At 64.3% G+C, this 114,888-nt stretch carries 111 protein-coding genes (2 of these 111 only partly in view); 19 read left to right on the plus strand and 92 right to left on the minus strand.

Annotated features, from left to right (window positions below):
* From recJ to FLM21_RS12120, 14 genes are all read right to left on the minus strand, one after another.
* On the minus strand, positions 1-496 hold the 5' end (the start) of the coding sequence (gene recJ / locus FLM21_RS12055) for a single-stranded-DNA-specific exonuclease RecJ (RefSeq protein WP_148715798.1). It extends 1,190 nt beyond the left edge of the window; 496 of the gene's 1,686 nt are visible here — the first part of the coding sequence; its start codon is at positions 494-496; its stop codon lies beyond the left edge, outside the window.
* A complete protein-coding gene (locus FLM21_RS12060) occupies positions 493-1,497 on the minus strand; it encodes a hypothetical protein (RefSeq protein WP_148715799.1) in 1,005 nt (334 codons plus the stop codon). Before FLM21_RS12060 ends, recJ begins: the two co-directional genes overlap by 4 nt.
* A 39-nt stretch (positions 1,498-1,536) precedes the next feature.
* Positions 1,537-2,244 carry a PEP-CTERM sorting domain-containing protein gene (locus FLM21_RS21120; protein ID WP_222846694.1) on the minus strand — a complete coding sequence of 236 codons (708 nt, stop codon included), beginning with the start codon at positions 2,242-2,244 and terminating at the stop codon, positions 1,537-1,539.
* Positions 2,245-2,387: 143 nt separating this feature from the next.
* Positions 2,388-2,978 (minus strand): SMC-Scp complex subunit ScpB, encoded by a 591-nt coding sequence (gene scpB / locus FLM21_RS12070; RefSeq protein WP_373281753.1) that lies wholly within the window; start codon positions 2,976-2,978, stop codon positions 2,388-2,390.
* A complete protein-coding gene (locus tag FLM21_RS12075; protein WP_148715800.1) occupies positions 2,975-3,820 on the minus strand; it encodes a segregation and condensation protein A in 846 nt (281 codons plus the stop codon). The genes scpB and FLM21_RS12075 overlap by 4 nt, the downstream gene beginning before the upstream one ends.
* Positions 3,817-4,176 (minus strand): hypothetical protein, encoded by a 360-nt coding sequence (locus FLM21_RS12080; RefSeq protein ID WP_148715801.1) that lies wholly within the window; start codon positions 4,174-4,176, stop codon positions 3,817-3,819. Before FLM21_RS12080 ends, FLM21_RS12075 begins: the two co-directional genes overlap by 4 nt.
* Before the next feature lie 12 nt (positions 4,177-4,188).
* The gene (locus FLM21_RS12085) at positions 4,189-4,692 is read right to left on the minus strand and encodes a GNAT family N-acetyltransferase (protein WP_148715802.1); all 504 of its coding nucleotides are present in this window, start codon (positions 4,690-4,692) and stop codon (positions 4,189-4,191) included.
* A gap of 40 nt (positions 4,693-4,732) precedes the next feature.
* Positions 4,733-5,371: a site-2 protease family protein gene (locus FLM21_RS12090; RefSeq protein WP_148715803.1), complete on the minus strand. Its 639-nt coding sequence runs from the start codon at positions 5,369-5,371 to the stop codon at positions 4,733-4,735.
* A 67-nt stretch (positions 5,372-5,438) separates the two neighbouring features.
* The gene (locus FLM21_RS12095; RefSeq protein WP_148715804.1) at positions 5,439-6,062 is read right to left on the minus strand and encodes an L-threonylcarbamoyladenylate synthase; all 624 of its coding nucleotides are present in this window, start codon (positions 6,060-6,062) and stop codon (positions 5,439-5,441) included.
* Between the two features lie 46 nt (positions 6,063-6,108).
* Positions 6,109-6,633, minus strand: a complete 525-nt coding sequence (locus FLM21_RS12100) for a dihydrofolate reductase family protein (RefSeq protein ID WP_148715805.1) — start codon at positions 6,631-6,633, stop codon at positions 6,109-6,111.
* A gap of 28 nt (positions 6,634-6,661) precedes the next feature.
* Positions 6,662-7,498 (minus strand): 3',5'-nucleoside bisphosphate phosphatase, encoded by an 837-nt coding sequence (locus FLM21_RS12105; RefSeq protein ID WP_148715806.1) that lies wholly within the window; start codon positions 7,496-7,498, stop codon positions 6,662-6,664.
* Positions 7,495-7,764 (minus strand): SemiSWEET transporter, encoded by a 270-nt coding sequence (locus tag FLM21_RS12110; RefSeq protein WP_148715807.1) that lies wholly within the window; start codon positions 7,762-7,764, stop codon positions 7,495-7,497. The genes FLM21_RS12105 and FLM21_RS12110 overlap by 4 nt, the downstream gene beginning before the upstream one ends.
* Complete coding sequence (gene cysM, locus FLM21_RS12115) at positions 7,761-8,639, minus strand: cysteine synthase CysM (RefSeq protein WP_148715808.1); 879 nt, start codon at positions 8,637-8,639, stop codon at positions 7,761-7,763. The genes FLM21_RS12110 and cysM overlap by 4 nt, the downstream gene beginning before the upstream one ends.
* A gap of 60 nt (positions 8,640-8,699) precedes the next feature.
* Positions 8,700-9,359 (minus strand): HAD-IA family hydrolase, encoded by a 660-nt coding sequence (locus tag FLM21_RS12120; RefSeq protein WP_148715809.1) that lies wholly within the window; start codon positions 9,357-9,359, stop codon positions 8,700-8,702.
* 120 nt (positions 9,360-9,479) lie between these two features.
* Between FLM21_RS12120 and FLM21_RS12125 the strand changes: the two genes are divergently transcribed.
* Positions 9,480-10,379 carry a helix-turn-helix domain-containing protein gene (locus FLM21_RS12125; protein WP_148715810.1) on the plus strand — a complete coding sequence of 300 codons (900 nt, stop codon included), beginning with the start codon at positions 9,480-9,482 and terminating at the stop codon, positions 10,377-10,379.
* A gap of 33 nt (positions 10,380-10,412) precedes the next feature.
* Here FLM21_RS12125 and FLM21_RS12130 read toward each other — a convergent pair whose 3' ends face one another.
* The 11 genes from FLM21_RS12130 to fumC all read right to left on the minus strand — a co-directional run bounded on the left by FLM21_RS12130 (position 10,413) and on the right by fumC (position 21,289).
* A complete protein-coding gene (locus tag FLM21_RS12130; protein ID WP_222846695.1) occupies positions 10,413-11,729 on the minus strand; it encodes an esterase-like activity of phytase family protein in 1,317 nt (438 codons plus the stop codon).
* Between the two features lie 135 nt (positions 11,730-11,864).
* The gene (locus FLM21_RS12135; RefSeq protein WP_148715811.1) at positions 11,865-12,425 is read right to left on the minus strand and encodes a hypothetical protein; all 561 of its coding nucleotides are present in this window, start codon (positions 12,423-12,425) and stop codon (positions 11,865-11,867) included.
* A gap of 122 nt (positions 12,426-12,547) precedes the next feature.
* Positions 12,548-13,549, minus strand: coding sequence for an ADP-glyceromanno-heptose 6-epimerase (gene rfaD, locus FLM21_RS12140; protein WP_148715812.1), 1,002 nt, complete (start codon positions 13,547-13,549; stop codon positions 12,548-12,550).
* A gap of 233 nt (positions 13,550-13,782) precedes the next feature.
* Positions 13,783-13,932, minus strand: coding sequence for a hypothetical protein (locus FLM21_RS20840; RefSeq protein WP_187359881.1), 150 nt, complete (start codon positions 13,930-13,932; stop codon positions 13,783-13,785).
* A complete protein-coding gene (locus FLM21_RS12145) occupies positions 13,922-15,691 on the minus strand; it encodes a glycoside hydrolase family 9 protein (protein ID WP_148715813.1) in 1,770 nt (589 codons plus the stop codon). Before FLM21_RS12145 ends, FLM21_RS20840 begins: the two co-directional genes overlap by 11 nt.
* A 147-nt stretch (positions 15,692-15,838) precedes the next feature.
* Positions 15,839-16,717 (minus strand): ROK family protein, encoded by an 879-nt coding sequence (locus FLM21_RS12150; protein WP_148715814.1) that lies wholly within the window; start codon positions 16,715-16,717, stop codon positions 15,839-15,841.
* Complete coding sequence (ung, locus tag FLM21_RS12155; protein WP_148715815.1) at positions 16,717-17,394, minus strand: uracil-DNA glycosylase; 678 nt, start codon at positions 17,392-17,394, stop codon at positions 16,717-16,719. Before ung ends, FLM21_RS12150 begins: the two co-directional genes overlap by 1 nt.
* Positions 17,391-17,876 carry a PilZ domain-containing protein gene (locus FLM21_RS12160; protein WP_187359882.1) on the minus strand — a complete coding sequence of 162 codons (486 nt, stop codon included), beginning with the start codon at positions 17,874-17,876 and terminating at the stop codon, positions 17,391-17,393. The genes ung and FLM21_RS12160 overlap by 4 nt, the downstream gene beginning before the upstream one ends.
* Before the next feature lie 28 nt (positions 17,877-17,904).
* Complete coding sequence (locus FLM21_RS12165; protein WP_148715817.1) at positions 17,905-18,690, minus strand: TrmH family RNA methyltransferase; 786 nt, start codon at positions 18,688-18,690, stop codon at positions 17,905-17,907.
* Between the two features lie 40 nt (positions 18,691-18,730).
* Positions 18,731-19,765: a lytic murein transglycosylase B gene (mltB, locus tag FLM21_RS12170; protein WP_148715818.1), complete on the minus strand. Its 1,035-nt coding sequence runs from the start codon at positions 19,763-19,765 to the stop codon at positions 18,731-18,733.
* A gap of 126 nt (positions 19,766-19,891) precedes the next feature.
* Positions 19,892-21,289 carry a class II fumarate hydratase gene (gene fumC / locus FLM21_RS12175; protein ID WP_148715819.1) on the minus strand — a complete coding sequence of 466 codons (1,398 nt, stop codon included), beginning with the start codon at positions 21,287-21,289 and terminating at the stop codon, positions 19,892-19,894.
* A gap of 210 nt (positions 21,290-21,499) precedes the next feature.
* On the opposite strand from fumC, the gene FLM21_RS12180 reads away from it, so the two are divergent.
* Positions 21,500-24,436, plus strand: a complete 2,937-nt coding sequence (locus FLM21_RS12180; protein ID WP_281284945.1) for a DNA translocase FtsK — start codon at positions 21,500-21,502, stop codon at positions 24,434-24,436.
* A gap of 39 nt (positions 24,437-24,475) precedes the next feature.
* On the opposite strand, the gene FLM21_RS12185 is transcribed toward FLM21_RS12180, so the two are convergent.
* Positions 24,476-25,639 (minus strand): aminotransferase-like domain-containing protein, encoded by a 1,164-nt coding sequence (locus tag FLM21_RS12185; RefSeq protein WP_148715821.1) that lies wholly within the window; start codon positions 25,637-25,639, stop codon positions 24,476-24,478.
* A 220-nt stretch (positions 25,640-25,859) separates the two neighbouring features.
* Between FLM21_RS12185 and FLM21_RS12190 the strand changes: the two genes are divergently transcribed.
* Positions 25,860-26,315, plus strand: coding sequence for a MarR family winged helix-turn-helix transcriptional regulator (locus FLM21_RS12190; RefSeq protein WP_246120715.1), 456 nt, complete (start codon positions 25,860-25,862; stop codon positions 26,313-26,315).
* Positions 26,316-26,439: 124 nt separating this feature from the next.
* Positions 26,440-27,390 (plus strand): dihydroorotate oxidase, encoded by a 951-nt coding sequence (locus tag FLM21_RS12195; RefSeq protein ID WP_148715822.1) that lies wholly within the window; start codon positions 26,440-26,442, stop codon positions 27,388-27,390.
* 48 nt (positions 27,391-27,438) lie between these two features.
* Here FLM21_RS12195 and FLM21_RS12200 read toward each other — a convergent pair whose 3' ends face one another.
* On the minus strand, positions 27,439-28,065 hold the full coding sequence (locus tag FLM21_RS12200; protein ID WP_148715823.1) for a DNA-3-methyladenine glycosylase family protein: 627 nt from the start codon (positions 28,063-28,065) through the stop codon (positions 27,439-27,441).
* Positions 28,062-29,081, minus strand: a complete 1,020-nt coding sequence (locus tag FLM21_RS12205; protein WP_148715824.1) for a metal-dependent hydrolase — start codon at positions 29,079-29,081, stop codon at positions 28,062-28,064. The genes FLM21_RS12200 and FLM21_RS12205 overlap by 4 nt, the downstream gene beginning before the upstream one ends.
* 277 nt (positions 29,082-29,358) lie before the next feature.
* Between FLM21_RS12205 and FLM21_RS12210 the strand changes: the two genes are divergently transcribed.
* Positions 29,359-30,045 carry a hypothetical protein gene (locus FLM21_RS12210; protein WP_148715825.1) on the plus strand — a complete coding sequence of 229 codons (687 nt, stop codon included), beginning with the start codon at positions 29,359-29,361 and terminating at the stop codon, positions 30,043-30,045.
* Positions 30,046-30,089: 44 nt separating this feature from the next.
* Here FLM21_RS12210 and FLM21_RS12215 read toward each other — a convergent pair whose 3' ends face one another.
* On the minus strand, positions 30,090-31,103 hold the full coding sequence (locus FLM21_RS12215) for a transporter (protein WP_246120716.1): 1,014 nt from the start codon (positions 31,101-31,103) through the stop codon (positions 30,090-30,092).
* 164 nt (positions 31,104-31,267) lie between these two features.
* Here FLM21_RS12215 and dinB point away from each other — a divergent pair, with 164 nt between their 5' ends.
* Positions 31,268-32,332 carry a DNA polymerase IV gene (gene dinB, locus FLM21_RS12220; RefSeq protein WP_148715827.1) on the plus strand — a complete coding sequence of 355 codons (1,065 nt, stop codon included), beginning with the start codon at positions 31,268-31,270 and terminating at the stop codon, positions 32,330-32,332.
* Positions 32,333-32,536: 204 nt separating this feature from the next.
* Positions 32,537-34,852: a carbohydrate-binding protein gene (locus tag FLM21_RS20845; RefSeq protein WP_187359883.1), complete on the plus strand. Its 2,316-nt coding sequence runs from the start codon at positions 32,537-32,539 to the stop codon at positions 34,850-34,852.
* Positions 34,853-34,892: 40 nt separating this feature from the next.
* Here the strand turns inward: FLM21_RS20845 and nudB are convergent, their stop codons facing one another.
* Positions 34,893-35,336, minus strand: coding sequence for a dihydroneopterin triphosphate diphosphatase (nudB, locus tag FLM21_RS12230; protein WP_148715828.1), 444 nt, complete (start codon positions 35,334-35,336; stop codon positions 34,893-34,895).
* Positions 35,337-35,382: 46 nt separating this feature from the next.
* On the opposite strand from nudB, the gene FLM21_RS12235 reads away from it, so the two are divergent.
* Together FLM21_RS12235 and FLM21_RS12240 are read left to right on the plus strand one after the other, a co-directional pair.
* Complete coding sequence (locus FLM21_RS12235; RefSeq protein ID WP_148715829.1) at positions 35,383-36,603, plus strand: aminotransferase class V-fold PLP-dependent enzyme; 1,221 nt, start codon at positions 35,383-35,385, stop codon at positions 36,601-36,603.
* Positions 36,600-36,998, plus strand: coding sequence for a SufE family protein (locus FLM21_RS12240; protein WP_148715830.1), 399 nt, complete (start codon positions 36,600-36,602; stop codon positions 36,996-36,998). Before FLM21_RS12235 ends, FLM21_RS12240 begins: the two co-directional genes overlap by 4 nt.
* Here the strand turns inward: FLM21_RS12240 and FLM21_RS12245 are convergent.
* Entirely contained in the window at positions 36,995-37,750 is a 756-nt protein-coding gene (locus FLM21_RS12245) for an alpha/beta fold hydrolase (protein ID WP_148715831.1), read from the minus strand. The two genes, FLM21_RS12240 and FLM21_RS12245, sit on opposite strands and share 4 nt — an antisense overlap.
* A gap of 119 nt (positions 37,751-37,869) precedes the next feature.
* Between FLM21_RS12245 and FLM21_RS12250 the strand changes: the two genes are divergently transcribed.
* Both FLM21_RS12250 and FLM21_RS12255 read left to right on the plus strand, forming a co-directional pair.
* A complete protein-coding gene (locus FLM21_RS12250) occupies positions 37,870-38,613 on the plus strand; it encodes a basic amino acid ABC transporter substrate-binding protein (RefSeq protein WP_148715832.1) in 744 nt (247 codons plus the stop codon).
* A 233-nt stretch (positions 38,614-38,846) separates the two neighbouring features.
* Positions 38,847-39,887: a GGDEF domain-containing protein gene (locus FLM21_RS12255; protein ID WP_148715833.1), complete on the plus strand. Its 1,041-nt coding sequence runs from the start codon at positions 38,847-38,849 to the stop codon at positions 39,885-39,887.
* Between the two features lie 89 nt (positions 39,888-39,976).
* Here the strand turns inward: FLM21_RS12255 and FLM21_RS12260 are convergent, their stop codons facing one another.
* The 19 genes from FLM21_RS12260 to gluQRS all read right to left on the minus strand — a co-directional run bounded on the left by FLM21_RS12260 (position 39,977) and on the right by gluQRS (position 62,670).
* Entirely contained in the window at positions 39,977-41,371 is a 1,395-nt protein-coding gene (locus FLM21_RS12260) for an efflux transporter outer membrane subunit (protein ID WP_148715834.1), read from the minus strand.
* An 11-nt stretch (positions 41,372-41,382) separates the two neighbouring features.
* On the minus strand, positions 41,383-44,532 hold the full coding sequence (locus tag FLM21_RS12265) for an efflux RND transporter permease subunit (RefSeq protein ID WP_148715835.1): 3,150 nt from the start codon (positions 44,530-44,532) through the stop codon (positions 41,383-41,385).
* A 15-nt stretch (positions 44,533-44,547) separates the two neighbouring features.
* Positions 44,548-45,735, minus strand: coding sequence for an efflux RND transporter periplasmic adaptor subunit (locus FLM21_RS12270; RefSeq protein WP_246120717.1), 1,188 nt, complete (start codon positions 45,733-45,735; stop codon positions 44,548-44,550).
* Positions 45,736-45,788: 53 nt separating this feature from the next.
* The gene (locus FLM21_RS12275; RefSeq protein WP_148715836.1) at positions 45,789-46,400 is read right to left on the minus strand and encodes a TetR/AcrR family transcriptional regulator; all 612 of its coding nucleotides are present in this window, start codon (positions 46,398-46,400) and stop codon (positions 45,789-45,791) included.
* A gap of 233 nt (positions 46,401-46,633) precedes the next feature.
* On the minus strand, positions 46,634-46,960 hold the full coding sequence (gene sugE, locus FLM21_RS12280; RefSeq protein ID WP_148715837.1) for a quaternary ammonium compound efflux SMR transporter SugE: 327 nt from the start codon (positions 46,958-46,960) through the stop codon (positions 46,634-46,636).
* A gap of 141 nt (positions 46,961-47,101) precedes the next feature.
* Complete coding sequence (locus FLM21_RS12285) at positions 47,102-48,478, minus strand: tryptophan--tRNA ligase (RefSeq protein WP_148715838.1); 1,377 nt, start codon at positions 48,476-48,478, stop codon at positions 47,102-47,104.
* A gap of 24 nt (positions 48,479-48,502) precedes the next feature.
* Positions 48,503-49,687, minus strand: a complete 1,185-nt coding sequence (locus tag FLM21_RS12290) for an O-succinylhomoserine sulfhydrylase (RefSeq protein WP_148715839.1) — start codon at positions 49,685-49,687, stop codon at positions 48,503-48,505.
* An 88-nt stretch (positions 49,688-49,775) separates the two neighbouring features.
* Positions 49,776-51,320, minus strand: a complete 1,545-nt coding sequence (gene purF / locus FLM21_RS12295; RefSeq protein ID WP_148715840.1) for an amidophosphoribosyltransferase — start codon at positions 51,318-51,320, stop codon at positions 49,776-49,778.
* Between the two features lie 32 nt (positions 51,321-51,352).
* Positions 51,353-51,844, minus strand: coding sequence for a CvpA family protein (locus FLM21_RS12300; RefSeq protein ID WP_148715841.1), 492 nt, complete (start codon positions 51,842-51,844; stop codon positions 51,353-51,355).
* On the minus strand, positions 51,841-52,542 hold the full coding sequence (locus tag FLM21_RS12305) for an SPOR domain-containing protein (protein ID WP_148715842.1): 702 nt from the start codon (positions 52,540-52,542) through the stop codon (positions 51,841-51,843). Before FLM21_RS12305 ends, FLM21_RS12300 begins: the two co-directional genes overlap by 4 nt.
* A gap of 130 nt (positions 52,543-52,672) precedes the next feature.
* Positions 52,673-53,941: a bifunctional tetrahydrofolate synthase/dihydrofolate synthase gene (folC, locus tag FLM21_RS12310; protein ID WP_148715843.1), complete on the minus strand. Its 1,269-nt coding sequence runs from the start codon at positions 53,939-53,941 to the stop codon at positions 52,673-52,675.
* Between the two features lie 13 nt (positions 53,942-53,954).
* Positions 53,955-54,827, minus strand: a complete 873-nt coding sequence (gene accD, locus FLM21_RS12315) for an acetyl-CoA carboxylase, carboxyltransferase subunit beta (protein ID WP_148715844.1) — start codon at positions 54,825-54,827, stop codon at positions 53,955-53,957.
* 11 nt (positions 54,828-54,838) lie between these two features.
* Positions 54,839-55,642: a tryptophan synthase subunit alpha gene (trpA, locus tag FLM21_RS12320; protein ID WP_148715845.1), complete on the minus strand. Its 804-nt coding sequence runs from the start codon at positions 55,640-55,642 to the stop codon at positions 54,839-54,841.
* Positions 55,643-55,689: 47 nt separating this feature from the next.
* Positions 55,690-56,901 (minus strand): tryptophan synthase subunit beta, encoded by a 1,212-nt coding sequence (gene trpB / locus FLM21_RS12325; RefSeq protein ID WP_148715846.1) that lies wholly within the window; start codon positions 56,899-56,901, stop codon positions 55,690-55,692.
* Positions 56,902-56,916: 15 nt separating this feature from the next.
* Positions 56,917-57,534: a phosphoribosylanthranilate isomerase gene (locus tag FLM21_RS12330; RefSeq protein ID WP_148715847.1), complete on the minus strand. Its 618-nt coding sequence runs from the start codon at positions 57,532-57,534 to the stop codon at positions 56,917-56,919.
* A 13-nt stretch (positions 57,535-57,547) separates the two neighbouring features.
* Positions 57,548-58,330, minus strand: a complete 783-nt coding sequence (gene truA, locus FLM21_RS12335; RefSeq protein WP_148715848.1) for a tRNA pseudouridine(38-40) synthase TruA — start codon at positions 58,328-58,330, stop codon at positions 57,548-57,550.
* 10 nt (positions 58,331-58,340) lie between these two features.
* Complete coding sequence (locus FLM21_RS12340) at positions 58,341-58,982, minus strand: hypothetical protein (protein WP_148715849.1); 642 nt, start codon at positions 58,980-58,982, stop codon at positions 58,341-58,343.
* Positions 58,979-61,543, minus strand: coding sequence for a motility hub landmark protein FimV (locus FLM21_RS12345; protein WP_148715850.1), 2,565 nt, complete (start codon positions 61,541-61,543; stop codon positions 58,979-58,981). The genes FLM21_RS12340 and FLM21_RS12345 overlap by 4 nt, the downstream gene beginning before the upstream one ends.
* 179 nt (positions 61,544-61,722) lie before the next feature.
* On the minus strand, positions 61,723-62,670 hold the full coding sequence (gluQRS, locus tag FLM21_RS12350) for a tRNA glutamyl-Q(34) synthetase GluQRS (RefSeq protein ID WP_246120894.1): 948 nt from the start codon (positions 62,668-62,670) through the stop codon (positions 61,723-61,725).
* 114 nt (positions 62,671-62,784) lie between these two features.
* On the opposite strand from gluQRS, the gene fdxA reads away from it, so the two are divergent.
* The 6 genes from fdxA (at position 62,785) to FLM21_RS12380 (ending at position 66,464) form a co-directional block, all read left to right on the plus strand.
* Complete coding sequence (fdxA, locus tag FLM21_RS12355) at positions 62,785-63,108, plus strand: ferredoxin FdxA (protein WP_148715851.1); 324 nt, start codon at positions 62,785-62,787, stop codon at positions 63,106-63,108.
* A 100-nt stretch (positions 63,109-63,208) separates the two neighbouring features.
* Positions 63,209-63,580 (plus strand): 30S ribosomal protein S6, encoded by a 372-nt coding sequence (gene rpsF / locus FLM21_RS12360; protein ID WP_148715852.1) that lies wholly within the window; start codon positions 63,209-63,211, stop codon positions 63,578-63,580.
* Entirely contained in the window at positions 63,581-63,886 is a 306-nt protein-coding gene (gene priB, locus FLM21_RS12365) for a primosomal replication protein N (RefSeq protein WP_148715853.1), read from the plus strand.
* 9 nt (positions 63,887-63,895) lie between these two features.
* Complete coding sequence (rpsR, locus tag FLM21_RS12370) at positions 63,896-64,123, plus strand: 30S ribosomal protein S18 (protein WP_148715854.1); 228 nt, start codon at positions 63,896-63,898, stop codon at positions 64,121-64,123.
* Positions 64,124-64,141: 18 nt separating this feature from the next.
* Positions 64,142-64,591 carry a 50S ribosomal protein L9 gene (gene rplI, locus FLM21_RS12375; protein ID WP_148715855.1) on the plus strand — a complete coding sequence of 150 codons (450 nt, stop codon included), beginning with the start codon at positions 64,142-64,144 and terminating at the stop codon, positions 64,589-64,591.
* A gap of 121 nt (positions 64,592-64,712) precedes the next feature.
* A complete protein-coding gene (locus FLM21_RS12380) occupies positions 64,713-66,464 on the plus strand; it encodes a GGDEF domain-containing protein (protein ID WP_148715856.1) in 1,752 nt (583 codons plus the stop codon).
* A 29-nt stretch (positions 66,465-66,493) separates the two neighbouring features.
* Here the strand turns inward: FLM21_RS12380 and rfaE1 are convergent, their stop codons facing one another.
* The 14 genes from rfaE1 to pgsA form a co-directional block, all read right to left on the minus strand.
* Positions 66,494-67,447: a D-glycero-beta-D-manno-heptose-7-phosphate kinase gene (gene rfaE1, locus FLM21_RS12385; protein WP_148715857.1), complete on the minus strand. Its 954-nt coding sequence runs from the start codon at positions 67,445-67,447 to the stop codon at positions 66,494-66,496.
* On the minus strand, positions 67,425-68,741 hold the full coding sequence (locus FLM21_RS12390) for a UDP-glucose dehydrogenase family protein (protein ID WP_148715858.1): 1,317 nt from the start codon (positions 68,739-68,741) through the stop codon (positions 67,425-67,427). The genes rfaE1 and FLM21_RS12390 overlap by 23 nt, the downstream gene beginning before the upstream one ends.
* A gap of 2 nt (positions 68,742-68,743) precedes the next feature.
* Positions 68,744-69,442, minus strand: coding sequence for an orotidine-5'-phosphate decarboxylase (pyrF, locus tag FLM21_RS12395; RefSeq protein ID WP_148715859.1), 699 nt, complete (start codon positions 69,440-69,442; stop codon positions 68,744-68,746).
* A 15-nt stretch (positions 69,443-69,457) separates the two neighbouring features.
* Complete coding sequence (gene lapB, locus FLM21_RS12400) at positions 69,458-70,633, minus strand: lipopolysaccharide assembly protein LapB (protein ID WP_148715860.1); 1,176 nt, start codon at positions 70,631-70,633, stop codon at positions 69,458-69,460.
* A gap of 21 nt (positions 70,634-70,654) precedes the next feature.
* Entirely contained in the window at positions 70,655-70,960 is a 306-nt protein-coding gene (locus tag FLM21_RS12405; RefSeq protein WP_148715861.1) for a LapA family protein, read from the minus strand.
* Positions 70,961-71,113: 153 nt separating this feature from the next.
* Positions 71,114-71,398 (minus strand): integration host factor subunit beta, encoded by a 285-nt coding sequence (locus FLM21_RS12410; protein WP_148715862.1) that lies wholly within the window; start codon positions 71,396-71,398, stop codon positions 71,114-71,116.
* Between the two features lie 12 nt (positions 71,399-71,410).
* Entirely contained in the window at positions 71,411-73,084 is a 1,674-nt protein-coding gene (gene rpsA / locus FLM21_RS12415; protein WP_148717548.1) for a 30S ribosomal protein S1, read from the minus strand.
* Positions 73,085-73,330: 246 nt separating this feature from the next.
* Positions 73,331-73,990: a (d)CMP kinase gene (cmk, locus tag FLM21_RS12420; RefSeq protein ID WP_148715863.1), complete on the minus strand. Its 660-nt coding sequence runs from the start codon at positions 73,988-73,990 to the stop codon at positions 73,331-73,333.
* A 96-nt stretch (positions 73,991-74,086) separates the two neighbouring features.
* A complete protein-coding gene (locus FLM21_RS12425; protein WP_148715864.1) occupies positions 74,087-75,076 on the minus strand; it encodes an aldo/keto reductase in 990 nt (329 codons plus the stop codon).
* On the minus strand, positions 75,076-75,954 hold the full coding sequence (locus tag FLM21_RS12430) for a prephenate dehydrogenase (RefSeq protein WP_148715865.1): 879 nt from the start codon (positions 75,952-75,954) through the stop codon (positions 75,076-75,078). Before FLM21_RS12430 ends, FLM21_RS12425 begins: the two co-directional genes overlap by 1 nt.
* A 76-nt stretch (positions 75,955-76,030) precedes the next feature.
* Positions 76,031-76,693: an META and DUF4377 domain-containing protein gene (locus FLM21_RS12435; protein WP_148715866.1), complete on the minus strand. Its 663-nt coding sequence runs from the start codon at positions 76,691-76,693 to the stop codon at positions 76,031-76,033.
* Between the two features lie 26 nt (positions 76,694-76,719).
* Entirely contained in the window at positions 76,720-77,736 is a 1,017-nt protein-coding gene (gene aroF, locus FLM21_RS12440) for a 3-deoxy-7-phosphoheptulonate synthase (RefSeq protein ID WP_148715867.1), read from the minus strand.
* A 140-nt stretch (positions 77,737-77,876) separates the two neighbouring features.
* Entirely contained in the window at positions 77,877-79,031 is a 1,155-nt protein-coding gene (locus FLM21_RS12445) for an MFS transporter (protein WP_148715868.1), read from the minus strand.
* 3 nt (positions 79,032-79,034) lie between these two features.
* Positions 79,035-79,604, minus strand: coding sequence for a CDP-diacylglycerol--glycerol-3-phosphate 3-phosphatidyltransferase (gene pgsA, locus FLM21_RS12450; protein ID WP_148715869.1), 570 nt, complete (start codon positions 79,602-79,604; stop codon positions 79,035-79,037).
* A gap of 141 nt (positions 79,605-79,745) precedes the next feature.
* Between pgsA and FLM21_RS12455 the strand changes: the two genes are divergently transcribed.
* Positions 79,746-80,249 (plus strand): DUF4442 domain-containing protein, encoded by a 504-nt coding sequence (locus tag FLM21_RS12455; protein ID WP_246120720.1) that lies wholly within the window; start codon positions 79,746-79,748, stop codon positions 80,247-80,249.
* A gap of 83 nt (positions 80,250-80,332) precedes the next feature.
* Positions 80,333-80,776: a GNAT family N-acetyltransferase gene (locus tag FLM21_RS12460; protein ID WP_148715870.1), complete on the plus strand. Its 444-nt coding sequence runs from the start codon at positions 80,333-80,335 to the stop codon at positions 80,774-80,776.
* On the opposite strand, the gene uvrC is transcribed toward FLM21_RS12460, so the two are convergent.
* From uvrC to FLM21_RS12600, 28 genes are all read right to left on the minus strand, one after another.
* Positions 80,773-82,602, minus strand: coding sequence for an excinuclease ABC subunit UvrC (gene uvrC, locus FLM21_RS12465; RefSeq protein WP_148715871.1), 1,830 nt, complete (start codon positions 82,600-82,602; stop codon positions 80,773-80,775). The two genes, FLM21_RS12460 and uvrC, sit on opposite strands and share 4 nt — an antisense overlap.
* Positions 82,603-82,633: 31 nt before the next feature.
* Positions 82,634-83,761 carry an MFS transporter gene (locus FLM21_RS12470; RefSeq protein ID WP_148715872.1) on the minus strand — a complete coding sequence of 376 codons (1,128 nt, stop codon included), beginning with the start codon at positions 83,759-83,761 and terminating at the stop codon, positions 82,634-82,636.
* Positions 83,762-83,766: 5 nt separating this feature from the next.
* The gene (locus FLM21_RS12475) at positions 83,767-84,111 is read right to left on the minus strand and encodes an EscU/YscU/HrcU family type III secretion system export apparatus switch protein (protein WP_148715873.1); all 345 of its coding nucleotides are present in this window, start codon (positions 84,109-84,111) and stop codon (positions 83,767-83,769) included.
* On the minus strand, positions 84,101-85,180 hold the full coding sequence (gene fliK, locus FLM21_RS12480) for a flagellar hook-length control protein FliK (RefSeq protein ID WP_148715874.1): 1,080 nt from the start codon (positions 85,178-85,180) through the stop codon (positions 84,101-84,103). Before fliK ends, FLM21_RS12475 begins: the two co-directional genes overlap by 11 nt.
* A 3-nt stretch (positions 85,181-85,183) precedes the next feature.
* On the minus strand, positions 85,184-85,564 hold the full coding sequence (locus FLM21_RS12485) for a DUF2802 domain-containing protein (protein WP_148715875.1): 381 nt from the start codon (positions 85,562-85,564) through the stop codon (positions 85,184-85,186).
* Between the two features lie 61 nt (positions 85,565-85,625).
* Positions 85,626-85,946 (minus strand): flagellar protein FliT, encoded by a 321-nt coding sequence (locus tag FLM21_RS12490; protein ID WP_187359885.1) that lies wholly within the window; start codon positions 85,944-85,946, stop codon positions 85,626-85,628.
* Complete coding sequence (fliS, locus tag FLM21_RS12495; protein WP_148715877.1) at positions 85,933-86,412, minus strand: flagellar export chaperone FliS; 480 nt, start codon at positions 86,410-86,412, stop codon at positions 85,933-85,935. Before fliS ends, FLM21_RS12490 begins: the two co-directional genes overlap by 14 nt.
* Before the next feature lie 11 nt (positions 86,413-86,423).
* Positions 86,424-88,481, minus strand: a complete 2,058-nt coding sequence (gene fliD, locus FLM21_RS12500) for a flagellar filament capping protein FliD (protein ID WP_148715878.1) — start codon at positions 88,479-88,481, stop codon at positions 86,424-86,426.
* Between the two features lie 64 nt (positions 88,482-88,545).
* Entirely contained in the window at positions 88,546-88,932 is a 387-nt protein-coding gene (locus tag FLM21_RS12505) for a flagellar protein FlaG (protein ID WP_148715879.1), read from the minus strand.
* Positions 88,933-89,017: 85 nt separating this feature from the next.
* The gene (locus tag FLM21_RS21525; RefSeq protein ID WP_148715880.1) at positions 89,018-90,628 is read right to left on the minus strand and encodes a flagellin N-terminal helical domain-containing protein; all 1,611 of its coding nucleotides are present in this window, start codon (positions 90,626-90,628) and stop codon (positions 89,018-89,020) included.
* Between the two features lie 195 nt (positions 90,629-90,823).
* On the minus strand, positions 90,824-95,200 hold the full coding sequence (locus FLM21_RS12515; RefSeq protein ID WP_148715881.1) for a glycosyltransferase: 4,377 nt from the start codon (positions 95,198-95,200) through the stop codon (positions 90,824-90,826).
* Between the two features lie 13 nt (positions 95,201-95,213).
* On the minus strand, positions 95,214-96,299 hold the full coding sequence (locus tag FLM21_RS12520) for a CDP-glycerol glycerophosphotransferase family protein (protein WP_148715882.1): 1,086 nt from the start codon (positions 96,297-96,299) through the stop codon (positions 95,214-95,216).
* A complete protein-coding gene (locus FLM21_RS21530) occupies positions 96,299-97,243 on the minus strand; it encodes a WxcM-like domain-containing protein (RefSeq protein ID WP_148715883.1) in 945 nt (314 codons plus the stop codon). The genes FLM21_RS12520 and FLM21_RS21530 overlap by 1 nt, the downstream gene beginning before the upstream one ends.
* Positions 97,240-98,337: a DegT/DnrJ/EryC1/StrS family aminotransferase gene (locus FLM21_RS12530; protein WP_148715884.1), complete on the minus strand. Its 1,098-nt coding sequence runs from the start codon at positions 98,335-98,337 to the stop codon at positions 97,240-97,242. Before FLM21_RS12530 ends, FLM21_RS21530 begins: the two co-directional genes overlap by 4 nt.
* On the minus strand, positions 98,324-99,058 hold the full coding sequence (locus tag FLM21_RS12535; RefSeq protein ID WP_148715885.1) for a phosphocholine cytidylyltransferase family protein: 735 nt from the start codon (positions 99,056-99,058) through the stop codon (positions 98,324-98,326). The genes FLM21_RS12530 and FLM21_RS12535 overlap by 14 nt, the downstream gene beginning before the upstream one ends.
* Positions 99,055-99,855, minus strand: coding sequence for a 3'(2'),5'-bisphosphate nucleotidase CysQ (gene cysQ / locus FLM21_RS12540; protein ID WP_187359886.1), 801 nt, complete (start codon positions 99,853-99,855; stop codon positions 99,055-99,057). Before cysQ ends, FLM21_RS12535 begins: the two co-directional genes overlap by 4 nt.
* Complete coding sequence (locus FLM21_RS12545; RefSeq protein WP_148715887.1) at positions 99,848-100,444, minus strand: gamma-glutamyl-gamma-aminobutyrate hydrolase family protein; 597 nt, start codon at positions 100,442-100,444, stop codon at positions 99,848-99,850. The genes cysQ and FLM21_RS12545 overlap by 8 nt, the downstream gene beginning before the upstream one ends.
* On the minus strand, positions 100,441-102,753 hold the full coding sequence (locus FLM21_RS12550; protein WP_148715888.1) for a PEP/pyruvate-binding domain-containing protein: 2,313 nt from the start codon (positions 102,751-102,753) through the stop codon (positions 100,441-100,443). Before FLM21_RS12550 ends, FLM21_RS12545 begins: the two co-directional genes overlap by 4 nt.
* A 4-nt stretch (positions 102,754-102,757) precedes the next feature.
* Entirely contained in the window at positions 102,758-103,510 is a 753-nt protein-coding gene (locus FLM21_RS12555) for a class I SAM-dependent methyltransferase (RefSeq protein WP_148715889.1), read from the minus strand.
* A gap of 15 nt (positions 103,511-103,525) precedes the next feature.
* On the minus strand, positions 103,526-104,080 hold the full coding sequence (locus FLM21_RS12560) for an adenylyl-sulfate kinase (protein ID WP_222846696.1): 555 nt from the start codon (positions 104,078-104,080) through the stop codon (positions 103,526-103,528).
* The gene (locus FLM21_RS12565; RefSeq protein ID WP_148715890.1) at positions 104,077-104,811 is read right to left on the minus strand and encodes an S-methyl-5'-thioinosine phosphorylase; all 735 of its coding nucleotides are present in this window, start codon (positions 104,809-104,811) and stop codon (positions 104,077-104,079) included. The genes FLM21_RS12560 and FLM21_RS12565 overlap by 4 nt, the downstream gene beginning before the upstream one ends.
* Positions 104,812-104,922: 111 nt before the next feature.
* The gene (gene galU, locus FLM21_RS12570; RefSeq protein WP_148715891.1) at positions 104,923-105,990 is read right to left on the minus strand and encodes a UTP--glucose-1-phosphate uridylyltransferase GalU; all 1,068 of its coding nucleotides are present in this window, start codon (positions 105,988-105,990) and stop codon (positions 104,923-104,925) included.
* A gap of 293 nt (positions 105,991-106,283) precedes the next feature.
* Entirely contained in the window at positions 106,284-108,674 is a 2,391-nt protein-coding gene (gene ligA, locus FLM21_RS12575) for an NAD-dependent DNA ligase LigA (protein ID WP_148715892.1), read from the minus strand.
* Positions 108,675-108,698: 24 nt separating this feature from the next.
* A complete protein-coding gene (locus FLM21_RS12580; protein WP_148715893.1) occupies positions 108,699-108,995 on the minus strand; it encodes a YciI family protein in 297 nt (98 codons plus the stop codon).
* A gap of 62 nt (positions 108,996-109,057) precedes the next feature.
* Entirely contained in the window at positions 109,058-110,188 is a 1,131-nt protein-coding gene (locus FLM21_RS12585; RefSeq protein ID WP_148715894.1) for a cell division protein ZipA C-terminal FtsZ-binding domain-containing protein, read from the minus strand.
* Positions 110,189-110,298: 110 nt separating this feature from the next.
* A complete protein-coding gene (locus FLM21_RS12590; protein WP_148715895.1) occupies positions 110,299-110,757 on the minus strand; it encodes a hypothetical protein in 459 nt (152 codons plus the stop codon).
* Positions 110,754-114,230: a chromosome segregation protein SMC gene (gene smc / locus FLM21_RS12595; RefSeq protein ID WP_148715896.1), complete on the minus strand. Its 3,477-nt coding sequence runs from the start codon at positions 114,228-114,230 to the stop codon at positions 110,754-110,756. The genes FLM21_RS12590 and smc overlap by 4 nt, the downstream gene beginning before the upstream one ends.
* Positions 114,231-114,372: 142 nt before the next feature.
* Positions 114,373-114,888, minus strand: the 3' portion of a protein-coding gene (locus tag FLM21_RS12600; protein WP_187359887.1) for a carbohydrate-binding protein. The gene runs 1,167 nt beyond the window's last position; 516 of the gene's 1,683 nt are visible here — the last part of the coding sequence; its start codon lies off the right edge, out of view; the stop codon is at positions 114,373-114,375.

Below are 114,888 nucleotides of genomic sequence, written 5' to 3' on the forward strand. Positions count from 1 at the left end.
TTTCGCCCGGCAAGTGGTGATCGGTGACCAGCACGTCGATGCCGCGTGCGCGCGCGGCGGCCACGCCAGCGGTGCTGGCGATGCCGTTGTCGACGGTGACGATGAGGTGCGGTTTTTTCTGCGCTGCCAGAGCGACGATTTCCGGCGTCAGCCCATAGCCGTACTCGAAGCGATTGGGTACGACGAAGTCGACGATGGCGCCCATCAGGCCCAACCCCTTCACGGCGGTGGCGCAAGCGGTGGCGCCGTCGGCATCGTAGTCGGCCACGATCAGGATGCGTTCGTGGCGGGCAATGGCATCAGCCAGCCGCTCGGCTGCATCGGTGATGCCCTTGAGCTGCTGGAACGGTTGCAGGCGTGCCAGTTCGTAATCGAGCTCGTCCCGGCTGGCAATGCCGCGCGCGGCATAGAGCCGCGCTTCGAGCGACGACAGGCCGGCGGCACTCAGTTGCGCGGCGAGCGCATCGGGTACCGCGCGGGTACGGATCTGCGTCATGCGCCTGCGCTCCACGGCAGGCATGGCCGGCGCCAGAAACGCCAGCGGTCCGCCTGCCGCGCTTCAATCGCCAGCCCGAGTTCGGGAAAACTCAGCGCCAAGCGGGTGAGTGCACCGGCTTGCAAGTTGACGAGTAAGGGCGCGAACCAATCGCGCTCCAGCTGCAGCCAAGCCTCGCGCCAGGCATACGCATCGCCGTAACGCACCGCGGCCGCTAGCGCATCAAGTAGCACCATGCCGTTGGCGCTGAGCGCGCTGCCGCTGTCCGGTACTGGCTCCGCACGCCCTTTGCCTGCCGCAACCAGCGCCTGCACCAGCGCATCGTTGCTGTAAACGGTGTCGGCCGGCGCCTCGGGCTGCACTGGCAATGGCGTTGCGCCACCGCCCCATAGCCACAGGCTGTTGATCTGCGGCTTGCCGGTATCGAACCGGGCATCGTTCACCGGGTGGGTATAGAGCAACATCTGGATTTCATTGAGCAGCCGATGCCAGCGCAGCGCATCGGGCCCTTGCGGCAGCCAGCGATCGATATTGCGGCCGACCACCTCGCTCAGCGGCGTAGTGGCAAGTTGGGGGTCGGCCGGCATCTGCAGGTACCAGCGCGTCGGCGTCGGTGCCCACAGGGTCAGGCCATCCTCGGCGATCAGTGTGTTGATCGTTTTGGCGAGGGCGTCTGCTTCGTCCGAGCCGATATCGAGCAGGCTTGCGTCGGTCAGCAACAGTTCGTCGCGATTGGCGCGCAGGTGTACCGGGTCGGCGCGCAGCCAATAGCCCACCGGAGCGCCTGGCAGATCAGTCGTGAGGGTGAGCGGCGCCACCGGCAGCGTGTCAAGGCCAAAACGCTGCGCCAGCCAACGCTCCTTGCTGACCGGCTCGTGCCGGCTACGCCGCCCCCGGCCGAGCAGTTGACTCAGTGCAGGCAGGGCCAGATCGCGGGTTAGCTCGACAGTGGCGGCCTGATCCGGCCAGGCCGCATGGGGAATGACAAGGTGAAGATGCATGGCGCGAGTTTACCACGCACCCTCCCCTGAACCCGGCGCTCAGCGGTGCCTGCGCCGCCGCAGCAGTAGCGCCGCCAGTCCGCCTGCCATCAAGGCATACGTCGCAGGCTCCGGCACCGGCGAGACGGGGGCGAGGAAGGACAGCGTGATCTTGGGTACGCCGAGGCTCAGCGGATCATTGTCCGGACCATTGTCCGGGCCGAAGATGATGGAGCTGGCGTAAACAGAGACATCGGCAGCGGATAGCGCGGCAAAGGTGCCGACATGCTGGCCGGGATCCTGCCATTCATACTGATAGCCCGGCAATTGGCCCCAACCCCAGCAGATATAGCCTTCCGGATCGCATGTACCGTTAGTGATCGAGAGGGCAGCACTGGTAACTTGCCCAGGCAGGCGCAGGTTATAGCCCCCTTGCCACTTGAAGTCCGGGTCCCATTGCGAATAGCGGGCGTACACCGTCATCGGGCTGGATGAGAAGCTGGCGAGCTTCGCGCCGTCCGCAAGGCGAGCATTCAGGCGATAGTCGAAAAGCACCGCCTCACCCGCACCCACGCGATCCGGGATACCGGACAGCTCCAGCTCGAAGCGCTCATAGTGGCGATCATCGATCACCACGTGCTTGCTGCTGCCGCTGACCTGCACCGTGCTGTCCTGCAGATCCAGCCAACGGCTGTAATCGGTAAACCCGGCATGGCTGGCACCTGCATGCAGCAGACCCAACACTCCCAAGAAGTAGGAAGCTTTCATGACAACATCCTTTGCATACACGGAAAGCCACCATCTTCCTCGCCCTTTGTTTTGCTTTTGTAAACGGGAAGACAGCCGCTCGCGAAGGATGGATCAATGGTAGGGCTTCCCGACGTGGGGTCGGTTTTGCCGGCACAGGATGCTCAGCTGGCACCGTCGGGCAACACCAGATTGCCTAGTTCGGCGAGCGGTGGCAGGTCGGAAAGCGTTGCCAGGCCGAGATCGTCGAGGAAGGCGCGGGTAGTGGCCAGCAGCTCAGGGCGGCCCGGGACTTCCTTGTGGCCGACCACTTCGATCCAGTCTCTATCCTTCAACGCCTGAATGATGGTGCTCGCCACCGTCACGCCGCGGATTTCCTCGATCTCACCGCGCGTCACCGGTTGGCGATAGGCAATGATGGCCAGTGTTTCCATCACCGCACGCGAGTAGCGCGGTGGCTTTTCCGGGTTCAGTCGATCGAGGTAGGGCTGCATTTCCAGCCGGGCGCGAAAACGCCAGCCTGATGCCAGCTTCACCAGCTCCACACCGCGCCCATCCCAGTCACGCTGGATATCGGCAAGCAGCGCATTGAGCACCGCTGCGGCGGGCGGTGCCGGAAACAACTGCTTGAGCGTGGTGAGTGACATCGGCTCGGGCGCGACCAGCAGCGCGGTCTCCAGCACGCGCTTGGCGTGCTGGCGCTCGGCGTCGCTCAGTTTCTCCTCGGCGATGGCGTGTTCGGTCGGCAGGCTCACGCCCCTTCCTCCACCAGCGAGCCCACCCGTGCAACTTCGTTGCCCGCCAGACGCACATAGATCGGCACGAACCCTTCGTCCTGGCTGACGACGATGTGCTTTTCCTTCACCAGCTCCAGCACCGCGATAAAGGTGACCACCAGCATCGGCACGCCGCGCCCGGCATCGAACAACTGGTGGAATTCCAGGTAGCGACCACCGGCGAGCAGGCGCAGGATATGGCTCATCTGCTCGCGCACTGACAGCGCCTCCAGCTGCACCGTATGGTGCTGGCGGCGCTTGGCACGGGCGAGGATGGCATGCCAGGCCGCGCGCAGGTCGGCAGGGTTCACTTGTGGCAACACCACCACCGCCTCGCGTTCGAACAACACGGCCACCAGCTGGAAATCGCGCCCTGCCTGCGGCAGGCGATCGAGCTGGTACGCGGCCAGCTTGATCTGCTCGTATTCCAGCAGCCGGCGGACCAGCTCGGCGCGCGGATCGTGCTCTTCGCCATCACCGGTGCTTGCCGGCTTGGGCAGCAGCAGCCGCGACTTGATCTCGATCAGCATCGCCGCCATCAGCAGGTATTCGGCCGCGAGCTCCAGCCGCGAAACCTGCATCGCGTCCACATACTGCATGTACTGGGCAGTAACCGCCGCCATCGGGATATCGAGGATGTCGATGTTCTGCTTGCGGATCAGGTAGAGCAGCAGATCGAGCGGACCCTCGAACGATTCGAGCAGTACCCGTAGCGCATCGGGGGGAATATAGAGGTCGGCGGGCAACTCGTTGACCGGCTCGCCAAACACATGGGCCAGCACCGGGCTGGCCAGCGTCGCCGCCTCGACCGTGGCGTTCATCGTGCCTCGTCGTCCTGGCCCGGCAGGCGTATCGGTTCGGCTTTTTCGAGCCGCGGCACGCCATCGACCCGGGCCAGCAACATCAGCACGCCGAGCAACATCATCAACAGCGGCAGCAACACGCTCCAGCTCATTGCATAGAACTGGTGCACAAACACCGCCACGCCGCCGGAAATCAGCATCATGCCGGTGACCAGCGAGCGACCGCGCGTGCCCTCAAGCAGCAGCACCGCCACGCCAGCAACGATGAGGCCAAGCACAATGATCCAGCTCACCGCCGGCGCGATGTTGAGGCTGCTCACCAGCCAGCCGGCACCGATCACGATCAGGGCGACGGGAACGAGGGCATTGCGCAAGGAAATCTCCAGTCAGACTGCGGCGAATTCGGGAGCATACAGCACCACGCCGTTGCCGCCCGCCAATGCGCCGGGCACCAGTTCCAGCGCCATGAAATATTCGTCGGGCACATCATAGGCACAGGTCAGCCCGTATTCGCTGGCCGGCACGAAACCGAAACGACCGTAGTAGGCCGGATCGCCCAGCACCACCACTGCAGCGGTGCCGGCAGCCTGCAGCTCACGCAGCGCCTCACGGACCAGGGCGCTGCCCAAGCCCCGCCCTTGTACCTGAGGTGCGACGGCAATCGGTGCGAGCCCTTGCACTGCGCCCTCAGCGCCTGGCGCCTGCACCGGGGAGAACAGCACATGGCCGCAGACCTCCCCAGCCGCATCGCAAGCGACCAGCGACAACGCGGTATGACCGGCGTCGACCAGCGCCTCGACCAGATCCGCCTCTTCGACCCGGCCAAAGGCAGCACTGGTCACGGCATGGATCTGGGGGGCATCGATGGGGGTGGCAGGACGGATCAGCATCGGTGGCACATCCCTTTCAGGCTGCGGGCCAAGGTGTGCATCACACGTCGAGGCCGAACAGGCGATAGACCAGCAACATCAACGGTTGCATGATGCCGCCCAGTACCCCGGTTGCCAAGAGCACGATCAGGATGATCATGCCATAGGGTTCGACGCGGGCGATGCTGGCCGCCACCCGGGGCGGCAGGCTCAACACCAGGATGCGGCCGCCATCGAGCGGCGGTAAGGGCAGCAGGTTGAGGATCATCAACAGCACATTGATGATGATCCCTGCCTCGGCCATCAACTTCAGCGGCAACGAGAAATAGCTGCCCTGGGTGGCGAGCGCCAAATGCAACAACAGCAGCCAGCCCAGTGCCATCACGAGATTGGCAAGCGGGCCTGCCGCAGCCACCCAGCGGCCATGCTCACGTGGCTTGCGCAGCGCGCCGAAATGCACCGGCACCGGCTTGGCCCAGCCGAACAGGAAACCGCCCGGCAACAGCAAGCACAGCAACGGGACCAACACGGTGCCCAAAGGATCGACGTGCTTGAGCGGATTGAGTGTCATCCGCCCCATCAGGAAAGCGGTCGGATCACCGAAATGCTTGGCGGCAAAGGCGTGCGCGGCCTCGTGCAGCGTAATGGCGAACAGCACGGGCAAGGCCCAGATGCAGATCTGCTGGATCAGGGATTCCATGGGAACTCAACGAAAGTGACGGGCCTGACTGCGACCAGAACGGGGGGCAACAAGTGCCCGCTGCGGCTCACAACCCGAACACCGCCGCGCTGCCCTTGCCCTGGCGCAGGATTTCCGGCGCGTCGCTGGAGAGGTCGACCACCGTGGTCGGCTCCATGCCGCAATAGCCGCCCTCGATCACCAGTTCGACGTCGTGCTCCAGGCGTTCGCGGATTTCCCAGGCGTCGGTGAGCGGATAATCCTCGCCCGGCAGCAACAGCGTGCTCGACAGCATCGGCGAGCCCATCTCCTCCAGCAGCGCCAGCGCCACCGGGTGATCCGGCACGCGCAGACCGATGGTTTGCTTCTTGGGGTGCCATACCCGGCGCGGCACTTCCTTGGTCGCGAGCAGGATGAAGGTATAGCTGCCCGGTGTCGCGGCCTTCAGCCGACGGAACTGCTGATTGTCGACCCGCGCATAGGTGCCGAGCTCGGAGAGGTCGCGGCAAGCCAGCGTGAAGTGGTGCTTGTCGTCGAGCTGACGGATGCGACGGATACGCTCCAGCGCATCCTTGTTGTCGAGGCAGCAGCCGAGCGCGTAACAGGAGTCGGTCGGATAGACCACGAGCCCGCCCTTACGGATGATCTCGACGGCCTGTTTGATCAGCCGTGGCTGCGGGTTTTCCGGGTGGATGGAGAAGAATTGGGACATGACGACAGTTTAACGCGATTTGCCGCCCGCTTCCCGCCAGCGGCGGCTAGCCGCAGGTGTATCGCAACTGCACCAGGCCGTCGGGATAGCGCTTGCAATCGGTCAGCACCAGGCGCTGCGGATCTATGCCGGAGAACAGTGCGATGCCCGAACCCAGCAGCACCGGCACCACGGTGAGGATCAGCGCGTCGACGAGGCCCGCGGCCATCCAGTCCTGCACGACATTGGCGCCGCCAACCAACCATACATGGCGGGCGCCTTCCGCCTGCAGCCGCGCCAGCAGTGCCGCTGGCTCATCGGCGATGGCGGTCACGCCGGCTGGCACGGCATCGAGTTCGCGGTGGGTATAGACGTAGACCGGCTTGCCGGCATAAGGCCAGTCGCCGAAGCCCTGCGCCAGGGTATAGGTGGTGCGGCCCATCACCAGCGCATCGACGTCGGCGTAGAAATCCGCGTAGCCGTAGTCCTCACCTTCCGGCGAGATCTGCGGCAGCCAGTCCAGCCCGCCGTCCACACCAGCGATATGGCCATCCAGCGAAGTGGCGATATACAGCGTGACCTTGGGTCGCATGCGCGCTCCTGTGTGTTGAACGGTCAAACTAGGACAGCCAGCGCGCCCACACCGGCTGGCAGCCGATCGGCAGGTCGCCGTTGAGGCCCGGTTCGCGGGCGCCCTCGCCAGTGGCGTGGTAATCGGTACCGACCGAGGCCAGCAGTTCGAATTCCTGTGCCAGCCGGCTAAAACGGCCAACATCGGCAGCGCCATGGCAGCCGGACACCACTTCGATCCCCTCACCGCCCAGTCGCTTGAATTCGGTCAGCAGCACGCGCAGCGTCTCGTTGCCCATTTCATAGCGCCCCGGGTGCGCCAGCACCGCCACGCCACCGGCGTCGCGTATCCAGTCGATGGCCTCATGCAGCCGTGCCCATTCGTGATCGACAAAGCCCGGTTTGCCGCGCACCAGAAAGCGCTTGAACACGCTCTTGGTGTCCTTGGCGGCACCGATCTCGACCAGGTAGCGGGCAAAGTGGGTACGGCTGATCATTTCCGGGTTGTCGGCGTATTTGCGCGCGCCGGCGATCACGTTCTCCAGCCCGACCCGCGCCAGCGAATCGCTCATCGCCTGAGCCCGCGCATCGCGCCCTGCGCGCACGCCGGCGAGCCCCGCCTTCAACGCAGGATGCGCCGGATCGAAGCCGAGCCCGACGATGTGCAGCGTATGCTTGCCCCAACTCACCGAAATCTCGACGCCGGAAACGAAGCGCATGCCGTGCAGCGCCGCCTCGTCGGCGGCTTCGGCCAGCCCGCGCGTGTCGTCATGATCGGTCAGCGCGAACAGTTGGCAGCCACGTTCCGCCGCCTTGCGCGTCACCTCGCGCGGCGGCAGCAGGCCATCCGAGGCATTCGAGTGGCAATGCAGATCGACCGGCGTCATGCCGCCTGCCTGATGCCAAAACGCAGCTTCATCACCAGTACCGAGCCGGCCAGCAGCAGCGTGATGAGGTTGGGCACGATCACCGGCCACGAGCCGATGGCGATGCCGAAGGCCAGCCATAGCACGATGCCGGAAACGAACAGGCTGTACATGCCGAGCGAGATGTCGGCGACGGAACGTGTCTTCCACACCTGGATCACCTGCGGCAGGAAGGACACCGTGGTACAAAAGCCGGCGATATAGCCGACAAGGTCGGCAGCATTCATGCAGGGAACACTCCGGTAGACAGGTAGCGATCGCCCCGATCGCACACGATGGAGACAATCACCGCATTCTCCACCTCGTTCGATAGCTTGAGCGCAGCGGCCAGCGCACCGCCCGACGAGATGCCGGCGAAGATACCCTCCTCGCGCGCCAGCCGCCGAGTCATCTCCTCGGCCTCGGGCTGACCCACTTCCATCACGCGGTCGATCTCGGAGAAATCGCAGATCGCCGGCACGTATTCGACCGGCCACTTGCGAATGCCCGGAATCGCCGCGCCATCCATGGGCTGCACACCGACGATCTCGATCGCCGGGTTCATTTCCTTCAGATAGCGGCCGGTGCCCATGATGGTGCCGGTGGTGCCCATGCTGGAGACGAAGTGGGTGATCTTGCCCGCGGTATCGCGCCAGATTTCCGGACCGGTCCCTTCATAGTGCGCCAGTGGATTGTCCGGATTGGCGAACTGGTCGAGCACCAACCCCTTGCCCTCGGCCACCATCGCGGTGGCCAGGTCGCGTGCCACTTCCATGCCCTCGACCAGGATCACGTCGGCGCCGAAGGCCTTCATCGTCTGCACCCGTTCCAGACTGGAGTTGCGCGGCATGATCAACACCATGCGATAGCCCATCATCGCCGCAGCCATTGCCAGCGCGATGCCTGTGTTGCCGCTGGTAGCCTCGATCAGTGTGTCGCCCGGCTTGATGGTGCCCCGTGCCTCGGCGTGCCGAATCATCGACAGGGCGGGCCTATCCTTGACCGAGCCGGCGGGGTTGTTGCCCTCGAGCTTCACCAGCACCACATTGGACGTATCGCCCGGCAGGCGCTTGAGGCGGACGAGGGGGGTGTTGCCGACGAAGTCTTCGAGGTAGTGATACATGCGTTTGGCTTCTGAAAGGATGGCCGATTATACCCGCTTCGTCTGAGTCGGCCGGTTCCATTACGCCGCGATTGCAGGGGTATCGTCCGGCAGCAGCAACATGCCGGTCGCTTCATCCCAGCGCACCGCGCTGTAGTCTGCGATGCGGGCAATCACGCCTTCCTGCGCCGGCACATGGTTGCCGACCAACACCACGCGGCAACCGGCGGCCAGCGCGGAGGCGAGCCCGGCCGCAGCGTCCTCGAACACGATGCAATCTCGCACCGCCACGCCCAAGCGCTGGGCTGCCAGCAGATACGGATCGGGCGCCGGCTTGCCGTGCTCGACCAGTTCGGCGGTGACCAGCACCTGCGGCAACGGCAGGCCACAGTGATCAAAACGCATTCGCGCCACGGCATCGCAGGCGGAGGTCGCCACCGCCCAGCGACTGGCCGGCAGCGCCTGCAGCAATGGCAGCGAGCCGGGCAAGGCCACCTGGCCATCGACCACCTCGGCCTCAAGCGCCTCCAGCCAAGCCACCTCGGCGGCGGTATCCAGATGCGGTGCGATCAGGCGCACCGTATCCTCAGTACGGGTGCCGTGGCAGACGCGAATCACCTCCAGCAGATCGAGCCCATGGCGTTCGCACCAGATGGCCCAGATCGATTCGACGGCCACATGGGAATCGATCAGCGTGCCATCCATGTCGAACAACAAGGCAGCGGCGGAATGGGCAGGCATGGCAAGCAGTCCTTCTTCTTGGGTTGATGCCGTGACGTTACGCCGATCAAGCAGGCCAACCATGCAGACTTGGCGCGAATTTCTCTACAATCGGCTCATTGCAGATAGAGGATTTGAGCCATGCTGACGCGTGAACTCGTAGGCCAGACCTTCGGCCAGGCGTGGCACTACCTGTATCTCGAAGCCGAACAGGTGCCTTTTCTCTGGCATCACCATCCCGAGTTCGAGCTCACCTTTACCCGCCACGCCCGCGGCATGCGTTATGTCGGCGACGACGTGGCGCCGTTCGGCGAGCTGGACCTGGTGCTGGTGGGCCCCAGCCAGCCGCACACCTGGCAAGCGGTGCGGCGCGACGATGGCGGCCTGCAGCAGGTGCAGGTGGTGTACTTCCGCGAGGAATGGCTGCGCACGCTCGGCGAGGGCGGGCTACCCGAGCTTGTATCACTGGCAACCTGGCTGGCCAATGCACGCGGCGGCATCGTCTTCAGCGCTGCATGCGCCGCAGTGGCCCAGCCGTTGTTCGATCGATTGCACGCGGCACGCGGTGTGGCACGGCTATCGCTGTTGCTGCAGTTATTCGAGTTGCTGATGAACGATGATGTGGCGCGGCGGATCGATGGCCGCAGCGGCAACATCAGCGAGGATGGCCGGGTGAAGGCTGCGCTCGAATATCTGCAGCAGCATTATCGCGAGGCAACCACGCTGGCCGATGTCGCTGCAGCCGCGCATACCAGCCCGGCAACGCTGAAACGGCTGCTGCATGGCGCGCTCGATACCAGTGTCACCGACATCGTGCAGCAGCTGCGGCTCGGTCATGCGTGCAATCTGCTGATCACCAGCGAATTGCCGGTGGAGATCGTGGCGGCACAGAGCGGCTATGCCAGCCCCAGCCTGTTTTATCGCCAGTTCGCCCGGCAACGCGGTGTGTCGCCCGCCGCATTTCGCCGCCGCCACCATCTGCGGCACGGCGAAGGCGCGCCGCCGTCACTGGAGTTCAATCCGTGCGGCGGCAACGCGTGACCAGGCAGCGAGAACAAGGCCGGCGGGTAAAGCCTACTTGGCGTAGTACTGCTTGAGCGGCTGCTTGAGATGGATCAGCCACAGCTCGCTCGCCTCCTGGCTGGGCTTGATCTGATAGCCGCTACCGCCCACCAGCTTGCCGTCGACGATCTGGGCGTCGTCCACGTCACCGCTTTCCAGGCTGGCCTTGAGGCCGAAGTCGTTGTCGTTGGTCACCGCGATCCCGCCATCGAACAGCGCCAGCCCTTCCGCCTTTTCGTGTGGCCAGCCCAGCTCGCGCAGGTCCAGCACCCGGGTCTTGCCGGCCAGCTTCACCTTGGCGAGTTCATCGGCACTGGCAAATTCCAGCTCCTTGCCGTCCGCGGTCTTCTTGCCAGCCAGATCCTCGGCCGCCGCAAGATCGATGATGTAAACGATGTTGCGCATCACCTTGTCCGCCCCCTTGCCCTGCTCGATGGTCAGCAGATGGGTGTCGTCGATGGCGACCAGATCGCCGATCTTGGCATCGCCCGGCTTCTTGTAACTGGTATCGATCGGGTAGCCCAGCATCCGCGTTGCGCCGGTCTGGGGATCGAACTCGACGATGCGGGTGAAGCCCGCCTTGTTCTTGCTCTTGCCATCAATATCGAGCGTGGACTGCACCGCCGCATAGACCTTGCCGGAGGGAGCAACCGCCACACCTTCGAACCCCCGGTTGGGCTGGCGGAACTTCAGCACCTCGGGCAGGCCTGCGCCGGGCGCCAGCTGGCGCAGGATGGCCCCGCTCTTGCTGTCGACGTGAAGCAGGAACGGCCCATACTCGTCGGCCAGCCACAGGTTGCCATCCTTGTCCTGCGCCACGCCTTCGGGATCAACGCCGCGTTCGCTGTAACCCAGCGTGGGCTGCAGTGCATCGGTCAATGCGACTTCGCCCGTCGAGCCCGTATTGCCCGGCTTCAGCGGCAGGCCGGACATCGGCTTGCCATCGCGCGATAGCGGCAGGCGGCCGGTGACAGTCGCGGCTTCGGCCAACTGCACCCGGATCTGCACCAGCTGCGGCACATAGCCAGGTGCAGCGAATACCTTGGTCGGCACCTTGTCATCGCCCTGTTTCAGGCTCGGCGAATCGCCGTTCGGGCCGCGGTCGGTCAGTGACCAGAATGTCAGGGAGCCGTCCTTTTCCACCTGCTTGAGCGTGATGCCGGAACCGGGAGCGAGCGGAAAGCCCTGAGGGAACTGACTCGCGTTGCGACCGGCGTACGGCACATTGTCCTTGGCATTGATCTGCAAGGCATAGCGCTCGACCGCGCTGACGGCAGCGTGATCGGTATCGACCAGTTCGAATGGGGTGGCATGTGCAGCAACGGTCATCAACATAAAGGGCAGCAAACGGGTCAGCACAGCAGGCTCCAGGCAGGAAGAGCCGGATACGATATGACGGAAAGCCTTCAATTCAATGACAACAAAAAACGCCGGCAGTGCCGGCGTTTTTTTGATCAGAACCGATTACTGCGCAACCGGCAGCTCGATCCACATGGCCAGCGCACGCTTGTAGCGTACCTGAACCTGATCGCCAACGGCCACGTTCTCAAGACGGGAACGATCACGTACTTCCACTTCCTGCACGCGACCTTGCGGGCCCTTCAGCTTGACGAGGCCCTTGGCCTTGTCGACAGCCACCACATCGGCACTGACAAGCTCGGTCCGCTCCCAGGTGGCGCCTGGCTTGTCGCCGGCTTCGGTACGGCCGGCGCCTTCTTCACTGCTGACCTGCGGCAGGCCAGCGCCCCCCTTCACCAGATCGAAGGCGAGTGCGCGCTCGACCTGCACGGCCGCCACATCACCCGGCTTCAGCTGTTCGAAGTTACGCACCACCGACGAAACGGCGAGATCGGTCAGTTCGCCATCCGGCAAGCGCAGCGTGACGATGCGGTTGGCGGCATCGATGGCAACGATTTCGACCCGAACCTTGTCGGTCTTCTCGAACAGGAACAGGTTTTCATCAGCCATCGCCCACGGCGTGAGCATCAGTGCAGACAATGCAACAGCAAGAAAAGTGCGCTTCATAGTTTCCCTTGGGTCAGTTTTTGCAACTGTTATACGTTAGCGCACTCATGTTAATGCGCAAGTAAACCACCAGCCACAACAGAAAAGCGCATTGTCATATTTTTGCCGCACCTTGATTGGTTCTACCGCTGCAGCAGTTGCTGCACATAGCGCTGCACACCCTCTTCCACCGTGAGGAAAGCTTCGTCGTAGCCCGCTTCGCGCAGCAACGTGAGGTCCGCCTCGGTGAAGCTCTGGTACTTGCCCTTCAGCGCATCCGGGAAATCGATGTACTCCAGCAGACCTTGCGCAATCATCTCCTCGCGGGACAACGGCGCTAGCCCATCTGCAGCACGGCAGCTGTTGACCACGGTGGTGGCGACGTCGTTGAACGGTTGGGCGCGGCCGGTGCCCACGTTGTAGATGCCACAGACTTCCGGATTGTCGAGGAACCACAGATTGACCTTGACCACATCCTCCACCGAAACGAAGTCGCGGGTGTGGCTGCCAGGGCCGTAGCCACCGTATTCGCCGAATAGCTTCACCTTGCCGGTGGCACGGTACTGGTTGAAATTATGGAAGGCCACCGAAGCCATGCGCTCCTTGTGCCATTCGCGCGAGCCATAGACGTTGAAGTAGCGAAAGCCCGCCACTTGCGCCGTGATGCGCTCTTCCTCGATGCGCCGGCGCAGCACCTGATCGAACAGCAGCTTGGAATAGCCGTAGACATTCAGCGGCGCTTCGCAATCCGGATCCTCGTAGAAACCATTCGTGCCGGCACCATAGGTCGCGGCGCTCGATGCGTAGAGGAACTGCACCTCCTCGGCCTGGCACCATTCGAACAGGTTGAGCGTGTACTGGTAGTTGTTGTCCATCATGTAGCGGCCGTCGTGCTCCATGGTGTCGGAGCAGGCGCCCTGGTGCAGGATGGCGCTGACTTCGCCGTCGAAGCTGCCGGCGGCCAGCTCTTCGATGAAGTCTTGCTTGTCGAGGTAGTGCGCGATCTGGCAATCGACCAGATTGCGGAACTTGTCGCCGCGCTTGAGATTGTCGACCGCGATGATGTCGGTTTCGCCACGCGCGTTGAGCGCCTTGACGAGATTGGAACCGATAAAGCCGGCTGCGCCGGTGACTATGATGGTCATGGAAGTGTCCTTAAAGCCCGCAGCGGTGCGTCTCGATCCAGGCCGCCAGCAGCGCGTAATTTGCTGCCGAATGCTGCCATGCCACGGCATCGAGTGCGCCAAAGTCGGCAGTATCCCCGATTTGGCGCCAGAGCTCGATAGCCTCGGCGCAAGCCTGCGCCATCTCCAATGCGCCAATGGCACGATAGGCCGCAACAAACCAGCACCAATCAGGCCCCACTGCGAAGCCCGGATCAAACTAGATACGCAAAGCCACCGTTGTCGATCAGGCCTTGGGCGGTCACGATCACCATCACCGTTCGATCGGCCTCGGCAGCGGTCGAGGGATCGAAACCCCAAGCTTCGATCCGCTCGCACGCCCAAACGATGGGATCAGCCGGCATGCCCCAAGCGCGTGCATAGCGCTAGCAGCAGCCAGGCGCCATGTGGCATCCATTGCTCGGTCCAGCGCCAGCTGTTGGCCATGGTGACCTCTTCGGTACGGTGGTAATCGATGTCTTGGTCGTCATCGAATCCGCCGGTGATGCCATTGCACACGCCGCCAGGGGCATTGAAGAAACCGGGTTCATAGCGTGGATTGTTGCGGCCCCAGCCCTGCAGCATGCACACGTCGTACGGGTTGGCACCCAACAGCCAATCGAGCGCATATTGCGCGTGCTGCTGCAGCCGCGTCGCGAACTCCGGCTCGCCCGCGAATAGGACTGCACCGCGTTGGTAGGCGCTGGCGATCGAGCCCAACCGGGCGTTCTCGCCCTGCCACCAGTATTGGGTTTCGTTGTCATGCGGGATGAAGAACTGCACCTTGCCGGGCTTGCCGAACTGCTTCACATACTGGCGCGGATAGCCGAACGGGTTGCTCACCGCATCGCGGATGGTGATCTCGTAGTTGAAGGCCAGGCGCAGCGCTGCGCGCACGCGGCCCACCAGCGGATTGTCCGGCGCCACTTCGATGAAGCGCATCAGCGCGACCAGCGGCAAGCCCGCTTCCGCGGCATGGAAATAGCTGCGCTCGCCAGCACTGTCCGCCTTGAACCAACCCTCGTCGCTTTGCCGCGCCAAAAGCTTGAGCACCCGCCGTGCCGCAGCGTCGGCGTAGCTGGCCTCGCCAGTGATTGCCAGCAACTCGACGGCAGCGAGCAGCGCACAATAGTCGTCGATGATGTTTTCGGTGCCGTCTTCCAGATACTCGAGGTTGTGCGCCTCCAGATGGGCAAAGCCTTTGGCCGCGGCGGCCAGGTAGTCTGCCCGATGGAAGCCTTCGCCATCCCGCGGCAATTGCGAGGCGCGCGCCAAGGCGGCGATGGTAACGCCAGCGCCCTGGCGGTAGGCAGCCTGGTAGCTGGAGAACTTCTCGCCGCCCAACCGGTATTCGCAGATATCGCGCTGGTTTTCATCCTTGCTCCAGCGATCGAACACCGTCATGTAGAAATAACCGGCCGAATCCTGCAGCCGCATCAGGAAGTCGGCACCATGCAAGGCCTCGTCGACAAAGCGCTCGTTGAACCACTTGCTGTGAAAGACCATCGCCTCGTCCAGCTTTTCAGGTTCGTCCACGCGCTCGGCAATCCATTCCGGGCGCTGCGGCAACTGGGCCAGGCTTTCGATCAGGCTCCAGACGGCGATGGGTGTCTGCTGTGGATTCATGTACTGCGCGTAGGACAGGTGCGACAGGTATTTCGACACATCGCCGGAAGCGTCGTACCAGCCACCGTGCACATCGCGGTACTCATCCGAGCCGAACTTGGGCCGCGCATGGTCGGCCAGATCAAACAGGCCGGTACAACGCTGGCCCTTGATGTAGTGGACGATGTCGGAAACGAGATGCTCACCGAGCAAGCGGCGGCGGATAGCAAAAGTGTGCGACACCAGTGGTGGCTGCACGGCATCGAGTGCGAGGAAGTATTCGCCCTCGGTATCCAACGCAGAGAAATCGGCCAGCCAGTAATGCTTGAGCGCGCCCTGTGCCTTGCCCCACCCGGCCACGGTGCCCACCGCCTGGAAAGTGCCCCGATGCAGCGCCTCTCGCGTGCGCTGGTCGTAAATGGTGTAGGCCGTATCGGCAAAATCGGCCGGCGCCTCAAGGATGGCGCGCTTGCGGGAGGCAGGTTCGAAACCGAGGTGATTGAGCAGCAGGCGGGACATGAAGCAATCCGGATAGATCGAGAAGTGGGGCGATTATCGTCGTGTCGCCAATGGGCGGGATCGCCAACTGGACTTAAGACAATATCAGCAAATTACCATTCGCCCCCGCCCGACGCCAGACTTGGCTGCACTTCGGCTTGCGTGGAATCAAACCGGCTGATGCGTCAGATACCAGTTGCGCGCCGCGCCAATCATGCCAGCGTGGTTGCCGGCACTGGCCAGCACCACACCGCTCATGCCGCGAAACTCAGGCATCAGGATCTCATCCAGCGTTGCGCTGATCTCGGCAAGAAAGCGCGGACCGCGCCCGGTGATGCCGCCTCCCAGCACGACGCGCTCGGGATTGAACGCATAGATCAGGTTGGCGATGCCGGTTGCCAGCAGCGACAGCCAATCGCTGACCACCGGCACCAGTCGCGCATCCCCGGCATCGTAACCGGCGAACACGCTGCGACCATCCCAGGCTGCATCGCCAGTGGCAGCAATCGCGGCACTGACCAGCCCGCGCATCGAGGCGTGGTCCTCCCACAGCTTGCCGTCGATGCGCATATAGCCCCACTCGCCGGCCGCGGCACGATGGCCGCGATACAGCCGGCCATCGATCACGATGCCGCCGCCGATACCAGTGCCGATGGCGATCGCCAGATAGTGGGCAACGCCCTGCGCCGCACCGCGCCACCCTTCCGCCAGCGCAACACAATTGACGTCGTTCTCGACGGTGACAGGCAGGCGACAGGCCTGTTCCAGTCGTATCTTCGGCGAAATGCCGATATAGCCCGGGATCGCTTCGGCAGCGGCAAGCACGGTGCCATCGTGCGGTGATACCAGCCCCAGCGTGGACAGCGCGATGCCGTGCGGCGCATGCGTAGCGATCAACTCGGTTGCCACTGCTTCGATGCGTGCCAATACGGCTTCCGCACCGGCAGCGCCAGCGGTGGCCATGCTGTGCGCCAGCAGCACGTCGCCCGCTTCGTTCACCAACCCATACTTGACCTGGGTTCCCCCGATATCGAACGTCAGCAGCATCAACGGATTTCCCAGTCGATCGGTGCCTTGCCGACCGATTGCAGGTACTGGTTGGCAGCAGAGAAGTGCCCATTGCCGATGAAGCCACGATGCGCCGACAGCGGCGACGGGTGCGGCGACTCGAGCACGCAATGGTGCGTGCGGTCGATCAGTGCGCCCTTCTTCTGCGCATGCGCGCCCCAGAGCATGAACACGAGATGGTCGAAATCGTTCGACAACCTGGCCACCAGCGCATCGGTGAACGGCGCCCAGCCCCGCTTGGCGTGCGAGGCGGCGCAATCGGCTTCTACAGTGAGCGTGCTGTTGAGCAGCAGCACGCCCTGCTCGGCCCAATGCTGCAGATTGCCGTGTTGCGGCGGCGTCAGACCCAGATCACGCGCCAGCTCCTGCCAGATATTGCGCAGGCTGGGCGGCACCTTTACACCACGAGGCACGGAAAAGGCATAGCCATGAGCCTCGCCCGGCCCGTGATATGGGTCCTGCCCCAGAAGCACCACCTTTACTGCGGCAGGCGGCACCGCCTCCAGCGCCGCGAACCACGCGCCCTTGCGTGGATAGAGGGTAACGCCGGCATCGAGCTCCGCAGCGAGGAAATCGGCCAATTTGTCGAACGACGGTTGCAGCACCACCGCCGGATCGGCCCACGCTGCGGGCACCATCTGAGCCAGCCAGTTCATGTGGCCGCCTCGCGTTCGCGGCGGATCTGCTCGCGGTGATGTCGGAAAACCATGCGCTCGAATGCCTCTTTCAGTAAATCATCGTGGATCAGCCAGTGCGCGGTGATACGGTGGCCGCGTCCGACCGGCTCACACGCCACCACATGGGCAGGCAGCGTTAATAAATAAGGCAGCGTGGCGCTAGGGCTGAAGCCAAGCCAGCCGTGTTCACCGGCGATCAACGGGCTTTCCTGTCCCCACACCACGTGCTCGATACCGATGCGCATCGGCACGGCAGGCGGCAGTTGCGGCGTGATCAGGCGCGCCAGCCACACCAGCTGCAGGTCGAGCTTGGCCTCGTGCTCTCCTGGCTCGTCAGCCACCGGGTGCTCCATCGCGGCAAGCACATGCAGAAAGCGCGCCGCCTCAAAGGCACTCTGGCGCGCTTCGGCCAGCCATTGATGTGGCAGCCGGGCATCGAAATAAACGCCATCCTTGATCATGGCCGCACTCCGTTCCTTGATGCGTCCATTATACCGCCGCCCCCAGGCCGGCCTGGCGCACCCGCTCATAGAGGCAGATCGCGGCAGCAGCGCCAACGTTGAGCGATTCGATCCCCGTCACCATCGGAATGCGCAGCCGCAGGCCGGCACGTGCGGCGAGCTCGTCACTGACGCCAGAGCCTTCCGCTCCAACGACCAGCGCCAACGGACCGGAGAGATCGGCGGCGTACAGATCGACGGCGCCGTCGAGCAAGGTCGCAGCGATGCGCCCCTCGAAGCGGTCCGCAAACGCCAGCAAATCGGCCCGCTCGACCAGATCGAGTACGAATTGCGCGCCCATCCCGGCACGCAGCACCTTGGGTGACCAGATGTCGGCGCAGCCCGGAGACAACAATACCTGTTGCACACCCGCTGCTGCCGCCGTACGCAGAATGGCGCCAACGTTACCGGGATCCTGCACGCCATCGAGCAGCAGGCACAGGCCATCCTGCCGCACCGATTTCGGTTCGGGAATGCTGACCATTGCCAGCACCCCGCTGGGGCTGGGCAACTCGGAAAGCGCGGTATAGAGCTCGTCGCTCAGCACATTCAACGGTGCCGGCGTGCGGGCGCGCAGCGCAACGATCTCCGGATTGGCAAAGCCAGCCTCGGTCACGACCAAACGCTCGATCGACCAGCCAGCATCAAGCGCACTCGCCAGTAGGTGCGGGCCATCGAGCAGCGTCTGCCTGCTCTTTAGCCGCTCGCGCCGCAACGTCGCCAGCTTGTGCAGTTGTTTGAACAACGGATTTTGATGCGAATGTATGAAATCCATGAAGCGGATTGTAGCGCGCGCCCTGCGGCGCGTTCAGGCCTCAGCGCTTGCGTTTGGCCTTGGCAACCGGCGCCGGCTTCAGATCCACCTCGTCGGTATAGGCTTGGCGGATCGCTTGGGCGAGCTCCACCACCGCCGTTGCGTAGTGCTTGCTGCGGTTGTAGCGGGTGATCGCGTAGAAGTTGCTGAAGCCCAAGTAATAGCGCTCGACGCCGGGCTCGGTTTCCAATGTGAACACCACCGCAGGTGCAGCTGAGTCGAGCTCGGTGATCGGCTGCACGCCGAGCGTCATCAAATCGCCGGCACTGCGGGTGAGGTCGAACGGCTGCGCCATGATATCTGCGAGCTGGTGATCCGGCGCCACATTGACCGCAGTGATGTCCGGGCCATGACGCTGCCAGCCGTGCTCGGCAAGGTAGTGGGCAACGCTCGCGACCACGTCGTCGGCGGTGCCCCAGATGTCGCGATGCGCATCGCCATTCCAATCCACCGCCCATTGCCGGTAGCTCGATGGCATGAACTGCGGCCAGCCCATCGCCCCGGCATAGGAGCCAGTGAACGACAGCGGGTCTTCCCGTTCCTCGCGCGCCAGCACCAGGAATTCGGTCAGCTCCTTGCGGAAGAAATCGGCGCGGCGCGGGTAGTCGAAGGCCATGGTGGTCAGCACGTCCAGCACGCGGTAGTTGCCGGTGCTACGGCCGTAGTTGGTCTCGATGCCGACGATGGCGGTAATCACTTCCTGCGGCACACCGTAGCGCTGGTACACCGCATCGAGCTGCTCCTGATAGCGCCGCATGAAGCGGGCGCCGCCTTCGATGCGCGATTTCACCAGGAAGTTGCCGCGGAACTGGTACCACGGCTTGCTGGTGCCCGGTTTGTCGAAGTATTCGAGGATCTGCGGCTGCGGTGTCACACGGGCGAACAGCGCATCGAGCTCGGCCCGATCGAACTGCTGGGCAATGGCCACTTCATCGAGGTATTGCGTCACCTCGGGGCGGGCCAGCAGCGTTTCATCAGCGTGGGACAAGGGGGCAAGCAGGGCAAGCAGGAACAGCGAATTGCGCAGGCGGGACATGCAGACTTCCGGCAGGGCGGCGCGAACGCCGCGTTGAAGAGGTGGCCCGATTGTAGCCAGCAGCCCGCAGGCAGGGAAAGCCAGCCAGCGACGACGCACCGGGCCAGCGTCTTCCTAACAACGCCATCACGCGCTGGGGTGAGTCATGTCGAGCGGCACGATCCAGCGATCGTATTCCTCGGCCGTGACATGGCCGGATGCCAGCGCGGCCTGCTTCAAGGTCAGCCCCTGCTTGTGCGCGTGCTTGGCAATCGCTGCCGCATGGTCGTAACCGATATGGCGGTTCAGCGCCGTCACCAGCATCAGGTTCTGCGCGAGGTTGGCCTCGATCCGCGGCAGGTTGGGCGCAAGGCCCTGGGCACAATGCGTATCGAACGCCAGGCAGGCATCGGCCAGCAGTGCAATGCTCTCCAGCACGTTGTGCACCATCACCGGCTTGTACACATTGAGCTGGAAATTGCCCTGGCTGCCGGCGAACGCCACCGTGGCATCGTTGCCGAACACCTGGGCGCAGACCATGGTCAGCGCCTCGCACTGGGTGGGATTGACCTTGCCCGGCATGATGGACGATCCCGGCTCGTTCTCCGGGATGGTGTACTCGCCGATGCCGCAGCGCGGGCCGCTCGCCAGCCAGCGTACGTCGTTGGCGAGCTTGAACAGCCCGCCGGCCAGCGTGCGCAGCGCGGCCGAGGTCTGCACCAGCGCATCGTGCGCCGACAGCGCGAAGAACTTGTCCGGTGCGTCGACGAAGGCCTCGCCAGTCAGCGCCGCAATCCGCGCAGCGCAGCGGGCGCCGAACTCCGGATGCGCGTTGAGCCCGGTGCCGACCGCGGTGCCGCCGATGGCAAGCTGCAGCACGCCTTCCTGCGCCTGGCGCACCGCCGCCAGACCAAAATCGAGCTGGGCCACCCAGGCGCCGATTTCCTGCCCCACCGTTACCGGCGTGGCGTCCTGCAGGTGGGTGCGGCCGGTCTTGACCACGCCGGCGTAGCGCGTGGCCTTGTCGGCCAGCGTATTGCGCAACGTCGTCACTGCCGGCAGCAGCCCATGCACCACTTGCTCCACCACCGCGATATGCATGGCGGTGGGAAAGGTGTCGTTCGAGCTTTGCCCGCGATTCACATGGTCGTTGGGATGCACCGGCTGCTTGCTGCCGCGCTGCCCGCCGGCCAGCTCGATGGCGCGGTTGGCAATCACCTCGTTGGCGTTCATGTTCGATTGCGTGCCCGAGCCGGTCTGGAATACCACCAGCGGAAATTCGGCATCAAGCCGGCCTTCGATCACCTCGTCCGCCGCCCGAACGATCAGCGTCGCCACCGCCTCGGGCAATTCGCCCAGCTCGGCATTGGCCTCTGCCGCAGCGCGCTTGAGAATGCCGAGTGCACGGATCATCGGTCGCTGCCAGCGAAAGCGTGCCACGCCGATGGGGAAATTCTCGATCGAGCGTTGCGTCTGTGCGCCCCAATAGCGCTCGGCCGGCACCTCGATGGCGCCCATGGTGTCGGTTTCGGTTCGGGTGTTCATGCGGTGCTCCGGAGGGAATCAGGCTGTCCACCAGTAACGGCCCGCCATCGGCGCAAGTCAAGCCGAAAACCGCCCGTGCGCCACAATGGCCGATGCCGTCGGCGCACCGGTTGCCTGTGGTAAGCTGCCAGCGATTCCTGCCGGGCCGGCGACATGGTCCGGCCCATGTTTTGCACGACCCAGGACCGCCCGGTCCGCCGACGTACCGCCATGCTCCAGTCTGCCCTTCCCCGAGATGCATTTCGCCGCGCCCTGCTCTGGGGCCTGCTGGCCGCCATCGCCCTGGTAATGACCGTGCCCGGACCCGCCGCGCCGTTGCGCGCCTTGCTGGGCCAAGCTGCCTGGCTAGTGATCGCCATGCTGGGTCGGAGAGCTTGGCTGGCCTGGCACAGCAAACCCGCGCCGCGCGGCACGGTGCCGCAATACGGTGGGATGCTGCTGCTCGGCATCGGACTCGCGCTGGGTGAATACCTGCTGCATGGCGGCCCACTGCTGGGCGCCTGGCTCAGCCTCGGTGCGACACCACCACGCGCGGGTGTCGGCATCGCCGTATTGATCATTGGCATCGGTATCGGGGTGCCACTCTGGGCCGGCCAGGGCTGGCCCGCCGTGTTCGAGACGACCGGCGTGGCACTGGAGCAGACATGGTCTTCCCGCCATGGCTGGCGGGAGCGCCTTGCTGCCCGCTGGGCCACGCCCGTTGTCGACGATGCGCCTCCTGTCGACATGGCCGATGACATCGCCACACCGTTACCGCGTCCCCGCCCTGCGCCGATGGCAGAAGAAGCCGCTGTTGTTGAACCGGTTGCGCGGGATATTGCACCGTTGCCGGAGCCATCGGCGCCTACGGCATGGTCGCGCGCGCCTACACCGCGCCGCGAGCTGCCGCGGATCGAATTGCCGCATCTGATGGAAAACCTGCAGCGCGCCACGCGTAGCCGCCCGGCTCCGGCGGCTCAGCCACAGCAAGCGTCGCTGCCACTGATCGAGCCAGCCGAAATCCGTGCCCGCCTGCGTGAAATCCACGGCGAGCGCCTGGCCTCACCCGCTCCGGCCCCTAGCTCCGCCGCCGCCAAACCCGTAGCCCCCGCCAGTCGAACCGTGGTTCGCCCGGCAGCGCCACGCCCGAACTTGGCATCTGCTCAAAGTACGCAACTGGAGCTCATCGTTGCGTCAGCGCAGCTCGAAACAGCGCCGATCACCGTCGAGCCCATCGCGCGACCACTGCATGCGCCACTGCCGTTGCCGCTGGCGGTCGAGCCGCCCCCGGCCGTGCTGGCAGCTGAGCTGACCATCGAGCTACCGCCAACGCCAACGCCGGCCACGCCGCTAGCAGAGCCGGAGCAAAAGCCCGCTCTTGCCTGGCCCAGCCTGGAAACCATATCGACCATGCAACGCGCCATGGCGCCCGTCCCCGCCGAGATCGATGTGATCGAGGCAGCCGAGGTACCCGTCGTTGTGCCGTGGGCCGAACCTACGGCTGAAACCGCGATGCCGGCGTTGCCCGGCGCACCCTGGCTCGATGCTGCGCCAGAGCCCATCGCACCCGCACAACCCTGGACGGAAGAGGCTGCGGCACCCGCAGCGTGGGCCGCCGATCTGATCGCCCGCCGGGCGGTGGCACCTGCCCCTGCGCCCCGCACCGAACCGCGCCACTACGACGAAGGCATGCTGCCCGGCGTGGCGCTGCTGACACCGCCCTCCCCTCAGCTCATCGCCATGTCCGACGAAGAGTTGATCGAGCGCGGCATCCTGATCGAGGAGCGGCTGGCCGAGTTCAAGGTGAAGGTGCGCGTGCTCGACGCCTATGCCGGCCCGGTGATCACCCGCTACGAGATCGAACCCGCCGTCGGCGTGCGCGGCGCCCAGGTGGTGAACCTGATGAAGGACCTGGCCCGTGCGCTGGGCCTCGTCTCCATTCGCGTGGTCGAGACCATCCCCGGCAAGACCTGCATGGGCATGGAACTGCCCAATCCCACCCGGCAGATGATCCGGCTCTCCGAGATCCTGGCAGCACCCGAGTTCACCGACAGCGCTTCCAAACTCACCATGGCGCTGGGCAAGGACATCACCGGCAAGCCGATCATCACCGATCTGGCCAAGGCACCGCACATGCTGGTGGCCGGCACCACCGGCTCGGGCAAGTCGGTCGGGGTCAACGCCATGATCCTGTCGCTGCTCTACAAGGCCAGCCCCGAGGACGTGCGCTTCATCATGGTCGATCCGAAGATGCTGGAGCTCTCGGTCTACGACGGTATCCCGCATCTGCTGGCGCCGGTGGTCACCGACATGAAGCTGGCTGCCAATGCGCTCAACTGGTGCGTGGCGGAGATGGAGAAGCGCTACCGGCTGATGAGCGCGATGGGCGTACGCAACCTCGCCGGCTTCAACCAGAAGGTGAAGGATGCGGAGAAGGCCGGGCAAAAGCTCACCAATCCGTTCAGCCTGACCCCAGACGATCCGGAACCCTTGAGCCACCTGCCCTTCATCGTGGTGGTGGTCGACGAGTTCGCCGACCTGATGATGGTGGCCGGCAAGAAGATCGAGGAGCTGATCGCCCGTCTGGCGCAGAAGGCCCGCGCGGCCGGCATTCATTTGATCCTGGCGACGCAGCGGCCGTCGGTCGATGTGATCACCGGCCTGATCAAGGCCAACATCCCTACCCGGATCGCATTCCAGGTGTCCAGCAAGGTGGACAGCCGCACCATCCTCGACCAGATGGGCGCCGAGGCACTGCTGGGCCAGGGCGACATGCTGTTCCTGCCGCCGGGCACCGGTTACCCGCAGCGGGTGCATGGTGCCTTCTGCGCCGACGACGAAGTGCACCGCGTGGTGGAGCACCTGAAGCAGTTCGGCGAGCCCGACTACGTCGAGGGCATCCTCAATGGGGGGTTCGAGGCGGAAGCGGGCGCAGGCGGCCTGGCGCTCTCGGGCGGAGAAGGTGGTGAGGAAGCCGATCCGCTGTACGACGAGGCGGTCGCCTTCGTGGTGAAGAACCGCCGCGCCTCCATCTCTTCGGTGCAGCGACAATTGCGGATCGGCTACAACCGGGCCGCGCGACTGATCGAAAGCATGGAGGCCGCGGGCCTGGTCAGTGCGATGGAAAGCAACGGCAACCGCACGGTACTGGTGCCGCCGCAAGACTGAGGTGACGGCGGAACTTGCCTCACCCCGCAGCCCACCGGATCAGGCCGCCTGGCGCAGCTGCTGCTCGACCAGCGCCGCGAGCTGCGCCAGACCGGCATCGATCCGCGCCTCGCTAGCGTGGCTGAAATTGAGCCGCAGCCAGCCGCCTTGCTGTGCATTCGCGGGGTAGAAGGCCTCCCCAGGCATGACCGCCACGTTCTCGGCCAGTGCTGCCCGCATCAGCGCCATGCTGTCTATCCCTTGCGGCAACGCCACCCAGAAGAACAGCCCACCCGCCGGCAGCGACCAACGCACGCGATCTCCGAAGTGACGGACCAAGCTTGCCGCCATCGCATCGCGCCGCGCGCGGTAGCCTGGCAGGATGCTGGCGACGTGTGCATCGAGCGTACCCGACTCCAGCACGCTGGCAACGATGTGCTGGCTCAACCGGTTGCTGTGCAGGTCGGCTGCCTGTTTCAGCCGGGTAAGCGGCACCACCAAGCCCGGATGAGCGATTAGGTAACCGAGGCGCAGGCCGGGCGCCAAGGTCTTGGAGAACGAGCCTTGATACACCCAGCGAGCGCGGCTCAGGCCAGCAACCAGCGGCGCCGGTGCGGCGCCGTCGTAGGCAAGATCGCGATACGGATCGTCCTCGAACACCATGCCCTCGCTGGCATCGAGCAGCGCGGCAGCGCGCTGGCGCTCGGCGGCGCTGTAGCAATAGCCGCTGGGGTTCTGGAACGTGGGGGTCAGATAGCTCAGGCGTGCTCGCGCGGTTGCCTCCCCCATGGCCGCCCAATCCGGGCCGGCAGCCGGATCGACGCCAAAGGGTAGGAACTCGGCGCCGAACAGGCCAAACGCCTGCAGCGCTGCCAGGTAGGCTGGTGCTTCCACCAATACCGGCGTGCCGGGCTCGACCATCAGCTTGGCGACCAGATCGATGCCCTGCTGCGAGCCGTTCAGGATCAGCACCTGCTCCGGCCTGCAAGCAAGGCCGATGGCCGCGGCACGCGCGGCCACCAGCTCGCGTAGCCGCCACTCGCCTTCGCTCTGGCCGTATTGCCACACGTCCGGCAGGTTCTGGATCAGCGCGGTATCGGGGCGAAACAGTGCGTCGTCGGCCGGCAGGCCGCCGGCAAAGGAAATCACTTCGGGGCGCTGTGTAACCGCGAGGATCTCGCGGACCAGCGAAGGGGTCAGTCGGGCAATGCGTTCAGCGAACATGTGGGCTCCAGGCGATCGGCGGCACGCCCTGCGGGCGTGATTGGTGTCGCAAAATGCACGCGTCGTACGCGTTGGTGTTCACCTTGGGCCTGGGAGCTGGTACGGTTTGCCCTGCCGTGAACCGGCGATCGTGTGGAATGCGCCGTTCGCGGGTGAATGGACCACAATAATTAGTCAGGATGATTGCCATATCCTGCATAACGACAGAACATAAGTCAACATGATTGACATTGAGGAAGGCCGGCTCAACGCCGCATTGGAATTGTTCTATTACGCCTACCGGGCATTCACCACCCAGCCCGATGCGCTGCTGTCTGCGCGCGGCTGGGGGCGGGTTCACCACCGCGTGCTTTATTTCATCGCCCGCGAACCCGGCCTCTCGGTGAACACGCTGCTGGCGCGCCTTGGCGTGAGCAAGCAGGCGCTGCATGCACCACTGCGTGAACTGCAGGCCGCAGCCCTGATCGAGGCCCGGGCGGCAGAGCATGATCGCCGGGTGAAATGCCTGTATCTGTCAGACGATGGTGTGGTGCTGGAACGCGAGCTCTCCGGCAGCCAGCGCGCCATCATGGCCCAGGTGTTTTCCGGCCTGGAAGACGGCGCCAGCGATGGCTGGCGCGCGGTGATGTGCTCGCTGGCCGCCGCCGATACCGGCGTGGTCCGCCGCGACATCTGACGTTTTTACCGCCTGCCGCCGGGCAATCGGCAGGCCTTTTCGCACGCGTTTCTTGATCGGGCGCACAGTTTGCCGCGCCCACCGCGCTTATCCTGACACCACGATGACCGTTGTGGAGCAGGATATGTCCGCCCCCGATCTTTCCACCGAATTCCTGTCGCTGCCGCTGGCCAACCCGTTGATGAACGCCTCGGGCGTATGGTGCACGCGCGTTGCCGAGCTCGAAGCACTGCTGGACAGCGCCGCCGGCGCCATGGTCACCAAGAGCTGCACGCTGACCCGGCGCGACGGCAACCCGGAACCGCGTTATCGCACCCTCACCGGGCCCGGCCTTGCCGGCAGTCTCAATTCCATGGGCCTGCCCAACGAGGGGCATGGCTACTATCTCGACTACGCCGCCCAGCACGATTACGAGCAAAAGCCGTTGTTCTTCTCGGTATCCGGTCTCACGCTCGACGACAATCTCACCATCGTCGCCGCGGCGCGCGATGCCGTGCTACCGGTGCAGCTGGAACTCAACCTGTCCTGCCCGAATGTGCCGGGCAAGGCGCAGCCGGCATACGACTTCGCGGCGATGGACGAACTCGTCACCGAAGTCGCCAGCGCCTATCGCCGACCGTTTGGGGTGAAGCTGCCGCCCTACTTCGATTTTGCCCATTTCGATGCCGCTGCCGAGATCCTCAACCGCCACGATCATCTGGCGTGGGTGACCTGTATCAACTCGGTCGGCAATGCTTTGGTGATCGATACCGCGAACGAATCGACGGTGATCCGCCCCAAGGATGGCTTCGGCGGCCTGGGGGGTGACTATGTACTGCCGATCGCGCTGGCCAACGTCAACGCCTTCCACCGGCGCTGCCCGGGCAAGGTCATCATCGGCTGCGGCGGTGTGCGCAGCGGCGAGCACGTGTTCCAACACCTCTTGGCCGGCGCAACGCTGGTCCAGGTCGGCACGGCCTTGTATGAAGAGGGGCTTGGCGTGTTCAGCCGGCTGAATCGCGAGCTGGCACGCCTGATGGAGAGCAAGGGTTACAGCCGGATCGCCGATTTCCAGGGCGCGCTGCGCACGCTCTGACAAACCCTGCCCCGGCACAGCGGCGCCACAACCCTTGCGCCCACTGAATCAGTACGACACCGGCGTCGGTTCCAGGCTGCGCCACAGGTACCACGATGCTGCCGTGCACCAGGGCTGCCAAGGTTCCGCCAGACGCCTGATCTCCGCCTTGGGCAGGCGCTCGCCGCCGTGGTATAGCAGCGCGATCGCCCGCACGATGCCGATGTCGTCAAGCGGCAATACATTGGGCCGCAGCAGGTGGAACATCATGAACATCTCGGCGGTCCAGCGACCGATACCACGGATGTCGGTTAACGCACCGATCAGCGCCTCATCGTCGAGCCCGGCGAGCAATTCGCGATCGAGCCGACCATCGGCGTGATGGCGTGCCAAGTCAGTCAGGTATTCCACCTTGCGCTGCGACAGGCCGCAGGCCCGCAGCGCAAGCGGATCGGCGGCCAGTACCCGGCGGCTCTCCATCGCGCCGACGGCCTCGACCACCCGGCGCCAGATCGAATCGGCGGCCTTCACCGAGATCTGCTGGCCCACCACGGAGCGTGCCAGCGTCAGAAACACGTCGCCGCGCCCCTCCAGGCTGATGCCGGGATAACTGGCGATCAGCCGCGCCAGCACCGGGTCGTTGGCGGTGAGCTCAGCGCAGGCCTGATCCCACCAACCGGGCTTGCCCAGATTCATGTCGGCTCCTTGGCCGGGCGCCAGATGCGCTGCCATAACTCGCCAAGACCACGGCGACTGGTGAACGACCAATCGAGCTGCTGCGGCCGTACCGGCTGCCACAGCCCCTGGCCGTTCTGTCGCGCCACTGCATAGCGAAAACTGTAATCGGGTTCTGCGCCCATGCGCAGATCGGCCAGCACCAGCGTGCCTTGGCGCGCCTCGGCCTTGACGAAACCATGGGTGAACCACAGCAGCCGCGCCACCGCCGGGGCTTCGGCCACCAAGGCCAGCGCCGCCTGGTCGCTCGGGTAATGCCGGAAGCGGATCGGGCCGCTGTCGGCCACCAGCGAGTAATCACCTTCCAGAAAGCCGTCGGATGTCAGCACCACGACTCGCCATAGCAACGTATTGAACGGCGCCGGCACCGAGAAGCGCGGCGCTTCGGCCAGGCCCCGCGCCGTCAGTGTGCGGGTGGCGACATCGTCGACCCGCGCCTTGGCCAGCAACGACCAGCCGAGATAGGCCGAGCTCAGCAGCACCCCCACCCACAGCCAGCGCTGCGCCGTGGTGCGCTCGCGCCAGCACCAAGCCGCAATGCAACCGGCAATCAGCGGCACCGTGTACAGCGGATCGATGATGAAGACGCTGGACCACATGGTCGGCGGTGCGCTCAGCGGCCACCACAACTGGGTGCCATAGACGGTGAACGCATCGAGCAGCGGATGGGTGACCAGCGCCAGCCAGATCGCCGCCAGCCAGCGCCCCTGCGCCGCTTGTACGGTAGGGCTACGCCAGCGCGCCAGCAACCAGAGCAGCAAGGCCAGCGCTGTGAGTACCAGCAGCGAATGCGACGGCCCGCGATGCCAGGTGACGTTGGTGATGGCATCCACGCCCAGAAGCTTGAGCGGAATGATGTCGAGATCCGGCAGCGTGCCAAGCGCGGCGCCGACCGCCAGCGCACGCCGGCGTTGTGTGGGTGGTGCGGCCAGCGCGGCCACACTGGCGCCAAGCACGATCTGGGTCAGGGAATCCATGGCAACCCGCTGTTGGAGGATGCCGGCGATCGTAGCCGCTCGCTGTACGGGCCACAACTCGATGAGCACTTCCCGTGCTTAGGGCAGCCAGCATTCGGCTTCAACTGTCGAGCGGAAAAACCGCGGCCCGACGCCGACCTGCCGCTGGGCCGACAAACCCGATAGTTCCAGAAAAACTAACCCATATATTTCATACAAAATATTGATTTAAGAAAGCAAAATCAGGGCAGTTTCACCAGTGCGTCTTCATCTGCACGCCTTCATGCCGGGAACGCTCATGGAAGTCATCATCGCCGCCATCCAGAAAACACCCATTCCCACCATCCTGATCCTCGCGGGCCTGTTCTTCCTGCTGCTGGGCTTTGTCTCCAAGCTGGGTGGGATGATCGAGGTGTCACCCGAGCAGAAGCGGCTGACCTTGCCGATTGGCCTGCTGGTACTGACACTGGGCCTGTTGCTGACCTTCATTCCCTCCTCGTCGCCAAAGGCCACCGCCGAGGAAGCGGCCGTCGATGCGGCCAAGCAACCCCAATCCGCGATCGTGCAGGCTGCGGCGCCTGCAGTGGAAACACCCATCGCCAGTGCGCCGCCAACAGCCCTGCCCGCCCCCACCAAGGCCCGTACCGCCGAAGCAACGCCAACACCGGTGGACGAAGAGACAGCCAGGAAAAATGCGCAGCAGGAACAGCTCGAACGCGAAGCCAAGCGCAAGACCGCCCACCGGACACGCTGGCCAGAGCGGGAATTCCCTGCGCCCAACGGCGGCCTGCTGGTGTACACCCTGATGCCCGACGGCAACCCAGCGTGTGCCTCCTACGATGGCGCGAATTGCCTATGGGGAAAAAGCTACGACGACATCGATTTCGACAAGATCGTGCCCCTCGCCTGTGGCGATGCCCATTACGCACAATGGAAAACCACCGGCTACGAGAATCCCAAGCACTGGTGCAACCTCGCCCGATAAGCGATGACACACGCTGGCTTGATCCCGCCGCCCAGGGTCTGCCATCAGCTCCGCTTGCGAAAGGCCCAACGCGCCGCCAGCAGCGTGAACCCAGCCACCAGCGCCACCAGCAACCAGAAACCATGCGGGTTGTCCGCGAGTGGTACGCCGCCGACGTTCATGCCGAAGAAGCCGGCAACGATGTTGATTGGCAGTGCCAGCACCGTGACCATGGTCAGCACGAACAGCGTGCGGTTGGTCTGCTCGTTCAGCGTGGCGGCAAGCTCCTCCTGCAGCAGCTTGATCCGCTCGACCAGCGCATGCAGATCGTTCAGCACCAGCGCACACTCTTCGGTGGCGGTGCGCAACTCGTCCACATCGCGTTCACGCAGCCAGTCCGGCGGACGGTTGAGCAAGCGGAACAGCGAGCCAGGCTCAGGTGCCAGCAGCCGCTGCACCCGCACCAGGCTGCGGCGCAGCGCCGCCAGCTCGGTACGGCTGTCATGCAACCGTTGCGCCAGCAGCCTGTCCTCGATCGCGTCGACCTGCGTCGCCGATTCGCGCACGATCTGCATCAACACGTCGGCCTGGTCGCGCAACAGATGCACCAGCAGTGCCAGCGGCGAATGGAAGCGCTCACGGTTCTTCACCGCAGCGCGCAGCCGATCGACCGAGCGCAGCGGCGTGGCCCGGGTGGTCACCAGCAGACGGCGCTGCGCGCATACCTGCAGCGTGGCGATCTCGAGCGTGGTCGCGCCAAATTCGAAGGTGACATCGTTGATCACTGCCAGCAACACCGGCGGCACGTGCTCGATACGGGTGGAACCAGGCCCGGCGCGGACCGCCTCGAAGAAGGCTTCCGGCAAGGCCAGCCGGCTGTGCAGCCAGCGCTCGCAGGCCGCATGCGCAAGATTGAAGTGCAGCCAGACAAAGTCGCCACTCTCATCCGCCGACGCCAGCCATGCCGCGGCGGTGTCGGAGTCGATCTCTCGCCCCGGCTCACCCGGAATGAAGCGGTAACCGGCAATCAGGCCGGCCTGGTCGGCGCCGTACTGGCCCTGCGCAACTGCGTGTTTCAATGATCCGGCCCCGCTGACGGCCACCGTCCGGCGCCCAGGCGCCGCCACGGCACTGGCCGAATCTGCCAGCATCCCCGATCAAGATTGCAGTTGTGCGTCCACGGCGCCGCTTGGCGCGCATGTAGAACGAACGTACAATTTAGCGTCGTTTGCAGGAGGCCGGCTTGGACATCGCCCGCAAGATCATCCATATCGATTGCGATTGCTTCTACGCCGCCGTGGAGATGCGCGACCGGCCGGAACTGCGTGATCTGCCGCTGGCCGTGGGCGGGCGGGCCGACCAGCGCGGCGTGATCTCCACCTGCAACTACGTGGCCCGGCGCTACGGCATCCATTCGGCGATGCCGACCAGCCGGGCGCTGCGGCTCTGTCCCACGCTGACCCTGCTGCCGCATTCGTTCGACCGCTATCGCGAGGCCTCACGCCGCGTGCATGCCATCTTCAAGGACTACACCGCGCACATCCAGCCACTGTCGCTGGACGAAGCCTATCTCGACGTGACCGGCAGCGCCCATTGCAAGGGCAGTGCCACGCTGATCGCCGAGGAGGTCCGCCGCCGTATCCGCGAGGAAGTTGGCATCACCGCCAGCGCCGGCATCGCGCCCAATAAGCTTTTGGCCAAGATCGCCAGCGACTGGAACAAGCCGGATGGCCAGTTCGTGATCCGGCCGCAGGACGTCGCCGATTTCATGCCGGAGCTGCCGATCGCCAAGCTGTGGGGCATAGGGCGGGTCACCGCCGAGCGGTTGGCACAGCAAGGCCTTGTCAGCTGCGGCGATGCGCAGACCTGGCCGCTGGAACGGCTGGTGAGCGAATTCGGCAATCTGGGGGCCTCGCTGTATAGCCAGTGCCGCGGCATCGATGAGCGGCCGGTGCACAACGACGGCGTGCGCAAGTCGCTGTCGGTGGAAACTACCTATGCGGAGGATCTGCCGGACCTCGCCAGTTGCATGGCCGCCTTGCCGCCGCTGTACGACGATCTGACTGCCCGGCTGGCGCGCCACGGCGGCACATTGCTGCCGCACAAGGCCGTGGTCAAGATCAAGTATCGCGACTTCACCCAGACCACCATCGAATGTGTGTGCCAGGAGCCGCGCAGCGATGTCTACCAGGCCTTGCTGGAGCGGGCTTGGCCGCGCGGTGCCAAGCCCGTGCGTTTGCTCGGCGTGGGTGTGCGCTTCGCCGAGGCGCCACAGCAGCAGGAGCGCGGCAGCCTGCCGCTCTGGTAACTGCCTGCTTTCGCCATTTTCAGGTTTTTCCGCACCGTTCGGCGCGTATTTTCCCCAACTTGACTACATATATTGCAACGCACAACGCCGTAGCAAAATAAATACGGCTACATTGTTGCATCGCAATATTTTCTCTTTATCATTTTGCTTGCGTCATATTTACTTACATATAACTGAACGCACGATTTGATCTGGAGAGGAAACATGCAAACCCTGAGTCAACGGTTGCGCACCGTTCTTGCGCTCGCCAGCTTCGGGCTGGCCGCGGCGGCTGCCCAAGCAGCGCCGTGCGAACCACCCTGGCAGGAAGGCCCCAGCTATGCCGCTGGGCAACTGAGCAGCTATGCCGGCCACAACTACCAGGCGCTGGTCACCCACATCGCCTATATCGGCGCCAACTGGAACCCGCCCGCCACGCCCACGCTGTGGCGCGACCTCGGCAACTGCGACAGCAGCGCCACGCCCGTGCCTGCCACGCCGACACCGGTAACACCAGCGCCGGTCACCCCGACGACGCCTTCCCCGGTCAGCCCGACCCCCATCACACCATCGCCGCTTCCTCCCACGCTCACGCCCAGCCCGTCCCCCCAACCGACCAGCACGCCGGTCCCGACCACGCCAATCACCCCTACGCCCGCAAACAGCAATTGCCAGGCTGCAGCGTGGAACGCCACCACCGCCTATACCGGCGGCGCGCGCGTCAGTGCCGGCAACAACATCTACCAGGCCCGCTGGTGGACACAGGGCAACGATCCAACCCAATCCGATGCCTGGGGGCCGTGGAGCATCGTTTCCGAATGCGCCAACGTGCCCACCGAGCCACCCGGCACCGACAAGATCGTGATCACCGAGCTTGCCGCTGCCAACAATGCGGCCGAAGGTGCGTGGCTGGAAATTCATAACGCAGGTGACACCGAATACGACCTTTCCGGCGCCATGCTACGTACCCGCCGCACCTACGATTGCCTGCCGCCGTGCCCGGTCAACCAGTACACCGTGCCGGCCGGCACGCGCATCGCGGCACGCGGCTTCCTGGTGATTGCTGCCACTGCCGATCCCAACCCGCACTCATCGAGCACGCTGCTCTACGTAGCGGATCCTGCGCAGTACCCGGCCTGGAGCAGTGCCGGCTATGCCGAGCTGCTCTCAAAGGCAGGCCGGACCATCGATTTCGTCCGCTTCGGCGACGATCTCGCGCAACCGACAACCGCGACAGCCTGGATCGGCAGCAATGTGGCGCAGTTGCCAATCGGTCGTGCCGCGCTTGGCAAGTCGCTGGTGCGGCCGTTCCCGCTGCAGCCAGACAGCAATGCCGCCGCAGACTGGCGCCTGGTACCGTTCTCGACGCCGGGTGGCGTGAACGATGTGGCAGCGGATGCCGTCGACAGCGACAACGACGGCATTCCCGATGCAGCCAAGCGCCCAGGCGGCAGCTACGGTGGCATCGACTTCTATGCGTTGGGTGCCCGCCCCGGTCGCCGCGATGTATTCATCCAGGTCGACTGGATGCCGAGCAGCGATCCGGCCACCACACCACGCAAGGAAGCACTGGACCTGGTCGTGGCCGCCTTCGCCCGCCGTGGCATTGCGCTGCATTTCGACGCTGGCACCCTGTTCAGCCCCAGCCTCAATCCGGCGCTCTACAACCTGGGTGGTGGCCGCGCGCTGACCTATACGCCATGCGTCTCGATGAACTGGACCACCAGCACCGAGTGCCCATCGATCTACGAGTACAAGCTGGGCGTCGATGTGCGCCGACGCCAGAGCTTCCACTACCTGGTGTTCGGTGGCTCGCAGAACGGCGACGGCAGCGGCGGCAGTTCCGGCCGCGCCGAATTGCCGGGCAACGACCTGATCGTGACGCTGGGCGGCTGGCAGCTCTCCACCGCCACGCCGACCGACCTGCAGATCCTGATCAACTACCAGGCCGGCACCATCATGCACGAGCTCGGCCACAACCTCGGCCTGTTCCACGGTGGCGATGACGGCAACAACAACAAGCCGAACTACCTCAGCGTGATGAACTACCTGTACCAGCTCACCGGTGTGGGTAACGATGCCAAGACCGATGAGGCGGTACAGCGCTGGTATGCCGCGCACGGTATCGGGGGCTATGGCGGCTATTGCGCGCTGGCCAACGGCCCGTGCACCACGACGATGAACATCGACTTTTCCGATGGCAGCGGCACGGCACTGAACGAGGGTGCGCTGAAGGAGGCCGACCTACTCGGCCGCGGCGCCTATGCTGGCGTGTACGCCGACTGGAACGACAACAAGTACGCCGATGCCGCAACCTACGCGCTCGACCTGAGCCAGGACGGCAGCAATGCGGTGCTGCGCGACTACAACGATTGGGCCAACATCCAGCTGCCGTTCGCCCGCTACGGCAGCGTGCTGAACGGCCAGCAATCGACCAGCGTCACACCGAAGGCGGTGGTGCCCAACCCGGTGCAGCAGGATAAACAGCGCTTGTCCGACGAAGCGCCGCACCCGGCTTGGCAAGTGCCCGCCAAGCACTGACCGGCACGGGCCGCCTCCAGGCGGCCCTGCTTATCCCGCTTCAGTGACCGAGGCGTTCCGGCAGTTGCCGAATCGCCTCGGCATTCGATGGGGAGAACACCAGCTCGGCCGCCTGTTGCCATGGCACCCAGCGAAAGCGCCGATGCTCACGCGGCGCCAGTTGCGGCAATACCGCCTCCGGCAGTTGCAGGCTGAACACGTGCTCAGTGTTCATCGTCACGCCCGGCGCATAGCGATGGCGCCACACCTCGAAGATCTCGTACTGGTTGCTGGTCTGCCAGTCGCGTAATACGGCTGGATTGGCGGTAATACCGGTTTCCTCCAGCACCTCGCGCCTGGCCGTGTCGCACAGCGCTTCCTCACCCTCGCGGCTGCCGGTAACCGATTGCCAGGCCTCGGCAAAATCGTTGCGTTCCAGCAGCAGCACCTGCAGATCCGGCGTGTGGATGACGACGAGGACGGAGACGGGTTGTTTGTAGGCCATGACGGGCATTATACAATTGCCGACAGCCCTTACTGCGAGCCGTTCCGTGCCCTCTGCTCCCTTCGATGCCGCGCGGCTGCGTGCCGAATTCCCCCTGCTCGCCAGCCAGCCGGAACTCGTCTACCTCGACAACGCGGCCACCACGCAAAAACCGCTGGCCGTGCTGGAGGCCGAGCGCCGCTACTACGAAAGCGCCAACGCCAACGTCCACCGCAGCGCGCACCGGCTGGCGCATGCCGCCACCGAGGCCTTCGAGGATGCCCGCCGCACGGTTGCCGCCTTCCTCAACGCAGCCGATCACAGCGAGATCGTATTTACCCGCGGCAGCACCGAAGCGATCAATCTCGTTGCCCATAGTTGGGGCCGCAGCCAGCTGCAGGCGGGTGACGAGATCATCGTCTCCGCGCTGGAGCACCACGCCAATATCGTGCCGTGGCAGCTGGTCGCGGCCGAGCGCGGCGCGCGCATCGTACCGGTGCCAGTGTTGGCCAACGGCAGCCTCGACATGGCCGCCTTTGCCGCAGCATTGAGCCCACGCACCCGGCTTGTTGCCGTCACCGCGCTGTCCAACGCCATCGGCACCCGGCCCGACCTGCCCGCCATCATCGCCGCCGCCCACGCAGTAGGCGCACTGGTGCTGGTCGACGCCGCCCAGGCCGCCGCCCACGATGTGCTGGACGTGCAAGCGCTGGCTGCGGACTTCATGGTGTTCTCCGGCCACAAGGTGTACGGCCCGACCGGCATCGGCGTGCTATGGGGCCGTGCCGCGTTGTTCGACACGATGCCGCCCTGGCAAGGCGGCGGCGAAATGATCGAGCGCGTCAGCTTTACCGGTACCACCTTCAACCGGCCGCCGTATCGCTTCGAGGCCGGCACGCCGCCGGTAGCACAGGCAGTCGGCCTTGCCGCAGCCTTGCGCTGGCTGCAGCAACTCGATCGCGCTGCACTAGCGGCCCATGAGGACAGCTTGCGGCAGCGTCTAGAAGCGCAACTTGTCCAGCGCGACGATGTGACCCTCGTCGGCACGGCTGCCGGCAAAGGGCCACTGACCTCGCTCGCCTTTACCCACGCTCACCCTTATGACGTGGCGCAGTTCCTCGACGCACGAGGCGTTGCAGTGCGGGTCGGCCACCATTGCGCACAGCCGCTGCTCGACGCCCTTAATCTTTCTTCAACCTTGCGAATTTCATTTTCCGCGTACAATACCCAGCGCGATGTCGATACGGTCCTTGCCGCGATCGACGATACGCTGGAGCTGCTTGCATGATGCCCGACCGCGTCACCCTCACCCGCCAGATCCTGGCTGCCGGCAGTTGGGAGGCGAAGAACCGCCTGCTGGTACAGGTGGCGCGCGAGCTGCCGGAACTCACTGCCGGGGAGCGCAGCGAGGCAAACCGGGTGCACGGTTGTGAAAGCAACGTCTGGCTGATCACGCATTGGCAGGACGCTAGACTGACGCTGCGGCTCGACAGCGATTCGCGGGTGATCAAGGGGCTCCTGGCCCTGGTGCTGGCAGCCTACGACGGCCAGCCGCGCACCGCCATCGCAGGCATCGATTTCAACGGCTGGCTGGCCGAACTGGGGCTTGCCCGGTTTTTGAGTTCATCGCGCGCCAACGGCCTGGCGGCCATCGTCCAGCGCATCCGCGACCAGGCGGCCTAACTGCCGACACGCACGCGCTCGAGCAAGGCGGCGACCTCGCGGACTACCAGTTCCGGCTCGCTCAACTGCGGGAAATGGCCACTGCGCGCAGCCAAGCGCTGCACACCGAGCGGCGACAAACTGGCCAGCGCCGCCTGATGGCGGCCGCGCACTGCAAAGGCTGCACCACCGCCCAGCCGTGGCGGCTTGGTGCCGCTCAATACCGTGAGCGGAATGGGCGGAAATGCCGGTGCCGCAACCAACTCGGCCAGCGTTTGCGGCAGCTGCGCCACTTCGCCGAGCGGATCGCGCGGTGACAGCCGCTCCACCACGCGATGCAACGTGCGCAGCAACGGCGTTTCCAGTTCAGCCATGGCGGCTACGTCATCCGGTGCGGTTGACTCCAACAGCAATACCCCCGCCACTTCGGCCGGATGGTGCCGGGCATACAGGTTCACCACCAGCCCACCCAGTGAATGCCCCACCAGCACATAGGGCGGCGCCAATGACACGGCCTGCAGCAGTGCACGCAGCGCCGCCACCATGGCCGTGCCATGTTGTGCCGACATGGGCCGAGGGCTACGACCGAGCCCGGGGCGATTGTAGGCCAGCACCCGGCCCAAGCCGTTGAGGTCTGGCCAGACGCGGAACCAGCCTTCCAGCGGCCCGCCCGCGCCATTGACCAGCACGATGGCCGGGCCTTCGCCTGCCAGTGCGTATTCAACATCACCATCAGGCAGTGCGATCAGATGTTTTTGCGGCAGCGTGGGCATGGGCAGCTCCGTGACAAGGCGCCGCCCAAGATAGCAGCCCATTGTGGATTTCTCGAATTGCCCCGGCATGGTGCATCGGCGCATGCTCGGAGTGCCTTGATTTCACAGAGGAAATATCCATGCCCCGCTTTTCCCAACTTGCCGCCCTGCTCGTTGCCGGCCTGACTTTCGCCACAGCCTACGCCGAGCGGCCGTACACCGTCGGCACCGAAGCAACGTTCGCGCCGTTCGAATCGCTGAACGAGAAGCAGGAAGTGGTGGGGTTCGATGCCGACCTGATGCACGCGATCGCGGCCAAGGGTGGATTCTCGGTGAAGCTGATCAACACGCCTTGGGAAGGTCTGTTCGTTGGCCTCGCCAATGGTGATCGCGATATCGTCGCCGCGGCGGTCACCATCACCGAAGAGCGCCGGAAGACGGTGGACTTCTCCGAGCCCTACTTCGAGGCCAAGCAACTGATCGTGGTCGGTAACGGCAGCAAGGTGGCCAAGCTGGCCGATCTCAAGGGCAGGAAGGTGGCGGTGCAGACCGGCACCACCGGCGATATCGTGGCGCAAAAACACTATGGCAAGACCAGCCCGGACATCAAGCGCTTCGAGAGCATCGTGCTGGCGCTGCAGGAGCTGCGCAGTGGTGGTGTCGATGCCGTCATTGCCGACAACGGCGTGGTGCGCAATTACCTGGTGAACAATCCTGGCGCCAAGCTCAAGCTGGTGGATGATCCGAGCTTCGACAAGGAGCATTACGGCATCGCGGTGAAGAAGGGCAACAAGGCACTGCTCGCCAAGATCAACAAGGGCCTTGCCGCCATCAAGGCCGATGGCAGCTACGACCGAATCTATGCCAAGTACTTCGGCAAATAAGCCCATCCGGCCTGGCAAGGCGCCGATGGCTCGCACCCCAGCGTCGGGTGCTGACCGGATGGCGATGCTCCACCTAGAAAAGCCCCGCCGTTGCGGGGTTTTGTTTCTAGTACTGCACCGGCCTTGGCACGCCAGTCGCTTGCCCGCAACGGGCGACAATGAGATGCTGACAGCCTCGGTCTGGGTTGTCAGAATCGTCTGACAACTGCCCCGCCTCCTGCAAGAGCATGCCCATGTCGGATCCATTGATTTCGCATCTTTCGGCCACGCTGGCCACGGAAAAGACCTTCGAAGGGCTGGTGCGCCAGCTCCTGGTGATGCTGGAATTGGTCACCGATCTGGAGTCGACCTACCTGACCCGGATCGACCTGGGCGCCAGCCTGCAAAGCATCCTTTATTCGCGCAATACCCAGACGCTGACCATCCCCGAGGGGCTCTCGGTGCCATGGGGCGATACGCTGTGCAAGCGCGCGCTGGACGAGCAACGGCCGTTTACCAACGACGTGGCCACGCACTGGGGCGATTCCGATGCTGCCCGCGCACTCGGCATCGCAACCTATGCCAGCACGCCCATCCGGCTGGAAGACGGCAGCCTCTATGGCACGCTGTGCGCCGCAAGCTCGGCGCGCAAGCCACTCACCGACAGGGGCGCGCAAGTGCTGCAGCTGTTTGCCGAGCTGATTGCCCAGCACATCCAGAAGGAGCTGTTGCTGCAGCAACTGCAAGCGGCCAACGAGGCACTGCGGACCCACTCGTATACCGACGTGCTCACAGGGCTACCCAATCGCCGCGCGGTGTTCGAAGAGCTGCCACGGCTGTTTGCCCTGGCGCAACGTGCCGGGCAGCAAGTGCTGATCGCCTTCGTCGACCTCGATGGCTTCAAGTCGATCAACGACCAATTCGGCCACGAAGCCGGCGACGCCTTTCTGGTCGCAGCAGGCCAGCGATTGCTCGAAGGGCTGCGCGCCGGCGACATCCTCGGGCGCCTCGGCGGTGATGAATTCGTCGTCGCCGGCCTCGGCCCTGCCCCCGACGAAAATGCCGCTACCGCTGCAGTGGCCCTGCGCCAGCGACTGGCTCCGTTGCTGCAAGGGCATTTCGACCTGGGTGCACGGACCATCGAATATTTGGGCGCCAGCATCGGCACCCTGCCGGTGGACCCGGCAATCATTGCGCCGGAAGAAGCACTGCGCCTTGCCGATGCTGCGATGTATCTGGAAAAGAAGATCCGCAAGCAAGCGGGCACCGTGCCCTACCACCTATCCGGCACGTGAAGTTGCTGCGATGCCCTTTGCTGCCAGATCCGATTCCCGAGCATGAAAAAGCCCCGCCGGTAGGCGGGGCTAAGGCTGGATGACACCAATCAGCTGCGATCGAGCGGCTGCTGGGCATCGCCGCCGAGGGCCTTGTAGGCCTCGGCCGTAACGGCAAGCCGCGCACGCGCGGCATCGATCAGGTTCTGTTCCGACAGGTAGAGCGCACGCTGGGCGTCGAGCACGTCGAGATATCCGACGAGACCGGCGTCGTAGCGCGCCTGGGCCACCTTCAGCCGGTCGCGCTGCTTCATCACCGCCGCTTCCAATGCTTCCACATAGGCCTGCTGCCCCGCCTGGTCCGACAGTACATCGGCCACTTCCTGGAAGGCGACTTGCACGGTCTTCTCGTACTGGGCGACCGCAATCACCTTGCGCGCCTCGGCCAGATCGAGGTTGGCCTGGTTGCGACCAAAGTCGAAGATCGGCAGCGTGATCTGCGGTGCGAAGCTCCAGGCACGGGTGCCACCGCCAAACAGGTCGGACAGCTCGGCACTGGCGCTGCCGGCCGAGCCGGTCAGCGTAATGGTCGGGAAGAACGCGGCACGGGCGGCACCAATGTTGGCATTGGTGGCCTGCAGCGCGTACTCGGCCTGGCGCACGTCCGGCCGCGCCAGCAGCACGTCGGATGACAATCCATCCGGCACCCGGGTATTGGGCAGCGTACTGGTCAGCGCGGTGGCGGCCGGTGGAATGACGACCTCCTTGCCGACCAGCACCTGCAGCGCATGGCGGGCATTGCGCGCCTGGCGTTCCAGATTGGCCTGGCTGGCGCGCGATTCGGCGACCAGCGCATCGGCCTGCAGCGCATCGAGCCGGTTCGACAGGCCGGTTTCCAGCCGGCGATTCACCACACGGGCGCTGGCGGAGAGGCTGTCCACCGTCTTTTTGGCGTAGTCGGCACGCTCTTCGAACGCGCGCAGATTCCAGTAGGCGTTGGCCACGTCGCCGATCAGCGTCACGCGTACCGCGCGTTGCGCTTCTTCGGTGGCGAAGTACTGGGCGCGGGCGGCGTCGGACAGGCTCTTCACCCGGCCCCAGAAATCGAGCTCGAACGAGGTGATGCCGATGTTGGCGTCGTAGCGCCGGCTGGTCGCGGCATCACCCCCGGTGATTGCTTCCGGTGTGCGGGCGGCCTGCATGCCGCCGCCGATGCCCACCGTGGGCAGGCGGTCGGCACGGGTGATGCCGTAGAGGGCGCGCGCTTCCTCGATCCGGGCGGTGGCCACGGCGAGGTCGCGGTTGTTTTCCAGCGCTGCGGCGATCAGGTCCTTGAGCGCGGGATCGGCGAACCACTCCTGCCAGGCCGGCAGCGTGGCCGAGCCGGTGGCCTCGGCGCCGATGCCAGCCGGCACCGGCAGCGCCGGGCGCTGGTAGGTCGGCGCCATCGAGCATGCGGCGAGCAGCGCCACGATGGGCAATACAGCGAAAGTCTTGTGTCTCATGCTACTCATCCTTAGCGGTGGTCGTCGGCAGGAACGGGATCGACATTGCGTTCCACCACTGCGGTCTTGTCCGGGAAGAAGCGGCGCACCACCACGTAGAACACCGGGACCAGGAACACGGCGAGCACAGTGGCGGCGATCATGCCGCCGACCACGCCGGTGCCCAGCGCGTGACGGCTTTGCGAACCGGCACCGGAGCTGATGGCCAGCGGCATCACGCCGGCGATGAAGGCGATCGATGTCATCAGGATCGGGCGGAACCGCAGGCGACACGCTTCCAGTGTGGCCTCCACCAAGCCCTTGCCCTGCCGCTGCAGTTCACGGGCGAACTCGACGATCAGAATCGCGTTCTTCGACGACAAACCAATGATCGCGATCAAACCCACCTTGAAGTACACGTCGTTCGGCAGGCCGCGCAGCGTCATTGCCAACACCGCACCGAAGATACCCAGCGGCACCACCCACAGCACGGCAAACGGGATGGACCAGCTCTCATACAGCGCGGCCAGGCACAGGAACACCACCAGGATGGACAGCGCGAACAGCGCCGGCGCCTGGTCACCCGACAGGCGTTCCTCATACGAGGTGCCGGACCACTCGAAGCCCACGCCAGCCGGCAACTTGGCGGCAATGTCTTCCATCGCCTGCATCGCATCACCGGAACTCTTGCCCGGTGCCGGGTTACCAGCGATCTTGTACGACGGCAGGCCGTTGTAGCGATCGAGTTTGGCCTCACCGACCACCCAGGCCACGGTGGCAATTTCGGACAGCGGTACCAGCTCGCCTGTACGAGTCTTCACCTGCAGCTTGAGCAAGTCCTCCGGATCGGTCCGCGCATCCGGCGTGGCCTGCATCAGCACACGCAGGATGCGGCCTTCGCGCACGAAGTCATTGGCGTAGGCTGAGCCGAGTGCCACCGACAGCGTGGCGTTGAGCTCGCTCTGGTCAATGCCAAGTTGGCTGGCCTTGACCTTGTTCACCTCCAGGAATACCTGCGGACCCGGCTCCTGGCCTTCAGGGCGAACACCAACCAGATTGGGGTTCTGGCTCGCCATGCCCAGCAGCATGTTCCGCGCGGTCAGCAACTGCTCGCGGCCAATACCGCCCCGGTCTTGCAGGCGGAAATCGAAACCGCCCACCGATGCCAGTTCCGGAATCGGCGGCACGTTGGTCGAGAAGATGAACGCCTGCTTGAGCTGGAACAGCGTCATGTTGGCTGCGCCGACCAGCGAGTCGATGTCAGAGCCTTCCGTCTTGCGTTCGCTCCAGTCTTTCAGCGTGACAAACGCCAGTGCGGCATTCTGGCCACGACCAAAGAACGAGAAGCCGACCACCGACACCACGCGATCCACCGCCGGTTGCGACATGAAGTGCTTCTCCACCTGCTGCATCACTTCCAGCGTGCGCTCGCGGGTGGCGCCAGCTGGCAGCTGCACCACGTTGATGAAGTAACCCTGGTCTTCTTCCGGCAGGAAAGAGCCCGGCAGGCGCATGAACAGCCAGGTGGTGATGCCCAGGATCACGGCGAACGACACCAGGGCGATGCCGCTGCGACGCAGCAGCTTGCCGACCCAGCCCTCATAGCCATTGGTCATTGCCGCGAACTTGCGGTTGAACCAGCCAAAGAAGCCCTTGGAGCCATGGCCTTCCTCACCCTTCTTGATCGGCTTGAGCAAGGTGGCGCACAGCGCCGGGGTGAGCGTCAGCGCCATCAGCGCCGAGAAGAACATGGTCAGCACCAGCGTGACCGAGAACTGGCGGTAGATCGCGCCGACCGAGCCGGAGAAGAATGCCATCGGGATGAACACCGCCGTCAGCACCAGCGTGATCGCGATGATGGCCGACACGATCTGGCCCATGGCCTTCTGCGTGGCTTCGCGCGGCGCCAGACCCTCCTCGCTCATGATCCGCTCGACGTTCTCGATTACCACGATGGCATCGTCAACCAGGATGCCGATTGCCAGCACCATGGCAAACATGGTCAATACGTTGATCGAATAACCAAGGAGGTACAGCCCCAGCAATGCACCTGCCAGCGCAATCGGCACCACGATGGTCGGAATGAGCGTCGCGCGCAGATTGCCAAGGAACAGATACATCACGATGAACACCAGCACGATGGCTTCGGCCAGGGTCTTGAGCACTTCCTCGATCGAGATCTTCACGAACTTGGAGGTGTCGTACGGCAGCTCCCAGCTCACGCCGGCCGGGAAGTACTTGGCAAGCTCGGCCATGCGGGTGCGGATGGCATTTGCGGTCTCGACCGCGTTGCCGTCCGGCGACAGCTTCACGCCGATGGCGGCGATGGGCTTGCCATTGAGGCGCGCGCTCACGTCATAGCTGGCGGCGCCAAGCTCGACGCGGGCCACATCCTTCAGCCGTACCAGCGCGCCATTGCCACCGTCGCGCAGCACGATGTTGCCGAACTCCTCCGGCGTCACGTAACGGCCCTGCGTCACCACGGTGGCAGTGAACTGCTGCCCCTTGGAGGCCGGCAGCGCGCCGATCTCGCCAGTGGCCAATTGCACATTCTGTGCACGCACCGCAGCCAGCGCTTCTGCCGGGCTCATCTTGTAGCCGGCGAGCTTGGCCGGATCCAGCCAGATCCGCATTGCGTACTCGGAGCCGAACAATTGGGCCTCGCCCACACCCGGCACACGACGTAGTGCATCGATCACGTTGGCGTTCACATAGCTGCCCAGCGCCACGTCGTCATAACTGCCGTCCGGCGAGAACAAGGTGAGGAACAGCAGGTAATTGTCGCGTGCCTTCAACACCTGCACGCCCTGCTGCCGTACTTCCTCCGGCAGGCGGGCCTCGACGCGCTTGATGCGGTTCTGCGCATCGACCGAGGCGATGTCGAGATCGGTACCGGTCTGGAACGTCAGCGAGATGGTCATGTTGCCCGAGCTATCGCTTTCGGACGACATGTACAGCAGGTTCTCGATGCCGTTCATTTCCTGTTCGATCAGCGCGGTGACGGTCTCTTCGACCACCTTGGCACTGGCACCGGGATAGGACGTGGTGATCGACAACGCGGGCGGTGCCACATCCGGATACTGCGCGATCGGCAGCGAGCGCATCGCCAGCAGGCCGGCGAGCACGATGATGATGGCGATCACCCACGCAAAGATGGGACGATCGATAAAGAAACGAGCCATGGATGGATGCTCCCCTTATTGCTTCTGAGCCGGCGCCGAGGCCTTCTGGGCTTGCGGCGCGGCTGCGGCGGCCTCGTCGATAGGCTTCACCGGCGCGCCGGGACCGACCTTCTGCAGGCCGTCGACAATGACCTTCTCGCCGTTCTTCAGGCCGCTGGTGATGATCCAGTCACGGCCGGAGAAGCCCCCGGTCTTCACCGGACGGACCTGTACCTTGTTGTCGCCACCGACCACGTAGACGAACTGGCCTTGCGGGTTCGACAGGATGGCGCGTTGCGGCACCTTGACCGCGCCGCCGACGGCGCCCTGGGCAAAGCGCACCGTGGCGAACATGCCCGGCAGCAGCAGGCGATCCGGGTTGGCGAATTCGGCGCGCAGCGTGACGGTGCCGGTGGCCGGATCAACCGTCTGTTCCGAGAACAGCAGCTTGCCCTTCTGGCTGTAGACCGAGCCATCTTCCAGCACAATCTCGACCGGCAGGTCGGCGGCCTTCATCTGACCAGCCTGGATCGCGCGCTTCAGGCGCAGCAGGTCGGCACCGGATTGGGTGAAGTCGACGTAGATCGGATCGAGCTGTTCGATGGTGGCAAGGTGAGTCGCCTCGCCCTTGCCGACCAGCGCGCCTTCCGTGACGAAGGCCCGGCCGATGCGGCCGGAAATCGGTGCGTAGACGCTGGCGTGGGCCACATCGATCTCGGCCTGCTTCACCGCGGCATCGCTGCTGGCCACGTCGGCTTGCGCCTGCTTCAGCTGCGATTCGGCCTGATCGAGTTCCTGCTTCGATACACCCTGATCATTGATCAGCTTGCGATAACGCTCCACCGTCTGGCGTGCGATCTCGACATTGGCGCGCGCCTTGGCAGAGTTGGCCCGTGCGGCGGACAAGGCCGCAGCCAGCGTGCCCTGGTCGATCTGGAACAGCGACTGGCCGGCCCGGACCTCCCCACCTTCGGTGAACAGCCGTTTTTCCAGGATGCCCTCGACCCGGGCGCGCACTTCGGCGGTACGGAAGGCGGTGATGCGGCCGGTCAGATCGCGGGTGACGGCGGCGTCACCGGTGTGGGCGGTGGCAACCACCACCTCGGCCGGTGGCATCTGGCCACCCTGCCCACCCTGGGCCTGGTCGCCCCCCTTGCCACACGCAGCCAGTGCCAGGGTCACTGCCACGGACAACGCCAGTGTTTTGCTAAGCGGATGCATCATGAGCTCCTTGTTTTGGGTATGCGGTAAAACGGTGCCGGCTTGCGCCGGCGAAATCAGGATTCGATCGGTACGGCATAGACGCGGGAAAACAGCTCCAGCGCCCGCTTCACCTTGGCCGGTTCATCACGCGGATCGAGCATCGGCCCGCCCAGCACCAGTGCCATATGGTCGGCACTCACCAGCATGTCGAGCAGGATGTGGGCGGCCTCGAGCGGATCTTCCCGCCGCAGCTGGCCCTCGTTCATCGCCTGCTCGAGCACGTCGCCGATCTGACGCCGACTGTAGAGGAAGCAGTTTTCATACATGCGGCCAGCAAGCTCGGGAAAGCGCTGCGCTTCGCTGGTCAGCAAGCGGTGCAGATTGATTGCCTCGGGTGCCAGCACGCGTTCGCGAAAGCGCTGGCCGAAGTTGTAGAGCCGGCTGTGCCAGTCACCTTCTTCGGCGGCCAGCATGGCAAACAGCTCCTTCACGGCCTTGCCCATGGCGGCGCTGAACAGCGCTTCCTTGCTGCCGAAGTGGTTGTAGATGGTCTGGCGCGCCACCTGAGCACGCTGAGCCACCGTATCGATGCTGGTGCGGTAGCCGGTTTCGCAGAACACCTCGAAGGCGGCGTCGAGCACGCGGGAGGCGCAATCAGCGCCTGGGCAGGAGGAAAGCGGGGACATCGTGCAACGGGGAGTAGACTGGACGGTACAGTCTACTTTGAAATCGTCAGCGCCGTAAATGCCGTTTCATGTGCTGACCCGTTTCATCACAGCCATGCCCTCCCCGCCTGTAGTGCCAGCGGACAACAAGCTGATTGTGGCACTTCAGCGCGCGCAAGGTTTAGTGCTGAATTCGGTTCAGCAAGGACGGCAAACAAGGCCATGCGGCAAGCATGGCCTTTTGCGGGGAAGACTCAGGCGAGCTTGAGGCCGACGATGCCAGCGAGGATCAGCGCAACCGAAGCCAGCCGCCACAGCGTGGCCGGCTCACCGAACCAGACGATGCCGAACAGCACCGTGCCGACTGCGCCGATCCCGGTCCAGATTGCGTAAGCGGTGCCGACCGGCAGCGATTTCATCGCATAGGCGAGGAAATACATGCTGGCCGCAGCACTGACGGCAAACAGCGCCGTGGCGGGCAAGCGCGTGAAGCCGTGCGAGGATTTGAGCGCCAACGCCCAGACCACTTCGAGCACACCGGCGATCAACAGGGAAATCCAGGGGATGAGTTGCGGGTTCATACGACCTCCTCAGATGAATGGAAGGGGCCGTCCCCGCTGGATGACGGCACGGGGTCGTCCCCGCGCCCGATGGCAAATCCGCGACAGATTAACCGAAGTGCGTGGCCGGGGCTGTGACCGAATCACGCCCCGGCCTGCCGTTCACTCCTGTTGCGCCGCCGCGATGCTGGCCAGCGCCGCCTCGGCCCGTTGCAATGTGGCATCCCGTGCTGCAGCGTCGGCCTGCTCGTGGCTGTTGCCCAGCACTTCACCATCGAGCTGCAACGCGAAACGTAATTCGCCGTCGGCGACGAGGCTGATCCCGCCCTCGACCGAAGCCGCTTGCAACCGGGCAATCACTGCGCCAGCCGCCTTGGGATCGGCATAGGAATTGGACAGCAACAACTCCTCGCCGTCGGCGCCCTGCAGGTTGAAGCGGAACTGCCCGTCCTTGCCACGGAAACTGAGAAAGCGCGCAGCCTTGGCCTTCTTCTTGGTGGCGCCCTCGCCCGCCTGTGCCAGCGCGGTGAGCGAGCGCAGGCCGACGGCTTCGCGCAGCTGCGCAAGGAACGGCGTGGCATAGGCACGCGCCTTGGCGGCACCAGCCAGCAGGATGTCCTCGATATCGGCCGGCCGGGCGATCAGCGCCTGATAGCGTTCGCGCGCCTCGCCGAGCTCGCTGTCGAGCACGGTAAAGAGCTGCTGCTTGGCATCGCCCCAACCGAGGCCGTCCAGCAGCGCCGCGCGGAACGTCGTGCCCTGCTCCGGCGTGGCAAAGGCCTGGTAGATGGTGTTCAGATGCGCGTTGTCGGCATCCTTGGGCTCGCCCGGCAGCTTCGAATCGGTGACGATGCGCGCAATCGCGGCCTTCAGTTCCTTGGCGCTGCCAAATAGCGGGATGGTGTTGTCGTAGCTCTTGGACATCTTGCGCCCGTCCAGCCCCGGCAATGTGGCCACCGCTTCCTCGATCTTGGACTGCGGCAGCGTGAAGAAATCCTTGCCCTGGCCGAACAGGTGGTTGAAGCGCTGGCCGATGTCGCGCGCCATTTCGACATGCTGGATCTGGTCGCGACCCACCGGTACTTCGTTGGCGTTGAACATCAGGATGTCCGCGGCCATCAGCACCGGATAGCTGTAAAGCCCCATGGTCACACCGGCGTCCTCGTCCTCGCCCGCTTCGACATTCTTGTCGACCGAGGCCTTGTAGGCATGCGCCCGGTTCAACAGGCCCTTGGCGGTGACGCAGGTCAACAACCAGGTGAGTTCGGGAATCTCGGGGATATCCGACTGGCGATAGAAGGTGACGCGCGCCGGATCGAGCCCGCAGGCGAGCCAGGTCGCGGCGATCTCCAGCCGCGAGCGCTGGATGCGCAGCGGATCGTCGCACTTGATCAGCGCGTGATAGTCGGCGAGGAAATAGAACGAATCGGCGTGTTCGCTGCGGCTCGCCACGATGGCCGGACGGATGGCGCCGGCATAGTTGCCGAGGTGGGGCGTGCCGGTGGTGGTGATGCCTGTGAGGATGCGGGTCTTTTTCATGTTCTTGTTCTGGGTTCGATGGTCTTAGCCGAGGCCACGCTGCAAATCGTTGATCAGGTCGTCCACATGCTCCAGGCCGACCGAAATGCGGATCAACCCTTCGCGAATGCTGGCTGCTGCACGCGCTTCCGGCGTGACGCGGCCGTGGGTGGTGCTGGCCGGATGGGTGATGGTGCTGCGCACGTCACCGAGATTGGCGGTGCGGCTGATCAGGCGCACTGCATCGACGATGCGCCACGCGGCTTCACGACCGCCCTTGACCTCGAACGAGACGATGCCACCACCACCGCTCTGCTGGCGCTGCGCCAGCGCGTATTGCGGATGCGATGGCAAGCCTGGGTAGAACACACGCTCGACCTCGGCCTGCGCTTCCAGCCATTGCGCGAGCTTGAGCGCGTTGTCGCAATGCGCGCGCATCCGCAGCGGCAGCGTTTCCATGCCTTTGAGCAGCACCCAGGCGTTGAACGGCGACAGGCTGGGCCCGGCCGTGCGCAGGAACAGGTAAACGGGCTCGATCAGTTCCTTCCTGCCGACCACGGCACCACCGAGCACGCGGCCCTGGCCATCAAGGTACTTGGTCGCGGAATGCACGACGAGGTCAGCTCCGAGCTTCAGTGGTTGCTGCAGGATAGGGGTGCAGAAGCAGTTGTCGACCGCCAGGATGGCGCCATTGGCGTGCGCAATCTCGGCGATGGCCGCGATGTCGGCCACTTCGGTCAGCGGATTGGATGGTGTTTCCAGGAAGAACAACTTGGTATTGGGCTTGACCGCCGCCTGCCAGGCCGCCGGATCGGTAGGACTGGCGTAGCTGATCTCGACGCCGAACTTGACGAAATAGGCGTTGAACAACTGGATGGTGGCGCCAAACAGGCCGTTGGACGCGACCACATGGTCGCCGGCCTTCAGATGGCCCATGCCCAGTGCCAGGATGGCGCTCATGCCACTGGCGGTGGCGATGGCGCGCTCGCCGCCCTCCAGCGCGGCCAACCGCTTCTCGAACGCGGTCACCGTGGGGTTGGTGAAGCGCGAGTAGATATAGCCCGGAATCTGGTTGGTGAACTTGAGCGAGGCCTCCTCTGCGCTGCCGACGCAGAAGCTGGAGGTCAGGTACATCGCATCCGAGTGCTCGCCAAATTCCGTGCGGCTGGTAGCGGCGCGGATCGCCAGCGTATCCGGGTGCAGGCCTTCGGGCAGATCGTGGTCGTTCATAAGGCGGTCTCTAAGAGAACGGGGGCATCGCCCCCGTTTATATCGCATTTCCAGACAGCGCGACCGATACAGCGGGCCGCGCGTATGGTCAGATCAGGTTCTGCTCGGCCACGCCGATGTTCATGTCGAGCACACGGCTGTCGGCATCGCCGTCCTTGACCTTCGCCGACAGCGGCGACAGACGCTTGGCCTCCAGCGCGTCGAGGTAGGCATCGGTCACATCGCCGGTGATGTACTTGCCGTCGAAGCACGAGGTCTCGAACTCGGTGATGGCGCCACCGCTAGCTTCGCGGCAGGCCGAGATCAGGTCGGTGAGTTCCTGGTAGATCACCGCATCGGCACCGATCTCTTCGGCGATCTGTTCGGCGCTGCGGCCGGTGGCGATCAGCTCGGCACGGGTCGGCATGTCGATGCCATAGACGTGCGGGAACTTCACTGGCGGTGCAGCGGAGGCCAGATACACCTTCTTGGCGCCGGAATCGCGCACCATCTGCACGATTTCCTTGGAGGTGGTGCCGCGCACGATGGAATCGTCGACCAGCAGCACGTTCTTGCCCCGGAATTCGACCGCGATCGGGTTGAGCTTCTGCCGTACCGATTTCTTGCGGCTGGCCTGACCCGGCATGATGAAGGTACGGCCGATGTAGCGGTTCTTCATGAAGCCTTCGCGGTATGGCAGGCCGAGCGCATTCGCCAGCTGCAGCGCTGCATCGCGGCTGGTATCCGGAATCGGGATGACCACATCGATATTGAGCGCCGGAGCGATCGAACGCACCTTGTCGGCCAGCTGCACACCCATGTTGAGGCGCGCCTCGTGTACCGAGATGCCATCGATCACCGAATCGGGCCGTGCGAAATAGACGTGCTCGAAGATACAGGGCACGAGTTGCGGATTGGGGTGGCACTGGCGGTTGTGGAACACACCGTCGAAGGTGATGTACAGCGCCTCGCCCGGTGCAACGTCACGTTCGAGCTTGAAGCCCATGGTATCGAGTACCACCGATTCGCTGGCCACGAGGTACTCCGTGCCTTCCGGCGTCTCGTGAGTGCCCAGCGACAGGGGGCGGATGCCGTGTGGGTCGCGGAAGGCAACGAGGCCGAAGCCGGCGATTAGCGCGACCACCGCGTAGGCACCGCGCACCCGCTGGTGCACCGCTTCGATCGCGTCGAACACGATGTCGGCGGTCAGAGCGAGGCCAGTGATGCGTTTGCCAAGCTCATGCGCGAACACGTTGAGCAGCGCTTCGGAATCGGAATTGGTGTTGATGTGCCGCAGGTCGGTGCGGTACATCTCGTCCTTGAGCTGCTTGTCGTTGGTCAGGTTGCCGTTGTGCGCCAGCACGATGCCAAACGGGCTGTTGACGTAGAACGGCTGCGATTCAGCCAAGCTCGAAGCAGAGCCGGCAGTGGGATAACGCACGTGGCCGATGCCGGTGTTGCCAAGCAGGGAGCGCATGTTGCGGGTGCGGAATACATCACGCACCAGCCCTTGACCCTTGTGCATATGGAACACGTGGCCTTCGGAGGTCACGATGCCGGCCGCGTCCTGGCCGCGATGCTGCAGCACCAGCAGGCCGTCGTACAACAGCTGGTTGACGGGGGTTTTGGCCACTACACCGACGATGCCACACATGCTAATGCCTCTCGAGCTCTAAACTTACAAATTCATTCGTACTTGATGCGCTCGGAGAGCGCATGCGGTAACCAGGGCAGCGCCAGCCGGGCAGATGCCTCCAACATGGGACTGAACATGGCATCTTTCCAGCCCTGGCTCCTCGGCAGGGACGTCAGGCCGGCGATCAGCACGATCAGCAACACGGCCAGTAGCCCCCGCATCAATCCGAACAGCGCGCCCAGCAGCCGATCCACCGGCTTGAGGCCAGATGCCTTCAGAAACTGGTTGATGGTGATGCGCAAGATCGTCGTCACCAGCCACACCGCGAAGAACAGACCGACGAAGCCAGCCACCAGCCGCAGACCGTCACCAGGCAGATCGGCAGGCATGAACACTGCCGCTTCGTCCGCATAGTTGAAACCGACCCAGGCAGCGAGCACCCAGGCAATCAGCGCCATTACTTCCTGCGTCAATCCCCGCATCACCGAGAGCAGCACCGACAGGCCAAGCACGGCGAGTACGACGTAGTCGAATGCGGTCACTTGCTCACCAGCTGCGGCGCATAGCCCAGCGACGCCGCCTTGTCGCGCGCTTTCTGCGCCTGCGCCTCAGCCAGCGGCCCGACGCGCACCCGTGTCAACGCCACGCCCTTGACCTTGATTTCCTCGCTATAGGCCGCAAGGCCCGCAGCCTTGAGCTTGCCAACGATATCGGCCGCCTTGCCAGCGTCGCCATAGGCGCCGATCTGCACATAGACCTTGCCGGCCGCAGGCTGCTGCGACTTGGCTTCGGCATCGTCGAAGCCTTCCAGGATGCGCTTGGGATCCCGCGTCGGCTTGGCAGCTGGCTTGGGCGTGGGTTTCGGTGTTGGAACCGGCGTCACGGCCGGTCGCGGCGTGGCCGTGGGTGCCAGGACTTCGGTCACCACCGGCTGGCCTTGCGGCTCGGAGCTGTGGCCGGTCTGGGCATTGGTAAGCCGCCCCGGCAAGGCCGCGAGCGCTTCGCTGGCGGTCTTGGCTTGCGGCGCAGTGGATGGCAGCGGCGCCGGTGCGGCCACGCTGGGAGCGCTGGCCTCGATCACGACCGGCTCGCTCGCTGCGATCAGGTTCTGTGGCGGCGTGGCATCCATCACGGTCCAGAGCACCACCAGGGCAAACAGCACCAGCGCGATCGCACCGACCAGACGGCGCCGTGCGCGCTTGCGCAATTGCAGCAATTCTTCGCTGACGTTATCTCGCATAGGGCCTGTCAACACTCATTTCTCGTTGGCATATCCGGCGACGGCACGATCAAGCCATGCATCGCGAGCGGCCTTCCTGCACACGGTAAGCGCCATCCGCACACGGACCGGTACGAACGACGTCCCGCAACTAACCGCGGGCCGCCATCACTTCGGCCACCGTATAGAAGGAACCAAAGGCCAGGATTCTATCAGCTTCGCCGGCCGCCTCACAGGCGCCGCGCCAGGCTTCGGCCACGCTATCGTAGCGTTTGACTTGCGCCTTGGGCGCCGCTGCGGCGACGATGCCGGCCAATTGCTCGCTGCTGGCAGCCCGCGCAATCTGCGGTGCAGCCAGGTGCCAGCAATCAATACGATCCGCCAGGATCGTCACTACGCTGGCGATGTCCTTGTCAGCCATGGCTCCGAACACCGCATGGGTGTTGGCGGCATAGCCCATGCCATCGAGCGCCTGGCGCAGCGCACGGGCAGCGTGCGGATTGTGGGCGACGTCGAGCACTGTCTGCGGTCGTCCCGGCAGGACTTGGCAGCGTGCCGGCCACTCCACCTCCAGCAAGCCACGCTTCACCTGTCCCAGGCTTACTGGCAAGCGATTGCGCACCCCGTCGAGCATGGCGACGGCCAGGGCTGCGTTGCCGAGCTGGTAGTTGCCGCGCAATGCAGGTAGCGGCAAGGCGTGGCGCGTGCCGGCCGGCGTGGTACAAGCCCACTGGTTACCCTCCGCTTCCAGCTGCCAGCTGTAATCTCGGCTTAGCAGTCGGAGCTCTGCGCCCTGTTGCGCAGCCACATCCAGTAGCGCCTGCGGCGGGTTTGGGTCTGCACAGAACGCAAGCTGGCCTGGCCGGTAGATCCCAGCTTTCTCAAACGCGATCTTCTCACGGGTATCTCCCAGGTAGGCTTGGTGGTCCAGGTCGACGTTCACCACGGCGGCGACATCGGCATCGAAGGCATTCACCGCATCGAGCCGGCCGCCGAGGCCGACCTCCAGCACCGCGACATCCACACCGGCAGCAATGAACTGCTGCATGGCGGCGAGCGTGCCGAATTCGAAATAGGTCAGCGAGGTGTCGCCACGCGCTGCCTCGACTGCCGCGAAGGCGGCAACGATGGCGGCATCGCTGGCCGGTTCGAGATCGATCCGGACGCGTTCGTTGTAGGTCAGCAGATGCGGCGAGGTATACGTGCCGACCTTGTAGCCGGCGGCGCGCAGCATCGCGGTGAGCATGGCGCAGACGGAGCCCTTGCCATTGGTGCCGCCGACCGTGAGGATGGGAAACCCGGGCTTCAGCCCCAGCGCGTCGCGCACGCGGGCAACGCGCTCCAGCCCCATGTCGATGGCACTGGGGTGCAACTGCTCGAGATGGGCGAGCCAGGCCTCGAGCGTATCGGCAACGAACATCGGTGGAAAAGACTCAGTTGGCGATGGCAGGCTGCTTGGACAGCAGGGTGAGCAGCTGGGCAATCTGCAGGCGCATCTCGCGACGGTCGACGATCATGTCGATCGCGCCCTTTTCCAGCAGGAACTCGGAGCGCTGGAAGCCTTCCGGCAACGTTTCGCGCACGGTCTGCTCGATCACGCGTGGGCCGGCAAAGCCGATCAGCGCGCCCGGCTCGGCGATCACCACATCGCCCAGGAAGGCGAACGAGGCCGAGACACCACCCATCGTCGGATCGGTCAGCACCGAAATGAACGGCAGACGTTTTTCGGCGAGCTTGGTCAGGATGGCGCTGGTCTTGGCCATCTGCATCAGCGAATTGAGGCCTTCCTGCATCCGTGCGCCACCCGAAGCGGCCACACAGATGAAGGGCATATCGTTTTCCAGCGCCACGCGGGCACCGCGCACGAAGCGTTCACCAACCACCGAACCCATCGAGCCGCCGATGAATTTGTATTCAAAGGCCGCGGCCACCACCGGCAGGTTGTGAATGGCACCTTGCAGTACCACCAGCGCGTCGTCCTCACCGGTGCTGGTGCGGTATTGGCCGAGCTGATCGGCATAACGCTTAGTGGCCTTGAACTTCAGCGGATCGACCGGCTGCACCTCGGCGCCAATCTCGAAGCGGCCTTCCTGATCCAGCAACAGATCGAGGCGGCGGCGCGATGACACCGGGTTGTGGTAGCTGCATTTGGGGCAGACTTCGAGGTTGTTCTCCAGATCGGTGCGATACAGCACCGAACCGCAAGCCGAGCACTTGTGCCACAGGCCTTCCGGCACGCCCTTGTTCTCGGCACCGGGTTCGCGGCTCTTGATCTTGGGGGGTAGCAGCTTCTGCAACCAGCTCATGGTATTGCTCCTCAGGCCTGCGCCGTGTCCATTGCGGACCGGATGCCGGCCAGAAAATCGGTAAGGCGTTGCGCGAGGCCGTCTTCGCCGGCCTCCACTTCCTGCACCAGGCGCGAACCGATCACCACGGCGTCGGCCACCTGGGCGATAGCGCGGGCGGTAGTGGCATCACGGATGCCGAAACCCACGCCGATAGGCAGATCGATATGCCGCTTCATCACGGCGAGCTTGTCGGCCACGTCGGCCACGTTCAGCGTCGCCGCACCGGTGACGCCCTTGAGCGACACGTAATACACATAGCCACTGGCAAGCCGCGCCGCCGCCTTGAGCCGCGCTTCGGGCGTGGTCGGCGCCAGCAGGAATATCTGGTCGAGCGCATGGGCGCGCAGTACCGCGGTACAGTCTTCGGCCTCTTCCGGCGGCAGATCCACGGTCAGTACACCATCAACGCCAGCCTCGCCGGCAGCGGCGGCAAAGGTCTGGTAACCCATGGCCTCGACTGGGTTGGCGTAACCCATCAGTACCACTGGTGTCTTGTCATCGCGCTGGCGGAATTCGCGCACCATGGCGAGCACGTCACGCAACGACACGCCGTGGGCCAATGCCCGCTCGCTGGCGCGTTGGATCACCGGGCCGTCTGCCATGGGATCGGAAAACGGCACGCCCAGTTCAATGATGTCGGCGCCACCGGCGACCAGCGCATGCATCAGTTCAACGGTAATGCCTGGACGTGGATCACCGGCGGTGATGAAGGGAATCAGGGCCTGGCGCCGTTGTTCGGCCAAGCCAGCAAGCACGGAAGAGATACGGGACATGGTCTGGATTCGGTAATGGGCGGCGGAACGATCCGCCGCCGAGGTGATTAGAGCTGGATGCCTTCGCGACGTGCGATGGTCGGGATGTCCTTGTCGCCACGGCCAGACAGATTGACCAGGATGACCTGATCCTTATCCAGCGTCGGCGCCAGGCGCTTGGCATAGGCCAGCGCATGGCTCGACTCCAGCGCCGGGATGATGCCTTCGAAACGGCACAGGTCGTGGAATGCGGCGAGCGCCTCGTCGTCGGTGGCGGCCACGTATTCGGCGCGGCCGATGTCCTTGAGGAAGCTGTGCTCCGGGCCGACGCCCGGGTAGTCGAGACCGGCGGAGATCGAGTGCGTTTCGATGATCTGGCCGTTCTCGTCCTGCATCAGATAGGTACGGTTGCCGTGCAGCACGCCGGGCTTGGCGTTGGCGGTCAGCGGCGCGGCATGGCGGCCGGTATCGAGCCCATCGCCACCGGCTTCGACGCCGATCAATCGCACGCCGGGCACGTCGATATAGGGGTGGAAGATGCCGATGGCGTTGGAACCGCCGCCGACGCAGGCCACAACGGCGTCGGGTTGGCGACCGATCAGGTCGACCATCTGCGTCTTGCACTCGTCGCCGATCACGCACTGGAAGTCACGTACCAGCATCGGGTACGGGTGCGGGCCGGCGCAGGTACCGATGATGTAATAGGTGGAATCGACATTGGTCACCCAGTCGCGCATCGCCTCGTTCATCGCATCCTTCAAGGTCTTGGACCCCGAAGAGACGGCCACGACCTGCGCGCCCAGGAGCTTCATCCGGTAGACATTGGGGGATTGGCGGGCAACATCCTCGGCACCCATGTAGACCACGCAATCTAGGCCATAGCGGGCGGCGACGGTGGCGGAGGCCACGCCATGCTGACCAGCGCCGGTCTCGGCGATCACCCGCTTCTTGCCCATGCGGCGGGCCAAGAGCGCCTGGCCGATAGTGTTGTTCACCTTGTGCGCGCCGGTGTGGTTCAGGTCTTCGCGCTTCAGGTAGATCTGCGCCCCGCCCAGCTCGCTGGACCAGCGCTTGGCATGGTAGATCGGGCTGGGGCGGCCGACGTAGTGCTTGAGCTCGTAGCGGAACTCGGCCATGAAATCCGGATCCTTGACCGCCTTTTCGTATTCGATGCGCAACTCGTCGAGCGCCGTCATCAGCGTTTCGGCGACGTAGATGCCGCCAAATTGGCCAAAGTGGCCGCGCTCATCCGGCTGGGCGTAGCGGAGGAAGTCGTTCATGTCGTTCTCGCTCGATCAGGCTGCGTGCACCGCTTGGATGAACGCCGCAATTTTATTGAGGTCCTTGATGCCACGCCCGCTTTCGACGCCACTGGAGACATCGACGGCCCACGGCTTGACTGCCCGCACTGCATCCTTTGCATTGTGCGGGGCAAGCCCGCCGGAGAGGATCAGCGGCAGCGGCAGATCGGCGGGCAATAGCGACCAGTCGAAAGCTTCGCCGGTGCCACCAGGCACGCCCGGCACATAGGCATCAACCAAGAGGCCGCGCGCGTCCGCAAAGCGGGCTGCGTATTCTAGCAAATTTACATCGTGTTTAACCCGTACCGCTTTCAGGTAGGGCCGGCCGAAGCTGCGGCAGTACTCGGGCGACTCATCGCCATGGAACTGCAGCAAGTCGAGCGGCACCCGCGCCAGCACCGCGCGAACGAAGTCCGGCTCCGCATCGACGAACAGGCCGACACTCGAAACAAAGGCCGGCAGGCTCGCGCAAACGGCGGCCGCGGTGTCCAGATCGACATTGCGTGGGCTCGGGCCATAGAACACCAGCCCGATCGCGTCGGCGCCGAGCCGGGATGCTGCTGCAGCGGTCGGGGCGTCGCGCAGCCCGCAGATTTTGATGCGTGGAATCAACGAATACTCCGGGTCAGATCAGGCCATGCCGCGGCTCAGGCTCGCTCTGCAGGCCAAATTCGGATGGATAGCTTACACCAGCGAGATAGAGCCCGTCCGGCATGAAGGTCGGCGCCGCAGCCGAACGGTCCCGCGTGGCGAGGAGCTCGGCCATCCAGGCAGGCTCACGTGCGCCCTTGGCAACGAACAGCAACGACCCCATCAGGTTGCGCACCATGTGATGCAGGAAAGCATCGGCGGAGAAATCGAAGGTAAGCAAAGTACCATTTGCGTGCACATCGAGGCGATGCAGCGTCTTCACCGGGCTGGGCGCCTGACATTCCGCGGCGCGAAAGCTGGTGAAATCATGCGTGCCGAGCAGCAAGTTCGCGGCCTTGCGCAGCGCATCGAGATCGAGCGGCTGGTGTACCCACCCTACCCGTCCGGCCAGCAAGGCGGGCCGCACCGGATGCTGCAGCACGAGATAGCGATAGTGGCGCGCGGTGGCACAGAAGCGCGCGTGGAATGCATCAGGCACCGCCCTGGCCCACAACACGGCGACGCCCTCCGGCAGAAAGCTGTTCACGCCACGGACCCAGGCTGTCAATGGGCGCTCGGCTGTGGTCTCGAAATGAACGATCTGGCGACTGGCATGCACGCCAGCATCGGTACGACCTGCGGCGTGCGCGCGGACCGGATGGGCCGCCATGCGCGCAAGCGCTATCTCCAGCGCTGCCTGCACTGTCGGCGCATCGGGCTGGATCTGCCAGCCGGAAAAGGCACGGCCGTCGTATTCGACGGCAAGCGCATACTTCATGGGCACCCGTTCAGTTGATCGCCATACTGGCCGCCAGTGTGGCCAGCAAGCCCAACCACAGTAGCGTCAGCACCCAGCGCTGACTGCCAGTCGGCGGCGAGGGGCGCCATTCTACGTCAGGCGGTGGGCCAAAGTCGCTTTCCTGTAGCGTCAATTCCCGCCACAGCGCACCGGGCGTCGCCCGATCAGTGAGCAACTCGTCGACGCGACACAGCGTCAGCATCAACCGCCACGTCGCACGCTGCATATCGAAACCCAGGCGTGACAATGGCAGGAGCAACGCATAGATGCCCGACAGTAAAGCATCCCGCCGCAGCCGAGCCAGCAACAAGCGCAAACTGACGATCAAGGCCAGTAAATGCAGCGCCTGCACGCCGCCGGCCTGCAACCCTTCCCACGTTGGCGCCCATCGGGCGAACCACAGATACTGGCCCGGCACGCTCCAGCCGTAGACGAACACAATGCCGAGCAGCAACGACACACTGCGCCGCAGACCGCGCCATAAACGCTGGCCGTCCAGGAACGCAGCGCAAGGCAGCATCAGCACCAATGCAAAGACAAGTGGCGTGGGCTGCATCCACTGCAAGCCACACGCCACCCATATCCACAACAACAAGCGCTGGGCCGGATGGGCCCAGCTCAGTCCGCTCACAGGTTGTCGAGCAGGCCACGCGCCTCCTGCTGCTGTGAATCACTGCCTTCGCTCATAGCTTCCTGCAGGATTTCACGCGCACCTTCCACATCGCCCATGTCGATATAGGCGCGGGCAAGGTCGATCTTGGTCTGAACCGGATCCTCAGCCGAGAAGTCGAGTTCGCTGACCGTGTCCTGCTCGAGATCGATCAACGGCTCTTCAGGCGCCGGCGCAGCTCCGGTCGTCGGCGCATCGAGATTGAAGTCAAAGTCCAGATCGATATCCTGCGGCGCAGCAGCCTGTGCTGGAACAGGTTCAGCCACCGTCGGCATGTCGAGTTCAGCAATGTCCAGACCCAGATCGGCAATGGGTGCCGCTGCCACAGGCGCTGGAGCCGGCTGATCCAGATCGAGCCCGAAGTCCAGGTCATCGAAATCGGAAGCGGCTGGAGCCGGTGCAACCGGTGCCTGTGTGGCTTCCGGTGCCACCAAGGCATCGAGATCGAAGTCAAGATCATCGATCGGAGCCGGTTCGGTCACGGCATCCAGCGCCGCTTGCGGAGCCGGTTGCGGAGCGGGCACAGGCGACGGCTCGCTATCGAACCCCAGATCGAGGTCGATCGGCGCTGCAGCTGCGGCAGCGGCCACCGCGGTCGTCTCGGTGAACGCCGAAGCCGGCGGCTCGTTGACCGGCGCTGCCGCACGGCCCGGATCCTTCTGGGCGTACAGCGGATTTTCCGCATCCAGATTGCGGCCCATGTAGGCAGCCTGCTCCCATACCGGGCCCGCGCCGTTGGTACGGGCGAACAGGTCGGCAGCAATTTCCTCGAACGAGGTCTTGTCCTTGCGAGCCGAATAGATTTCCAGCAGCTTCATGCGGATTTCGTTGCGGGACGGATCCTTCGACAACGCATCCTTGAGGATTTCCTCGGCCTGACCATCACGCCCATAGGCCATGTAGACCTCGGCTTCGGCGATCGGATCGACTTCGTCGGTATCAATGGTGCCCAGGCCCTGGCGGCTGAAATCGGTCAGGAAGGAATTCTCGGTCGGCTGCGTGCTGATCACCGCGCCGCCCGTGCTACCGAGCACGGTATTGGGCTTGAGATCGCCACCAGTGATGATGCTGTCCTCAAACGCGGCCGGACGGCGACGACGCGCCCAGAGCAGGCCACCGACACCGAGCAGCAGCACGCCGAGGCCACCACCGAGCAGCAGCGGGTTGTCCAGCAGGCCAGCCAGGAAGGAAGGTTCCTCTTCCACTGGCGCCTCAATTTCGACCGGAGCGCGGCGCTTGGGCTTGACTGGCGCGGAAGCGGGCTCGCTAGCGACCGGCGCAACCGCTGCGGCAGAAGCCGACGACGCTGTGGAGGCCACTACGGGCTCTGGTGTGGGTGCAGCGGTAGGCTCCGGCGTCGGTGCTGCGGTAGGCGCAGCAGTCGGCACTGGCGTGGTCTTGGCACCGCCCTTGGGCAGCGCCTTGTTCATGTCCTTGACCAGCTTTTCCAGCTCGACCACACGCTGGTTGGCTTCGTCGAGCGCCTTCTGGCGTGCGGCAGCTTCTTCCTCGAGCGTGCGGATGCGCGCCTGGGCCTCGCCGTTGCCCTTGCCGCTCTTGCCGGCATCGCCCCCCTTGGAGAGCTTCAACCGATCCTGATTCTCGGCCTGGCTTCCACCCTTGTCCTCGACCTTGGCGGAAATCTTGCCCGACGTCGATTGACCCTGGTCGGCGGCCGGGGTCGTCATTGCCCCTTCCGCGACCTGCTGGCGATAGCCGCGCCAGTTGTCGGCCTGCAGACGGATTTCCTTGGCGGCCTCGTTGCGGCTGACACCTTCCATCTCTTCACGTGCGGGCACGCGCAGAATCTTGCCGCGCTTGAGGCGGTTCATATTGCCGGCGAAGGCATCCGGGTTGGCACGATACAGCGACACCAGCACCTGATCGAGGCTGACGCCCTCGGGCTTGACCTGACCGGCAATCGACGACAGCGTATCGCCGGACTTCACCTTGACTTCGTTGGCGCCGGCCTCACTGCCAGCGGCTTCGCTTGGCACTGCACGGCTCGGTCGAGCCGGACGGGACGGCGCTTCGCTCGTTGCTGCGGGCTTGCTCGCGGCCGGCGCAGGGGTCTTGCCGGAAAGGCGGCCCGGCAGCGCCGTGCTGGGACGTTGCGCGGAATAATCGACCGGATCGATCAGCGCGGTGTATTCACGCTGGATGCGACCACCGGCCCAATTGAGTTCCAGCAGCAGGTCGAGGAACGGCTCGGAAACCGGCTGCGATGAATTGATCGCAACATAGTATTGACCGCCGCCACGCTTCTCGATGTTGAAGCGCAGGCCCAGCGAACCCGACGGGTACTGGATGTTGGCGCTAGCGAACGCATCAGGCGAGGCCAAGCTCACCACCAGCGAATCGGCTTCTTCGGGGGTAACGGCAACGAGGTCGATCTCGGCACGGAACGGCTGCCCCAGACCCGATTGCACATTTAGCCGGCCCAGCCCAGCCGCATTCGCGTATAACGGCGCGGCCAGCATCATGGCCAATACGCAGGCCTTGATTCTTGGTTTGCTCAGCACGATTTCCCCCAGTCGCTCATTTATTTAACCCGACTACGTAGCTTACATCGGGCAGTGAACATATCATCAGCATCGCCGCATATGCAAGGCAGGACAAGGCGTGGCGCCGCTTTGTTGTAGATATGGCGAATTGATCCAATTCATCCGGACCATAGCCCAAAATCAAGCGCTTTTAACTGTCAATCCCGATCATTGGTCAAATCGCACCGCATATCCATTCCAACGTCACTTTGCCACACCACCGACCGCTGCCTGGGCACTCGATCAAGCGACCAATGTGCACGCGCCCACTGCCAACAATCCGCAACAGTGCCTTGCGCCAGCGTCGCGGGCGGGCACTGACCCAGATAGCAAAGTGCCAACCACAGGTTTAGCGCAGCATGTTCGGGCTGCAAAGGCGATGCCAAGGTCTGCTTGCTCAGCTTTTCCCCGTGTTCGTTCGCCAGCACCGGCACGTGCGCATACCGCACCGGCACGATACCCAGGCACTGCTGCAGATGGCATTGTCGCGGCGTGGAATCGAGCAGGTCTGCACCGCGCACCACGTCGGTCACGCCCTGCAGCGCGTCGTCGACCACCACCGCCAATTGGTACGCAAACAGGCCATCAGCCCGCTTGATCACGAAATCGCCGACGTCCGTTGCCAAGTCCTGCTTACAGACACCCTGCACGGCATCGTCGAACGCCACGCAACCCGCATCGACGTGCAACCGCCAGGCCCGTGACATGCGACCAGCCAACAAGCCGTGGCGACAGGTACCTGGATAAACCGGCCCGTCCACCCCTGCCCGCGCGATCGAAGCCACCTCCTTGCGGGAGCAGGCGCACGGATAGATCAGGCCCGCCTCACGTAGCTGCCCGAACGCCGTCTCGTACACGGCTTGACGTTCGCTTTGCCGCCAGACCGGCCCATCCCACTCGAAACCATGCGCCGCCAGCACACCCAGAATTCGTCCCTCGGCGCCAGGCACTGTGCGCGGTGGATCCAGATCCTCGATTCGCACCAGCCATTCGCCACCGCGGCACCGCGCCTCCAGATAACTCGCCACCGCGGCCAGCAGCGAGCCCAGGTGCAAGTCGCCGGTCGGGCTCGGCGCAAACCGCCCGCGATAGCCGGCGGCGGGCAATGTCAGCAACGGTTCTGTGGAAATAGCCACGATGTCGTTCGTATCGGGAAGGAGCTTTGATAAAATGGCTGACTATTTTCCGGCAAAGACCGCCCCTAGAGAAGGATTTCGTCCATGACTTACGTTGTCACCGATGCCTGTGTGAAGTGCAAGTACACCGACTGCGTCGATGTCTGCCCCGTCGACTGCTTCCACGAAGGCCCCAATTTCCTGGTGATCGACCCGGACGAGTGCATCGATTGCACGCTGTGCGTCGCCGAATGCCCCGTCGAGGCCATCTATGCCGAGGACGACGTACCGGCCGAGATGCAGGATTACATTGCGCTCAACGCCGAGCTCGCCAAGACCTGGCCCACCATCGTCGAGAAAAAGGACCCGCTTCCGGATCACGAGGAATGGGCGGGCAAGGTCGGCAAGATCGAACTCGTCGAGCGCTGAGCTTGAGTGAAGCCGCGATCGCGTAGTACAATCGCAGGCTTGCTTTTCCCTTGCCTGACCGGCGTCGCTGACGGCAGGCTTCAACCCGCAAGGAGCATACATGCGACACTATGAAATCGTGTTTATTGTGCACCCCGATCAAAGCGAGCAAGTGCCCGCCATGATCGAGCGCTACAAGGCCGTGATCGCGGCCGGCAATGGCCAGGTGCACCGCCTGGAAGATTGGGGCCGCCGTCAACTGGCTTTCCCGATCCAGAAGATCCACAAGGCACACTACGTGCTGATGAACGTCGAAATCGGCCAAGAAACCCTGGACGAACTCGAGCACGCCTTCAAGTTCAACGATGCCGTGCTGCGTCACCTGACCATCAAGACCGATGCTGCCGTAACCGAAGCATCGCCGATGATGAAGGAAGAAAAGTCCAAGTCGCTGACGCCGCAAGCCGGTCAAGAAGGCCAGGCTGCAGCCTAAGTGCTGACCCGCAACCGGGTCTTGCTGGGTGGCTCACTCGCCGAACTTGCCCCACTGCGCTACACCCCTGCCGGCATCGCGGTTCAGGAGCTGATCATCAGCCATGAATCGCAGCAGGTGGAAAATGGTACCGAACGACGCGTTCTGGCCAGGATGAAGGCAGTGGCAATTGGCAAGCAGGCATTACCGCTTGGCAAACTGGTCGTCGGACAACAACTGGTGGTGAAGGGCTTTCTTGCCGCGACCAGCCAGCGTTATCCAGACCGACTCGCGTTGCACATCGACGAATACGAATTGTTGAATTGAGGTAATACCATGTCTCGCAACCTGTTCAAGCGGAAAAAATTCTGCCGCTTCACCGCTGAAGGCATCAAGGAAATCGACTACAAGGATATCGGTCTCCTGAAGGACTTCATTGCCGAAAACGGCAAGATCATCCCGGCCCGTATCACCGGCACCAAGGCTCGCTATCAGCGTCAGCTGTCGAGCGCCATCAAGCGCGCCCGTTTCCTGGCCCTGCTGCCGTACACCGACCTGCACTAAGCCGAGGAGAATCAAGCCATGCAAATCATTCTGCTCGAAAAAGTCGCCAACCTCGGCACCCTGGGTGACGTGGTCAAGGTCAAGGATGGCTACGCCCGTAACTTCCTGATCCCGCAAGGCAAGGCTCGCCGTGCCACCGAAGCCAACCTGAAGGATTTCGACGCACGCCGTGCTGACCTCGAAGCCCGTCAGGCCGACATCCTCGCCGCTGCCCAGGCACGTGCCGAGAAGCTGAACGGTGCCAGCATCACCATCGCCCAAAAGGCTGGCGTGGATGGCCGCCTGTTCGGTTCGGTCGGCACTGTCGACATCGCCGAAGCCGTAACGGCCAGCGGCGTGGAACTGAAGAAGTTCGAAGTCCGCCTGCCGGAAGGCGCGTTGAAGCAGATCGGTGAATACGACATCACCTTGTCGCTGCACCACGATGTCAATGTCGACATCAAGGTGGTCGTGACTGCCGCGGCCTGATCCGCAGCTGCTCATCACCGAAACGGGAGTGTCGTCAGACACTCCCGTTTTTGTTTGGGAGCGCGACAGCGATGCGCCCTGCTCCCTATAATCTGCAAACACCTCGCTCTCTTACCTCGGCATGGCACAGAATCCCACTGATATCGCCCGCGAAACCCTCAAGCAACTGGCGATGCGTCGCATCGTGCCGACGCCGGACCACTATGCCGAGCTGTACCACACCATTGCCGGCACACCTGAAGTTGAACGTCAGCATCCGCTGGTCCCGGTCCTGATCGCCATGCTGACGGCGCTGCCGCGGCAGACGCCCGATGTGCGACGCCATATCGGCGCGATCCAGGAAGCCGCACGACGCAACGACTGGCAGAGCATCGCGCCGATGCTGCTGCACAGCATCCAGCAGCAAGGCTCGCAAGCACAGCTGGCGCGCGGCTGGTCCGACCTGATCCGGGAGCTGATCAAGCAGTGGGAAACCCGCAGCCGCTACACCTTTGCACAAAAGCGTGAATCACTAGAGCGCGTGCTGATCAATTTCGGCGGCGATGCCGAAAACCTGAACGAAAAACTCGATGGTCTGGCGCGTGCCTGGGCCGAGTCCACTCCGGATGCCGGCCTGGTGGAGGCCGCCGCCGACAACGAGGCCGAGAACGGCGCGCCAGCAACCAGTGCCGGCAGTTGGGCAGACTGGCGCGGCGCCTTGATCAGCGCGCTCGACATCGGCTTGGCCGGCCGCCTTGTTGCCTATCCTGAGCTCGCCATCGAGACTCGGACACTGGCCGGCGAGGCCGAAGCGGTGGCAACCGAAGCCGACCTGCAGAAACTGCTGCCGCGGTTGAAGAAATTCTGGCTGCGCCTGGAGCTCGCCAGCGATCAGGAACAACGGCTATGCGACGGCCTGCTGAATCTACTGCGCTTGCTGACCGGCAACATGCGCGAGCTGGTGGTCGATGACGAGTGGCTGCACGGCCAGATCGCCGTGGTCCAGGATATCGTTGCCCGCCCGCTCGACATGACGGTGATCTACGACGCCGAGATCGGCCTCAAGGAAGTCATTTACAAGCAGAGCCTGCTCAAGCAGAACCTGATCGAAGCGCAAAGTGCGATCAAGACCATGATCGCCACCTTCGTCGACCGGCTGGGTTTCCTCTCGGACAGCACCGACCAATACCACGAACGCATCAGCGATTACGCCGACCAGATCCAGAAGGCCAAGGATATCGGTAGTCTGCGCTCGGTGATGGAAAACCTGGTGCAGGACACGCGCTCGATGCAGCTCGACGTGCAACGCAGCCGGGACGAGTTGCTCACCGCACGGCAGCAGGCGGACAGTGCGGAGGCCCGGGTTCGCGAACTGGAACGCGAACTGCGAGCCGTCAGCGAGCAGGTGCGCTCGGATCAGCTCACCGGCGCACTCAACCGCCGCGGGCTGGAGGAAACCTTCGCCATCGAGGCAGCGCGCGTCGAGCGCTCCGGCAGCTCGCTGGCCGTCGCCCTGCTCGACATCGACAACTTCAAGATGCTGAACGACCAGCGCGGCCACGCCGCCGGTGACAGCGCGCTGGTGCATCTGGTGCGGGTGATCAAGGATCTGCTACGCCCCACCGATGTCGTCGCGCGCTACGGGGGCGAGGAATTCGTGCTGCTGCTGCCAGATACCGACATTGCCCAGGCCGAGCAGGTGCTGCAGCGCTTGCAACGCGAACTGACGCGCCGCTTCTTCCTGCACGACAACAGCAAACTGCTGATCACCTTCAGCGCCGGCGTTACGCTGGCCCATCGCGGCGAGGACCGTCATGCGGTACTGACTCGTGCCGACGAGGCCATGTACCGCGCCAAGCAGACCGGCAAGAACCGGGTCGAGATCACGCCCTGAAGGGTTTCGACCCGATTCTGGTCAAGCGATCAGCCGAACAACTCCTCGGGTAACACGATGGCGGTGCCAAGCTTGCCGACCACGATGCCGGCAGCGCGGTTGGACCAATCCATCGCCTGCGGCAATTCAAGCCCGGCAGCCAGCATCAAGCCCAGCGTGCCGATCACGGTATCGCCGGCCCCGGAAACGTCGAACACCTCGCGCGCCACTGTCGGCGTATGCACCACGCCACCCGAGCGGAACAACGTCATCCCTTCCTCGCTGCGCGTCACCAGCAGCGCCTCCAGATCCAGCGAGGCACGCAAGGACTGGGCCTTGGCCACGAGATCAGCCTCGTCGCGCCAAGGGCCGGCAACCTGGCGGAACTCGCTGCGATTCGGCGTCAGCAGGGTGGCGCCGCGATAATGGCTGTAATCGTCGCCCTTGGGGTCGACCAGCACCGGCTTGCCAGCGAGCTTGGCGGCGGAGATCATTGCGTCGACATGCCGCAATCCGCCCTTGCCATAGTCGGACAGGATGACGACATCCGTCTCGGCCAGCAGCGCCCGGAAGTCGTCGAGCTTGTCGGCCAGCACTTCGTGGCTAGGGACTTCCTCGAAATCGATGCGCAGCAATTGCTGCTGGCGTGCCAGCACCCGCAGCTTCACCGTGGTGGCAATCTGCGGATCGCGGCGCAGCTGGGTACGGACGCCGCCTTCTTCCAGCAGGCGTTGCAGCGTATCGGCCGGCTCATCGTCGCCGACCACCGCCAGCAAGGTTGCCTTGCCGCCCAGCGCGGCGATATTGCGCGCCACGTTGGCTGCACCGCCGGCACGCTCGTCGCGCTTGCGGATGCGCGCCACCGGCACCGGCGCCTCCGGCGAAATGCGCTCGACATCGCCGAACCAGTAGCGATCCAGCATCACATCGCCGACCACCAGCACGCGGGCATCGGCGATTTCGACACGCAGTCGGGCCAGCTCAGCGGCGTCCAATGGCTTCATATTCGATTCCCGCTTGTTTCACCATCGCCGGGTCGAACAGGTTGCGCCCGTCGAACACCACCGGCTGTTTCAGTAGCGCCTTCACCCGGTCGAAATCCGGGTTCTGGAATTCCTTCCATTCGGTAACCAACAACAGCGCGTCTGCGCCTTCCAACGCCGCCATCGGGCTGTCGGCATAGGCGATGCGATCTCCGACGATGCGCCGGGTCTCCTTCATCGCCACCGGATCGAACGCGACGACGCTGGCGCCGCGACGCAACAGCTCGTCGATGATGACGAGGCTGGGCGCCTCGCGCATGTCGTCGGTCTTGGGCTTGAACGCGAGGCCCCACAGCGCGAAGCGGCGGCCGGCCAGCGATTCACCGAAGCGCTGTACCACCTTCTGCACCAGGCGCAACTTCTGCGCGTCATTCGCCGCCTCGACTGCCTGCAGCACCTGCAGCGTGATGCCGTTTTCCTCGGCGGTGCGGCACAGCGCCTTGACGTCCTTGGGGAAACAAGACCCGCCGTAGCCCACACCGGGATACAGAAAGCTGTAGCCGATGCGTGGGTCGGAGCCGATGCCACGGCGCACCAGCTCGATGTCGGCCCCCATCACCTCGGCGAGGTTGGCCAGCTCGTTCATGAACGAGATCCGCGTGGCCAGCATGGCGTTGGCCGCATACTTGGTCAGCTCGGCCGAGCGCACGTCCATCACCTGGGTGCGATCATGGTTACGCTGGAACGGCTGGTACAGGCTGCGCATCAACGCAATGGCGCGCTCGTCGTCGGCACCGACCACGATACGGTCGGGCTTCATGAAGTCCTCGACGGCCGCGCCCTCCTTCAGGAATTCTGGGTTGGAGACCACGCTGAACGGCAGCTCGACACCACGTGCCGCCAGTTCCGTGACGATGGCCGCCTTGACCTTGTCGGCCGTGCCTACCGGCACCGTCGACTTGTCGACCACCACCTTGTAGTCCTTCATATGACGGGCGATGTTGCGCGCGGCAGCCAGCACGTATTGCAGGTCGGCGGAGCCGTCCTCGTCCGGCGGCGTGCCGACGGCAATGAACTGCACCGTACCATGCGCCACCGACTCGGCCACATCGGTGGTAAAGCGCAGGCGGCCAGCGGCAGCGTTGCGCTTGACGATGTCTTCCAGGCCCGGCTCGTAGATCGGGATCTCGCCACGCTGCAGCATCTCGATCTTGCGTGGATCGACGTCGAGACAGAGCACGTCGTTGCCATGCTCGGAGAGGCAGGCGCCGGTCACCAAGCCGACGTAACCGCTACCAATGACGGTGATTTTCATGTTCAGCCCGCAATCTGTTGGTTGATCTGGGTGAGCGTGGCCACCGGGTCCGCGCTGCGGGTGATCGGCCGACCGATCACCAGATAGTCGCTGCCCGCAGCCACGGCGGCCTGCGGCGTCATCACGCGCTGCTGGTCGTCAAGGCTGGCATCCAATGGCCGGATGCCGGGGGTGATCAGCTTGAAATCCGCGCCGCATGCTGCCTTGAGCATGGCCGCTTCCTGCGCCGAGCACACCACGCCATCCAGCCCACAATCGCGCGTGAGCCGCGCCAGCCGCTCGACCTGGGTCGCCGGCGCCGGCAGGCCAAGTTCGGCCAACTGTGCCGCATCCATGCTGGTCAGCACCGTGACGGCGATCAACAACGGTCGTTGCGGCAAGGCAGCCAGTGCCTCGCGCGTGGTTTCCATCATCTTGCGCCCGCCCGAGGCGTGCACATTGACCATCCAGACCCCCAGGCCCGCAGCGACCTTGCAGGCCTGGGCCACGGTATTGGGAATGTCGTGGAATTTGAGATCGAGGAACACGTCGAAACCGCGGTCGACCAGTTGCTCGACCAGTCGTGGCCCTTCGGCAGTGAACAGCTCCTTGCCAACCTTGAGCCGGCACAACTGCGGCGAAACGCGATCGGCAAAGCCTAGCGCGCCGGCGGCGTCAGGATAATCGAGCGCAACGACGACGCGCGGGTGAAGTGTAGTCATGGAGAACGCCTTGTTTCAGGCAGCCGTGCGGCTCTTGCGCCCGCGTACCGGCGGGTAGCTTTCCCATTCGGAGCAGGCCGGGCAATGCCAGAAATACTGGCGTGCCTTGAAGCCACAATGGCTGCAGTAGTACATCGTGTGTTCGCGCGTGGCCTCGGTCAGCAGCTTGCCGATGATTTCCAGCTCGTATTTCTGGTCGTCCGGTGCCACCAGCAAGTGCGCTTCCAGCACCTTGCGCAAGCTGGGCATGGTCGGATGGACCTTGAGCCGTTCACGCACGAATTCATAAGCTGCTTCCAGCCCTTGTTGGGCCATCAACCGCTCATAGATGACGTCCAGTACATCTAACTCGGGGTTTTGCTGCAGCATGCGCAACAGATAGGTCGTTCCCTCTGCGCCCCGGCCTGCGGTGTCGCAGGCAGCCAGCAGCTTGCGGGCAACCAGCGCCAGTACCAGTGCATCCTGGGTTTCGATCGTCTGCCATTCGGCAATGGCCGCGTCGATGTCACCGCGCGACTGCGCCAGCTCGCCCAACAACAACCGTGCACGCGCGCACTGGCGGTTTTCGGTGAGCGCGGCCTGCAGGTGCTCGGCGGCCAACTCAGGATTGGAGCGCGAAAAGGCTTGTTCGCCCAGTTCGCAATGGAACTGTGCGATCTCGTGCTGATAGCTGTGGCTCTCGTCGCGCATACGTTGTGCGATCTCGATGGCCTTCTGCCAATCCTTCTCCTGCTGGTACACCGCAAGCAGCTCGCTGCGTGCCTGGCGGGCATAATCGGTGTGCTGCAATTCGATCAGGATATCCTCGGCGCGATCGAACAACCCCGCCTTGAGGAAATCACGAGCCAGCTCAAACTGCGCCTGCTGCCGCTGCACATCGTTCAGCTCACGCCGATCAAGCAGCTTCTGGTGCATACGGATAGCCCGCTCCAGCTCGCCACGCCGACGGAACAGATGACCCAGCGTGAACTGCAGATCGACCGTTTCGGCATGGTGACGCGCAATGTCGACGTAGACATCGACCGCCTCGTTGGTCCGACCATTGAGCAGGTAGTTGAGGCCCTTGAAATACTGCGCCGGCAACGAGCGGGTTTCAGCGAGCACATGCTTGATGTCGACACGCGCAGCCAGCCAGCCTGCGCCGAAGAACACGGGCAGCGCAATCAGCCACCAGTAGGGAAATTCGGACATGTAAGAATCCGGAAGGACGAATTACACCGCGTCGCGCGGTTGTTCCAGCAAAGGATCAGGCGCGACGGGTTGGGCGGGCGCATTGCGAATCCGCAGCTCCTTGCGCAGGCCGACCAGTTCGCGCCGCAGCTTGACCATCTGCCCGAGTGCCGCCAGCAGACCAAGCGCTACGCCGGCAACAAAGAACACCAGTAACACCAGCGCCAGCGGTGCCTGCCAGATGTAACCGAGGAAGAACTTCAGCGAAATGGGCTCGGCATTGTGCATGGCAAAGCCGAACAGCAATACGAACAGCAGGAACTTGATCAGCCAGAGCAGATAACGCATGGGCTACTCGCGGGTCGAAAGTGCCGTCATTGTAGCCGATTCGTCAGAATGCGGCCCAGCAGCGATTATCACCAACCCGGCTTGCAGCAAGCCGCAGGACAAGAAAAAACGGCACGCTTGCGCGTGCCGTTCGGTCTTTCGTCCAGGCAAGGCTTACAAGAGCTCGTCAACGCGCTCGCGCAGTTCCTTGCCGGCCTTGAAGTGGGGCACAAACTTCTCCGGAACCTCTACTTTGGTTCCCGACTTGGGATTGCGCCCCGTTCTCGGCGGACGGTAGTTCAGGTCGAAGCTGCCGAAGCCGCGAATCTCGATGCGACGACCTTGAGCCAGGCTCTTGCCCATCGCATCGAGAATGGTCTTGACGGCCAACTCTGCATCTTTCGCCACCAATTGCGGGTAACGGGTGGTGAGCCTTGCAATGAGTTCGGACTTGGTCACGACCAGGGTTCCTTATTCGTTGGAACCGGACAGCTTGGCCTTCAGCAGGGCACCCAGGTTGGTGGTGCCGGCGCTGGCATCGGACGAGAGCTGGCTCATTGCTGCCTTCTCATCGCCCTGATCCTTGGCCTTGATCGACAGGTTGATCGAACGGGTCTTGCGATCGACGTTGATGATCATCGCTTCGACTTCGTCGCCTTCCTTCAGCACGCTGCGGATGTCTTCGACGCGGTCACGCGAGACTTCGGTCGAACGCAGGTAGCCTTCGACATCCTCGCTCAGCGCGATCACGGCACCCTTGGCATCCAGGGACTTGACGGTGCCCTTGACGATGGCGCCCTTGTCGCTGCTCGACACGAAGTTGTTGAACGGATCACCTTCGAGCTGCTTGATGCCGAGGCTGATGCGTTCCTTCTCGGTGTCGATCGACAGCACCACGGCCTCGACTTCGTCACCCTTCTTGAAGTTACGCACGGCTTCTTCACCAGCCACGTGCCAGGACAGGTCCGACAGGTGGACCAGACCGTCGATGCCACCCGGCAGGCCGACGAACACCCCGAAGTCAGTGATCGACTTGATGGCGCCCTTGAGCTTGTCACCCTTCTTGTAGTTGGCTTCGAACTCGTCCCACGGATTGGCGACGCACTGCTTCATGCCGAGGCTGATACGACGCTTTTCTTCGTCGATGTCGAGGATCATCACTTCGACTTCGTCGCCCAGGGCCACAACCTTGGACGGATGGACGTTCTTGTTGGTCCAGTCCATTTCCGAGACGTGCACCAGGCCTTCGATGCCTTGCTCGATCTCGACAAATGCACCGTAGTCGGTCAGGTTGGTGACCTTGCCGAACAGGCGGGTGCCTTGCGGGTAGCGGCGCGACAGGCCCACCCACGGATCTTCGCCCAGTTGCTTCAGACCCAGCGAGACACGGTTCTTCTCTTGGTCGAACTTGAGCACCTTGGCTTCGACTTCGTCACCCACGGCGAGCACTTCGCTCGGGTGCTTGACGCGGCGCCATGCCAGATCGGTGATGTGCAGCAGGCCGTCGATGCCGCCGAGGTCAACGAACGCACCGTAGTCGGTGATGTTCTTGACGATACCCTTGACCACCACGCCTTCGCGCAGGGTTTCGAGCAGCTTCTGACGTTCTTCACCCAGGCTCTCTTCCAGCACGGCGCGACGCGACACGACGACGTTGTTGCGCTTGCGGTCGAGCTTGATGACCTTGAATTCGATTTGCTTGCCTTCGAACGGCGTGGTGTCCTTGACCGGACGGGTGTCGACCAGCGAACCCGGCAGGAAGGCGCGCAGACCATTGACCATCACGGTCAGGCCGCCCTTGACCTTGCCCGAGATCACGCCGGACATGATGGCGCCCTTCTCGAGGGCGTCTTCCAGCTCGATCCACGACGCGAGGCGCTTGGCCTTCTCGCGCGAGAGCTTGGTTTCGCCGTAGCCGTTTTCCAGGCTGTCGATCGCCACCGGCACGAAATCGCCGACCTTGACTTCAACTTCGCCACGGTCGTTCTTGAATTCGTCGATGGAGATCAGGGATTCAGACTTCAGGCCGGCGTTGACGGTCACGAAATTGTGGTCAACAGCTACCACCTCGGCGGTAATCACCTCACCAGAACGCATTTCCTGGTTCTTGAGGCTTTCCTCGAACAGGGCGGCAAAGCTCTCCATGGAGCCGGACAGAGTAGCAGTAGTCATTAAGGATGGTTTCCAAATACTCCCGGAACGGGAGCAGGGTTAGTTGCTCTTCGCCGATGCAGCATTGCGCCGCATCGACACGATCGCCCCATCTGTGATGGGTAACTGAAGATTCTAAGCATTTCTTTTTTTTCGATCAAGCGCTTAGCATCGATTTTCAGGCAACGGAGTGCGTCAGACAAGTCGTTCGACACAGCCCGTCGCCAGCGGCGCTCCCGATCAGCCGCGCTCGCGCCACCAGGCCAGCACCTGCTCAACGGCAGCTTCGACGCCAAGCCCGTCGGTATCGAGCAGGCGTGCGTCGGGCTGCTGCGCCAGCGGCGCAACGGTGCGGGCACGGTCACGTGCATCGCGCGCCTCCAGGTCGGCAGTGATGGCCGCGAGATCCGCCTGTTCGCCCCGGCCAGCCAGTTGCTTGTAGCGGCGTTCTGCACGTACAGCGGCGCTTGCGGTCAGAAACACCTTCAACTGTGCCTCGGGGAACACCACAGAGCCCATGTCGCGGCCATCGGCCACCAACCCCGGCATGCGGGCGTAGCCACGCTGGCGCTGCAACAGCGCTGCGCGCACGGCAGGCAATGCCGCGACACGCGAGGCACCAACACCGATGTCCTCGCTGCGGATCGCCGAGCTGGCATCGCGCTCATCCAGCACGATGCGATCTCCGTCGAAACGGGCATCGAGCGTAGCGGCCACGCCTGCGACGCCTGCCTCGTCATCCCAGGAAACGCCACGCCGTACTGCCGCCAGCGCAGTCAGGCGGTAGAGCGCGCCGGAATCGAGATAGTGAAAGCCGAGTGCCTCGGCAACCCGTTGCGCCACCGTGCCCTTGCCCGAGGCGGATGGGCCGTCGATGGCGATGACCGGAACCAGCTGCATGACTCTTCCTTGCCCAAAAAGTAAAACCGGCAGGTCTTCACCTGCCGGTGCTGCAGATTGTAGCGCCGCTACCGCGCAATCGGAACCGCTGGCGGCTTAGCGTTGCGCCAAAATAGCTTCGATCCGTGCCAGTTCATCCGGGCTGAAATCGAGCCGGGATACGGCACCCAGGTTCTCGGTGATCTGCTCGACGCGGCTCGCACCGATGATGACCGAGGTCACCGTACGCAGCGCCCAGGCCAGCGCCATCTGCGCCAGGCTCTGGCCGCGCGCGGCGGCAATGTCATGCAGCGCCCTCACCTGTGCCAGGCGCTCGTCGACGTTGCCGGTGGTCAGGAAGGGATTGTCGCTCGCCGCAGCGCGGGAATCGACGGGAATGCCGTTCAGGTAGCGGCTGGTGAGCAGCCCCTGCGCCAGCGGGCAGAAGGCGATCGAACCGATGCCCTCGTCGTGCAAGACGTGGGTGAGGCCCCCTTCGATCCAGCGATCGAACATCGAGTACGACGGCTGATGGATCAGGCAGGGCGTGCCGAGCTGCTTGAGGATGCGCGCCGCCTCGCGCGTCTGCTCAGCTGGGTATGACGAAATGCCGACATATAGCGCCTTGCCTTGGCGCACCACCGCGTCGAGCGCGGCCATGGTTTCTTCCAGCGGCGTGGCCGGATCAGGGCGGTGGTGATAATAGATGTCGACGTAATCGACACCCAGCCGCTTCAGGCTCTGATCCAGGCTGGCCACCAGGTATTTACGGCTGCCCCAATCGCCGTATGGACCGGGCCACATCTGCCAGCCGGCCTTGGTCGAGATCAGGATTTCGTCGCGATAGGCCTTGAGATCGCTCGCCAGCACCCGGCCGAAGGTTTCTTCGGCCGATCCCGGCGGTGGGCCATAGTTGTTGGCGAGATCGAAATGGGTGATGCCGGCGTCGAACGCAGCCAGCACCATATCGCGGCTGGTGACATACGCCTTGTTGTCGCCGAAGTTGTGCCACATGCCGAGCGAGATCGCTGGCAGCATCAGGCCGCTACGGCCACAACGGCGATAGGCCATGCCGTCGTAACGATGGGGAGACGCGAGGTAAGCCATCAATGCTCCTTGCGGCGCGCGTCCCAGTCCACCCGGGCGTTGCTGGCGCGTTCGATATAGGTGGTCAATGGACCGACTTCGCCGGCCTCGATCAGCGCAACCAGTTCACTCAGGCGCGCTATGTTGGATTTCAGGTCGCCGACCACGGCGTCGCGATTGGCGAGGGCGATATCGCGCCACATGGCTGGGTGAGAGCCGGCGATGCGGGTGAAATCGCGAAAGCCGGTCGCGGCAAAATCAAGGCAGGCCTCGACATTGCGGCGATCGAGCAGGGCATTCATATAAGCGAAAGCGACCAGATGCGGCACATGGCTGACCGCGGCAAAGATGGAATCGTGCTCGACTGCATCCATGTGGAACACCTCGGCACCGCAGGCACGCCACAGCGCGGACAATCGCTCGACTACCTCCTGCCGTGTTTCAACAAGCGGGGTGAGTACCACACGCCGGCCTTCGTACAAGCCATAGCGCGCTGCGGCAGCACCCGAGAGATCGGAGCCGGCAATCGGATGGCCGGGCAGGCACCATGCCAGATGGTTGGGCAGACATTCGCGGTATAGCGCAACGACATCCTGCTTGGTCGATCCACCATCGGTGACGATGCATTGTGGCGGCAACGACGGCGCGATGGCAGTCATCAGGCGGCCCATCTGGCCCACCGGCGTTGCCAGCAGCACCAGGTCGGCGCCTTGCACCGCCGCCACAGCATCGGTGCTGGTGGTATCGACGACCCCCAGTTCCAGCGCACGCTCGAGATTGGCCAGATCACGGCCCACCCCGACTACTTCGCCAACGAGGCCGGCACGCTTTAACGCCAGCGAGAACGACCCGCCGATCAGCCCCGTCCCCAGCAGCACCAGTTTGGCTACTTTGCCCATATTCCCTTTCATCAGGCTGATGTCATCAGCATGATTTTACTCGATCCCGTAAGGGCGTACATCTGTTGTTTCCACCTCAGGGCCTGCGTTCGAGTACTTCGATCAGGACCAGCCGGCGATCGGGCGCATCGGCCGGCGGATTATCCACCCTTTCCTCGCGCACCTTCAGCACATAGGCCACGCCCTCCTCGCGCTGGAATCCCTCGATGCCCTGATAAAGCAGTTGCCAATCCTGACCTGCGGATTCGCGCACCTGCAGGCATTCCATTTTGCCGACACCGGAGCAGCTTCTGGTTTGCGGCGCGATCTGCAACACCTTCTCCACACCCTGCCCCTGCCGCACCAGCGTCACCAGCTGGCCTTGCGGGCCGCGCAACAGCACTGCATGCTGCCCGGCATCCAGCGCAAAGCGGTTCGCGGCCTGCAAGGCAGCCAGCACGTCGGATTCGAGCTGGCTGCGCCCCGCGTCAAGGCAGGCCATGCGCGTCCCGGCCAACGGGCCGATGGCAATGGTTTGATCCTGATAACGCAGCGCCCCCATGAAACGGTTGCAACCGGAGAAGCCAGTGATCCGGTCTCCCTGGATCGATAGGCCCACCTTGTCATCGGCCGGTCGGACCACGCGGCCATCGACCACCACGCGCTCGATCCGGTAATTGCCATCGAGCAATGAGCGGGCCTCAACAGCGCCGGCAATACCGGTGGCAAGCAGGGTGGCAATGAGCAGGGCCTTGGTCATGGGTCTTCTCCTTGTGGGATGTCGGTTCAGATGCTGCGGCCAATCGCGGTAGCGATCGCGCCGAGCGTGGTCATCAATTGCTTGAGTTCCTGTGGCGTCAATGCCTGATCCGCGTCACACCAGGCTTCGCAAGGGTTCGGATGCATCTCGACCAGCAGGCCATCTGCCCCGGCAGCCACCGCCGCCTGCGCCAGTGCCGGCACCATCCAGGCCTTGCCACCGGCATGGCTGGGATCGACGATCACTGGCAGGTGCGTCTCGCGCTTGAGTACCGGGATGGCCGTCACGTCGAGCACGTTGCGGTAAGCCGTTTCGAAGGTGCGGATGCCACGCTCGCAGAAGATGATGTTGTGGTTGCCGCCCGCGGCGATGTACTCGGCCGCCATCAGCCACTCACTGATGGTGGCCGACAGCCCGCGCTTGAGAATGATGGGCTTGTTGACGCGCCCCACTTCCTTCAGCAGATCGAAGTTCTGCATGTTGCGCGCGCCTATCTGGATCACATCGACGTCGTATTCCATGAAGGTGTCGAGCATGCGGATATCCATCAGCTCGGTCACCACCGGCAGCTTGTGGCGGCGCGCCGCCGCCTGGAAGTATTCCAGCCCGGTCACACCCAGGCCTTGGAAGGCATAGGGACTGGTGCGCGGCTTGAAGGCGCCGCCGCGCATCATGCGGCAGCCTGCCGCGGCGACCGCATCGGCCGCCTGGTTCATCTGCTCCTGGGTTTCCACCGAGCAGGGGCCGGCGATCACCTGGATCTGCGGGCCGCCGATGGCCAGACCGCGCACCTTGACCACCGAGCCGGCAGGGTACGAATCACGCGAGACGATCTTGTACTGCTTGGTCACGCGGTTGACCCGTTCCACGCCGGGCAGGATTTCGAAGTGGGCCAGATCGAGCTTGTTCTCGTCGCCGATGGCGCCAATGATGACGAGCTCGGAGCCACGCGACACGTGCTCCGTCAGGCCGGCAACGCGGATCTGGCCGACCACGTGCTCGATTTGCGCCTCGGAGGCGTGGGTTTGCATCACGATGATCATGGGTGTTCTCCGAGGGTCTGATGTTCTGGAATCTAGCGGGCCGGCCGCGCGCCGCCTATTGCGGTCTACGCGTAGGCCAGCAGCTTGTCAGAGCTCCACGCTAGGCGCGCCCAACTATCCCCGGTCAGTGAATACTCACGTCAGTCTCGGGCGAGGCCGCGCCAGCACAGCACGCCACCGATGGCTGCGGCGCCGGCCGCCAGTGTGAACACACCCTGACCACCCAGCGCTTCCCACGCCCAGCCGGACAACATGCCACCGCTGCTGGCGCCCAGGCCAAACGACACCCCGATGTAGAGCGCCTGGCCCTTGCCCTGATGCGGCCCGGCGAAGTGCTGGTGCACGTAGCTCATCGCCACCGCATGGCACACTGCAAAGGTGAACGCATGGCCAAGCTGGGCCAGCAACAACAGGGCCATGTTGCCCGCACCCCAGGCAATCATCAGGAACCGCAGCGTTGCGACGACGAAACAGGCCAGGAACAAGCTGCGACGCGACCAGCGCGCGGTCAGGCGGGGCATCAGCATGAACATCACGATCTCGGCCAGCACGCCCAGCGTCCACAGCCAGCCGATGTGGTCTTTGGCCACGCCGTGGTCGGTCACCCAGATCGAGTAGAAGCTGTAGTACGGCCCATGCGCCAGCAGCATCAGGAAGCAGGCACCGAATACCACCCGTACCTCGCGGCGACGCAGTATGTCGCCAAAGCCGGCCGCCAGTTGCGCCGGGCTGTGGCGCGGCGTCGGCACCTGTGGCAGCAGCCATGTGTAGAGCGCCAGCCCCAGCATCACCACCAATGCCGACAGTGGTAGCACACCCACGCCGCGCGCCTGTATCCAGTAGCCCGCCGCCACCGATGTGACGATGAAGCCGATCGAGCCCCATACCCGCAGCCGGGCATAGCGGCCGCCATCGCCACGCAATCGGTCCATGGTCAGCGCCTCGACCAACGGCAGCGCCGCGCTCCAGAAGAAGGTAGCCAACCAGAGCGCCCCGAGCATGCCCCAGAAACCATCGGCAAACTGCAGCAGGGCGAAGCCGCTGGCGCCGCCGATGCCGGCGATGCGCAGGATGGCGGCGCGACGGCCGGTGCGGTCGGCCAGCCAGCCCCAGATCGCCGGCGCGTAGATGCGGTTGATCTGGGTTAGCGAAGTGAGGATGCCGATCTGCCAGGCCGGAAAGGCCAGCGCCGCCAAGTAGACGCCCCAGTACGGCTGGAACAGGCCGGTAAAGCCGAAGTAGCAAAAGTAAAAGCCGCCGATCGCAGCAAGACCGGCGGCCGGGGATTTTGTCATCGCTTACTGTTCGCGGAACTGCTGCGCCGCAACCCGCAGGTAGTAGAACATCGACGCGATGGTCAGTACACTCGCGACGTAGAGCGCGATGGTGCCCACCAGCGGCGTCGAGATGCCCGGCAGCAACGGTCCCCACCACAGCAGCAGCAGGATGGCGACCATTTGCGCGGTGGTCTTGAGCTTGCCGATGTAGGCCACGGCCACGTTTTTCGATTTGCCCAGCTGTGCCATCCATTCACGTAGCGCCGAGATGGTGATCTCGCGGCCAATGATGATGACAGCGAGCCAAGCGGCCGCGCGGTCGAGCTCCACCAGCAGGATCAGCGCCGCGGCGACCATCAGCTTGTCCGCCACCGGATCGAGGAACGCGCCAAAGCTCGATGTCTGATTCCAGCGTCGCGCGAGGAAGCCGTCGAACCAATCGGTGAGCGCGGCCACCGCAAAGATCAGCGCCCCGCTGACGTTCTTGCTGGTCATCGAGATCATGCTGTCGGGCAAGTAGAACAAGCCGACAAAGACCGGGATCAGCGCAACGCGCAACCAGGTAAGCAGGATGGGCAGGTTCAAGGGCATCGCGCTGAGGTTGTAAGCCGCAAAAGCCGCATTCTAGCCCGAATTGCCGGCGACCGGCGCATGCATTCCGGCACAGGCGGACGGCACGGCTTACGTGTATGCCGCGTTCTGCCCCGATTGACATTCAAACAGTCGTTTGAGATGTTGCGACTCTCGATCCCGCTTTGCCTGCCGATGTCACCCAATACGCTGCGCCACCTGATCAACCTCTGGCCGCCCTTCCTGCTGGCCGGCATCCATGCCATCCGCTTCTCGCCCGACTGGCGCGAGATCGACGTCGAACTGCGACTGCGCTGGTACAACCGCAATTACGTGGGCACTCACTTCGGCGGTAGCCTGTTCGCCATGACCGACCCGTGGTACATGCTGATGCTGATGCACGTGCTCGGCGGCGACTACTACGTGTGGGACCAGCGCGCCAGTATCGACTTCATCGCCCCCGGCCGCAGCCGCGTACATGCCCGGTTCCGGCTCGACGAAACCACGCTGGCCGATATCCGCCACCGTACCGCCGATGGTGACAAGCATCTGCCTGAATTCAGCATCGACGTGATCGACGATGGCGGCAATCTCGTTGCCCGGGTGAAGAAGACGCTGTACGTGCGGCGCAAACCCAAGGCCCGGCCTTCGCTCGCCGAGGCTTGACCGGCGCTGCCGAAACAACGGCCAGACGACCAAGCCGGCATGCAGCGTGTGTAGACTGCCGGTTTTCATCGCGCCGAGCTCCCATGCTGATCCGCCCCACCACCGCAGCCGATTTACCCGAACTGTTTCAGCTGCGGGCGCAAACCCGGGAAAACGCCCTGAGCCCGGAGTACCTGGCCACGCTCGGCATCACCCCTGAGACCGCCGCCACCGGCCTTGCCAGTGGCGACACCCGCGGCTGGCTATGCGAGATCGACGGCCGCATCGTCGGCTTTGCCAGCGGCGATCGCACCAGCGGTGAAATGCTGGTGCTGGCAATCCTTCCCGATTTTGAGGGCCGCGGCATCGGTCGCCGGTTGCTGAATGAAGTGACCGGCTGGCTGCAACACTGCGGCAGCCCCCGCATCTGGCTCACTGCCAACCCCGACCCCGACGGCCGCGCCCATGGCTTTTACCGCCGCTGTGGCTGGGTGCCGACCGGCGAGATCAGCGGGGACGACGAAGTACTGGAGTACTGCTGGCATTAGCCGCGCAACGCGGCGTAGATGCGCTCTGCCAGTTCGTCGTTGATGCCCTCGACCTGCATCAGGTCGTCGACGTTGGCAGCCTTCACGCCCTGCAGGCCGCCGAAGCGGGCCAGCAACTTCTGCCGGCGCTTGGGCCCAACGCCCGGGATGTCTTCCAGGCTGGAGGCGACGCGTGCCTTTGCCCGGCGGGCACGGTGGCCAGTGATCGCGAAACGATGCGATTCGTCCCGGACCTGCTGCACCAGGTGCAGTCCGGCATGGTCCGGCGGCAGCCGGATCACGGCGTGGCTGGTGGCGAGGATCAATTGCTCGAGGCCGGCCTTGCGGGTCTCGCCCTTGGCGATGCCGATCAGCACCGGCTGGGTGAGCCCGACCTCGGCCAGCACTTCCTCGGCCTGGGCCAGCTGCCCCTTGCCGCCGTCGATCAGGATCAGATCCGGTACCTTGCCCTCACCGGCCGCAATCTTTTCATAGCGCCGGGTCAGTACCTGCTTCATCGCGGCGTAGTCATCCCCCGCGGTAATCCCCTCAATGTTGTAGCGCCGGTATTCCTTGGGCTGCATGTCGCCGCGGTCGAACACCACGCAGGAGGCAACCGTGGCCTCGCCCATGGTGTGGGAGATATCGAAGCACTCGATGCGCTGCGTCTCCTCGGGCAGATTCAGTGCCTCGACCAGCGCAGTCAGTCGGCCGGCCTGTGTTGCCGCCTGTGCCTGGCGCTGCAGGATGGCGAACTCGGCGTTCTTCTTCGCCATTTCCAGCCACACCCGGCGCTCGCCATTGGGATTGCTGTTCACCACCACTTTGCGGCCGGCCTGCTCACTGAGCAGCGACACAATCAATTCGCCGCCGTCGGGCGCCGGGTGGCAGATCACCACCGGCGGCACGCTGCGATCCAGATAGTGCTGTGCCAGGAAAGCGGCCAGCGCCTCGGCCGGGCCATAGTCCTCGGCATGGCTGGGGAACAGGTTCTTGTCGCCCACGTGGCGACCGCCGCGCACCATGGCGAGGTTGACGCATAGCACGCCGTCGCGCGCAACACAGGCCACGATGTCGGCATCGAGCTCATTGGCATTGCTGGAGACGAACTGCCGCTCCTGCACCTTGGCCAGCGCCTGAATCTGATCGCGCAAGCTGGCGGCAAGTTCGAAATCCCAGGATTCGGACGCAACCTGCATCCGCGTTTCCAGTTCAGCCAGCAACTCGTTGCCCTTGCCTTCGAGGAAACGCACGGCGTTGCCGACGTCCTGTTGGTAATCAGCAGGACTGATCAAGTCGACGCAGGGGGCCGAGCAGCGCTTGATCTGGTGCAGCAGGCACGGTCGCGAGCGGTTGGCAAACACCGTGTCCTCGCAGGTGCGCAGCTTGAACACCTTCTGCAGCAGCTGGATCGATTCCTTGACCACGTAGCCGTTGGGAAACGGCCCGAAGTACTGGTTGCGCTTGTCGAGCGCACCACGGTAATACGCCAGCCGCGGCACGCGATGGCCGGTGACGACCAGGTAGGGATAGCTCTTGTCGTCGCGGAACAGGATGTTGTAGCGCGGCGCCAACGCCTTGATCAGGTTGTTTTCCAGCACCAGCGCCTCGGCTTCCGAGCGCACCACGGTGGTTTCCAACCGTGCCACCTGCGCCAGCATCAAGCGGATGCGCGGGCTGAGGTCATTTTTCTGGAAATAGGAGCCGACCCGCCGTTTCAGGTCGATGGCCTTGCCGACATATAGCACCGTGCCGTCGGGGCCGATGAAGCGATAGACGCCCGGCAGATTGGGCAGCAGCTTCACCTGCTCGGCAACGGTCTCGTAGGGGGTCGGAGTCGTACTCATGGCCAGATTGTACCGCCGTCGGCAGGTGGCGTTACCAAGCGATGCGGCGGGCAGCCAGCGCTATCAGCGCGGCAGAGCCGGCCACCACGGCCAAGCCCCAACCCAGGTGCGATGCATGGGCCACGAAGCCGATCAGCGGTGGGCCGAGCAAGGCGCCAACTGCACCGGTGGTGGTTACGGCGGCAAGCGCCACCGGGCCTTGCTTGGCACCGGCAATGTAGACGCACGGTGAAACCGCTGCGACGCCCAGCCCGACCAGCGCAAATGCCAGCAGGCCCGGCCAGAAGCCACCCAGCAGCAACCCCAGTGCCAGGCCAATTCCCGCCACGCTGCCGCCCACCTGCAGCAGGCGAGCGCTCCCCCAGCGGGCACGCCACCCGTCGCCCAGCCAGCGCGCACAGAACATGGTGACGGTAAACGCAGCCAGCCCCAGCGCAGCCCACTGCTCGCTGGCTCCTGCCCGCTCCTTCAGGTAAAGCGCGGTCCAGTCGGACATCGATCCTTCGACCACGGTGCCGGCGAGCGCCGCTATGCCCAGCCACAAGGCAGCACCGGAAGGCAACGAGAAACGCTTGCCCGGTTGGCGGTCCGGCTCCGGCGCCTGCGGTAACAGCCGGGGCGCAGCCCAGGCCAGCAATGCCCACATCAGGATCGCAGCGGCGGCAAAGTGCAGCGTCACCGACGGCAGCAAACGGATCATCTGCGAAGCAAACAGTGCGGCGGCAAGGCCGCCGAGACTGAACACCGCATGCAACCTCGACATGATGGGTTTCCTGCGCTTGAGCTCGATATCCACCCCTTGCGCATTCATCGCCACATTGAGACAGGCCGCAGCCACGCCCTCGAACACCATGACGACGAGTGCAAACGGATAGTTGGGTGCGAGACCCAGCAGGATCAGCAAGCCGGGGATCAGTGCAGCAGAGAGCCAACAACAGCGTTGCGCACCGAGTTTGCGCAGCAAGGTCGCGGTGATCGGAAAGGAAAATACGGCGCCGAGGCCACTGGCCAAGAGCAGGAAGCCGACCTGGGCCGGGCCCAGCTCCAGCTGGGCCTTGAGGGCAGGCAGGCGGGTCGCCCAGCTGCCGTAGTTGAAGCCGAGCAGAAAAAACAGCGATGCCACCGCGTAAGGTGCGTGGCGCAGGGATGGGTTGGTCACAAGATCTAGGAGGCGTCGGATGGCGGGGCCGGTTCGGGCTCAGGCAAGGATAACAGCGGCGGTTCCACCTTGACACCGGTTTCAAGCAGATAGACAAAGGCGAGCAATTCCGCGACGGCGCGATAGAGCTGCGGGGGGATGCGCTGGTCGAGATCCACCTGCATCAGCAGCGCCACGAGTTCGGGCGACTCGTGGACGAAGACCCCCGCTTCGCGGGCCTTCTCGATGATCTTCTCGGCGACGATGCCCTGGCCCTTGGCCGTGACGCGCGGCGAACCGCCGCCTTCGTGGTAGGCCAGCGCCACCGCCTGCTGGCGATCGGGAGAACTACGGCCGACCTTACGCGCCATCCGCAGGCGCCTCGTCGCTGTCGCTCAAGCCAAACTGGGTGCCCGCCAACGCAAGGCCGGCGGCCTCGAACTGCTGGGACAGCTGCCCCTGCCCATCGCGCAGCAAGGCCAGCGTGTCGGGGCGTTCAGCCGAAAACTGCAGGCTGAACTGGCCCTGGAACAAGGTCGCGGTGATCGCCACCGGGCCGAGCCGCGGCAGTTCCAGGTTCAGCCAGGTCTGCCAGCGTTGCGCCTCGGTATCGACCTGCCCATCTTCGCCGCGCTCGTTCTCCAGCTGCAGCTGCCACTTGAGCGGCTGCCCCGTCCAGGCTTGGCCTTGCCATACCACGGGCCGCTGCTCGATGGTATCGAGCTGTTGCTGCACCAGGCCTTTGAGCATCGCTTCGGCTTCGGGACTGGTTCGCGCATCGCCACGCAGCAATTGCTCGACAACATTGCCGATGCGCGTATCGGCGCGCACATCCCGACTGCCCTCTTCCTGATGCATCGGCAACGATGAGCGAAGCTGCGCCTGGGGCTCGCGCAACAGCGCCTGCAGACTGCGCTGGCCATTCACCCATTCGGCCTGATGCGATTCGTAGAAGAGGCCACTTTCCGACATCGCGCCAGCCAGACGACTGGCAATCGCGGCCGGGTCAAGATTGCCATCAGGAATCAACGGGGTTTGGCCTTGCAGTGTGACCGCGGCCTTGGTTTCACCATTGCGACTGCCGGTCAGCAGCGAGGTGAGATAGCGCGCAGCCTGGCTGAGGGCTGCCTCGCGACTCTGCGGCGCCGCCGCCGGCTGCTGGCTCAGGGCAAAGGTGAGCTTGGGGTCACGCGCGACCACGGTCAGGTCGAACTCCTCGCCCGGCTGCGTATTGCGCGGCAGGTTGAGATCGAGCAATTGATCCTTCACCAGTACGGCGAATCGGCCATTGGGCAATTGCTGAGTGACCGTGGCGTTGACGCGCTCGCCCACCGAGAAGCGGGCGGTATCGTCTGGCGAAGGTTTGAGAACCTCGATCAGCCCCTGCTGCGTCTTGACGTACAGCTGCAGCAGGCTGGTCGGTGCGTTGCCGGGCAACATGGTTCAGCCCTGGCGCTCTGCGCGATACAGCGCGGCAATCAGGTCGGCCTCGCCACGGCTGATGCCGCATTCACGAATCATCGCCTCGACCTCGGCGCCGGCTCGTGCCATGCGGATGGCGTGTGCATACGGCGTTTCGGTTGCGTCTTCCTCTGGCGCGGCCTGCACATAGGCACTGGCTGCGAGGCGCAGCTTCAGGGTCTCCACCTCGCGGCGCAAGACTTCGACTTCCTCTTCGAGCTGGCTCTGCCGGCGATTCACGTCGACATTGGCCGGACGCGCCTTCACCTTGCGGAAGAACAGCAGCAACTGCGCGACATAGAACACGACCAGCCCCAGCCCGATATACAGCAGCTGTGGCCACGTGAGGACGATGGCATTCATGCTCGCCGTCTCCAAGAAACCCTTCGCTTCAGCGTATACGACCGCATGGCGCCTTGCCGGCTCAAACGCGATAGGCGCGATCGAGCTTGGAGGAGTTCTGCAGCACGTTCATCATCGATTGCAGCTCCGGCTTCCAGGCCTCGGCCAGCGCGGTGAGTTCGGCGATGGATGACTGTAGTCCCTCCATCAGCACACTCAGCGCCTGCCGTTCTTCCTCCGGGTAGGCCGCCCAATCGACACTGTGCAGCGCCTCATGCAAGGCCAGCCAGATGGGCTGGCGCTCCAGCAGATCATCCCAGCGCTGCTCTCGGGCGTCGGCCAGCATCTGCCGCGCCAGCACGTGGAGCGCCCGCAGTGTATGGCCGATATCAGGCCTTGCCATAACTGAGGGTCCCCCGCTGGGCATCGTCGCCAGGCGCCTGCCCGGCGGGCTCGGCGTCCGCTGTCGGCAACGGCGCTGGCTGGGCGATGCTTTCCCAGGCATCGCGCAGATCGGTCAGCAAGGTGACCACCTGATCGATCAGCTCGGGACGGTTGTGCAGATTGGCTTCGAACAACTGCTGGATCATGTAGAAGTACAGCGCATCGAGGTTGGCCGACAATTCGCCGCCCTGCTCGTGATCAAGCACCAGCCGCAGGCCTTCGTCGATGATGGAGATCGCCTTGCTCAGCGATTCACCCTTGGCGGCGATATCGCCATTCTGCATATGCAGCTTGCCCAACTGCGCAGCCTTGATCGCGCCTTCGTACAGCATCACGATCAGCCGCCCAGGGGAAGCGGATTCGACCTGGGCCTGCAGGTTTTGCTTGCCATAAGCGGCCAGCGCCTTCTTTGCGCCAACGGACATGGGACTTCCTCTTACTTCTTGTTGCCGCTCGCCAGATTGTTCAGCATCGACAGTTGCTGGCTCAGGTAGGTACTGGTCGAATTCATCGTTGCGATCTGCACATCCAGCGCAGTGAATTGCGCGCGGTAGCGCTTCTCGATGTCTTCCAGGCGCCGGGTCACGGTATTACCCTGCGCGCCGATGTTCTTCAGATCACGGTTCAAACCGTCGATGCGGCTGCGTAGCAAGCCGTTGTCGGAAAGCATGCTGGTGACCGTCTGATCGAGCTTGCTGGCAAAACCACGACTGAAGCCAATGGTACCGTATTCGCCTGCGGTATCGCCGGTAATCGTGAGTTTCAGGCCTTCGGCCTTGCCGGAGCCGGTCAGGACCTGGCCATCGCCCTTGGCGGGCTCGCCGTTGATGGTCCCGACCACATCCGACCCGGTCCCGCCCTGCGCCACCTTGAAGCCCAACGTGGCCTCGGTGGCGGAGCCAGTCGCGGTGATCTGTACATTGGATTTGGCGCCGTACTTGTTCGAGCTCATCTCGAACTTGCCGCTGGTGGCGTTGTAGCTCACCGTCACGGCGGCATTGGCATCCTTCAAGCGGCTGTCGCCATTGATCTTGGACTGTATTTCGGCGGCGAGTGCCGCTGGCGTGGCGTAGCTGCCCGGCGACAGCTTGATCTGGCCGGACGACGCACCGTCGACGGCCACCATCAGCATGTCGTTGTCGCCTTCGGCAATGGTGATCGGGCCATTGGCAACGGCAAGGCCACTGAAATTGCCGCGCGTGGCCGGCGAGCTGATGCTCACGCCAAAGCTGCCCACCTGCGTCGCCGCAGTCGACGAGACGTAGCTGACGCGCGCATCGCTGGTGACGCCGTTCACGGCGAACAGGCTGGCCACGTCCTCGGGGCGGGTATCAAGCGCTTTTTGCAGCTTGGTCGAGTCGAGGGTCATGTTGCCCTTGTCGTCGAAACTCACGCCGACCGCGCCCAGGCTCTGGTAATAACTGCCGCTGCCCAGGCCCTGGTTCAGGGTGGAGCGGATCGACGATTGCATCGAACGGATCACGTAGTCACCGTTGAGCAGCCCGGCGGAATTGTCGTCCTTGTTGTAAAAACTCAGCCCTTCGACCGATTTCACGAATTCGTTGTAGGACTTCACGAAGTCCTCGACCGCGGTCTTCACCCCGCTGGTATCGCGCGAGATGTTGAGCGAGGTTGCGACGGGTGCATTGTTGGTATCACGCGCGCTGACCTTCTGCAGCGTCAGCGTCACCCCCTGCAACACATCGGTCACGGTGTTGCTCGACTTGCTGATCGCGATGCCGTCGAGCTGGAATTCGGCGTTCTGGGCAGCCTGTGTCTGCGTGAGATTCTTGGTGCCCAGCGGATCATAGGAAAAGCGTGACAATCCGGCAGTATCGGTGTCGTTGCCATCGGCATCGTCGGTGGTGATCTTGAGGCTGTTGGCCTTGCCGCTGTCACTTGACGAGAGCAACAGGCGATAACCGCTGCCATCGTTGACAATGGTGGCGGTCACGCCCGCCTTCTTGGCATTGATGGCATCACGCAGGCCCGTCAGCGTGTTGTTGGTGCTGTCGATCTCGATGGTCAGGGCACCTTTGTCGCCGTTGACCTCGAAGGTGTCGTCGGCCGCGTTGCCCGACGTGCCCTTGTCGTCGTAGGTGCCGAACTGGATCGTCATGGAGCCAGTGCCCACCGGCGCATTGACGCTGGAAAACGACTGCGACTTCAGCTTGTGCGCCTGCGCCAGCTGCGTCACCGCCAGGCTGTAGCTACCTGCCTGCGCGTTGACGGCGGTGCTCACGGTACCGATGGTGGTATCGGCCAGACTGCCCTTGAGGCTCTTGTAGGCGCTGGCGCTCGACAACGACAGCACGCGCCCCTGGAACGTCGATAGCGCGCCTTGCAAGGTGCCGATGGCCGAGATCTTGGCCTGGGCTTCCTTGGCCTTGTCCTGCAGCTTGGTCAACGGCTGGCTCTCGATCTCCATCAGTTGGGAGATGATGTCGTTGACGTTCAGCCCCGAGCCCAAACCTGATGATGTAATCGATGCCATGGTGCAGTCCTGCCTTGTTGAATGGATGAATCGGGTAAAGCTGCTTGCTGTTTAAATCGGCAATTCAGGCCTGTTCTTTAATCAGCAGACCGCGAAACTGGTCAATGGCCTTGGCGATCGCGATCGCTTCCTCGCTGGGGATCTGGCGGATCACCTCATCGGTGCTGCTGTCGACCACCTTCACCACCACCGCATTGACGTCGTTGTCGATCGAGAAATTCAGCGCGCTGCTGTTGGAAAGGGCCTGTGCGGTTTCGTTCAGCTTCTTCACCGCATCCTTCAGCTCGTCACCGCTTTGTATCGCATCGGTGGCCTGCACCGCATCGCTGGGAACCGCAATCGCAGACACTGCGGCCTGGGCACTACTGGTTTGGGAATCAGGCCGGCGGCTGGCCTGCTCGGTAAGCGCCGGACCGGAATTGGCCTGCGCGGGGATCGGGGATATTTGCATGACGGCTCTCCCAAGGGAATGCCCCGGCGCGGTTTTAACCGGGCCGGGGCATGATTTGCCAGCGAACTAGCCTAGCTTATCAGGCTTAGCCCAGGAGGCTGAGGACCTGTTGCGGCAGCTGGTTGGCTTGCGACAGCATCGCGGTACCGGCCTGTTGCAGAATCTGCGCACGGGTCAGGTTCGCGGTTTCCGAAGCGAAGTCTGCATCCAGAATCCGGCTACGGGCGGCGGAGAGGTTCTCCGACGTGGTGGCCAGGTTCGAGATGGTGGCCGAGAAGCGCGATTGCAGGGCACCGAACTTGGCGCGCTGGTCGTTGATGGTGGTCAGTGCGTCATCGACGGTGCGCAGGGCTTGCGCAGCGCCTTCGACGGTCGACACATCCAGCTTCTCGACAGTCTTCAGATCGGCTTGGTACGAGGCACCCGAGGCGAACACGCTGGTGTTGTCGACACCGGTGAACAGCACACCCGAGGCGAAGCTGGCCGAGTCGGTCGTCACCGAGAACGAGTTGGACGAGTTCAGCACCACTTGGCCACCGAAGTGCACCGAACCGGTTGCGCCGGCGCTGTACACCGTCGAGCTCGACAGATACTGGGTCGAACCGGTGGAGTTGGCGGTATCGAAGTTCCACACGTTCACGTCGCCGCCGAAGCCGCTAGCTACGCCGCTGGCCGAGGTCATGGCGATGTTCGAACCATCTTCGGACACCAGCTTGATACCGTATTGCGTGGTACCCGAGCTGTCCTGGAAGGTTTCGAGCTGTGCGGTCACGCCAGTCTGCGACGACTTGGAGTTGAATGCCGAGATTGCCTGGGCGTATTCGTCGCCTTCGATGGTGCCGTTGTTGTTGGCATCGGAGACGTTGAACGACACGGCCTGGAAGGTATCGGACTTCGAAGCCAGGGCCAGGGTGAAGGTACCGCTACCCAGCGAGAGCGTGGTCTCGGTACGGGCAGTGGCGCGCACGCCGGTGTTGGCCTGGTTGATCTTGGTGGCGATATCACGCGCCATGTCGGTACCCGACACCGAGATCGAGGTGCCGTTGATGCTGAACGTACCGCTAGCGGCCACGGTCACGCCGTCCACGTTCACGGTACCGGTGGCGCCGGCAGACACGGTGGTGCCCGAAGTCACGAAGTTGCTGATCGACTTGGCGCCGGTACCGTTACCGTTACCGATCTGGTAGGTGCCGTATTGGCTGGTACGCAGGTTCGAGGTCGTCGCGGTGATCGATTCGTTGACGTTGGCACCGATCTGGTAGGTTGCCGCGGTGAACGAGCCGTCGAACAGCTTCTGGCCGTTGAACTGGGTGGTGTTGGCAGTACGCTCGAGTTCCGAGACCAGCTGCGTCACTTCGGCGTTGATCGCTTCGCGATCGCTGGCCGAGTTGGTGGCGTTGCCGGACTGCACGGCCAGTTCGCGGATCCGTTGCAGCATGTCGCCCATTTGCGACAGCGCGCCTTCACCGGTTTGCGCCAGCGACACGCCATCGTTGGCGTTGCGGGTGGCTTGGTCCATGCCGCGGATTTGCGACGTGAAACGCTGAGAAATCGCCAGACCGGCAGCATCATCCTTCGCGCTGTTGATACGCAGACCCGAGGAGAGTCGTTGCAGCGAGGTGTTGAGGCTGGTCTGGGAATTGTTCAGGTTGCGCTGGGAATTCAGCGACGGAATGTTGGTGTTAATGACTTGCATGACTGTTTCTCCTCGAGAGAAAACGGTATTCAGAAACTACATCGGAGCGAATTCATTCGATCCTTGGAACCGTTATCGACGACCTCTGCATGAACTTTAGGGGCTGCCCGCAACTTTTTTTGCAGACGTTACAAACGGCATCCGCAAAGTGCAAAGGCCGCCCATTGAGGCGGCCTTTGCATGGTCCCGTCCGGCTCAATCGGGCAGCCAGGCCTGCCGCCAGGCGACGAGATGCTCGCCTTCCAGCATCCAGTCGCGCAGCACCGCTTCGCGCAACGCATCGCCCTGCCGAGCCGTGGCATCCAGATCGCGCAAATGACTGCGGATGGCCTCCACCCAGTCGCGGAAGCGGTTCTTCACCAGCGTCACCGGCAAGTCGCCGCGATAGCAGACGATATCGGTCGCGACGGTGGGGAAACCGCAGGCGCCGTATTCCAGCAGCCGCAGGTTGCTCTTGCACTCGTTGAACAGGTTGTGTTCGAGCGGCGCCAGCGCGAGATCGAGGTTCAGGCTGGCGAGCTTGGCCGGATATTGCTCGATCGGCACGCCCGAGTGGTATTCGCGCACATAGGGCTTGAGCACTTCCGGGCACATGCCGAAGAACACCCAGTCCACTTCGTCCGCCAGCGCCTTGACCACGTCGTGGATCACTTCCAGGTCGCCGGTATGGCTCATGCCGCCCCCCCAGCCAACCCGTGGCTTCGCGCCCACGCGTCGCTCGCTCTGCAGATCACGCCACCACTTGGGTGGCAGGCGGTTCTCGATCACGCGGATATCGCGATGCAGGTTCAGCTCGGCGTACGCCTCGGCCAGCGGCGCAGTCGATACCACGAAGCGGTCAACCAGCGACAGCGCCTTGCGCATCTGCTTGAGCACATCCTTGGGCATATGGGCGCGATGCGCGCTCTTCATCGGCAGGTTGGGCAGGTAGTCATCGAGCTCGTAGATCTTGAAAGCCCGCGAATAGCGCTTGTACTGCTCGATGAAACCGATCTGGTTCTCCGTGATCTGGCGCTGCAACAGCAACACGTCCGGATCGAGCCGGGCCAGGTCGACCGGGTGCAACAGCTCCCAGCTGATATGCCCATCGATCTGCAGTGCCTCCTGCTGCGCAAGGAAAGGCTGGATCACGCGATACTGGCCGCAGCCCATCGCATCGCCCGGGTGTGCCAGCACCGTCGGCAGCGGCCGCCAGCTTACCGGTCGCCACGACAACTGCGCACGCGGCTCCAGATCGAAGCCGTTGCCATGCAGGAAGAGGTTGCGGTTGTAGGCCGGATCGGCGGCCAGGCGCGGCAGCCAGCGCTGCAGCAACGCGGCCCGCGCCGGCTCACCCGGCGCATCGCCCGGCAAGGTCTGCACCGCGGTCACCCGCGGTGTCCAGACCGTCAGATAACCGGCGGCGTGCGCACGCAGGCAGAAGTCGACATCGGCGTGACCATCGCGGAACGCTGCCGCATCGAAACCACCCAGCTCGTCGAACACCTGCTTACGCACCATCATGCAACCACGGCTGACCGCGGAGCCGTCCTGGTCGAGCTGCAGGCGGTTCATGTAGCCGTAGGCATCATGTGGCATGCCGATGAACGCGCTATTGGCTGCGCCATGCAGGCCCAGGATATGCAGCGCCTTGACCACTGTGCCGTCCGGCGCCAGCAGCTTGCCGCCGACGACGCCGACTTCGGCGCGTTGCGCGTGGTTGAGCAGCAAGTCGATCCAGTCTTCGCCGACGATCTCGCTGCCGGCATCGAGCAACAGCAGGTATTCGCCGCTGGCCTGACTGGCCAGCACGTTGACGATGGCGGCATCGTTGAAGGCGTCGTCGCTGGCAAACGTGCGCAGGCGTGGGTTGCCAAGCGCATCGAGGCCGACCAGGTATTCACGCAGCGCCGGCACATCGCCATGAGCGTCGATCACCAGCAGCTCATAGTGCGGATAGCGGGTGGCCGAGACCAGCCGCTCGATGCAGCGTTGCAGCGCGGCGAGCTCCCGCGGTGCAACCAGGATGACCGACACCAGCGGCTGGCTTGCATGCTGATAGCGCACGCTGCGCGCCGACGGCAAGGCGCCCTGCTCGACCACAGTGGTCAATCCCAGCCGTCCCAGGTGGGCCGCGATCACTGGCGACAGCGGCTGCTGCACAGCATCGAGGTTCACCCAGTCGCCATACGGCACGGCGCTGTGATACAGCACGTCATCCAGATGGCCGATCGCCGGCCAGCCCGCCTGCTCCAGCACGCGGAACAGCAGGTCCACATGGGCCAATGCGCCAAAACGCGCATCGAATCCACCGAACTGCGTCAGCCCCGGCACCGATACCGCCAGCGAGCGGCCGATATAGGGCGTGTTGCGCAGCAGTTCGAGGTTGAAGTCCGGACGGAAGATAGGCAGATCGTATTGCCCCTCCGGCTTGCGCCAGTCTTCATCGGCATAGACGCAGTGCACGGCCGGCTGGCTGATGATCTGCTCGGCCAGCAGCAGCGTGGCGGTCTTTTCCAGCTCGTCGCCGGCGTGGACCAGCCACAGCCAGTCCGAGCCAGCCGGCAGTGCGCTGCCCAGCGTCTGCGGCCACGCGTCGTCCAGCCCCAGCCAGCTGACGTTGTCACCGGCGCCGCCAGCCGGGGCCGGCTTGCTCGAGAGGATGATGATGTGCGCGGGGTGGTAGTACTGCGCGGTCAGGCTGCGGATGGTACGCACCAGCGCCGCCACGTCGCCCGCTTCATCGAAGATCACCGGGACGATGCGCGGCTGGTGTGGCCACTCGGCGATACGGGCATCGAACAACCGGCCGTGGCTGGGCAGCAGGCGCCGCTCGGCGCGCCAGGCCGCGTACACATCAAGGAAGGACAGCGCGCGTGCCGGCGCCTGGCCGGGGTTCTGCGCGGCATCCATCTGGCCCAGCAGCTTGCCGCGTGCCTCGGCCAGCACGCCATTGCCCAGGTCGCCATGGCGCTGGTAAAGCTTGCGATACAACGCCGGGAAATTCTTGCGTTCGCGCCCCAGCATGTGATCGGTGCCGCCCGATGGCCGCACATGCACCTCGGACGTCACCCGTGGCTCGTGCACGAACTCGAGATGCCGCGCCAGCTTGAGCAGCATGTCCCAGTCTTCCAGCGCAGTCAGCGATTCATCGAAACCGCCGACCACGTCCAGCGCTGCGCGCGGGTGGCTCCAGGTATTGACCGGGATGTAGTTCTGCAGGAACAGCTGCTCGCGCGAGAACTGCTGGTGGCGGAACGGCTCCTCGCGCGCAAGCTCGATGCGCTGGCCGTCCTCCAGCTTTTCCTGCACATAGACCACGCCCGTGTACGCCACCTTGTCCGGATGCTGGGCATGGGTTGCCGCCAGCACCGCCAGGTGATTCGGCAAGTAAAGGTCGTCGTCATCGAGGTAGCAGACATAGCGGCCGCGCGCCTGGCGCAAGCCGGCATTGCGCGCGGCCGAGAGGCCGCTGTTCCTGCCCAGGTACAGATAGGTGACGGGGTACTCGCACTCGGCGATCAGCGCCTCGACCGGGCTGCCATGGTCGTTGACGAGGATCACCTCGAAATCGCGCCAGGTCTGTGCCGACAGGCTGGCCAGTGCATCGACCAGCAGCTCGGGGCGGTTGTAGGTGGTGAGCACCACCGAGAACATCGGCGCGTCATCCGGCGCCACAACCCTGGCCGATAGCAGGCTCGCCGGCTGGAACAGCGCCTGGTGAATGGCTTCGGCGCGCACCCGGAACTGCTCCTGGATCTGCGCCGGGTAGCTGCCGAAGCGTTGCAGGTAAAGCCGCCAGATGCGCTCGGCCGCCGCGCGGATGCGGGGGGCCGCAACCGGATCGGCCAGGTTCAGCTCGAGTATCTCGGTGTGTTCGGCCAACGGTTTTTCGGAGCCGTAGAAGCTTTGCGACACCTGGCCACCGTGCACCCGGTAGCCCACCGTGGGCTGGTGCAGAAACACGAAATCCGGGTGCCGGCGGGCAATGCGCGTCCACAGTTCCCAGTCGCCCGCGGTCAGGTCTGGCCGATGCAGCGGGCCCTCGGGCAGCCGCACCTCGTCGAACACGCTACGGCGCAGCATCACGGCCGAAGGCGTGATGTAGTTGTCGAAACTGAGCAGGTCGACCACTTCGTCGCGGTGGCCGAAATAGGAGTGCGGCAGGTGTCCCGGGTGCTCCGCATAGCGCACCAGCTGGCCCTGTTCATCGATCCAGTTGCATTGCGTATACGCCAGCGGTGCTTCCGGGTGCAGTTCGAGTGCAGCGAACAGCGAGGCAAGGTGGCCCGGGTAGATCAGGTCGTCCGATCCCAGTACCACTACATAGCGCCCGCTGCCCGATTCCACGCAGCGGTTGTAGTTGCCCATCATCCCGAGATTGTGCGGGTTGATCTCGTAGCGGAAGTTAGGGCGGTCGGCATAGCGCGCCAGCACGGCGAGCGTGTCGTCCTTGGACTGGTCGTCGAACACCAGCAATTCGAAGGACACGCCGGTCTGGGCCAACACCGACTCGATGGTCTTGTCGATGAATCGGGCATTGTTGTACGACATCACCGCAACGGTGACATCCGGGCGAACAGGTGTAGTCATGGATCAGGTCCGCTCAGGCAGGATGGTGCAGTTGGGGCCAGCTGCGGGCCGCGCCCTCGCGCGACAGCAGCTCGCGGGCATGGTCGGCGAAGAACTGCTCGCTGGTTCCGGGGTTGAACAACAGCCAGTCGCGAAACTCGGCGATCTGCTGTTCGAGGAAACCGCGATGCGTCTGCGCCAGGCGCAGCTTGGGCACCAGCTCGTCGAGTGAGCGGACCACCAGGCCGATATTCTCGCGGCGCTCGAACTGGATGCCACGCATGCCCGCCTCGTCCGCCGCATTCGGTGCAAAGAACAATGCCGGGCGACCAAAGGTGAAAGCGTAGGTGAAGCCCGTGCCGGAGATATCGGTCAGCATCAGATGCGTGCGGGCGTAGGTGTCGAAGTAGTTGCCCGAGCGATCGAGCGAGAACTGCGCATGGCCCTGGAAGCGGGCAACGATGCGCTCGACCACCGGCTTGTCCTGGTCGCGCCAGGATTCCATGTGCGGGCGGAACACCACCGAGATGCCGCCGTCCAGCATCGCCGAGACCAGCTGCTCACCATAGCGGTTGAGGATGGAGAAGCCGCGGTTCACGTAATAGGCATGCGTGGGCGCGAACACCACCGTGAGATTCTCCGGCGGATTCAAACCGGACGCCGCGAGCTGGCGCCGCTGGCCATCGAGCTTGGGATAGCCGACCGGCATCAGCAGCTTGTTCTGCCAGTGCCGCTCCTGGGCCAGCACGGCAAACTCGTCGACATGATGCCGGCCCGCGCAGGCGATCACGTCGTATTGATCGAACATCCCTTTGTCGTAAACGCCATCAAGGCTGGTCAACGACACCAGGAAATGCACGCGTTGGGCACGCTGAGGGAAATGCGCCACCTGGCCGACATAGGGCGTGAGGTAGAGATCGGATTCCAGCCGGCCCAGTGTATCCAGCGGCACATTGAACGCGTATTCGACGCCAGGCGCCTGCTCCAGCGGGAAGCTCGATTCGGCAAAGGCATTGAGCCAGCGCACCCGGGCGCCGCGCTGGGCGAGCAGCGCCGGGATCTGCCCGAGATTGAGCACGTGCGAGACGTGATAGCAGTAGCAAATGACATCAACGGACATCAGCGGGCGTCCTGTACGCCGACGGCGGCGAGGAAAGTAGCGTAATCGCGGATGTAGTCATCCGCATCGTAAGCGTGCGAGGCAAACACCAACAATACCGCATCGGGACTATAGGCGTACTGGCTGCCCCAGGTCATCGCTGGCAGGTACAAGCCCTTTCGCGGGTGATTGAGCACGAACTCCTGCCGCGCCTCGCCATCATCCGCCACCACGCGCACGCTGCCACGCACGCAGATCAGGAACTGCTCGCAGGCCTTATGCGCGTGCTCGCCGCGCACATCCTTGCTCGGCACGTCGAACACCATGAAATAGCGGTTGGGCTGAAACGGCACGTCGGCCGGGAAGTGCCCGACAGTCAGCGCACCACGCAGGTCCTCGAACACCGGCATCTCCAGGTAGCGCACGCCGCGCACCTGGCAACCGCCATCGTCAGCGGTCTGCGGCGCTCGGGCCGCCGTAGGCGTCGGCTGGCCCGACGCGGTGGTGGCATAGCCGACGATGCGCGCCGGATTGCCAACCACGATGGCGTAAGGCGGTACCGAGTGGGTAACCACCGCGCCGGCACCGATCATCGCGTGCTGGCCGATGGTGAGCCCCGGCAGGATGGTGGCGTTGGCGCCGATCGAAGCGTGATGCTCGATGCGGGTCTGCGCGAACGCCTCCGGATACTGCTTGCTGCGTGGGAAGCGGTCGTTGGTAAAGGTGGCGTTCGGGCCGATGAACACATCGTCGCCCACGCGCAGGCCATCCCACAGTTGCACGCCGCACTTCACCGTGACGCGGTCACCCAGCACCACGTCGTTCTCGATGAACACCTGGTCGCAGATATTGCAGTCGGCGCCGATGCTCGCCCCAGGCAGCACATGAGCGAACGCCCACACCCGGGTGCCGTCGCCGATCTGGCTGCTCTCGCAGAGGCCTGAAGGATGAACGTAGTAATTCATGCTTGCAGCTCCGCCGCGACCGCCCGGCACGCCGCGATGACCTGATCGACTTCGGTATCGGCGAGCTCGGGAAAACACGGCAAGGTGAGAATGCTCAGCGCCGCGCGTTCGGTTTCCGGCAGCGCGGTCCCCGGCGCGGCCACGCTTTGCAGGTGATCGGGAATCGGATAATGGATCTCCGTGGCGATACCCGCCTCGGCCAGCGCGCCGCGCACCGCATCGCGCGCAGCAAGGCGCATCACGCACAGGTGGGCGACATCGTCCTCGCCAGGCGGCAAGGGCAATTGCCAGCCCAGATCCACCAGCCCGGCGCGATAGCGCTGCACGATCTCGCGCCGCCGCGCGTTCCAGCCATCCAGGCAGGGCAGCTTGGCCCGCAGCACAGCCGCCTGAAGTTCGTCAAGCCGGCTGTTGCGCCCGCCCGCCAAGCCGACGTGGTACTTGCCGCTCCAACCGTACTGCCGCAGGCTGCGCAAACGCTCCAACAAGGCAACGTCGTTGCTGGCCACCGCACCGCCGTCACCCAATGCGCCCAGGTTCTTGGTCGGATAGAAGCTGAATGCGGCCAGATCGCCCCAACTGCCGGCGCGGCGGCCATCGCGCATTGCGCCATGCGCCTGCGCACAGTCCTCGATCAGCGGAATATCACGCCTACGAGCCCAGGCCAGCGCCCCCTCGACATCAGCCATGCGGCCGTAGAGGTGGGTCAGCACCAGCGCGCGGGTGCGCGGCGTGACGGCAGCATCGAGCAGGCGCACATCCAGTTGCATCGACTGCGACTCGATATCGACATACCGCGGCACAGCGCCGACCGCGCGGATCGCGGTGCTGGCATACATGCCGGCGTTGGCCACCGTCAGCACCTCGTCGCCCGGGCTGACCTGCAGCGTGCGCAGTGCCAGCTCCAGTGCGTCGGTGCCGTTGCCGACCGCCACGGTGCCGGTCACGCCGAGGTATTGCGCAAACTCGGCCTCGAACGCCTGGTTCTCCGGCCCGAGGATGTAGTAGCCGCGTTGCAACACACGGTCGATGGCTGTACGCAGCTCGGCGTCGAGCGCACCGTTGTGCCGTGCGAGATCGTTAATCAGCAACATGATCGAAGCTCACCTCCGCGTAGGCGGCCAGATCGTCGGCCGAATCCACCTCGCCCCACGGGCCAGCCACCGGCACGGTGCCGATGCGCCAGCCTTGCGCCAAGCCGTGGCGCAGCAACGAAGTCATGTCCAGTTTATCCGCAGCAGCACCCTGTTCCGCCAGCAAGGCCTCGATCCGCGCCCAGCTCGCCGACGTGAACTTCAACAGCCCCATGTACTGGCCCTCAATGGCTGCCACGCTGTCGCTGCGCGCGCCGATCTCGGCCAGCGTGCCGTCGGCATGGCGACGGAAGGTTTCCGCGTCGGCCAGCGGATCGGCAAACCGTTTCTGCCACACCTGGAGCCAGTCCGGGTCGTAGGAGATCGCCAGTTCCTCATTACTCGCAGCCAGACGGCGCACCGTTTCGGCGGAATAGAAGATGTCGCTGTAGCTGACGATGCATGGGCCGGCGCGCAGCCATTCTCCCGCCTCGGCCAACGTGCGCACCATATTGGTCTCGGCCCAGCGCGGATTGTCGAAGTACTGCACCGGCTCGTCGAACTTGTCGGCGCAGTAGCCGCGCACGATGGCGATATCGGCGATACCGGCACCGCGCAAAGCGGCCAGTTGCCAGTCGAGCAGGCGACGGCCATGCAGTCGGGTAAAGCACTTGGGCTGTTCGGCGGTCAGCGCGCCCATGCGGCTGCCACGGCCAGCGGCGAGGATGATGGCTCGAATCATGTCGGATAACTCAGTTGGTCCAGCGGCACATGTGGCGCCGCGGCAATGAAATGGGGATTGCGCTGGCTGGGCGTGTTGTAGCGTATCGGCGTCAGGTCCGGCAACGCGCGCAACACGCAGCCGGCAGCACGCAGCACCGCGTCGCCAGCGGCGACGTCCCATTCGCTGCTGCCGTTGAAGCGCGGGTAGAGATCGACCTCGCCGGCGGCCAGCCGGCCGAACTTCAGCGCAGAGCCGATGGGTACACTGCACGCCACGCCGTTCAGACGGGCGAAGGCGGCGGTCTGCGGCACATCGTGATGGCGGCTGCACGCCAGCGCGCGCTCGGGCGCCCAGCGCCCCGGCAACGCGGTGTGCATGCCGCCGCGCGCCATCCAGGCGCCCTGCCCCAAAGCGCCGTAATACAACTCGTCGAGCGCTGGCGCGTACACCACGCCGGCAATGGCCACGCCTTGGTGGATCAGGCCGATATTGACGGTGAACTCGTGGTTGCGATCGAGGAAATCGCGAGTGCCGTCGAGCGGATCGACCAGCCAGAAGGTTTCCCAATCGCGGCGCACCGTATAGTCGACCAGCGTTTCCTCGGAAATCACCGGCCAGGGAAAACACGCCGCCAGCTCGCTGAGAATCACGCGGTTGGCGGCCAGGTCGGCCAGCGTCAACGGCGAGCCGTCGCCTTTGGCTTCGACGCCGAAGTCGGCGCGGGCATAGATATCGAGTATGGCCGCGCCGGCCTGGCGGGCGATGCGTACCAGCTCGGTTTCAAGATGGCGATGATCCAGGGCGAGGTCAGGCAAAGTGATGCTCGATCAGGTGACGGTCATGCGGCGCCAGGGTCGCTTCGCGCTCGGGATGCCACATCACGGCCAGCACTGGCAGTTCCGCATGGCGTAGCGCTTCGATGCTGCCGTCGGGTGCTTGCGCCAAGTCCTGCAACAGTTCAGGCAGTTGTCGCACGCCCCAGTTGTGGTAACTGTTGACCTCGAATGTACCCAGTTCGCCCGCCACCGGATGCCGGGTGGCGACATGGCCCTCGATACGGTGCAGCGTACCGCCGAAGTAGTCGACGATCACGTGCAGGCCGTGGCAGATGCCGAGCACCGGCGCGGCATGGCTGACGGCCAGATCGAGCAGCGCGCGCTCGGTGGCGTCGCGCTCCGGTGTATCGCCGCCCTGCACCAGCAGGTCATTGCCACCGGACAGCACCACGCCGGCTGGCATCAGCGCCTGCCACAGCGTGGCCACGCTGTCGGGCCGGTTCGGTACCGGCACGGCCAGGAGGCCGCACTCGGCAAGGATGGCGATCAGGCGCTGGTCCAACGCATCGCGGCGCTCGTTGCGGTCGCGCCAGGCATCGACGCGCTGGCTGACGAGGACCGGCTTCAACGCAGTACCTCCACGCGGCGGTTGGCGCAATCGACGTTGAGCATCCGTGCAGCTGACCACTTGCCATACAGCACTTCGCCCGCACCGATCACTGCCGGCAGGCCCAGCTCGTTGGCGCGGATCGCCATATGCGAGTTGACGCCACCATAGGCGGTGATGAAGCCGGCGATGTCGTGCGAGAACAGCCAGTCGAAGCCCGGGTCAGCGCTGGGGATGGCGACGATGGCGCCCACCAACTGCTCGCGATCGCGGTACGACACCACCGGCGCTGTCACCTGGCGATGCGTGATGAAATTGGGTTCGGTGGCAGGCATCTCGAACGAGAATGCATCCTCCGGCGAGGACAGCAACGGCGGCAGCACGATCTGGCAAGTTTCGGCATAGCGCTTGCGGCCACGCGCGATGCTCTCGCCGATCAGCGCTACCGGGTCGACGCCGGCTGCGTACAGCTCGTGGACGCAATGGATGTCGGCATAGGCCATGTCGTCCAGCGAGAAGCCGTGCTCGCGGCCCAGCTCGCGGAACAGCGACATCGCATCCGACAGGTTGCGGCAGAACACGAACTTGGCGTATTCCCTGAGCTCGATACCCGCCTGCAGGAAATCGAACAGCCCGACCACATCGTGCGCCAGGCCGTGCTCGGCCAAGAGCTTGCTGATGGCGCGCATCTGCGCCAGCGACAGTGCGAACGGCGCCGCCGGCGCATGCTCGGCCACCGTGCGCTGCCAGTCGAAGTAAAGATCGGGCGCCTCGTCATAGCGCGGCGACAGCAGATCGTAGGTGCCGGGCCGCAGGTGGCCGTACTTGGCCAGGAAGGTGGTGCGGTCGAGCTGGACCAGGTCGCGCGTCATCTGACCACTGACCGTGTCGAGACCATTCATGAAGGCGTCGTAGGCTGCGCGGTCGAGCACGCCGACCGCCACCAGCGAGCGCAGCATCTGCACCGCGATGAAGCCGGCGCGCGCGAGACCCGCGAACGGCAAGGTGCCGTAGCGCTTGCAGTCCTCCAGCAGCCAGTAGATGCGCGACACGCGATCGACGTCGGCCGCCAGGATCTCGTCGCGCCGCGCGGCCAGCACGGCCAGCTTGTCGCGGTCGGAGCGCCACAGACCAGTGTCATTGTCGACGATGCGATTGGTCAGGTTGCGCAGGCTGTCGGCCAGGCGCTGCTGTTCGGCCAGGGTGAAGCCAGCCTCGCTCAGCTTTGCCAAGCGCTCCGGCAGGTCCAGCGTGTAGCAGGAGAAGACAATCTCAAACTCGACCTTGTCGTGCAGGTTGGGTGCGGCGAGCAGGCGGTCGACGTAATAGTTGACCAGCTTGTCCGCGAGCGAGCCGTCGATGTCACGTGGCACGAAGGAATTGAAGCTGACCCGCACATCGATGTACGGCAGGCCGTGGAAATGCAGCATCAGCGGGAAGCTGCGCAGGTTGCGGTAGCCATAGTTGTGGCGCTGGTAAGCCCAGATGCTGTCGGTGACCAGCTCGCGATACAGGGACAGCGACAAGGGCTTGGGCCGCACACCGATGATCTCGGCCGGATTCCAGTCCGGCATCACGCCGTAGACGGTGCGCCGGCCGTGCAGGAACGGATGCGGATGCCGCCCCTGTTCGATCTTGGCCGCGATATGCGCCAGCATGTCGCGGTGCGCAGCGGTATCGATGCCGGCGTCCATCACCAGCAACGGGCGCACCTGCAGCAGCACCATTCCGCCGTCGGCGATGGCGAATTCCAGATCGAGTGCGGCAGTGCCGAACAGCGCACGCAATTCCTCGATCAGCGCCACCACGGTGTCGAGCGGTGCCGGCTCCAGCGGCGCCAGGTGATGGATGTAGCGGGTCCTGAGCTGATTGGATACCCCAGCGGTGACGCTATCGGTACGAGCGCTGGTGTCGTCGTAATTGAGCACATAGTACGGCGCACCGGTGGCCGGGTCCTGGCCGAAGGCGACGCCTGCGAGCTCGACCCGCTCCAGCATCGGCTGGATGAACACCTCGTTGCGTGGATCGACAACGCCCGCGGCATCGGCCATCGACGCGATCACGGTGGCCACGGCACCGGCGACATCCGCCATCGGCACCGACAGCACCGATTCGAAACGGCCGGCCAGCGATCCGCTGGCACTGTCCTCGGCCAGCGCGCTGCTGCGCACCGCCAGCAGCGGCCAACCCAGCTCGCGGACGCGGACAGTCAGCGCTGCCGCATCCGTGCGCCATTGCGCCACGGTGAAGCGCAGTTGCGGCAATACCCGCGCACTGCGCAATACCGGTTGCAACGCCTCCAGCGTGCCCGCCTTGCTCTGGAACCGCATGGACTCAACCCTTCAGTTGCGCCGCCCACATATTGGTCACGTACGGGATCGGGATGCTATCCACGCCCAGGCCGCGCACGTAGGCGGCAATCGCCTCGACCACCTCGCCGAAGCGCTCGCCGACCTGGCGCTGCAGCGTGGCGTGCGAGCGCCAGGCCTCGACGCAATCCTCGATGCCCTGGTGATGCAGCACACTGCCCTGGATGCGATGCACTTCGCGGAACAGCCCACTCTGCTCGATCACCTCGGTCTGGTCCTCGCGGCGGGTGCCATAGCCGTAGCCGGGCACGAACTCGCGGATGATGGCCTCGATGCGGGCCTGGATCGGATCGTCGAGATCACGGTGATTCCACATGCAGGCGAACCAGCCGCCCGGCACCAGGATGCGCTGTGTCTCGCGCAGCGCCGCAGGGCGGTCGGTCACGTTGAACGACGAACCGAAGGTGACCATCTTGTAGACGTGGTCCGGCTGGCCGGTGGCTTCGCCTGTACCCTCGAACCAGCTGACATTCGACAGCGCCTCGGTACGCTTGATGCCGTTGCCGCGCATCGCATCGTTCGGCTCCACCGCCACCACCTGCAACTGCCGCTTGGCCAGCATCAGCGTGAGGTGGGCCACGCCGGCCCCCACATCGCACACCTTGTCGCCAGGCTTCACGCCGGCCAGCCGCACCAGATCGTCGATCGCGCTTTCGGCGTAGTCCGGCCGTTGCAGGTAGGCGTCGGCGAGGTCGGTGTAATCCCATTCGGTTTTCAAGTCAGTTGCTCCTGTTCAGGCTTGGCTGGGCCGATGATTGTCCAGTGCGGACAGGATCTGTTCGGCAAGTTGTTCCGGCGTATGGCGCCCGTCGTTCTGGACCAGCACGTGCGGGTTGGTCGGCAGCTCGTAGGCGGGATTGAGGCCCACCACGTCATGCGAGGCGGTGTGGTCACTGTAGAAAGCGCGCCGCTCGAAGAGATGGTCTTCAGGCGCGACGATATAGATTTCACGGTAGCCGGCGATGTGATCGCGGTTCCACTGCCGCACGGCGTTGAACATCGAGACGGTAGCGCACACCACGTCCGCCCCCTGGTCCGCCAGCATCCTGCATAGCCGGGCATAGCACATGGCGAGGTGCCTGCGCTCCTCCACCGAATAGCCATGCTGGCCGCCGAACACCTCGCGCAAGCGGTCGCCGTCGAGCAATACCGCACGCCTGCCGGCTTCGAGCAAGCGCTGATGGAGCGCCGTGCCGATGGTGGTCTTGCCGGCCCCGGCAAGGCCGGTCACCCAGTACACATGGCCAGCTTGCTGCAGGCCGGCCTGCGCCATGATTGCGGCGCTCACGCGAACAACGCGCCCAGCACGCGCTCGATGCGCCCGATCGCCCCACGGAACGGTTCGGCCGAGGTCGACATGCTGATGTTGCGCTCGCTGTCGCCGATGCCGGCGGCAGCGTTGGAGACGAAGGCCAGCGCGGCGTAGGCGAGACCTGCCTCACGGGCGAGGATGGCTTCGGGCATGGCAGTCATGCCCACCATGTCGCCACCGTCGCCGGCAATGCGGCGGATCTCGGCCGCCGTTTCCAACCGTGGCCCCTGGCTGCAGGCATACACCCCCCCCGCAGTCACCGGTTCGTTCACCACCGCAGCGGCCTGCAGCAGTTGCTGGCGCAGCTTCTCGTCGTAAGGCTGGGTGAAGTCGGCATGGACGAAGGGCGTGTTGCCCTCCTCGAAGAAGGTCTGGTTGCGACCCCAGGTGTAGTCGATGATCTGATCCGGCACCACCAACGTGCCTGGCGTCAGATCAGCGCGGATGCCGCCCACCGACGCGATGGCGACCACGCGGCGCACCTTCATGTCGGCCAGCGCCCAGATGTTGGCGCGGTAGTTGATGCGGTGCGGCGGGATGGTATGGCCATAGCCGTGGCGGGCGATGAACACCACCTGGTGGCCGGCGATCTCGCCGAAGGTCAGCGCGCCCGAGGGCTCGCCATAGGGGGTGCGGACCACCTGCCGGTGGGTCCGGGTGAAGTTGCCGAGTTGGGTAGCCCCGGTTCCGCCGATGATGGCGAGCATGTCGGTCTCCTGCCAAGGGGCGTATTTGCTGAATCCTTGCCTGAATATAAGGCAAGAAAAAGGGGCGATGCCAGCACATCGCCCCTTTCATGACAAACCACTACGCCACGTTTACACCACCTTGGCGCAGAACTCCTTGAGATAGCTGGCAAATTCGTCGCCGACCTCGCCATGCTTGAGACCGTAGGCCAGTGTGGCTTTCAGGTAACCGAGCTTGGAGCCGCAGTCGTAGCGCGTGCCCTTGAGCGTGTGCGCCAGGATGTGCTGCTCCTGCATCAGCGCGAAGATGCCGTCGGTGAGCTGGATTTCCCCGCCCTTGCCCGGCTGCACGTTCTGCAGGTGATGGAATACACGCGGCGTGAGGATGTAGCGGCCGACCACGGCGAGGTTGGACGGCGCTTCCTCGGGCTTGGGCTTCTCGACGATATTGGTGATCTTGAGACGCTGGCTGCTGCCCGGCTCGACCTGGACGATACCGTAGGAGCTGGTATCTTCCTTCGGTACTTCCTCCACGCCCAGCACCGAGCAATGGGTATCGCCGAACAGCTCGACCATGCGCTTCATTTCCGAGGTGCCGTTGCCATCGATCAGATCGTCGGCGAGGATGACGGCGAACGGCTCGTCGCCCACCACCGGCTCGGCGCACAGCACCGCGTGGCCCAGGCCCAGCGCTTCGGGCTGGCGGATGTAGATGCAGGTGACGGATTTCGGAATGATCGATTGCAGGATGTCCAGCAGCTTCTGCTTCTGGCGCGCCGCGAGTTCGCTCTCCAGCTCATAGGCCTTGTCGAAATGGTCTTCGATGCTGCGCTTGTTCCGGCCGGTGATGAACACCATCTCGGTGATGCCGGCTTCCAGTGCCTCTTCCACGGCATACTGGATCAGCGGCTTGTCGACCACCGGCATCATTTCCTTGGGGCTGGCCTTGGTGGCAGGCAGAAAGCGCGTGCCCATGCCGGCAACGGGGAAGACGGCCTTGCGTACTTTTTGCATCGTGATATCACCTTTGAGATCGGAAACCTTGAGAAGCCCCAGTCGCAGCGCAGCGCCGCAGACCTGATCGGCGTGACGCTGCGGCAAATCGTCCGGCCATTGCGATACGGCGGAGCGGCCGAGCCCGAGTGCCGCCGCCAGGCGAGTCTGGGAACCAAACAGCGAAATGGCATCGTTTTTACGCATGGCGTCAGTGTTCAACAAATTAAACCAACTCGTCAATCTCGTTTCGATGACGAATTTTGTTCAATTAAATGAACAAAATACAAAACACAAAAGCGTAGTGTCGCGCCGAGCCCGGCTGTCAATGGTACGCGGCCAGTTCTTTTTCCTTTTCCCACAAGGACTTGCCGGGATTCACTGAAAAGCCTGTCCGCTGCAATCCTTCATCGAGCGCCTCCCACGACGGACTCGCGCCATCTTCCGGCCAAAGTAAAAAGGCGGCCAGACGGCCGCCTAGGCAGGACCGGTGACAGGGATCAACCGAGCAGCGCGCGCAGCCCATCTTCGTCCAGCACCGAAATACCGAGCTCCTCAGCCTTGGCAAGCTTCGAGCCGGCCGCCTCGCCGGCCACCACGTAGTGCGTTTTCTTCGACACGCTGCCCGACACCTTGCCGCCGGCGGCCTCGATCAACGCCTGAGCTTCATCGCGCGATAGCGTGGGCAAGGTGCCGGTCAACACGAAAGTCTGGCCATCCAGCCTGCCGGCAGCGGTACCCTGCTCCGGCAACAGCGCCAGCAGATCGGTGCGCAGCGCCTCCAGATCGCACAACAATTGGCGATGCGTATCGCACGCCAGCCAGTCGCCGAGCGAGGCAGCCAACTCAACCGGCAGCGCGAGGGCGGCAAGCCGCTCCTGGTCGAGCTCCGCCAACGTGGTGAACGACGTTATGCGTTCGGCCAACTGCCGGGCGCGCAGCGGCGTCAGCTTGGCAATGCCGCAGGCAGCGAGCAGTTCGTCCGTCGCCAGCAGGCCACGTAGCTTGGGACTGGGGGCATGCTCATCGTTCGGTGCCACGCCTGCCGCCAGCAGCGCATCGATCACTCCCTCGTTCTGCGGCTCGGCGAAGAATTCGGCGATGCTCACAGCCACGGTGGCGCCAACATCCGGCAACACGCGCAACAACGGTGCTGGCGCACGGCGAATGATGGCAAGACTGCCCAGCCAGTCGGCCAGCGTCTTGGCGGTCGACTCGCCCACGTGGCGGATGCCAAGCGCGAATAGCAGCCGGGCCAACGGCGGATGCTTGCTGGCGGCGATGCCGTCGATCAGGTTCTCCGCCCACTTGGTGGCGACCTTGCCGGCCAGCACCGTTTCCGGCGTCACGCCGTCGCGCTCGTCGGCACGGCGTTTCATCTCCAGCAGGTCGGCCAGCGTCAGCGTGTAGAGATCGGCCACTGAGCGCAGGTAGTCCAGCTCGACGAGGTTGTCGATGTAGCGCTCGCCCAAGCCTTCGATGTCCATCATGCGGCGTCCGGCAAAGTGGCGGATCGCCTCCTTGCGCTGCGCCGAGCAGATCAGTCCGCCCGAGCAACGCGTCACCGCCTCGCCCTCCTCGCGCACCACATGCGAGCCGCAGACAGGGCATTCGGCTGGCAGCCGGTATGGCGGATGCACCGGCTCCTGCACGGGGTTGAACAGGTCGCCGCCGGCGACCTCGCGCATCGGCCGGCGCTCCAGCACCACGCCCACGACTTCGGGGATCACATCGCCGGCACGACGCACGATCACCGTATCGCCAACGCGTACATCCTTGCGATCGACCTCGTCCTGGTTGTGCAGCGTGGCGTTGGTCACGGTGACGCCGCCCACGAACACCGGTTGCAGCCGCGCCACCGGCGTCAGCGCGCCCGTACGGCCCACCTGCACGCCAATGGCCTCGACCACGGTCAGCGCTTCCTGCGCCGGGTACTTGTGCGCCACCGCCCAGCGCGGCTCGCGGGTACGAAAGCCCAGCTCGCGTTGCAGCGCGAGCTGGTTCACCTTGTAGACCACACCATCGATATCGAACGGCAAGGTGTCGCGCTTGGCAGCGATGGCAGCATGGAACTCGACCAGCCCCGCCCCGCCCTGCGCCACCACGCGGTCGGCGCAGACCGGAAAACCGAATCCTGCCAAGGCATCGAGCACGCCAGCATGGGTAGCCGGCTGCACCGGCCAGCCCTGCACCTCACCCAAGCCATAGGCAAAAAAAGACAGCGGCCGCTGCGCCGCGAGCGCCGGATCGAGCTGGCGTACCGCGCCGGCGGCCGTATTGCGCGGGTTGACGAAGGTCTTGCCGCCAGTCTCACGCTGGCGGGCGTTGAGTTTCTCGAAGTCATCGCGCCGCATATAGACCTCGCCGCGCACTTCCAGTACCGCTGGCGCATCACCACTCAGGCGCAGCGGAATTTGACGGATGGTGCGGATGTTCTGCGTCACGTCCTCGCCGGTGGCGCCATCGCCGCGCGTCGCGGCCTGCACCAGCACACCATGCTCAAAACGCAGGTTGATGGCGAGGCCATCGAACTTCAGCTCCGCCGCATATTCGACGGGCGGGTCCGACTCTGCCAAGCCCAGCTCCCGCCGCACGCTGGCATCGAATGCCAAGGCACCGGCTGCGGTGACGTCGGTCTCGGTGCGGATCGACAGCATCGGCACCACATGCGTTACCGGCGCGAAGGCCGGCAGGATGGCGCCGCCAACCCGCAGCGTCGGCGTGTCGGGGGTCTTCAGCTCGGGATGATCGCGCTCGATCGCTTCCAGCTCGCGGAACAGGCGGTCGTATTCCGCATCGGGCACGCTCGGTGTATCGAGCACATAGTATTCATGCGCGTAGCGGTTGAGCAGCTCGCGCAATTCGGCAGCGCGCTGGGCAATATCGGTCATGATGGATCTCGGATCGAAGCCGGCTCACACCGGCACATTGAGTTCGGGAAAAGCCTTGCGCCACTGCCAGATCTCGACACCGGCACGCAGTCCGCACAGCCAGAACGGATCGCTCGCCAGCAGCTCGCGGATCTGGGCTGCGCTGTCCGCCTCGACGATCCACAGCCCGCCCTCGGCGACTTCCTGCCCATCAGGCCACAGCGAGCCGGCGGCCAGCACTTGCGCGGCATGCTGGTGCAGCCAGCCTAAGTGCGCCTCCAGATGTTCGCGGCGCAACACCGCGGTGTCGGGGTTATCGCGAAACTGCACGATGTAACGCATGGCTTTCCTCAAAACGAACACGCCGCTGCGAACAGCGGCGTGTAAGGTGTGTGTCGAACGCCTTAGGCGAACAGCCGCAGCGCCGCCACCGAGCCCGGCGCGATGCCGCGGTCGTCCATGCGTGCGTAGAGCTGGCCGAGCTGGCGGCGGATGTTGTCGAGGCTGGCGGCAGTCAGCGCGCGGCCGTTGTCGTCGACCAGATTGGCGCCAAGGCTGCCGGCCAGTTGCTGCGCGAAATCGCTCAGATAGTCGAACACCGCAAGGCCGCCGGCCACGCGCGGCACGTCGAACAGCAGCGTCAGCGCCTCGCTGGTATTGCCGAGCGGCTTCTGCTCCTGGTTGGCCAGCGTGAACAGCGTCTTGCCCGAATCGCTGCGGTAGGCCCAGCCTTCGTTGGTGCGCACAAGGCCCGATTGCTCGGCAAGCTGCCGGACCTTCTCCATCGGGAACGGACGACCTTCGCCGACCAGGTTGAGGCCGATCAATACATCGACCGAGGCGCAGAATTCGTCGAGCTCGCGCGCAGCCGACAATTTGCCGGAGCGCTGCGGGAAGGTGGCAATCGCCTCGTGCTCGTCGGCGAACTGCTGTACCGCCATGCAGAAAGCATTGAGCTGTTCGGCCGACAGCGGGCCCTGGCGGTCCGCCAGCTGCAGGCCAACGCGCAGTTCGGTGTATTCGGCGCTGCTGGCACTGCTGACCGCCTCCCAGTGCCCCTCGGTGGTCAGGCCGATCGCCTGCACGCGCTTGGGTGCGGCAAACGGTGGCACAGCGCGGGGGGGAATGTGATCACGGGCATGCACTTCGGCCACGAAATCGATGCCCGGATCGAGCAGGCTTTCCGACAACGCATCGCCATCGTCGTCTTCATCCCGGGCAAATACCGGCTGCGGTGCAGGTGCTGCGCGCGATTCGGATCGGACTTCAGCACGTGGCTCAGCGCGGATCGGCGCTTCGTCGGCCGGCAGTTCCAGCCGGGCCGGAGCGTCATCGTCGGCATCGAGCGCCGGCTCGAAGCGCTCGCCACTGCGCACCATGTTGCGCGGCGCCTCCATCAGCACGTCCGGCTGGTTGCGGGCGAAGGCCTGTTGTGTACGCTTGCGGTAGCGGTATTCCTGCCACCAGTTGAAGGCGTAGACAGCAGCGACGATGCCGCCGGCTGCGATCAACGATCCGAGTTGCAAGTCTGTCATGGGCGGTCTTGGGTGCGGGCCGGCGCCATGCGCCAGCCGTATTCATCAGGTATGGGCTGCATTCAAACACAAGCGGCGTACCGCTTCCAAGCGTTGATTGGCGCCGCGCTTCACCAGCGGCACTCCAGCCGGTCCGCCGCGCGCGGCGCAATCGCGATATCGGCGAAGATAGAACGGGTGCCCAGCTGCCGCAAGGCGACCTGCGCCGACGGCCAGTCGGCGGCTGGGCCAACGAAGACCACGGTGCGACCAACACCAACCGCAGGCGGTTCCGCCGCGCGCTGCAGCAAGGCCACGGTCTTGGCGGGATCGAGTGCACCGAGCACCAACGGCTTGCCAGCGACCAACAATTGCGCACGCAGATCAGCCACTTCCTGCTCGTTCAGCTCCAGCGCCGCGGTAATCAGCATGCCGTCGTGTTCCTCATGCTGCGGCACCTTGGCTTCCGCCAGCGCTTCCATGCCGCGCGCGAAGTAGCGCGACAGCTCCGCGCAGGGGTCGTTGCCTGCCCGCGCCAGCAATGGCCAGGCGCACAGGCAGACCAACATCCATTTCAGCGCGCGCTTCATGCCGTCGCCGTCTCCCGCATGGCCATCGCCTGTTCGATATCGACCGCCACCACGCGCGATACGCCCTGCTCCTGCATGGTGACGCCAACGAGCTGGGTCGCCATTTCCATCGTCAGCCGGTTGTGGCTGATGTAAAGGAACTGCGTGCGCTCGGCCATTTTCTTCACTAGGCTGCAAAAGCGCAGCGTGTTGGCGTCATCGAGCGGCGCGTCGACCTCGTCCAGCAAGCAGAACGGCGCGGGATTCAGCCTGAACAGCGCGAACACCAGGCTCAGTGCCGTCAGCGCCTTCTCGCCGCCCGAGAGCAGGTGAATGGTGCTGTTCTTCTTGCCCGGCGGCTGCGCCATGATCGCAAGGCCCGCATCGAGGATCTCGTCGCCGGTGAGCACGAGTTCAGCGTGGCCGCCGCCGAACAGCGTGGGAAACAGCTCCTGCAGATTGCCGTTCACCGTGTCGTAGGTTTGCTGCAGCAGCGCGCGCGTTTCGCGGTCGATGCGGCGGATGGCGTTTTCCAGCGTCTCGATCGCTTCCAGCAGATCGGCCGATTGCGCATCGAGATAGGTCTTGCGCTCGCGTGCCGCGTTCAGTTCTTCCAGTGCAGCGAGGTTGACGGCGCCGAGGCCCGAGATGGCCTGGGTCAGCCGGCCGATCTCGGCAACGAGGCTGCCCACCTTGAGCCCGGCGCCAAGTTTCTCACGCAGCGCATCCTCATTCGCCTCAGCCTCCGTCAGCTCCTGGGCGTAGCGCTCGGCGGCAAGGCGCGCCTCCTGTTCCTTCAACCGCTGTGTATTCACCGCCTCGCGTGCCGGCTCCAGCGTCGCCTCGATCCGTTGCTTGTCGGCCTCGCGCTCGCGCAGCTGGTTGGTCAGGTGATTGAGCGCATCGCGCGCTGCGGCAAGCGCGCGCTCCTTCTCGCTGCGTTCGTTCACCGCGTCCTGGAAGCCGACATCGAACTGGCCCTCATCGACGCCTTCGAGCTCCAGTACCAATGTCTCGGCCCGCTCCAGCAGCCGTTCACGTTGCGCGCCAAGGTCACCGTCGCGCCGCGCCAATTCGGCGAGGCGCTGCTCGGCAGTCTGCACGGCGAAGCGCGCCTCCTGCGCGCGGCGTTCAGCCTGGCGCAATCGGCTACGCTGCAGCTCGCAGGCGGTTTCCATCTCGGTGCGCGCGAGCTTGGCGTTATTCAGCGCTTCCTCCAGCGGCAACAGCTCGTCGTCGGCGACGATGCGCGTCTCATCAAACTCGCGCTGCGCCGCGGTCTCGTCGGCCAGCTGCTGGCCCAGTTGCGCCAGCTCATCGACCAGCGCCTGCCGGCGCCGGGCGGCCTGCTGTTGCGCCTCGTCACGCCGCGCCAGATCGCGCTCCAGCTGCGCCAGTTGCTGTTGCTGTGCCTGCAAACGCTGGCGGGTGTCGCGCAAGCCGGTTTCCAGCGTGGCCAGACGCTGCGCCGCTGTGGCGTGACCAGCATCGTGCTCGGCCCGTTGCGGCTGCAATTCGGCCAGCTGGGCGCGGATGTCGTCGAGCTCGCGCCGCCGCGCCAGCTGGCCGGCCAATGCGCCACCACTGCCGTGAAAGCGCACGCTGGCCGTAGTGATGACATGCCCTTGCGGCGTGATCAGCGATTGCCCGACCGCCAGCGCGGCGCGCTGCTGCCAGGCCGCTGCCAGATCCGGGACGGTGGCGATGCCAACGAGCCAAGCATCGAGCGCTGCGGCAACCGTGGCATTCGGGCACTGCACCTTGGCGCGCAGGCCATCCACCACTGCATTGGCTGGGCCTGGCAGTGCCAGCGTGATGGCACCGGGTGCGGCCGTCTCAGGCGTCACCTTGGCCAGCCGCGCCTGCAGCCGCTCACCCAACGCGGCCTCGACCGCGGTCTCCCAGCCTGGCTCGACGGTGATGGCGTCGAGCACCGTTGCAGCATCCGCCAGTTGTTCGGCGGCCAGCCAGTCAGCGAGCGCGCCAGCATCGTCGACCTGCGCGAGCTCGGCCAGCGCCTGTTCCCGTGCGGTCAGCTGCGCCAGTTGCAGCGTCAACTGCGCGCGTGCGTCGCCCAAGCGTTTCACTTCGGCGCGAGCGGCTTCCAGCGCCGCTTCGCCATCTTCCAGCGCCAGCGTGCCAGCCTCGACCGCCAGCAACAATTCTTCGCGCAGCAATGCGGTATCGTCGTCCTCCGCCTCCGCAGGTAGCTGCGCGGCCTCGGCGCGCAGCCGTGTCTGGCGCTGCGTCAGTTGCTGCGCGTTGCGCTCGTGCTGCTGCGCCTGCTGGCGTGCGAGCTGGACCGCATTGCGCGTGGTGGCGAGGCGGTCGCGCAGGCTGGCCCATTCGTCGTTGGCCTGTGCCAGCGCCGTTTCCAGCTCCGGCAGACGCTGCGTTTCCTCGTCGAGCGACATGGCCGCCTCTTCAGCGGCGTATTGCGCTTCCTCGCGCTTGCCCTGCCATTCTTCGAGCTCGCTACCGGCGGCTTGGCCCTGGGCATCGAGCCTTGAGAGCTCGGTGCGGGCCTCATTCAGCTGTTGCGTCAGCCGCTCACGCGTCTGTCGCAGATGCAGCAGCTGCTGCTCCAAACGAGCGACGGCGGCATTGGCGTCATACAGCGTGGCCTGCGCCTCATGCACCGCGTCAGTCGCGCCATAGTGCGCCTCGCGCTGTGCCTCGATGGTGGCTTCGAGCGATCGCAGCTCGGCCAGTTGGGCCTCGAGCGCATTCTGCGCAACATCGATGGCGCGGCGGGCGGCCTCCACCTCGCGTGCGGCGTCGAGCTTGCGCTGCAGCGCCAGGAGATTCTGCTTCTCGGTGATCGCATCCTTGATGCGGTTGTATTCGGCGGCGACCTCGGCCTGCGTCTCCAGCTTGCCGATCTGCTTGTCGAGCTCGGTGACGATGTCGTGCACCCGGTCGAGGTTGTCGCGCGTATCGGCAAGCCGGGTCTCGGTCTCGCGGCGGCGTTCCTTGTACTTGGAAACGCCGGCGGCCTCTTCGAGGAAGTGCCGCAGCTCCTCGGGCTTGGCCTCGATGATGCGGCTGATCATGCCCTGCTCGATGATGGCGTAGCCGCCCTTGCCGACGCCGGTGCCGAGGAACAGGTCGGTGATATCCCGGCGACGCACCTGCAGGTTGTTGATGTAGTACGACGACTCGCCCTGGCGGGTGAGCACGCGCTTGATGGCGATCTCGGCGTACTGCCCCCACTGCCCGGCGGCAAGGCCCGCGGCGTTGTCGAACACCAGCTCGACCGAGGCGCGGCTCACCGGCTTGCGACTGCCAGAGCCATTGAAGATCACGTCCTGCATCGATTCGCCGCGCAACTGCTTGGCGGAGGACTCGCCCAGCACCCAGCGCACCGCGTCGATCACGTTGGATTTGCCACAACCGTTGGGCCCGCAGATCGCCACGAGCTGGCCCGGTACGTGCACCGTGGTCGGATCGACGAAGGATTTGAAGCCGGCAAGCTTGAGGTGGGTAAGACGCACGGAGCGGATCGCGAAATCGGTTGCGCCGATTGTAACGGCAGCGTGACGGCAGGCCCAGCACCCGGCGTCGGTGCGCACGCGTTGCAACGAAAAAGCCGGGCAGGATTGCTCCCGCCCGGCCTCGTCGGTGTGGATCAGCCGATTACAGCTTCGGCAGCACCGGGATCACATCACTGCAGTTACCCGACAGCGGCAGGTTCTGGCACACAAAACGGCCTGCGCTGTTCTCGGTGGCGGCACCGGCAGGGGCAGCCTGGTGGACACGCTGCTTCCAGATCTGCCAGATCATGAAGCCGTCGTTCGGCCGACCCTTGTTCTTGATGTACTTCACCAGGGTTTCGACGTTGTAGTACGGCGTGGCCACGTTGTTCTGGCCGGTCAGGAGCTCGGCGTCATACGCCACGCCACCGTCGTTCAGCCTGAGCATGGCACTGCCCGAGCCTTCCGGCGCGATTTCCATGCCCATGTTGATCGGACCGTTGTAGATCGCCTTGTACGACTCGTAGCCTTCACGCGGATCGTAGTAGTCACCGCCGTCGTACGACATCAGGTTGATGAAGTCGATCTTGCTGCCATGGTTCTTCACCACGCTGTACATGGTGCCGCCGAACGGCGAGCCCCATTGCACCTTGCCTTCCTCGAACGGCGTGCCCTTGAC

The organism is Chitinolyticbacter meiyuanensis (genome assembly GCF_008033135.1).
GTDB lineage: Bacteria > Pseudomonadota > Gammaproteobacteria > Burkholderiales > Chitinibacteraceae > Chitinolyticbacter > Chitinolyticbacter meiyuanensis.

Bases quoted from the DNA above. Each gene is read 5' to 3' on its own strand.
- FLM21_RS12445 (WP_148715868.1), bottom strand. From the start codon at position 79,031: ATGACAAAATCCCCGGCCGCCGGTCTTGCTGCGATCGGCGGCTTTTAC.
- FLM21_RS12150 (WP_148715814.1), bottom strand. From the start codon at position 16,717: ATGCTGCTGACGTTCGATATCGGGGGAACCCAGGTCAAGTATGGGTTG.
- fliD (WP_148715878.1), bottom strand. From the start codon at position 88,481: ATGGCATCGATTACATCATCAGGTTTGGGCTCGGGGCTGAACGTCAAC.
- truA (WP_148715848.1), bottom strand. From the start codon at position 58,330: ATGAAGTATGCGCTTGCCGTCGAATACGACGGCCGTGCCTTTTCCGGC.
- cysM (WP_148715808.1), bottom strand. From the start codon at position 8,639: ATGTATCACTACCTCGAAGACTTCGTCGGCAACACCCCCCTCGTCCGC.
- FLM21_RS12075 (WP_148715800.1), bottom strand. From the start codon at position 3,820: ATGAACGCCACGGTCGAGGCGGCGACGCTGGCCAGCCCGGTGCTGGCC.
- rfaD (WP_148715812.1), bottom strand. From the start codon at position 13,549: ATGACCATCATAGTCACCGGCGCAGCCGGCTTTATCGGTTCCAATCTC.
- FLM21_RS12270 (WP_246120717.1), bottom strand. From the start codon at position 45,735: ATGATGCATCCGCTTAGCAAAACACTGGCGTTGTCCGTGGCAGTGACC.
- FLM21_RS12275 (WP_148715836.1), bottom strand. From the start codon at position 46,400: ATGTCCCCGCTTTCCTCCTGCCCAGGCGCTGATTGCGCCTCCCGCGTG.
- galU (WP_148715891.1), bottom strand. From the start codon at position 105,990: ATGCGTAAAAACGATGCCATTTCGCTGTTTGGTTCCCAGACTCGCCTG.
- cmk (WP_148715863.1), bottom strand. From the start codon at position 73,990: ATGCAGCTGGTTCCGGTCATCGCCATCGACGGCCCATCCGCCTCGGGC.
- nudB (WP_148715828.1), bottom strand. From the start codon at position 35,336: ATGGCCTACAAACAACCCGTCTCCGTCCTCGTCGTCATCCACACGCCG.
- folC (WP_148715843.1), bottom strand. From the start codon at position 53,941: ATGTTCGTTGCCGATACGCTCGAGGCCTGGCTCGCCCATCTCGAGCAG.
- FLM21_RS21525 (WP_148715880.1), bottom strand. From the start codon at position 90,628: ATGCAAGTCATTAACACCAACATTCCGTCGCTGAATTCCCAGCGCAAC.
- FLM21_RS12110 (WP_148715807.1), bottom strand. From the start codon at position 7,764: ATGAATGCTGCCGACCTTGTCGGCTATATCGCCGGCTTTTGTACCACG.
- FLM21_RS12505 (WP_148715879.1), bottom strand. From the start codon at position 88,932: ATGCAAATATCCCCGATCCCCGCGCAGGCCAATTCCGGTCCGGCGCTT.
- FLM21_RS12180 (WP_281284945.1), top strand. From the start codon at position 21,500: ATGCTCCAGTCTGCCCTTCCCCGAGATGCATTTCGCCGCGCCCTGCTC.
- aroF (WP_148715867.1), bottom strand. From the start codon at position 77,736: ATGATCATCGTGATGCAAACCCACGCCTCCGAGGCGCAAATCGAGCAC.
- FLM21_RS12590 (WP_148715895.1), bottom strand. From the start codon at position 110,757: ATGAAGCGCGCGCTGAAATGGATGTTGGTCTGCCTGTGCGCCTGGCCA.
- FLM21_RS12090 (WP_148715803.1), bottom strand. From the start codon at position 5,371: ATGGAATCCCTGATCCAGCAGATCTGCATCTGGGCCTTGCCCGTGCTG.
- FLM21_RS12485 (WP_148715875.1), bottom strand. From the start codon at position 85,564: ATGAATGCCATCGTCCTCACGTGGCCACAGCTGCTGTATATCGGGCTG.
- fumC (WP_148715819.1), bottom strand. From the start codon at position 21,289: ATGAACACCCGAACCGAAACCGACACCATGGGCGCCATCGAGGTGCCG.
- FLM21_RS12520 (WP_148715882.1), bottom strand. From the start codon at position 96,299: ATGTCCGTTGATGTCATTTGCTACTGCTATCACGTCTCGCACGTGCTC.
- FLM21_RS20840 (WP_187359881.1), bottom strand. From the start codon at position 13,932: ATGCCGGCTGATCCCATCGTTTGGGCGTGCGAGCGGATCGAAGCTTGG.
- FLM21_RS12100 (WP_148715805.1), bottom strand. From the start codon at position 6,633: ATGCGACCCAAGGTCACGCTGTATATCGCCACTTCGCTGGATGGCCAT.
- FLM21_RS12185 (WP_148715821.1), bottom strand. From the start codon at position 25,639: ATGTTCGCTGAACGCATTGCCCGACTGACCCCTTCGCTGGTCCGCGAG.
- FLM21_RS12380 (WP_148715856.1), top strand. From the start codon at position 64,713: ATGGCACAGAATCCCACTGATATCGCCCGCGAAACCCTCAAGCAACTG.
- FLM21_RS12535 (WP_148715885.1), bottom strand. From the start codon at position 99,058: ATGATTCGAGCCATCATCCTCGCCGCTGGCCGTGGCAGCCGCATGGGC.
- fliS (WP_148715877.1), bottom strand. From the start codon at position 86,412: ATGTCCGTTGGCGCAAAGAAGGCGCTGGCCGCTTATGGCAAGCAAAAC.
- purF (WP_148715840.1), bottom strand. From the start codon at position 51,320: ATGTGTGGCATCGTCGGTGTAGTGGCCAAAACCCCCGTCAACCAGCTG.
- FLM21_RS12285 (WP_148715838.1), bottom strand. From the start codon at position 48,478: ATGAAAAAGACCCGCATCCTCACAGGCATCACCACCACCGGCACGCCC.
- rfaE1 (WP_148715857.1), bottom strand. From the start codon at position 67,447: ATGAAGCCATTGGACGCCGCTGAGCTGGCCCGACTGCGTGTCGAAATC.
- FLM21_RS12530 (WP_148715884.1), bottom strand. From the start codon at position 98,337: ATGTTGCTGATTAACGATCTCGCACGGCACAACGGTGCGCTCGACGCC.
- FLM21_RS12260 (WP_148715834.1), bottom strand. From the start codon at position 41,371: ATGAGACACAAGACTTTCGCTGTATTGCCCATCGTGGCGCTGCTCGCC.
- uvrC (WP_148715871.1), bottom strand. From the start codon at position 82,602: ATGAGTACGACTCCGACCCCCTACGAGACCGTTGCCGAGCAGGTGAAG.
- FLM21_RS12515 (WP_148715881.1), bottom strand. From the start codon at position 95,200: ATGACTACACCTGTTCGCCCGGATGTCACCGTTGCGGTGATGTCGTAC.
- FLM21_RS12580 (WP_148715893.1), bottom strand. From the start codon at position 108,995: ATGCGTTACATCGTGCAGTTTCGCGATAACCCCGACACCGCGGTGTTG.
- FLM21_RS12250 (WP_148715832.1), top strand. From the start codon at position 37,870: ATGCCCCGCTTTTCCCAACTTGCCGCCCTGCTCGTTGCCGGCCTGACT.
- FLM21_RS12425 (WP_148715864.1), bottom strand. From the start codon at position 75,076: ATGGCTTACCTCGCGTCTCCCCATCGTTACGACGGCATGGCCTATCGC.
- FLM21_RS12405 (WP_148715861.1), bottom strand. From the start codon at position 70,960: ATGCGTTATCTGCTCTGGCTGATCAAGTTCCTGCTGTTCGTATTGCTG.
- FLM21_RS12430 (WP_148715865.1), bottom strand. From the start codon at position 75,954: ATGGGCAAAGTAGCCAAACTGGTGCTGCTGGGGACGGGGCTGATCGGC.
- FLM21_RS12130 (WP_222846695.1), bottom strand. From the start codon at position 11,729: ATGACCGTTGCTGCACATGCCACCCCATTCGAACTGGTCGATACCGAT.
- FLM21_RS12290 (WP_148715839.1), bottom strand. From the start codon at position 49,687: ATGAACGACCACGATCTGCCCGAAGGCCTGCACCCGGATACGCTGGCG.
- ung (WP_148715815.1), bottom strand. From the start codon at position 17,394: ATGAACTGGCTGGCTCAGATGGTGCCCGCAGCGTGGGCCGATCCGGCG.
- FLM21_RS12200 (WP_148715823.1), bottom strand. From the start codon at position 28,065: ATGAATCTGGGCAAGCCCGGTTGGTGGGATCAGGCCTGCGCTGAGCTC.
- FLM21_RS12165 (WP_148715817.1), bottom strand. From the start codon at position 18,690: ATGGATTTCATACATTCGCATCAAAATCCGTTGTTCAAACAACTGCAC.
- FLM21_RS12190 (WP_246120715.1), top strand. From the start codon at position 25,860: ATGATTGACATTGAGGAAGGCCGGCTCAACGCCGCATTGGAATTGTTC.
- FLM21_RS12565 (WP_148715890.1), bottom strand. From the start codon at position 104,811: ATGCTCGCCATCATCGGCGGAACCGGGGCTACCCAACTCGGCAACTTC.
- FLM21_RS12245 (WP_148715831.1), bottom strand. From the start codon at position 37,750: ATGCCCACGCTGCCGCAAAAACATCTGATCGCACTGCCTGATGGTGAT.
- FLM21_RS12255 (WP_148715833.1), top strand. From the start codon at position 38,847: ATGTCGGATCCATTGATTTCGCATCTTTCGGCCACGCTGGCCACGGAA.
- FLM21_RS12455 (WP_246120720.1), top strand. From the start codon at position 79,746: ATGTTGCGACTCTCGATCCCGCTTTGCCTGCCGATGTCACCCAATACG.
- FLM21_RS12550 (WP_148715888.1), bottom strand. From the start codon at position 102,753: ATGCGGTTCCAGAGCAAGGCGGGCACGCTGGAGGCGTTGCAACCGGTA.
- trpB (WP_148715846.1), bottom strand. From the start codon at position 56,901: ATGAACGACTTCCTCCGCTACGCCCAGCCGGATGAGCGCGGCCACTTT.
- rpsF (WP_148715852.1), top strand. From the start codon at position 63,209: ATGCGACACTATGAAATCGTGTTTATTGTGCACCCCGATCAAAGCGAG.
- FLM21_RS12105 (WP_148715806.1), bottom strand. From the start codon at position 7,498: ATGACGCCGGTCGATCTGCATTGCCACTCGAATGCCTCGGATGGCCTG.
- FLM21_RS12240 (WP_148715830.1), top strand. From the start codon at position 36,600: ATGATGCCCGACCGCGTCACCCTCACCCGCCAGATCCTGGCTGCCGGC.
- FLM21_RS12490 (WP_187359885.1), bottom strand. From the start codon at position 85,946: ATGGCAAGGCCTGATATCGGCCATACACTGCGGGCGCTCCACGTGCTG.
- FLM21_RS12435 (WP_148715866.1), bottom strand. From the start codon at position 76,693: ATGACCAAGGCCCTGCTCATTGCCACCCTGCTTGCCACCGGTATTGCC.
- pgsA (WP_148715869.1), bottom strand. From the start codon at position 79,604: ATGCCCTTGAACCTGCCCATCCTGCTTACCTGGTTGCGCGTTGCGCTG.
- FLM21_RS12195 (WP_148715822.1), top strand. From the start codon at position 26,440: ATGTCCGCCCCCGATCTTTCCACCGAATTCCTGTCGCTGCCGCTGGCC.
- FLM21_RS12145 (WP_148715813.1), bottom strand. From the start codon at position 15,691: ATGTCCCGCCTGCTGCTCAATCACCTCGGTTTCGAACCTGCCTCCCGC.
- fliK (WP_148715874.1), bottom strand. From the start codon at position 85,180: ATGTTGCCCGGCAACGCACCGACCAGCCTGCTGCAGCTGTACGTCAAG.
- mltB (WP_148715818.1), bottom strand. From the start codon at position 19,765: ATGTCCCGCCTGCGCAATTCGCTGTTCCTGCTTGCCCTGCTTGCCCCC.
- FLM21_RS12125 (WP_148715810.1), top strand. From the start codon at position 9,480: ATGCTGACGCGTGAACTCGTAGGCCAGACCTTCGGCCAGGCGTGGCAC.
- rpsR (WP_148715854.1), top strand. From the start codon at position 63,896: ATGTCTCGCAACCTGTTCAAGCGGAAAAAATTCTGCCGCTTCACCGCT.
- rplI (WP_148715855.1), top strand. From the start codon at position 64,142: ATGCAAATCATTCTGCTCGAAAAAGTCGCCAACCTCGGCACCCTGGGT.
- FLM21_RS12085 (WP_148715802.1), bottom strand. From the start codon at position 4,692: ATGCTGATCCGTCCTGCCACCCCCATCGATGCCCCCCAGATCCATGCC.
- lapB (WP_148715860.1), bottom strand. From the start codon at position 70,633: ATGTCCGAATTTCCCTACTGGTGGCTGATTGCGCTGCCCGTGTTCTTC.
- FLM21_RS12305 (WP_148715842.1), bottom strand. From the start codon at position 52,542: ATGCGAGATAACGTCAGCGAAGAATTGCTGCAATTGCGCAAGCGCGCA.
- sugE (WP_148715837.1), bottom strand. From the start codon at position 46,960: ATGAACCCGCAACTCATCCCCTGGATTTCCCTGTTGATCGCCGGTGTG.
- FLM21_RS21530 (WP_148715883.1), bottom strand. From the start codon at position 97,243: ATGAATTACTACGTTCATCCTTCAGGCCTCTGCGAGAGCAGCCAGATC.
- ligA (WP_148715892.1), bottom strand. From the start codon at position 108,674: ATGACCGATATTGCCCAGCGCGCTGCCGAATTGCGCGAGCTGCTCAAC.
- FLM21_RS12160 (WP_187359882.1), bottom strand. From the start codon at position 17,876: ATGATCAAGGATGGCGTTTATTTCGATGCCCGGCTGCCACATCAATGG.
- FLM21_RS20845 (WP_187359883.1), top strand. From the start codon at position 32,537: ATGCAAACCCTGAGTCAACGGTTGCGCACCGTTCTTGCGCTCGCCAGC.
- rpsA (WP_148717548.1), bottom strand. From the start codon at position 73,084: ATGGAGAGCTTTGCCGCCCTGTTCGAGGAAAGCCTCAAGAACCAGGAA.
- FLM21_RS12390 (WP_148715858.1), bottom strand. From the start codon at position 68,741: ATGAAAATCACCGTCATTGGTAGCGGTTACGTCGGCTTGGTGACCGGC.
- fdxA (WP_148715851.1), top strand. From the start codon at position 62,785: ATGACTTACGTTGTCACCGATGCCTGTGTGAAGTGCAAGTACACCGAC.
- FLM21_RS12210 (WP_148715825.1), top strand. From the start codon at position 29,359: ATGGAAGTCATCATCGCCGCCATCCAGAAAACACCCATTCCCACCATC.
- FLM21_RS12265 (WP_148715835.1), bottom strand. From the start codon at position 44,532: ATGGCTCGTTTCTTTATCGATCGTCCCATCTTTGCGTGGGTGATCGCC.
- FLM21_RS12475 (WP_148715873.1), bottom strand. From the start codon at position 84,111: ATGGCGCGTAAGGTCGGCCGTAGTTCTCCCGATCGCCAGCAGGCGGTG.
- FLM21_RS12460 (WP_148715870.1), top strand. From the start codon at position 80,333: ATGCTGATCCGCCCCACCACCGCAGCCGATTTACCCGAACTGTTTCAG.
- accD (WP_148715844.1), bottom strand. From the start codon at position 54,827: ATGAGCTGGTTGCAGAAGCTGCTACCCCCCAAGATCAAGAGCCGCGAA.
- FLM21_RS12135 (WP_148715811.1), bottom strand. From the start codon at position 12,425: ATGAAGCGCACTTTTCTTGCTGTTGCATTGTCTGCACTGATGCTCACG.
- FLM21_RS12060 (WP_148715799.1), bottom strand. From the start codon at position 1,497: ATGCATCTTCACCTTGTCATTCCCCATGCGGCCTGGCCGGATCAGGCC.
- FLM21_RS12585 (WP_148715894.1), bottom strand. From the start codon at position 110,188: ATGACAGACTTGCAACTCGGATCGTTGATCGCAGCCGGCGGCATCGTC.
- FLM21_RS12205 (WP_148715824.1), bottom strand. From the start codon at position 29,081: ATGGATTCCCTGACCCAGATCGTGCTTGGCGCCAGTGTGGCCGCGCTG.
- FLM21_RS12120 (WP_148715809.1), bottom strand. From the start codon at position 9,359: ATGCCTGCCCATTCCGCCGCTGCCTTGTTGTTCGACATGGATGGCACG.
- FLM21_RS21120 (WP_222846694.1), bottom strand. From the start codon at position 2,244: ATGAAAGCTTCCTACTTCTTGGGAGTGTTGGGTCTGCTGCATGCAGGT.
- pyrF (WP_148715859.1), bottom strand. From the start codon at position 69,442: ATGACTACACTTCACCCGCGCGTCGTCGTTGCGCTCGATTATCCTGAC.
- trpA (WP_148715845.1), bottom strand. From the start codon at position 55,642: ATGTCCCGTATCTCTTCCGTGCTTGCTGGCTTGGCCGAACAACGGCGC.
- FLM21_RS12095 (WP_148715804.1), bottom strand. From the start codon at position 6,062: ATGTCCCAATTCTTCTCCATCCACCCGGAAAACCCGCAGCCACGGCTG.